The 115,343-nt window shown below is 36.2% G+C and carries 89 protein-coding genes, 1 pseudogene and 1 riboswitch; of the genes and pseudogenes, 68 read left to right on the top strand and 22 right to left on the bottom strand.

Annotated features, from left to right (window positions below):
• Positions 1 to 173: 173 nt before the first annotated feature.
• Positions 174 to 728, top strand: a complete 555-nt coding sequence (locus WQ54_RS09680; protein WP_156177849.1) for a CBO0543 family protein — start codon at positions 174 to 176, stop codon at positions 726 to 728.
• A 27-nt stretch (positions 729 to 755) separates the two neighbouring features.
• Here WQ54_RS09680 and WQ54_RS31850 read toward each other — a convergent pair whose 3' ends face one another.
• The 3 genes from WQ54_RS31850 to WQ54_RS09665 all read right to left on the bottom strand — a co-directional run bounded on the left by WQ54_RS31850 (position 756) and on the right by WQ54_RS09665 (position 2,596).
• A complete protein-coding gene (locus WQ54_RS31850) occupies positions 756 to 935 on the bottom strand; it encodes a hypothetical protein (protein ID WP_052737734.1) in 180 nt (59 codons plus the stop codon).
• A gap of 577 nt (positions 936 to 1,512) precedes the next feature.
• Positions 1,513 to 2,040 carry a YsnF/AvaK domain-containing protein gene (locus WQ54_RS09670; protein WP_046515554.1) on the bottom strand — a complete coding sequence of 176 codons (528 nt, stop codon included), beginning with the start codon at positions 2,038 to 2,040 and terminating at the stop codon, positions 1,513 to 1,515.
• Positions 2,041 to 2,119: 79 nt separating this feature from the next.
• Positions 2,120 to 2,596 (bottom strand): YsnF/AvaK domain-containing protein, encoded by a 477-nt coding sequence (locus WQ54_RS09665; RefSeq protein WP_046515551.1) that lies wholly within the window; start codon positions 2,594 to 2,596, stop codon positions 2,120 to 2,122.
• Between the two features lie 358 nt (positions 2,597 to 2,954).
• Here WQ54_RS09665 and WQ54_RS09660 point away from each other — a divergent pair, with 358 nt between their 5' ends.
• The gene (locus WQ54_RS09660) at positions 2,955 to 3,485 is read left to right on the top strand and encodes a YhcN/YlaJ family sporulation lipoprotein (RefSeq protein WP_046515548.1); all 531 of its coding nucleotides are present in this window, start codon (positions 2,955 to 2,957) and stop codon (positions 3,483 to 3,485) included.
• Positions 3,486 to 4,164: 679 nt separating this feature from the next.
• On the opposite strand, the gene WQ54_RS35235 is transcribed toward WQ54_RS09660, so the two are convergent.
• Together WQ54_RS35235 and sinI are read right to left on the bottom strand one after the other, a co-directional pair.
• Positions 4,165 to 4,296, bottom strand: a complete 132-nt coding sequence (locus tag WQ54_RS35235) for a hypothetical protein (protein WP_269431559.1) — start codon at positions 4,294 to 4,296, stop codon at positions 4,165 to 4,167.
• A gap of 179 nt (positions 4,297 to 4,475) precedes the next feature.
• Positions 4,476 to 4,604, bottom strand: a complete 129-nt coding sequence (gene sinI / locus WQ54_RS32530; protein ID WP_084821929.1) for a DNA-binding anti-repressor SinI — start codon at positions 4,602 to 4,604, stop codon at positions 4,476 to 4,478.
• 28 nt (positions 4,605 to 4,632) lie between these two features.
• Positions 4,633 to 4,716, bottom strand: a riboswitch (cyclic di-GMP riboswitch).
• A gap of 560 nt (positions 4,717 to 5,276) precedes the next feature.
• On the opposite strand from sinI, the gene WQ54_RS09655 reads away from it, so the two are divergent.
• On the top strand, positions 5,277 to 6,269 hold the full coding sequence (locus WQ54_RS09655; RefSeq protein WP_046515546.1) for a DUF3231 family protein: 993 nt from the start codon (positions 5,277 to 5,279) through the stop codon (positions 6,267 to 6,269).
• Between the two features lie 1,651 nt (positions 6,270 to 7,920).
• Positions 7,921 to 9,012, top strand: coding sequence for an endospore germination permease (locus tag WQ54_RS09645; protein ID WP_046515544.1), 1,092 nt, complete (start codon positions 7,921 to 7,923; stop codon positions 9,010 to 9,012).
• A 220-nt stretch (positions 9,013 to 9,232) separates the two neighbouring features.
• On the opposite strand, the gene WQ54_RS09640 is transcribed toward WQ54_RS09645, so the two are convergent.
• Positions 9,233 to 9,505, bottom strand: coding sequence for a DUF3231 family protein (locus tag WQ54_RS09640; RefSeq protein WP_046515542.1), 273 nt, complete (start codon positions 9,503 to 9,505; stop codon positions 9,233 to 9,235).
• A 559-nt stretch (positions 9,506 to 10,064) separates the two neighbouring features.
• Positions 10,065 to 10,256, bottom strand: coding sequence for a hypothetical protein (locus WQ54_RS09635; protein ID WP_046515539.1), 192 nt, complete (start codon positions 10,254 to 10,256; stop codon positions 10,065 to 10,067).
• A gap of 379 nt (positions 10,257 to 10,635) precedes the next feature.
• On the opposite strand from WQ54_RS09635, the gene WQ54_RS09630 reads away from it, so the two are divergent.
• Together WQ54_RS09630 and WQ54_RS09620 are read left to right on the top strand one after the other, a co-directional pair.
• Entirely contained in the window at positions 10,636 to 11,130 is a 495-nt protein-coding gene (locus WQ54_RS09630; protein ID WP_046515536.1) for a hypothetical protein, read from the top strand.
• A 307-nt stretch (positions 11,131 to 11,437) separates the two neighbouring features.
• The gene (locus WQ54_RS09620; protein ID WP_046515530.1) at positions 11,438 to 12,364 is read left to right on the top strand and encodes a shikimate dehydrogenase; all 927 of its coding nucleotides are present in this window, start codon (positions 11,438 to 11,440) and stop codon (positions 12,362 to 12,364) included.
• Between the two features lie 331 nt (positions 12,365 to 12,695).
• Here WQ54_RS09620 and WQ54_RS09615 read toward each other — a convergent pair whose 3' ends face one another.
• Both WQ54_RS09615 and WQ54_RS09610 read right to left on the bottom strand, forming a co-directional pair.
• Positions 12,696 to 13,208, bottom strand: coding sequence for an undecaprenyl-diphosphatase (locus tag WQ54_RS09615; protein ID WP_046515527.1), 513 nt, complete (start codon positions 13,206 to 13,208; stop codon positions 12,696 to 12,698).
• A 398-nt stretch (positions 13,209 to 13,606) separates the two neighbouring features.
• Positions 13,607 to 13,963 (bottom strand): hypothetical protein, encoded by a 357-nt coding sequence (locus tag WQ54_RS09610; RefSeq protein ID WP_052737733.1) that lies wholly within the window; start codon positions 13,961 to 13,963, stop codon positions 13,607 to 13,609.
• A 290-nt stretch (positions 13,964 to 14,253) separates the two neighbouring features.
• On the opposite strand from WQ54_RS09610, the gene WQ54_RS09605 reads away from it, so the two are divergent.
• The 8 genes from WQ54_RS09605 to WQ54_RS09570 all read left to right on the top strand — a co-directional run bounded on the left by WQ54_RS09605 (position 14,254) and on the right by WQ54_RS09570 (position 21,320).
• Positions 14,254 to 14,460, top strand: a complete 207-nt coding sequence (locus WQ54_RS09605; protein ID WP_046515524.1) for a hypothetical protein — start codon at positions 14,254 to 14,256, stop codon at positions 14,458 to 14,460.
• A 567-nt stretch (positions 14,461 to 15,027) separates the two neighbouring features.
• A complete protein-coding gene (locus WQ54_RS09600) occupies positions 15,028 to 15,867 on the top strand; it encodes a phosphate ABC transporter substrate-binding protein (RefSeq protein WP_046515521.1) in 840 nt (279 codons plus the stop codon).
• A gap of 75 nt (positions 15,868 to 15,942) precedes the next feature.
• Positions 15,943 to 16,854, top strand: a complete 912-nt coding sequence (gene pstC, locus WQ54_RS09595; RefSeq protein WP_046515519.1) for a phosphate ABC transporter permease subunit PstC — start codon at positions 15,943 to 15,945, stop codon at positions 16,852 to 16,854.
• Between the two features lies 1 nt (position 16,855).
• Positions 16,856 to 17,680 carry a phosphate ABC transporter permease PstA gene (gene pstA / locus WQ54_RS09590; protein ID WP_046515516.1) on the top strand — a complete coding sequence of 275 codons (825 nt, stop codon included), beginning with the start codon at positions 16,856 to 16,858 and terminating at the stop codon, positions 17,678 to 17,680.
• A 65-nt stretch (positions 17,681 to 17,745) separates the two neighbouring features.
• Complete coding sequence (gene pstB / locus WQ54_RS09585; protein ID WP_046515606.1) at positions 17,746 to 18,516, top strand: phosphate ABC transporter ATP-binding protein PstB; 771 nt, start codon at positions 17,746 to 17,748, stop codon at positions 18,514 to 18,516.
• A gap of 16 nt (positions 18,517 to 18,532) precedes the next feature.
• Complete coding sequence (gene phoU / locus WQ54_RS09580; RefSeq protein ID WP_046515513.1) at positions 18,533 to 19,192, top strand: phosphate signaling complex protein PhoU; 660 nt, start codon at positions 18,533 to 18,535, stop codon at positions 19,190 to 19,192.
• Between the two features lie 449 nt (positions 19,193 to 19,641).
• Positions 19,642 to 19,833 (top strand): hypothetical protein, encoded by a 192-nt coding sequence (locus WQ54_RS09575; RefSeq protein WP_046515602.1) that lies wholly within the window; start codon positions 19,642 to 19,644, stop codon positions 19,831 to 19,833.
• 44 nt (positions 19,834 to 19,877) lie between these two features.
• Positions 19,878 to 21,320: a PLP-dependent aminotransferase family protein gene (locus WQ54_RS09570; RefSeq protein ID WP_046515510.1), complete on the top strand. Its 1,443-nt coding sequence runs from the start codon at positions 19,878 to 19,880 to the stop codon at positions 21,318 to 21,320.
• A 177-nt stretch (positions 21,321 to 21,497) separates the two neighbouring features.
• Here WQ54_RS09570 and WQ54_RS09565 read toward each other — a convergent pair whose 3' ends face one another.
• Together WQ54_RS09565 and WQ54_RS09560 are read right to left on the bottom strand one after the other, a co-directional pair.
• A complete protein-coding gene (locus WQ54_RS09565) occupies positions 21,498 to 21,917 on the bottom strand; it encodes a YfmQ family protein (RefSeq protein WP_046515599.1) in 420 nt (139 codons plus the stop codon).
• A 265-nt stretch (positions 21,918 to 22,182) separates the two neighbouring features.
• Positions 22,183 to 24,417 carry an alpha-galactosidase gene (locus WQ54_RS09560; RefSeq protein WP_046515508.1) on the bottom strand — a complete coding sequence of 745 codons (2,235 nt, stop codon included), beginning with the start codon at positions 24,415 to 24,417 and terminating at the stop codon, positions 22,183 to 22,185.
• 427 nt (positions 24,418 to 24,844) lie between these two features.
• Here WQ54_RS09560 and WQ54_RS09555 point away from each other — a divergent pair, with 427 nt between their 5' ends.
• From WQ54_RS09555 to WQ54_RS09510, 10 genes are all read left to right on the top strand, one after another.
• Positions 24,845 to 26,020: an AGE family epimerase/isomerase gene (locus tag WQ54_RS09555; protein WP_046515505.1), complete on the top strand. Its 1,176-nt coding sequence runs from the start codon at positions 24,845 to 24,847 to the stop codon at positions 26,018 to 26,020.
• A 419-nt stretch (positions 26,021 to 26,439) separates the two neighbouring features.
• Entirely contained in the window at positions 26,440 to 27,462 is a 1,023-nt protein-coding gene (locus tag WQ54_RS09550; protein WP_046515502.1) for a substrate-binding domain-containing protein, read from the top strand.
• A gap of 412 nt (positions 27,463 to 27,874) precedes the next feature.
• The gene (locus WQ54_RS09545; protein ID WP_046515499.1) at positions 27,875 to 30,334 is read left to right on the top strand and encodes a glycoside hydrolase family 2 protein; all 2,460 of its coding nucleotides are present in this window, start codon (positions 27,875 to 27,877) and stop codon (positions 30,332 to 30,334) included.
• 289 nt (positions 30,335 to 30,623) lie between these two features.
• A complete protein-coding gene (locus tag WQ54_RS09540) occupies positions 30,624 to 31,517 on the top strand; it encodes an ROK family protein (protein ID WP_046515496.1) in 894 nt (297 codons plus the stop codon).
• 411 nt (positions 31,518 to 31,928) lie between these two features.
• The gene (locus WQ54_RS09535) at positions 31,929 to 33,695 is read left to right on the top strand and encodes a sensor histidine kinase (RefSeq protein ID WP_046515494.1); all 1,767 of its coding nucleotides are present in this window, start codon (positions 31,929 to 31,931) and stop codon (positions 33,693 to 33,695) included.
• Positions 33,683 to 35,227 (top strand): response regulator transcription factor, encoded by a 1,545-nt coding sequence (locus WQ54_RS09530; protein WP_046515491.1) that lies wholly within the window; start codon positions 33,683 to 33,685, stop codon positions 35,225 to 35,227. The genes WQ54_RS09535 and WQ54_RS09530 overlap by 13 nt, the downstream gene beginning before the upstream one ends.
• Before the next feature lie 273 nt (positions 35,228 to 35,500).
• Positions 35,501 to 36,427, top strand: coding sequence for a sugar ABC transporter permease (locus WQ54_RS09525; protein ID WP_084821935.1), 927 nt, complete (start codon positions 35,501 to 35,503; stop codon positions 36,425 to 36,427).
• A 12-nt stretch (positions 36,428 to 36,439) separates the two neighbouring features.
• Positions 36,440 to 37,348: a carbohydrate ABC transporter permease gene (locus WQ54_RS09520; protein ID WP_046515487.1), complete on the top strand. Its 909-nt coding sequence runs from the start codon at positions 36,440 to 36,442 to the stop codon at positions 37,346 to 37,348.
• 75 nt (positions 37,349 to 37,423) lie between these two features.
• Complete coding sequence (locus tag WQ54_RS09515; protein ID WP_046515484.1) at positions 37,424 to 39,094, top strand: ABC transporter substrate-binding protein; 1,671 nt, start codon at positions 37,424 to 37,426, stop codon at positions 39,092 to 39,094.
• 171 nt (positions 39,095 to 39,265) lie between these two features.
• Complete coding sequence (locus WQ54_RS09510; RefSeq protein ID WP_052737732.1) at positions 39,266 to 40,996, top strand: glycosyl hydrolase; 1,731 nt, start codon at positions 39,266 to 39,268, stop codon at positions 40,994 to 40,996.
• 203 nt (positions 40,997 to 41,199) lie between these two features.
• Here WQ54_RS09510 and WQ54_RS09505 read toward each other — a convergent pair whose 3' ends face one another.
• Positions 41,200 to 42,531, bottom strand: coding sequence for a prolyl oligopeptidase family serine peptidase (locus tag WQ54_RS09505; RefSeq protein WP_046515482.1), 1,332 nt, complete (start codon positions 42,529 to 42,531; stop codon positions 41,200 to 41,202).
• A gap of 132 nt (positions 42,532 to 42,663) precedes the next feature.
• A complete protein-coding gene (locus WQ54_RS09500; protein ID WP_046515479.1) occupies positions 42,664 to 43,542 on the bottom strand; it encodes an AraC family transcriptional regulator in 879 nt (292 codons plus the stop codon).
• Positions 43,543 to 43,851: 309 nt separating this feature from the next.
• Here WQ54_RS09500 and WQ54_RS09495 point away from each other — a divergent pair, with 309 nt between their 5' ends.
• From WQ54_RS09495 to WQ54_RS09455, 9 genes are all read left to right on the top strand, one after another.
• Positions 43,852 to 45,588: a sensor histidine kinase gene (locus WQ54_RS09495; protein WP_046515476.1), complete on the top strand. Its 1,737-nt coding sequence runs from the start codon at positions 43,852 to 43,854 to the stop codon at positions 45,586 to 45,588.
• Positions 45,589 to 45,609: 21 nt separating this feature from the next.
• Positions 45,610 to 47,211 carry a helix-turn-helix domain-containing protein gene (locus tag WQ54_RS09490; protein WP_046515475.1) on the top strand — a complete coding sequence of 534 codons (1,602 nt, stop codon included), beginning with the start codon at positions 45,610 to 45,612 and terminating at the stop codon, positions 47,209 to 47,211.
• Between the two features lie 184 nt (positions 47,212 to 47,395).
• Entirely contained in the window at positions 47,396 to 48,280 is an 885-nt protein-coding gene (locus tag WQ54_RS09485) for a sugar phosphate isomerase/epimerase (protein ID WP_046515472.1), read from the top strand.
• Positions 48,281 to 48,292: 12 nt separating this feature from the next.
• Entirely contained in the window at positions 48,293 to 49,420 is a 1,128-nt protein-coding gene (locus WQ54_RS09480) for a Gfo/Idh/MocA family protein (RefSeq protein WP_046515468.1), read from the top strand.
• Positions 49,421 to 50,006: 586 nt separating this feature from the next.
• A complete protein-coding gene (locus tag WQ54_RS09475; protein ID WP_369094755.1) occupies positions 50,007 to 50,963 on the top strand; it encodes an ABC transporter permease in 957 nt (318 codons plus the stop codon).
• Positions 50,964 to 50,978: 15 nt separating this feature from the next.
• The gene (locus WQ54_RS09470; protein ID WP_231597492.1) at positions 50,979 to 51,863 is read left to right on the top strand and encodes a carbohydrate ABC transporter permease; all 885 of its coding nucleotides are present in this window, start codon (positions 50,979 to 50,981) and stop codon (positions 51,861 to 51,863) included.
• Positions 51,864 to 51,917: 54 nt separating this feature from the next.
• Entirely contained in the window at positions 51,918 to 53,420 is a 1,503-nt protein-coding gene (locus WQ54_RS09465) for an ABC transporter substrate-binding protein (protein WP_046515464.1), read from the top strand.
• Positions 53,421 to 53,500: 80 nt separating this feature from the next.
• Positions 53,501 to 54,187, top strand: a complete 687-nt coding sequence (locus tag WQ54_RS09460; protein WP_046515461.1) for a YesL family protein — start codon at positions 53,501 to 53,503, stop codon at positions 54,185 to 54,187.
• The gene (locus tag WQ54_RS09455; protein WP_046515459.1) at positions 54,184 to 56,775 is read left to right on the top strand and encodes a glycosylhydrolase-like jelly roll fold domain-containing protein; all 2,592 of its coding nucleotides are present in this window, start codon (positions 54,184 to 54,186) and stop codon (positions 56,773 to 56,775) included. Before WQ54_RS09460 ends, WQ54_RS09455 begins: the two co-directional genes overlap by 4 nt.
• A gap of 261 nt (positions 56,776 to 57,036) precedes the next feature.
• Here WQ54_RS09455 and WQ54_RS35230 read toward each other — a convergent pair whose 3' ends face one another.
• Positions 57,037 to 57,171, bottom strand: coding sequence for a hypothetical protein (locus WQ54_RS35230; protein WP_269431558.1), 135 nt, complete (start codon positions 57,169 to 57,171; stop codon positions 57,037 to 57,039).
• Positions 57,172 to 57,668: 497 nt separating this feature from the next.
• Between WQ54_RS35230 and WQ54_RS09450 the strand changes: the two genes are divergently transcribed.
• From WQ54_RS09450 to WQ54_RS09320, 26 genes are all read left to right on the top strand, one after another.
• Positions 57,669 to 58,724, top strand: a complete 1,056-nt coding sequence (locus tag WQ54_RS09450) for a DUF3231 family protein (RefSeq protein ID WP_046515456.1) — start codon at positions 57,669 to 57,671, stop codon at positions 58,722 to 58,724.
• A gap of 74 nt (positions 58,725 to 58,798) precedes the next feature.
• The gene (locus WQ54_RS09445; protein WP_084821925.1) at positions 58,799 to 59,272 is read left to right on the top strand and encodes a hypothetical protein; all 474 of its coding nucleotides are present in this window, start codon (positions 58,799 to 58,801) and stop codon (positions 59,270 to 59,272) included.
• A 248-nt stretch (positions 59,273 to 59,520) separates the two neighbouring features.
• Positions 59,521 to 60,531 carry a DUF3231 family protein gene (locus tag WQ54_RS09440; protein WP_046515453.1) on the top strand — a complete coding sequence of 337 codons (1,011 nt, stop codon included), beginning with the start codon at positions 59,521 to 59,523 and terminating at the stop codon, positions 60,529 to 60,531.
• Between the two features lie 255 nt (positions 60,532 to 60,786).
• Positions 60,787 to 61,707, top strand: coding sequence for a transcriptional regulator (locus WQ54_RS09435; protein ID WP_046515450.1), 921 nt, complete (start codon positions 60,787 to 60,789; stop codon positions 61,705 to 61,707).
• A 267-nt stretch (positions 61,708 to 61,974) separates the two neighbouring features.
• Positions 61,975 to 63,747: a glycoside hydrolase family 2 protein gene (locus WQ54_RS09430; RefSeq protein ID WP_046515448.1), complete on the top strand. Its 1,773-nt coding sequence runs from the start codon at positions 61,975 to 61,977 to the stop codon at positions 63,745 to 63,747.
• A 26-nt stretch (positions 63,748 to 63,773) separates the two neighbouring features.
• Positions 63,774 to 65,570, top strand: coding sequence for a glycoside hydrolase family 2 protein (locus tag WQ54_RS09425; RefSeq protein WP_046515446.1), 1,797 nt, complete (start codon positions 63,774 to 63,776; stop codon positions 65,568 to 65,570).
• A 158-nt stretch (positions 65,571 to 65,728) separates the two neighbouring features.
• A complete protein-coding gene (locus WQ54_RS09420) occupies positions 65,729 to 66,988 on the top strand; it encodes an extracellular solute-binding protein (RefSeq protein ID WP_046515443.1) in 1,260 nt (419 codons plus the stop codon).
• Positions 66,989 to 67,121: 133 nt separating this feature from the next.
• On the top strand, positions 67,122 to 68,054 hold the full coding sequence (locus WQ54_RS09415) for a carbohydrate ABC transporter permease (RefSeq protein WP_046515441.1): 933 nt from the start codon (positions 67,122 to 67,124) through the stop codon (positions 68,052 to 68,054).
• Positions 68,055 to 68,057: 3 nt separating this feature from the next.
• On the top strand, positions 68,058 to 68,906 hold the full coding sequence (locus WQ54_RS09410) for a carbohydrate ABC transporter permease (protein WP_197089574.1): 849 nt from the start codon (positions 68,058 to 68,060) through the stop codon (positions 68,904 to 68,906).
• Between the two features lie 33 nt (positions 68,907 to 68,939).
• The gene (locus WQ54_RS09405; protein WP_046515435.1) at positions 68,940 to 69,359 is read left to right on the top strand and encodes a hypothetical protein; all 420 of its coding nucleotides are present in this window, start codon (positions 68,940 to 68,942) and stop codon (positions 69,357 to 69,359) included.
• Between the two features lie 292 nt (positions 69,360 to 69,651).
• A complete protein-coding gene (locus tag WQ54_RS09400) occupies positions 69,652 to 73,767 on the top strand; it encodes a carbohydrate-binding protein (protein ID WP_046515432.1) in 4,116 nt (1,371 codons plus the stop codon).
• Between the two features lie 372 nt (positions 73,768 to 74,139).
• The gene (locus WQ54_RS09395; RefSeq protein WP_084821932.1) at positions 74,140 to 76,029 is read left to right on the top strand and encodes a family 43 glycosylhydrolase; all 1,890 of its coding nucleotides are present in this window, start codon (positions 74,140 to 74,142) and stop codon (positions 76,027 to 76,029) included.
• Positions 76,030 to 76,997: 968 nt separating this feature from the next.
• The gene (locus WQ54_RS09390) at positions 76,998 to 77,822 is read left to right on the top strand and encodes a pyruvate, water dikinase regulatory protein (RefSeq protein WP_046515430.1); all 825 of its coding nucleotides are present in this window, start codon (positions 76,998 to 77,000) and stop codon (positions 77,820 to 77,822) included.
• Positions 77,815 to 80,493, top strand: a complete 2,679-nt coding sequence (gene ppdK, locus WQ54_RS09385; protein WP_046515428.1) for a pyruvate, phosphate dikinase — start codon at positions 77,815 to 77,817, stop codon at positions 80,491 to 80,493. Before WQ54_RS09390 ends, ppdK begins: the two co-directional genes overlap by 8 nt.
• Before the next feature lie 901 nt (positions 80,494 to 81,394).
• A complete protein-coding gene (locus WQ54_RS09375; protein ID WP_046515423.1) occupies positions 81,395 to 82,828 on the top strand; it encodes a GntP family permease in 1,434 nt (477 codons plus the stop codon).
• A 314-nt stretch (positions 82,829 to 83,142) separates the two neighbouring features.
• Positions 83,143 to 84,420, top strand: coding sequence for a histidinol dehydrogenase (hisD, locus tag WQ54_RS09370; RefSeq protein WP_046515419.1), 1,278 nt, complete (start codon positions 83,143 to 83,145; stop codon positions 84,418 to 84,420).
• Between the two features lie 128 nt (positions 84,421 to 84,548).
• The gene (locus tag WQ54_RS09365) at positions 84,549 to 85,745 is read left to right on the top strand and encodes an NADP-dependent malic enzyme (RefSeq protein ID WP_046515417.1); all 1,197 of its coding nucleotides are present in this window, start codon (positions 84,549 to 84,551) and stop codon (positions 85,743 to 85,745) included.
• Between the two features lie 72 nt (positions 85,746 to 85,817).
• The gene (locus WQ54_RS09360; RefSeq protein WP_046515414.1) at positions 85,818 to 86,834 is read left to right on the top strand and encodes a LacI family DNA-binding transcriptional regulator; all 1,017 of its coding nucleotides are present in this window, start codon (positions 85,818 to 85,820) and stop codon (positions 86,832 to 86,834) included.
• Positions 86,835 to 87,443: 609 nt separating this feature from the next.
• Positions 87,444 to 88,244: an SDR family oxidoreductase gene (locus tag WQ54_RS09355; RefSeq protein WP_046515412.1), complete on the top strand. Its 801-nt coding sequence runs from the start codon at positions 87,444 to 87,446 to the stop codon at positions 88,242 to 88,244.
• A 132-nt stretch (positions 88,245 to 88,376) separates the two neighbouring features.
• The gene (locus WQ54_RS09350) at positions 88,377 to 90,296 is read left to right on the top strand and encodes a BglG family transcription antiterminator (protein WP_046515409.1); all 1,920 of its coding nucleotides are present in this window, start codon (positions 88,377 to 88,379) and stop codon (positions 90,294 to 90,296) included.
• 20 nt (positions 90,297 to 90,316) lie between these two features.
• On the top strand, positions 90,317 to 90,847 hold the full coding sequence (locus WQ54_RS09345; RefSeq protein WP_231597491.1) for a transcriptional regulator GutM: 531 nt from the start codon (positions 90,317 to 90,319) through the stop codon (positions 90,845 to 90,847).
• A gap of 16 nt (positions 90,848 to 90,863) precedes the next feature.
• Positions 90,864 to 91,409 (top strand): PTS glucitol/sorbitol transporter subunit IIC, encoded by a 546-nt coding sequence (locus tag WQ54_RS09340; RefSeq protein ID WP_046515408.1) that lies wholly within the window; start codon positions 90,864 to 90,866, stop codon positions 91,407 to 91,409.
• A 12-nt stretch (positions 91,410 to 91,421) separates the two neighbouring features.
• On the top strand, positions 91,422 to 92,432 hold the full coding sequence (locus tag WQ54_RS09335) for a PTS glucitol/sorbitol transporter subunit IIB (protein ID WP_046515406.1): 1,011 nt from the start codon (positions 91,422 to 91,424) through the stop codon (positions 92,430 to 92,432).
• A gap of 49 nt (positions 92,433 to 92,481) precedes the next feature.
• On the top strand, positions 92,482 to 92,847 hold the full coding sequence (locus WQ54_RS09330) for a PTS glucitol/sorbitol transporter subunit IIA (RefSeq protein WP_046515404.1): 366 nt from the start codon (positions 92,482 to 92,484) through the stop codon (positions 92,845 to 92,847).
• 103 nt (positions 92,848 to 92,950) lie between these two features.
• Positions 92,951 to 93,634 carry a transaldolase family protein gene (locus tag WQ54_RS09325; RefSeq protein WP_046515400.1) on the top strand — a complete coding sequence of 228 codons (684 nt, stop codon included), beginning with the start codon at positions 92,951 to 92,953 and terminating at the stop codon, positions 93,632 to 93,634.
• Positions 93,635 to 93,649: 15 nt separating this feature from the next.
• Positions 93,650 to 94,315: an HAD family phosphatase gene (locus WQ54_RS09320; protein ID WP_046515398.1), complete on the top strand. Its 666-nt coding sequence runs from the start codon at positions 93,650 to 93,652 to the stop codon at positions 94,313 to 94,315.
• A gap of 113 nt (positions 94,316 to 94,428) precedes the next feature.
• Here WQ54_RS09320 and WQ54_RS09315 read toward each other — a convergent pair whose 3' ends face one another.
• Together WQ54_RS09315 and WQ54_RS09310 are read right to left on the bottom strand one after the other, a co-directional pair.
• Positions 94,429 to 95,508, bottom strand: coding sequence for an isocitrate/isopropylmalate dehydrogenase family protein (locus tag WQ54_RS09315; protein ID WP_046515395.1), 1,080 nt, complete (start codon positions 95,506 to 95,508; stop codon positions 94,429 to 94,431).
• 441 nt (positions 95,509 to 95,949) lie between these two features.
• Positions 95,950 to 96,825 (bottom strand): LysR family transcriptional regulator, encoded by an 876-nt coding sequence (locus tag WQ54_RS09310; RefSeq protein WP_046515393.1) that lies wholly within the window; start codon positions 96,823 to 96,825, stop codon positions 95,950 to 95,952.
• Between the two features lie 333 nt (positions 96,826 to 97,158).
• Between WQ54_RS09310 and WQ54_RS34635 the strand changes: the two genes are divergently transcribed.
• Complete coding sequence (locus tag WQ54_RS34635) at positions 97,159 to 97,551, top strand: four-carbon acid sugar kinase family protein (RefSeq protein ID WP_052737730.1); 393 nt, start codon at positions 97,159 to 97,161, stop codon at positions 97,549 to 97,551.
• 12 nt (positions 97,552 to 97,563) lie between these two features.
• On the top strand, positions 97,564 to 98,052 hold the full coding sequence (locus WQ54_RS34630) for a nucleotide-binding domain containing protein (RefSeq protein ID WP_269431560.1): 489 nt from the start codon (positions 97,564 to 97,566) through the stop codon (positions 98,050 to 98,052).
• A gap of 497 nt (positions 98,053 to 98,549) precedes the next feature.
• Here the strand turns inward: WQ54_RS34630 and hxlB are convergent, their stop codons facing one another.
• Together hxlB and hxlA are read right to left on the bottom strand one after the other, a co-directional pair.
• Positions 98,550 to 99,107 carry a 6-phospho-3-hexuloisomerase gene (hxlB, locus tag WQ54_RS09300; protein ID WP_046515390.1) on the bottom strand — a complete coding sequence of 186 codons (558 nt, stop codon included), beginning with the start codon at positions 99,105 to 99,107 and terminating at the stop codon, positions 98,550 to 98,552.
• 14 nt (positions 99,108 to 99,121) lie between these two features.
• Positions 99,122 to 99,763: a 3-hexulose-6-phosphate synthase gene (hxlA, locus tag WQ54_RS09295; protein ID WP_046515388.1), complete on the bottom strand. Its 642-nt coding sequence runs from the start codon at positions 99,761 to 99,763 to the stop codon at positions 99,122 to 99,124.
• 146 nt (positions 99,764 to 99,909) lie between these two features.
• Here hxlA and WQ54_RS09290 point away from each other — a divergent pair, with 146 nt between their 5' ends.
• Both WQ54_RS09290 and WQ54_RS09285 read left to right on the top strand, forming a co-directional pair.
• Positions 99,910 to 100,275 carry a helix-turn-helix domain-containing protein gene (locus tag WQ54_RS09290; RefSeq protein ID WP_046515385.1) on the top strand — a complete coding sequence of 122 codons (366 nt, stop codon included), beginning with the start codon at positions 99,910 to 99,912 and terminating at the stop codon, positions 100,273 to 100,275.
• A 44-nt stretch (positions 100,276 to 100,319) separates the two neighbouring features.
• Positions 100,320 to 100,526, top strand: a pseudogene (locus WQ54_RS09285) (6-phospho-beta-glucosidase); the annotation flags it as partial.
• Between the two features lie 110 nt (positions 100,527 to 100,636).
• Here WQ54_RS09285 and WQ54_RS09280 read toward each other — a convergent pair.
• Positions 100,637 to 101,539 carry a LysR family transcriptional regulator gene (locus tag WQ54_RS09280; RefSeq protein WP_046515381.1) on the bottom strand — a complete coding sequence of 301 codons (903 nt, stop codon included), beginning with the start codon at positions 101,537 to 101,539 and terminating at the stop codon, positions 100,637 to 100,639.
• A 167-nt stretch (positions 101,540 to 101,706) separates the two neighbouring features.
• Here WQ54_RS09280 and WQ54_RS09275 point away from each other — a divergent pair, with 167 nt between their 5' ends.
• From WQ54_RS09275 to WQ54_RS09260, 4 genes are all read left to right on the top strand, one after another.
• Entirely contained in the window at positions 101,707 to 104,586 is a 2,880-nt protein-coding gene (locus tag WQ54_RS09275; protein WP_046515378.1) for a 2-oxoglutarate dehydrogenase E1 component, read from the top strand.
• An 82-nt stretch (positions 104,587 to 104,668) separates the two neighbouring features.
• Complete coding sequence (gene odhB / locus WQ54_RS09270; protein WP_046515373.1) at positions 104,669 to 105,916, top strand: 2-oxoglutarate dehydrogenase complex dihydrolipoyllysine-residue succinyltransferase; 1,248 nt, start codon at positions 104,669 to 104,671, stop codon at positions 105,914 to 105,916.
• A 151-nt stretch (positions 105,917 to 106,067) separates the two neighbouring features.
• On the top strand, positions 106,068 to 106,556 hold the full coding sequence (locus WQ54_RS09265; RefSeq protein ID WP_046515370.1) for an acyl-CoA thioesterase: 489 nt from the start codon (positions 106,068 to 106,070) through the stop codon (positions 106,554 to 106,556).
• 260 nt (positions 106,557 to 106,816) lie between these two features.
• Positions 106,817 to 108,058 (top strand): NADP-dependent malic enzyme, encoded by a 1,242-nt coding sequence (locus WQ54_RS09260; protein WP_046515367.1) that lies wholly within the window; start codon positions 106,817 to 106,819, stop codon positions 108,056 to 108,058.
• 450 nt (positions 108,059 to 108,508) lie between these two features.
• On the opposite strand, the gene WQ54_RS09255 is transcribed toward WQ54_RS09260, so the two are convergent.
• The 3 genes from WQ54_RS09255 to WQ54_RS31835 form a co-directional block, all read right to left on the bottom strand.
• Positions 108,509 to 110,326 carry a BlaR1 family beta-lactam sensor/signal transducer gene (locus WQ54_RS09255; RefSeq protein WP_046515364.1) on the bottom strand — a complete coding sequence of 606 codons (1,818 nt, stop codon included), beginning with the start codon at positions 110,324 to 110,326 and terminating at the stop codon, positions 108,509 to 108,511.
• 1 nt (position 110,327) lies between these two features.
• The gene (locus WQ54_RS09250) at positions 110,328 to 110,714 is read right to left on the bottom strand and encodes a BlaI/MecI/CopY family transcriptional regulator (RefSeq protein ID WP_046515361.1); all 387 of its coding nucleotides are present in this window, start codon (positions 110,712 to 110,714) and stop codon (positions 110,328 to 110,330) included.
• Between the two features lie 235 nt (positions 110,715 to 110,949).
• Positions 110,950 to 112,629, bottom strand: a complete 1,680-nt coding sequence (locus WQ54_RS31835) for a NucA/NucB deoxyribonuclease domain-containing protein (protein ID WP_052737728.1) — start codon at positions 112,627 to 112,629, stop codon at positions 110,950 to 110,952.
• A gap of 519 nt (positions 112,630 to 113,148) precedes the next feature.
• Here WQ54_RS31835 and WQ54_RS09240 point away from each other — a divergent pair.
• Positions 113,149 to 115,161 (top strand): penicillin-binding transpeptidase domain-containing protein, encoded by a 2,013-nt coding sequence (locus WQ54_RS09240; protein WP_197089573.1) that lies wholly within the window; start codon positions 113,149 to 113,151, stop codon positions 115,159 to 115,161.
• Positions 115,162 to 115,343: the final 182 nt, after the last annotated feature.

Genomic DNA, 115,343 nt, shown 5'->3' with positions numbered 1-115,343 from the left:
TTCGTTAATCTAATAAATCTTTAAAGAGAAAAAAGCCGAACTTTGATCAAGCCAGCGCCATTTTCCTTCATATTAATGGAATAAGACTTAGATATTTAGGAGAGTTAGTTGAAGTCCTACAGGTATAGCCAAGCTGTTTGGAGGGGAATATTTATGGTGATAGAGGTGATTTTTTGAAAGACGGTCAAAAACAGCTTGAAATGCAACAACACATTATTGAGTTAAATCAGATGATGATTGAAGATTGGCAAAATAATTTTGTTTTTACAGGAGAATGGTGGATTTTATTGGGTTTAACAATAGTTCCTTGGTTTTTATGGTGGAAAATTTTAGATAAGAGGAGGATTTTAGAAATATTACTATTCGGATTATTTGTAATATTAACTACATCATTTCTTGATGTTCTTGGATGGAATTATTCAATGTGGTATTATCCCAATACTTTATTGGCGTTATGTACACCATTAGTCCCAATAAATTATTCTTTATTTCCATTCTTTTATATGTTAATCTTTCAATATTTCTCTGAATGGAAGTCGTTTATAGTAGCTTCTATTATATTATCGGCTATTTTTTCTTTTATTTTTGAACCCTTAAGCGAATGGATAAATTTCTATAAAGAACTAAAATGGAAACATATATACTCCTTTCCTATCTATATTTTATTAGGAATTTCAATAAAATTGTTAGTTGAAAAAATTACGATAGTTCACAAAAAGTTCACGTAATTATGAATTTAATAATAAATCAATATTTTAAAAATGGAAGTCCTTACTGTAGGGACTGCCTTTAAGCGTTTTATTTAATGTTGCTTGATGAATGGTTTGTTGTAGTTGTTGGAAAGTTTTTAGTTGTTGCTGAGCTTGTGAATTGAATTGGTTCATTTGTTGTATAAGTTGATTAGATTGTTGCTGACTTTTTTGTGGTGAATTCATATTATGTTGCCCACTTGATTCAAGTTGATTTAAAGCAGTTTGTATTGCTCCAAACTGGCTTTTTAATGGCAGTAGCTCTTCATCGATCTCTTCTTCTACCTTAGTAGCTCCTATGCTTTCGATCTTAGACTTTCTGTAGATTTAACTCTTTCTTTAATAACTTTTGTTTCTTTTTCCATAGCTAATTCTTCCTTGAATTGAATTTGTGTAAACAATTTAGTCTTGCCAACGGGGATCAACAAAGTTTACTTTTTATATTTATAATTTAAATTTCTAAATTAACCTAAAAGGATAAAGGAATTTAGGTAGAATAAGCAGTACAAAAGCTTCAAACGAAGATCCTTTTACATTGTATGTTGACTCAATTTGTATTCATGACCATTATTGGAGCTTCTTCAACAAGGATACGCTGCTTAGAGAAAGGCATATCTTTTTTCTTCTTGAACTAGGGGGCAGGTATGCGGTTGATTGAAATGATAATGCTGGTCAGACAATGGCGGTCTCGACGGTTACAGACAAGGAATAAGAGATATGTGGTAACGCCTTCCTCGCCACCACATTTAAGATGGAAAAAAGTTTAGTCATTTGTTTCAGATGATGGTTTTTTTATAACATCCGCATGACCAGCAACTTTAACGTGAGCTATTTCTTTTTTTACCTTTTTCTTTATTTGTTTCATTTCTCCTATTTGACGTTTTGTAACCGATACTTCATTCACTTGCACAGGGTGTTTGTTTATTTCAACTTCTTCTTCTTTTAGAGGAATTCGAAGTTCCTCCTCGTTTCCTACTTCTATTACCATTTCTTCACGTTTAATCGGAACGGTGAACGTTTTTTGTTCTTCAACGACTTCTTTATGAATCTTTACCTCACCCGTTTGTACTCGTTCTTTTTTTATGTCCAGTTGCTCTTCTCGTAATTGAATTGTTTGTTCTTTATTTTCATTAGTTTTTTCAGAGAGTACGTCGATGTTCCTTCTTGTATTTATTGTATAAATAATGCCACCAACAATTGCTCCTATAACAAGTCCTAATATGATCGTAAAACCTGTAACCCATCCAATTATGCTACCAATTATTGCACCAATAGTAATATACTTTCCCATAGAATCTCCTGAATTTATTTTTTATGTAAAGAGGATGGAAAGAAACCTACTTAACTTTTAGTTAAGTAGGTGGGAACAACTAGTCCTCTTTGATAATATCTGTATTACCATGCGATTCAATATCTGCAACTTCTTTACGGAGTACGTCCCGTACTTGTTCTGTTTCCTGAACCGAACGTTTATGAGCAGAGACCTCACCAGTTACGACCGTATGCTTTTCTACATCAATTCTTTCAGCAGTTACTGGAATGTGAACCGTTTCTTCTTCTGTAATTGGTTCATCTGTTGGTACGTGATCAATGGCTCTTTGTTCAATGATGACTTGATCATGTGAAACAGGGACATTAACTGTCTGTTCTTCTTCAATAATGTCCTTATGAAGCGCTACATCACCTGTCTCTACCCGATGTTTGTCGATGTCCAATTCTTCCTCACGAAGTTTAAGATGTGCGTCTTCAGCTGCAAATTCTGTATCAGCAGTGCGATCTACTTCACGTACCTTTTTTCGAGTTTCCTTTTGAGTTTCTTCATCGTTAAATAAATCAAAAAAGCCCATGTTGAAAACCTCCTGAGGGATGTGTTTGGATCGTACAAATAGTAATGTTTCCTGTGTGATTAAAAATATGTACTTACATTTTGCACCAGTTTCTAAATAGGGTTTGCTAAACAATTTGGTGTATTTTACATTCAAATTTTTATTAGAGATTCATTATGAACAAACTATAAAAAATGTTAGTTGAAGAAGAAATGGTAAATTTATCTTATAGTTATTATTGAAATGAAAAGTAATGCCTTGAGATATGGAATGGGAATTATTATCGTAATGTTGTTTTTTAAAAATTATATCTATGTGATGAATAATAATTTTCATAAAGATCACTTTAACTATGAATTAAATCAAAGGAGGAATCGTTATGAAATTAATAAAAAGATCACTATTCTTATTAGTAATTTGTGGACTTTTTACTGGCTGTGGTGTTGGTCAAGGAAATCAAACTAATCAGGGGAATGAAAATAAAGGCCCTGATACTCAAAATCAAGCTAATCAAGGAAATGGAAATGATATGCAAGCTCAAAATGTTAATTATAACAATGGGAATAACAATCAACCACGTATGGAAGTTGCTGATGAGGCAGCAGATAAAGTAAATGAATTAGAGGAAGTCAATCAAGCATATGTTATTGTTACTAATAGAAATGCCTATGTAGCTGTTGTGTTAGATGAACAGCTAAAAGGAGAAATTAGAAGAGAAGTTGAGAATAAAATCTCTGATAAAGTTAAATCAACAGATCCTAATATAGAAAATGTGTTTGTTTCAACAAACCCAGACTTTGTAGATCGTATGACTGACTATGGAGATAAAATTCAAGATGGAAGACCAGTACAGGGGTTATTTGAAGAATTCACTGAAATGACTCAAAGAATCTTTCCTAATGCTCGTTAAATTAAAACTAATTTCCTCAAGTTTAAGCACAGGTACAAGTCAATTTTGTTTCGTGAGTAGAAAATCTCATTGTGATTGAAACCTCTTTATGGCAAAATCATTCTTGAATAGCTTTGACTGCTAAATCCTCTAAAAAGCTGCAGGGGAATGTCATAGATCATGGAAAGCGATGTTCTTCAGATTGCATGGTTTTACAATTCTGCTCCAAACTTGACTAATTGATGAAGAAGAGTAGGGTGGCCATTAGTATTTCAAACAGAAGATTTACAAGTTCCACTTACTAGTTCTAACTCATCCCTGAATTGTATTATTTCCTTTTCCTATCTTTGAGATCATTAAGAGTTCTTTCCTTGTAAGAGGATCAAATGTATCCGTTCTTTCCTAGACAGTTTGTGATAAACCAATTAAATGGAAAAAAGCACCGTTCTAGCTCGAACGGTGCTTATTAATGTTTATTGACGTTTGTTATAAATATATAGTCTCACTATTTTCTAAAACTCAATAAAATACTCAATAATAAAATAAATAACAAGTAGAGACACAAAAAATAATAGTCCATTTATTTTACGTCGGCCGAACTTACCGATGATTTTTGATAGTTTTGGTTCTAGATACCATAAGCCGATAATGAAAAACATGATAGCACTTACACGTATAATGAAGTTCGTACTATTATGTGTTAATTCTTTGAGGTGTTGATTTTAGATAATATTTCTATGATTTCTGAGGCAGGAATACCAGATTCTAGAGCGTGGAAAATAAGATTCATCCATTCATTGTCTAAATTTTTTATATTCAAGTTTTCATTCAATTAAATCCTCTCCTAAAAGGTTATTTTAATTACTCTTATTATTGGTGCTGCTGTGAGGAAAAAAAGATAAAATTAATGAACTTTGCGAAATCTTAAAGCGGGAACTATGACGTAATAGTCTCAAATGATGACAGAAAGCGGTCTTCCCGAAAAAGAGTGGAAAAAGAAAAAAAGACCTATTAAGGTCTGAATTCTTGGTTAAAGAATTCTATTATTTCTTCAACTGTAACACCCACTTCAAGGGCATGTAATAATATGTCAATCCATTCTTTGTCTAAACCCATTTCGTCAATTAATGCTCTTAACACTGTTGACCTCCTAAAATATTTTCATATTTTAGGCAGCTCAGCCATCTTAGTTTAAAACCTTAGATCTGTAGCTTTGCGTCCCAATTTTTCAAAAGGTTTGCCTTTTTCTAAATAGATTATTACTAATTTAAATAGTACAATATCCAATAAAATTAAAAAATGGTATTATTGTAACATTTTTCTATAAATGGTTATTTGGAATCTAAACAGGATAAGGAACATTTGGATAAAAACAACCTGACGTTTTAAAAGGTATCGATACCTATTAATGATAGGATTAATTTTACAGCTGCTAAAACAACAAGAATCCCTAAAAAATACTTCATAAAAAACCTCCAATCATATTTAAAGATCTATAAATGTTTCATATAAGAAAAATTTCCCTCTAAACAAATAATTCGATAGAGATGGGTCTTTTTGAGGTTAAAGGAATTAAAAATAGACCCAGGGGAAAGACACTAGAGGTTGATGTAATGGAACCTAAAGAGAGTTTTGCCATTGTTCTCTGCGAAGGTAAAGTTAAATAACAAAAATTCCTTCCATGGTGAAACAAAAATAATCACTCCTCAAGGTAAGGTGAAACAACGAAAATAATATAGGTGTAATAATTTATTGCCTAAGGAAAAATACTAAGGAAAATTAAGTAGGGAGACACCTTAATGGAGACGATTAATCCAAATAATTCAAATAAAACCAAAGGAAAAATTAACTGCAGCCGAAATGGGTAAACTTTGGGCAACATATCTGGGAAACAGTATGTCAACATGTGTGTTAAACTACTATCTTCAACATGTTGAGGACAAAGATATTAAAGATTTATTAAAAAATGCATTAACATTATGTAATGAATTTATTTTGACAATCGAAGAAATTTTTACAAAAGAAAATTTTCCAATACCTGATGGTTTTACAGAAAAGGATGTAAATATTGATGCACCTCGGTTATTTGAAGATGATTTCTATGTTCATCATTTAAAATATCTTGCAAAAGCTGGAATGAGCATTTATAGTGTAGGATCACCTTTAATGTATAGAAAAGATGTTAAGGATTTTTTTATTTACTGCCTAGATTCCACTAATCGTTTGATGGAACAAATTAAGGAAATATTAATGAGTAAAGGTTTGATCATAAAACCGCATATTATTCCAATACCGGAGAAAGTGGAATATGTTCATGAAAATTTTTTAAATGGATTCTTTGGTGATGTACGGCCATTACACGCTTTAGAAATCACCCATTTATATGATAATATTGAAAATAATGTAACTAGTAATGCCATTATTATGGCATTTGCTCAAGTCGTAAGAGATAGTAATATTAGAAAATTGTTTAATAAAGGCAGAGAACTTACCACTGAGAATGTTGAAAGGTATATCGAATTGCTACATAAAAATAATTTACCGTCCCCATCTACATTAGATCATTTAGTTTCCAATTCAACATTCTCACCATTTTCAGATAAGTTAATGCTATTTCATAAAATGGACATGTTCTCAATGAAGATCAGAGCATTTGGAAATTCAGTAGCTGTTAACGGAAGACATGACTTAGCTATGAACTATTCAAAATCTCTAATAAAAATATCTTCTTTTGTTGAAGATGCTTCAAAGATTATGATTGGGAAAGGGTGGTTTCAACGACCGCCATTAGCAAAAGATAGATAATAACCTGGATCTGTACCATTAATAATGTAATTTTTGTTTCTACTAGTGGCTGACTACTTTTACAATGGCATTTTTAATAAATATAAACTTAGTAAAAATCAAGCAATACTTTGCCTTATAAGGGACTTGCACAGGCTTCTAAGGTACTGCAACACAAAGCCCTTCCTAATGGAGGGGCTTAACTGATTTATGAACACAACTGTTATTTTGTTTCCTTTTTCCTTACATCAACCTCATAAATATTCCTTTATCATTTCTGTCTCAGGTACAATCAGGATCACAAGGATCATGCTTAAACGTATTTAACCATTACCATAGGTTAACAACTAATTGTTATTAAGTTTATTTAAATCAAAGATAACAATGAGTTTCTTTCTAATGAAAAAATGAATGTAATTATCATCTTTAACGTTATATCTGCCTTATTTACGTAATCAAATTAATTTTGCATAAAAAATAACCAACTTTAAAGCTTGTTAATTTCTTAAACTTCAAGAAATAAACTCACCATTAAAAAATCTGGTTTATGTAAACATTAATATTGAGTTGAATGAAAATAACCGCATTTTAGACAGAATACGGAACCAGAAACATAATTAATTAAATACGGTCTATCTTTATTACACTGAGGACAAAATTTTAAAATAGTTTGAGTATTATTTTCAATTGTTTTATGCATGTAATCTCCCCCTTTAAATAAAATTAACATTATTATATGTATGGGAAATAAAGGAAATGATGATAAAAAGTTAAAATACATAATAAAGGAAGAAGCAGGTCAGGAGCTTATGCCATCATTTGTGAAGTAGTTATATATACTCCACATTTTTTATTTTTTACTATACTGGATTATGCACTCATATTTACTTTACTTCGTGTTTAAATACAGTATCTTGCCATTTTTGATAGAGATAAATAATGACTGCTATGAAAAGCATTAAAAAGAAAAGCCTTAATGAATGAATGTTATTTACTTCATAAATCCCACTCCACAAGAATATAGGATGAATGACAAATGCTTGAAATAGATCAAATATGATATTGAGTATCATATAAAAAATGAAGCTTGGATAGGAAAGATAAAAAATTAGAACCGTCCCTACGAGAAAGGCACATACACAAAAGGTGTTATGGTTGTTAAGAAAAAGATTTAAGATTGAACCTGCGCTTTCTTCCGAAGTTCTTGATGATATGTATAAGGAGATTGGTATTACCAAAATCGTAACAAATGCTGTGAAGAATGAGATTTCAGTGAATATCCTCAGATCTTTCCTTTTCAAAAAATTCACCTCGTTTTACAAAAATTTTTATCACCAGTTAAACAGTATAAAAAGGATCTTCAAGTGTACTGATTGAGTATCCTTTTACATACCGGTATCCTCGTTTTGGTTTACGGAATAAGTATTCATGTTTTTTTCGGATGCAGTTTTATTTAATACGAATCAATTCATTAATAGATAGATTTTAAATAATGGAAGGATATCTTTTCAAAAAAAGTAAATAATAATTTGGAAAAATAATAGGTGTTTAAGATATGATATTTGATTTAATATAGGAATTATTTTGTATTTTATATGTTATTCGTTTTATGAACACAAGACAAGCTAGCTAATATAACAAAAGCAGAAAGTGCACTATTTCAGGTGATTTAATGAATAAAGTAAAAATAGGGAATATACAAATGTTTTATATAATGGTTGGATACGTATTAGGGACAGCCATTATTTTAGGTTTAGGGTTAAAAGTAAAACAGGATGCATGGATATTTATATTGATTGGTACGTTAGGAGGTATGTTCTTAATGACCATTTATACGAAATTATCAGCATTTTATCCTAATGATTCATTGGTTCAGATGATGCCTAAAATAATTGGAAAGTTTCTTTCATATCCTATCATTTTCCTTTATATATTTCATTTTACATATTCTGCAGCAAGGGCATGCAGAGAATTAGGAGACCTTCTTGCATCTACAATTTTAGTAGAAACCCCTCAAATTGTTATAATCGGGAGTTTCATGGTGTTAATCATTTATTGTCTAAGGGGTGGAATTGAACCTTTTTTTCGAATGGGAGAAGTAGTATTTCCTGTATATATTTTTGCTCTTATTCTGATCTGGATTCTTTTGCTTAGTGTTAAAGGAAATGATGTTACAAATTTAACTCCTATATTAGCAAATGGTGTGAACCCAGTATTGAAAGAGGCGGTTCCTGCTGCTATTAATTTTCCATTTGGAGAAACAATTGTTTTCATGATGTTTTTTCCATTTTTAAATGATAAGTACAAACTGAAAAAAATAGGAATTTTTGCCGTATTATTTGGGGGCATTCTCTTAACAGTTAATTCTATTATGATCATTTTGGTATTGGGACCAGAAATATATAGTCAAAACATTTTTGCTTTTCTTACAGCTACTAGAATGGTTTCAATTGCAGATTTTCTTGAACGTTTTGATGTACTTGTTATTCTGATGATGGTAGCTGGAGTGTTTTTTAAAACAGGAGGGTTTATGTTCGGTGCTGCTATTGGGATAGCTAATGTCTTTAACTTAAAACAAACGCGTTCAGTCATACTTGGACTTGGGACAATTATCACTTCTTTATCCCTTTTAAGTGCGACTAGTTATATGGAACATTTAAATATTGGTTCTATGTTTTTTGTTCCATATGTCCATACCTTTTTACAAATAATTGTTCCGATTTTGTTGCTTTGCATTGCATTTATTCGCAAAAGATTCAATTAGTAATCCTCAAGGACATGAAAGAAATTACTTGGAAGTAAATTTAGGTCTTTCTCTTTTTTACTAATTCGCTAAAAGAAACTGTTGCTTTACTTCAATAAGGAAGTGGAGCTTTTTCTAGTCAATTTTGAACAGATTCAATAAACATAACATCAAATATATAGAACACTGGAACCTCTATATGAACCTATTTGTTTGTAAACCAAATGGAAGCTGTATCTTTTCATTTGTAAACATGTCGGTAAGATTGGGAGATGCCTTTACCACATTGTTCTAATCCTTTGTCAAATCTTCTTCGGTTAGGCGCAAATGGTGGCTGTTCTAACCACTCATGTGAAATCATAATATTTGCATCATCCTCGGAATACTTCAGAGTTTCAGCCATTAAACGGGAATAATCTATCATCATATCTGTTATTTTCAGATATAGATACCCCGTAGTTTCCAATTCGGTTGAGTCAGTAACATCTATGTCATACGACATAGGTACAGGCAATGACCCCATCTCCAAATAACTGCCAAGGATGGGCAATATAGTTACATATAAAGAAAGTGAGAAAAGATGACCTCTGAACAGAGAGCATTTTCTCAGTCAACTTTTAGCCTTTTTAAAAATGTCCTTTACAAAGGGTACACTTTATAATGTGGAACCTTTTTTTATTTTCAAAACAACCGTCTACCGAGTGACAAGATTCTGAAGATCATTTATTTATGAATGGAGTTACAGAAGGGAGGAAAAGTCTTACTAATGTTGTTGATTTTTTATGGAGTATGATTCTTGAATAGATAAAATCAGTAAGTTTGAAATCTCAATTGTGATTTGTACTATAAAGAAATTACTCTTTGTTGCGTATTATCTGACGCAGAAGGTTTTGCTGCTCTTTAAAGGAGATTGATTTCAGTTTGTTTGCGTAGTGGATCAAATATTAGGTTTTTTAAATATGAGCTAAGATTAGGCAAATTCTTACTACTAGTATTGATCATGCTACAAGAGGATTTTCATTAGAAGATCCTTTTCGATGCCGCCATTACCTTATTATCCAACTCCATTTATTTTAATTAATAACATTCTGATTAAGAAGTTTTTTTAACATTTCAAATTGTGCTTGCCGATTTGAATCATTTAAGACACCAGCTGAAAATCCCGTATCAAATGCCCACAAAGCAATACGAATCGTCTGTTCAGAAATGCCGTAATTTCTCATTGATTGTTCGTAACAATTTTTTGCCTCATCTCTAAAAGTCATTAATGTCACCTCACATTTAATGATACAAGGGTGACATAGAAAGCGCTATGTATACAAGACTATTTTCATTTTAAATGTGCCATTTATCAATATAGATATCTAACGATTGTATGATTTTTGCTTGAAAGGCCATACATTTGAGAATGAAAATAAAGAAGCTAAAGCAGAAAAAGATGCCATAGTACGTTATAAATCACTTTAGATATAATACCGTACAATTTCGCTTTGGATATATAAGTGGATGGAGCCATTATCATACTTTCATGAAACAGTTTGGCGGGGATATTGTAAAATATAGTTATCCCAGCGAAGGAAACAGAAGCATTGATTGTCTTATGTAGATGTCATTCAAAAGGTTAACATAAAAGGAGGCAGTAACGTGAAAACGTGTCCTTATTGTGGAAGTGAAGTTGAACCATATGGCGATAAATTTTCTTGTCTTTATTGTGAATTGATTTTAGATAAGAAAGATGTGCAACAGAACGGGAAACGGAAGGACTGTCTCCCAGCTTCTCAGCCCTCTTATAAAGACTTATATCGAACCACGACTGAATTAATGACCATGAATACGATTGAGTTGTTGTATCTTTTAAAATTTGCAAGAGCAGAGCGAGGTTCCATTTATAGCCAGCGTAAATTATTTCTCCAAGCAATGAAGGAAGGTGCCTCTGGTTATGAAGAGGCTGAGAAGTATACGTTTAAAGAGTATGAATTCTGGACACGTAAATGTTTTGTATTAGAAAATCTTATCCGTGAACGAATCAGTTATATACCTCAAAAATTAACAGAATCATATATTCAAAATTTTGCTGGCAGAATGTTAAATTCATCAAAGAAAGATATGTCTATAAAGCAGCCGAAATGCCTAAAGTGAAGCCCCTTAAAATGTTTGCTGAGGGATTTAAAAGGAAAGTGGCAGCCGACAGGCTAAATTGTGTCTTCATAGGGTGGTTTGATCGAACATATTGCTCTTTACATAAAACACGAGGATGGACGCATTGGAAAGTTAAGTGTGCGATGCTTCAATCAGAAAGAATTGTTCTCTTCGAAGAAGGAATAGCAGAAGATACCATTGAATTTAGTTTTGATAGAGGAATTGAAGGAAAGAAGCGGCTGTTAATCGAAAGAAGATGGCCATCTTTATTTCTGTTGCATTTAAATTATAAAAATAAATATTTTATATACATAAAGGAGTTCCCTGGAGTGATAAACATAGAAAAAACCTAGCAAAAATTGACGGGAAAACAAAATTAGTCGGATTGCTGGCTACACCAATCGGACACAGTCTTTCACCGCAAATGCATAATTTAGGATACACATTAAAAGGTTTGAATTATACTTACCTTGCATTTGAAGTCGGTAATGAGACACTTAAGGAAGCAGTAGAAGGATTAAAAGCAATAGGGGCTGCAGGATTCAACGTATCGATGCCAAATAAAATTGAAATCATCAAATATCTTGATGAACTGGATGATAGTGCGAAATATGCTGGAGCAAGTAACACAGTAGTCAATCGAGATGGCAAGCTCATTGGCTACAACACAGATGGTTTAGGCTATGTGAAAAACCTTAATGAGCATGGAGTTGAATTAAAAGGTCAAAAGGTGACATTAGTTGGTTCAGGTGGTGCAGCAACAATAATGGCGATTCAATTAGCACAATTAGGCGTTCGGGAGATCAGCATCTTTGCTCGTAATGATCCATACTTTTATCAAGCAATCCAAAACGCAAACTATATCAATCATGAGTTAAAAGCTTTTGAGGTAAAAGCAAACATCTTCCCGTTAGAGGATAAAAAAACATTCCGTAAAGAAGTGGCTGAAAGTGCAGTCCTTGCAAATGGAACAAGTTTAGGAATGAAACCATTTGATCACTTGAGTATTGTCGATGATATGTTAGATGTGTTACGCAAAGACTTGGTCGTGACGGACGTAGTATACAACCCTAAAAAGACGAAATTATTGGCACAAGCTGAAGAAGCTGGCGCAATACCAATCAGTGGTTTAGGCATGATGCTATGGCAAGGAGCTCTGGGATTTAAATTATTCACTGGCGAGGATATGCCAATAGAAGAAATTAAAAAAATAATGTTCGGTGAAAACGTTTAATTGTTAAGAGTAAGTAAAGATATGAAGGAATGTAATCTTTTTATCAAAGGGAGGGTTGCTGTAGAAAATCAAATCAACAAATTATGAGCTTAACTCAACCTGTACTTATGAATCTCAAAATTGAAACAGAATTCTATGTAAGGAAAAATAAATTAGTGGATGAAGATGAACTTGAAAAATTGGGGGAAATCTTCACAACCTAAAAATGTTTTGTTTTTATTAAGGTTTTGGCAGAAGAAACAATAGAAGGTAGTACAGCTATCTATGGTGGAAACTTAATCCCGTCCAAAACTTCATACATTATTCACTCAGAGGGATTTTCCTTCATCCCTCACTGAGTGTTAGTTGAATATTCACCAGCTGCTTTATCTAATAGGATGCTGGTCATGGTGCCGATAAATGCACTACCGATAATATCAAATGGATAATGATGTCCTACCCAAATACGGGAGAAGCCTGTCAATACTGATATTACCCACATGATTGAACCAAGGACGCGGTCATAAAGAAAAATAGATGTAGAAATTGCAAACACAAGCAAGGTATGTTTACTTGGAAATGTAGAATCCATTTTTGAAGGAATAAGTATGCCGACTCGACGTTTCACAAAGGGACGTGGTTTAAAATAAAACAATTTAATTAAGGTGTGAATAAACAAAGTAACACCCATAGATTTCGTTGCTTTACAAGTAACTCTTTTATAAGAATCATTCTTAAACCACATAAAAATCAACACGAAAATAAACACATAACGAATCTTATTTGAAATCAATATCATCAGCAAATCAATTGGAGAACAACGTCCAGAAAGCTGAGTGATTAGCTTAAATACTTTACTGTTCATAAAGATTATCTCCTAACATTATGGATACAAATAAAATTCCCAACTAAGCAAGAAATATGTATAAATCCTAAAGAAGAGAATTCTCTGTACCTGTTATAACATTAAGTAGACTATTTGGTTAACTTGAATTTTATTCTCAAAAATTATTCGTTACTAAGGAAGTTGATACTGATTAATGGTATGAAGGTAAAAGAGTAGATGAAGGCGGTTTGAGTAGGATATCTGTCAAAATCTACAATCTGTTAAATTTGCTAATTTATTCAACAGGTATCATAAATTTCGTAAGAACAATAGATCGTTCGAAAGAACACCCAAGTACCCTTTTGGTACTTGGGTGTGGGAAACCTTACTTCTAAAATAATTGATACGGTTAGTAAATTAAAGAAGAAAATAATCCCTTATCTAAACGCATAATTAAATACTCCGAGATATAATGGTCCGAGTAAGAGAATAAGTGTAATTCCGATAAATGCTAGTTTAATGGATTGAGGTGTATCATCGTCAAGTTTTACATCTTCATTGAACTTTTTAAAACTAAAATAAACATCCCATATTAAACCACCTGCAAATACAATTTTCCATACGAGTGTATTTAAAATCTGGGTATCCGTTACGTAACCAAATAAACCAATCCAAGTGATGATGGAAATTACAAAATCTAATATTCCAAGAGGACTTTTGAAACTGGTTAAGAGTATGCCAACGGCAGCTATTGCTAGAAACCCTAAGTAGCAATACCAAAAAATATCAATCATGATCTTCCTGCTTTCTCCCTATAAGTTGTGCTTTCATTATAAATGAAAGCAACATCATGATAAATATCAATAATAGGTAATTCTCTTGAAATGTATCCTTTTAGGTAATAGATCTCTATTGAGAGTATGGGAAACAAAATAATGAAGCGATATTGTTAGCTCTCTTTCTGTATAAAAGGCTCTTTATGTCATGCGATTACCACCTATAAATAAAAAAATTCGTGATTTGAAGACTTTTTTAGTCAAAAACTCCCCTTATGTGTCGTACTTTATGCTCGGGGGTCGATAAAATGAATAAATATAAAATAAATTATTACTTTGATCATGGTTTTGTAGTATCGCAAATAGTAGAGTCTGACTCTAGAGAAAGTGTGATAAAAGGTTTAATCCAAGAAGGCATGATTGACTTCACAGATGCAGATAATATCTATCATCTATTTAATATGAAAGATATTAAGCTAATCAATGTCATGGAAGTCGAACTCGAACCAGCTTGAACTATTATTTGAGATAGTTTAACTATCGAATGTTATATTTATAGACCATCTTATAGAGTTTACTAAAAAATATATTATTGTTGTTTAACACCCTCACTACTAATTAAGAGGGTGTTTTTTGTTTAATGGACCTTTTGGTCGAAATTATCGATCGCAATGAGATGATTGTAAGACCTTTTATATCACTCTAATAAGTGGGTGAAGAAGAGAGGTCTTTTTTTCATTTCTTTTTTATTTTTTACTAATCTTCTTTTATTAATAGTTATAACTATGCAAATGATTCCAATACAAAGATACAAGCTTCAATTCCTAAAAAAGGTAGGAATAGGGGCTTTTTTATGTTTTTGAAACTCAAGCTGAAAACGAATGGTTTTTCTATGAATTGTAACTAATTACCCATTTGTATTCTTCACACTAATGTCACATTTTTTACGACTTATTTATAAATTTACAAAAGCTTTACAAAAGGTTAATAGTGAATTTACAATTTGTGTTTATTGTTAGTAGTAGAAAAATGAAGGGAAAGTAGTTAGAAGTTGCCAATAGATCATCTTTGGAGGTTTAGAAATGATGTTTAAGAGTAAGACAACGATAGGATTATTGGTACTATTTTTAGTTGCCGTCTTATCAGCATGTGGCAATAGTAATAACGAAGCAGAACCGTTAAAAAAGGGTTCGGATACAATTGCTATTTCGGGATCTACATCTGTAGGACCGCTGGCTGAAAAAATTGCAGAAAAATATAAGGAAAAAAATGAGATTAATATAGAGATCAATCAAATAGGTTCTTCCGCGGGTATAACTAACGCAATAAGCGGTGTGTCAGAGATTGGAATGTCTTCGCGTGATTTAAAAGAAGAGGAAAAAGCAAAAGGTCTAGAAGAGACTATCATCGCTTACGATGGGATTGTAGTTGTGACTCATCCTAGCAATAAAGTTGAAAACCTTACGATGGAACAAGTAAAGGATATTTTTACTGGTAAGGTTACAAACTGGAAGCAGCTTGGGGGAGATGACATGGAAATTGTAGTCGTTTCCAGGGAAGATGGATCAGGTTCACGTGATGCATTTCAGGAAATTGTAGGATATTCTTCAGGCGAATTAATAAAAAGTTCGATCATTGCGAGCGGTAACGGTAATATAAAAACGACCGTTGCGACCAATAAGCATGCAGTAGGTTTTATTTCATTTGAATATATTGATCCCTCTATTTCAACGGTAAAGATTAATGGAGTCGAGGCTACTGCAGAAAATGTTCTCCAGCAAAAATATAGCTTGTCACGTCCATTCTTGTTTGTACATAAGAAAGAACAACTAACTGATGCCGGACAACAATTCATTGAGTATATTTTAAGTCCAGAGGGACAAGGGATTGTCGAGGAAACAGGAGCTATACCAGTAAAATAATACCCTTTCACTGATGGATGATTTGATGTTTCAGACATGCCATCATGTGGAAAATCAATTTTGGAGGAATGCAGTATGCCACGCCTTTCTGTTGAAAAACAAGAGGTTATCGGAAAATCAAATAAAAAGAAGTATGTACTGGAGAAGGTATCAGCAAGAATATTTCAGCTTTGTGCACTTCTTTCCGTTTTCAGTTTATTGTTAATCATAGGATTTGTATTTTATAAAGGATCACTGCCGTTTGTTGCAGATGGATATAGTTTTATCGACTTTATTTTCGGAGTGGATTGGGTACCAAGTGAAGATAAGTTTGGGATATTGCCAATGATTGTAGCGTCCATATATGCCACAATTGGCGCCTTGATCATTGGAGTCCCTATAGGCTTATTTACAGCCATTTTCTTAGCTGAAATTGCACCAAAAAGCATAGCAAAAATCATCTCGCCAGCCGTACAGCTACTGGCGGGTATCCCATCGGTTTTATATGGAGTATTCGGGCTTGCCATTATTGTCCCTTTTTTACAAAATAATTTGAACTTAGTAAAGGGGCAAAGCTTAATTGCAGTCATTCTTGTTCTAGCCATTATGATGCTTCCAACCATCGTGACTGTAGCTGAAACAGCCATCCGGGCAGTACCGAAAACATACCGTGAAGGTTCTTTAGCGCTGGGGGCATCTCAAATAGGGACCATTTTTAAAGTAGTTGTACCTGCGGCTAAGTCAGGAATTATGGCGGCAATCGTTCTAGGCTTAGGGAGAGCGATCGGTGAAACAATGGCTGTTATATTGGTAGCAGGAAACAGTCTCATCATACCGACTAGCATAACAGACAGTGTTCGTCCATTAACAACAAATATTGCATTAGAAATGGGTTATGCATTTGGAACACATCAAGAGATGCTGTTTGCCACAGGTATTGTTTTATTCTCTTTTATTTTAATATTGAATTTTGTATTAGCAAAAATAAGTGCGAAAGGTGGTAATTAAGTTGAGAAAGTTTAAAGATAATGTGTTACGCGGACTTCTCTGGTTATCAGCTTTCTTGACTGTTGCCGTTCTAGTTACAATAGTTGGTTATATATTTTATAAGGGATATCGATTGATAAACATCGATTTTATCTTTGGTGATTATTCTCCTTCAGGAGACGGCGGCATTTGGCCGATGATTGTGACGACAATCTATACGATTGCCATCTCATTATTAATTGCGACGCCAATCGGAATTTTGGCAGCTGTTTACCTGCAAGAGTATGCCAAACAAGGGCGATTGGTAAGATTAATCCGTTTTGCAACAGAGAGTTTAACAGGAATCCCATCGATTATTTATGGTTTATTTGGGGCCGTATTTTTTGTGACCACTTTAAAATTAGGCATGTCCATTATAGCTGCCTCATTGACATTAACGATTATTGTATTGCCTGTCATTATTCGAACAACTGAAGAATCGTTAAAGACGGTCCCCCATTCGTATCGGGAAGGCTCGTTAGCTTTGGGAACGACTAAGTTGCAAACTTTATATAAAGTCATTTTACCAAGCGCAATGCCAGGTATTTTATCTGGAATTATTCTCTCAATAGGAAGAATTGTTGGTGAATCGGCTGCTATATTTTTAACAGCTGGAACAGTGGCAGCCATGCCGGAAAGCATCTTCTCCTCGGCAAGGACTTTAACCGTTCATTCTTATTTGGTAACACAGGAGTCAGGGGACATAGAGCTTGCAGCTGCTGTTGGGATTGTCTTAATTGTGATCATATTGGTTTTGAACCTTTCAGCGACGTTTATATCAAAGAAATTAAATAAAGCTGACTATTAAATGAGGTGAATATTATGGCGATAACAATGTTTGAACGTAATCCTGCAGAGAAGGGAAATTCAGATATGCAGCAGCAATCAGAAGGAACAGCGAAAATCAGCGTCAGAGATTTGGATTTGTTCTATGGAGAAAAACAAGCCCTTTATCAAATTTCTTTAGATATACAAGAGAAGGAAGTTACAGCTTTAATTGGTCCTTCAGGCTGCGGTAAATCAACCTTCTTACGAACTCTTAATCGTATGAATGATTTAATTGACGGCGTGAAAATTAATGGCGATATTATCATTGATAACGAACATATTTACCAAACCAATGACGTTATAAAGTTAAGAACGAAGGTAGGTATGGTCTTTCAAAAGGCAAACCTATTTCCGATGAGTATTTACGATAATGTGGCGTATGGACCTCGGATGCAAGGGATTAAAAATAAAAATGAATTGAATAAGATTGTTGAAGAAAGCTTACGTGGTGCTGCAATATGGGATGAAGTGAAAGATCGTCTAAAAACTTCAGCACTAGGGCTATCAGGCGGTCAACAGCAACGTGTTTGTATTGCGCGAGCGATTGCCATGAAGCCTGACATTATCTTAATGGATGAACCAACTTCAGCTTTAGATCCAATATCAACTTTAAAAGTAGAAGAATTGATTGCACACATGAAGAAAGACTATACAATCGTTATTGTTACTCATAATATGCAACAAGCTGCACGTGTATCTGACAAGACGGCATTTTTCTTAAATGGTGAAATTGTCGAATATGATGCAACAGACGTGATCTTCTCCATGCCAAAAGATAAGAGAACAGAAGATTATATTACAGGCAGATTCGGTTGATTTTGGAGGATATTATATGATCGTTCGTGAAAAATTTGAGAATAATTTGCTGGAATTGCAAGCTAAAATGGCAGAAATGGGTGAACTTGCTGTTTTCTCATTAGAGAAGGCTTTTAGCGCTTTTAAAACACAAGATATCGAATTAGCTTTAAAGGTTATTGAAGAAGATACGGTAATTGATCAACTTGATACTGATATTAATCAATTTGCAATATGGCTGATTGCAAAAGAGCAGCCTGTTGCAAGGGATTTGCGCAAAGTGATTGGGGCTTTAAAAATTTCCTCAGAGATTGAGCGTATAGCTGATTTTGCTGTAAATATTGCAAAATCTACCATCATCATTGGAAAATCTAAATCTTTGGTGAATATCACAAATCTTGAGCAAATGAAAGAGATATCGATCCAAATGTTTCAAAAGGCTTTACAATCATTCTTTGAAGAAAATATGGTTCTTGCTAGAGAAGTAAGCGATCTGGACGATAAGGTTGATCAATATAATGGTGAAACATATAAAATGATCACTAGCTACTTGAGTGAACATCCAGAAGAAACAAATAAGTTGGTACAATATTTATTCGTCAATCGTTATCTTGAACGAACAGCTGATCATATCACCAATATCGCAGAAAGTGCGGCTTATTTAATAAAAGGTCAAATATATGATTTCAATTCTTAATTGAACCTGCATTTCGTTTGATTGCTCACGCTAGTTTATATAGAAGGAATATGTAAAAAGTCCAATTTCTTATCAAACTGAGAAATTGGACTTTTTAATTTGGTGATCATTGTGATTATAATTTGCTATGTAACTTGTGTGACGGTTTATTAAATTATTCCTTACCATTTAGTCCTGGTTAAACTTCTTTTCAAAAAGTGCTATTGGGGGTAGTATAGATTTTGATGTGTGTGTTATCGAACTCTCGTAAAACCCAAAGCCTTTATAAAGAATATTTATTTTAAAAAACGGTTATAAAGTGGATGGCTCGAATAATCTGTAATTGGATGGTTAACTTAGTAAAAAAATGAGTTACATTTAGGATAGTTCTTAAGTGGATGCCTCCAAAGGCGGAATTTGGATGGTCTATAAAAAATGATCCTTATCTATTTTTTAAAGGAGAAATGTTTATGGCAATTGCAGTTATACTTATTATTGTTTTGGCTATATTGGCATTAGTCGGGACCATACTTGCAGCCAAGGATACGGATGCAAATTATAGTAAGAAAACAAAAGGGAATGTAACTCGATTGACGGCAATCTATGCTGTTGTTATCTTACTCTCTATGTTAGTGGTTGGTTTGTATATCGCTTATAGATAAGCAATAGAAAATTTTTATAAATGAAAATGATGAAGGTGTAAGCAATGGATTGGAAACCTGATCGTGAAGATAAAAAACCAATATATAAACAAATTGCAGAATATATTGAACAGGGGATTGGCACTGGACAATTTCCTGCTGATCGTGTTTTACCTTCTGAAAGAACATTGGCAAAAGAACTAAATGTTAATCGCAGTACAGTAGTGTCCGCATACGAGGAATTACAGTCACTTGGGATTGTGGAACGAAAAAAGGGGAGCGGGACTAGTGTTAGTACGGATATTTGGGGCATTTCCCATAAACGTATCCCGAATTGGGGCAGATATGTAGAGGATGGCTCGTTTTTACCGAGTCTTCCGCTTGTCCAGCGAATCCGATCAGAAATTCAAAATAATCATTTGGTAAACTTAGCCAGTGGAGAATTATCACCTGAGTTAATGCCAGATGATCAGTTTAAAAACATATTGTCCTCACAAGTTTTCAATGGGAAACTGGGATATGATCATCCGCATGGTAATGAAGACCTTAGAAATACGTTAGTCTCACATGTGAAAGAAACGAAGAAAATTGATACGGATTCCTCTTCTATCCTCATCACTTCTGGTGCACAACAAGCACTTCACTTAATCGTGGAGTGTCTGCTTAAACCCGGGGATGCCGTTGCAATTGAGGATCCATCATATTCCTATTCTTTACCTGTTTTTCAATCTGCCGGGTTAAGAACATTTCTTTTACCTGTTGATAAAAACGGCGCAAATCCTGAGGATTTGCTTGCTTTGCATAAAAAGCATCGCATTCGGATGGTCTTTTTGAATCCAGAATATCAAAATCCTACAGGTACCATTCTAAGCCTTTCGAGACGGAAGAGGTTCTTGGAGATATCCAGTGAATTTGGTATCCCCATCATTGAGGACGATCCATACAGTTTAACTTCTTATAACGGTAAAGTAAATGCCACATTAAAATCCCTTGATACCAATGGGAATGTTCTATATATTAGTTCGTTATCAAAGATCGTTGCATCTGGATTAAGAATTGGCTGGATTATTGGTCCCCCGCAGGTGATCCAGCGTCTTGCTGATGGAAAACAGCAAGTTGATTTTGGGCATAGTGTATTTCCTCAATGGATTGCCAATGAATTTTTGAGGTCAACCTATTTTACCTCTCATATAAATATTGTTCGAAAAGAACTTATGCATAGAAGAGATGAGCTTATCTTAAGTCTAAAGGAGATTATGGGGGAGCAGATTGATTTCCTAACCCCAGAAGGCGGCATCCATTTGTGGTGCAAGGTAAATCCATCGATAAATGAACATAAATTATTAGAAGAATCGATCAAAAATGGAGTTGCGTTTGTACCGGGAAGTATTTTAGGTTCTAAAAAAGGGTTTATACGTTTTACCTATGGACGGGGACAATTAGGCATGATTCGGGAAGGAGTCTTACGATTCGCTGAATCATTAAATCATTTAAAACTGGATGGTTAATGAACGATGGTAGAAGCAAGATTTTCCGGTAAGAGCACTTTCTTGGATCTAAGTTGGAGTTCTTTTGGAAGCTTCTTTGATTAATGCCGATAGATGAAAGGTAAAAAAGGCTGCAACAATGTTGCGGCCTTTTTTAGGTTATTATTTATAGGTTCTTTTAGTAAATCTCACCATCTTTTAAATGATGTCCTGATTAAGCAAATTGTTCGTTTGAAGGCCTTCAGAACGCAGACAATACGCAACTGTCTTCCTTTTGTATATTTTAATGACATTAACATGATCGGTATAACTGTACACAAAGAAACGAACTTTGTTTTTCCCGTTTTTAACATCTATGACCAATGGAGTCACATTGTTCTCAGGATTTCCATAATATTTCTCAATAAAGAGTGCTTCGTTGAAAGAGTGTATGACTTGATTTTTGTCATCACCTTCCAAACTCTTTCCGTCAATGGTTACAGTGACAGATGTGTCATGAAGTGTTGGGTGCAATTCGAACTTGCTAATAAGCCATTCAACAACACCTGTTGGAAGACATGTCACAACTATTTTAGCAAGGGCAAAAAGAGTCAACATAACGATAAAAGTCCATGTCATCATTGATCATCTCCGTTTACTTTCTATATTCAAACGTTTGTCATGTTCCTGGGACAATTCGAAGCTTGGTAGTCATTAAGCTACTTTGCATTCTTTCTTATCATAAAGAAGTTCTTAAAGAAAAGGACCATCCACTTATCAAATGATTATCCATCCACTTTGAAGTGAGGACGTTATATTCGTTTCTTACATTAAGTTGAAAATGCTAAAGAGGTATCCCCTGATGTTCATTATCAGGGAGATACCTCTTTTAGAGAGAAAATAATTACTTATCATATTCTTTTATGACAAACAACCTAGAGGAATAGTCATGTGGGTGTTCACGTGACCAAAAATCTGAGGCCCTGTCAGTATAATCATCAGCAAGAATAATTCCTATATTCATTAATTCGTCACCATAATGAGTGGTAGTGCTTCCATTTATGGTGTAGAGTTTGTTTGGATCAAGGCCTTTTAATATTATCCTGCTATAGCGATCATTTGGCTTTGCTAACACCTGATAATAACCGACATTTGCCTCCTTTTTATCTAGAGACACAACCATCCATGACGTTTCATTAGAATGAAATGGGTTCAACAATCGATAAAATTTTCCGTTACGGATTAATTCACGGTTTTCCTTAAAAAATGCTACCTGTTCTTTTATCTTTGTCTGTTCTTCTTCTGTTAGCTTTGTCACATCTAATTCATAACCAAAAGTGCCGAAGTAAGCAACATTGGCACGAGTATCAATTGGAGTCATGCGGCCAACTTGGTGATTTGGAATAGCGGAAACATGGCTGCCAATTGAACTTAACGGATAAACCATCGAGGTACCATACTGAATTTTTAATCGTTCCACTGCATCTGTATTATCGCTTGCCCATGTTTGAGGTGCATAAAATAACATCCCTGGATCAAAGCGCGCTCCTCCTCCTGCGCAAGATTCAAAGAGGATTTTCGGATATTTTGCTAGTAACCTTTCGTATAAATCATAGACTCCTAGAATATAGCGATGGAAAACTTCTCCCTGTTGATCAGCTTCTAAGGTATGAGAAAAAGCCTCCGTTATATAACGATTCATATCCCATTTAATGTAGGAAATCCTTGATTGACTAATAATGTTATCCATCAGCATGAAGATATGATCAACAACTTCTTTTCTGGAAAAATCTAAAACAAATTGATTCCTACCATGTGATGCCTTGCGGTTAGGTGAGGAAATAATCCATTCTGGATGTTCATCATATAACTTTGTCCCTTTAGAAATCATCTCAGGCTCAAACCATAATCCGAATTTCAATCCTAAAGCTTCAACTTTCTCTGAGAGACCTCTTATCCCGTTTGGTAGCTTATCTGTATTTTCGAACCAATCTCCTAATGAACTTGAATCATCATTTCTTTCTCCAAACCAGCCATCGTCCAGAACAAATAATTCAATTCCTAAATCCTTTGCTGATTCGGCAATAGTTAATATTTTCTTCTCATCAAAATTAAAGTATGTTGCTTCCCAGTTGTTAATTAAAATAGGACGTACTTTATCTCGCCAATATCCACGTGCCAATCGATCACGATACAGTTCATGATATGTTTGACTCATGCCGTTTAACCCCTCATCAGAATAAACCATGACACATTCAGGTGTTTGAAACGATTCACTAGGTTTTAGCTTCCAATTAAATAAAAATGGATTAATTCCCATTAAAACTCTAGTAACGTTATACGTATCAACTTCAACCTGACCAAGGAAATTCCCGCTATAAACTAAACTAAATCCATAAACTTCTCCAACATGCTCAGTAGTATCGAATCTTTTTAGCGCAAAAAAAGGATTATGCACATGACTGCTTGCTCCTCTAGTACTAGATATAGATTGAATGCCCTTGGATAATTTTTTTGTCTGGATATGTGCTTCTCTAGCCCAGGCTCCATACAAGGAAACCATTTCAAATTGATCATCAGGCAGATCAACACTAGTGCTCATGGCATGCTTAAGAAAAAATGGTTCTTCGCTTTCATTAATGAAACGTGAATTTCTTGTTAATACATTCCGATCAGTATAAATTGTATAGCTTAAAATTAATTTTGCTTGTAAGACATGATCCACAAGCGTAATTTCTAACGTTTCAGCTTCGTGTGCTTCATCCACGTATGTTGCAGGAAGAGCTTCAAGAGTCGGTTTCCCATTGAAGATTTGATAGCTTTCATATTGAAAGTCCGTTATATGACTTCCTATGTGATTTGTAATCATATGTGCTGGGAAACGGAAATCCGTTGTTCCATAACTCGGATATTCTTGTTTAATGTGCTCTAAAGAAGAGGTATGGTCGCCTTCAAGCATATTGCAAGACGGCCTTATTTCACGCTCGAGAAGATGATGAAAAGACTCACGATGTTTAATCTTTTTTCCGTAATATAAGTGTTCTAATTGATTGCTTTTTTCTAAAACTCTGAAAATGTAACTTACTTTTTCATTAAATAAGTGAAATTCTTTTGGCTCTTCATTTACAATTATTGACATTGTAATCACCATCCTAACTGGGTATTTGTTGGTAGAAGTCTAACTTTAAAGTTTAATAGTTTGTAATTACATCAATAAGACTTCTATATGCTAGTTAATAAATTAAGTTAACGTAAAGTTAATAAATTTCTTAATGATTATATCATCATTCTCCGAAAAAGGTAATAATTTTCTTAGACTCTTTTAGGCATACTTTTATGAATTATACATTCATTTATTGGACGATGACCAATGTAATAAACATGTTTCGTGATATTAAACAAATTAATAGGCTGTTTCTTCCCTTAATAAGTAACATAAACTTCTAATTTACTATGTTAAAGAAGACTATGTGTGATGAAGCCATTTCAAACTACTTTGACATAACGTAGTTTACAAAGTAACATTTAATAAAGTTAACGATAAACTAATTGTAGGAGGATTAAACATGTTGAGAGAAGAAATGGAACAACATTTAATTGGGCATATATTGCCTTTTTGGATGAAGTTAAAGGATGAAAAGCATGGCGGTTTTTATGGAAGGGTACATTTTGATTTAAGTATAGATAAGGAAGGGGATAAAGGTGGAATTGCAGCTTCAAGATTTTTATGGTCATTTTCAGCTGCATATAGTGGGATAAAAAAAGCCGAGTATTTAGAATATGCCAATCATGCCTATAGATTTCTAGTTGAAAAGGTTTATGATCATGAACATCACGGGTTATTTTGGCTTGTCGATTACAAAGGCAATCCTGTTGAAAGCCAAAAACACGTGTATACACAATCCTTTGGGGTCTATGCATTGAGTGAGTATTACCTTGCAACCAAAAATAAAGAAGCATTAAATTTTGCTATGCTTATTTTTAGATTGATAGAAACTTATGGATTAAATAAGGAAAATAATGCGTATAAAGAAGAATTTACTCGAAAGTGGAACGAGCTCCCTAATGAAAAGTTAAGTGAAAAAGGCATAACTGCTGATATAACAACAAATACGCATCTTCATATATTAGAAGCCTATACAACACTATACAAGGCCTCAGGTGATCCTCTAGTAAAAGAACGGTTAACAAATCTAGTTGAAACCTTTTATGAAAAAATTTATAACAAAGCAACGAAATTTTTACATGTATTTTTTGATAGAGAGTGGAATTCATTACTCCAATTGAAGTCCTTCGGTCATGATATTGAAGCTAGCTGGTTAATAGATGAAGCAATAAAGGTTTTAAATCTTGAAGATGATCGTTATATAAATATGGTGATTGATATTGCTTATAATATTGCGGATACTGCTATTCTTGAGGATGGTTCTGTTGCAAATGAACAGCATTTTGAACATGTGGATTTAACTCGTGTGTGGTGGGTCCAAGCAGAAGCAATGGTCGGATTTCAAAACGCTTATCAAAGGACGAAAGATAAAAGATTCTTAAAAATAGTTGATAAATTATGGAGATACACACAAAAAAATATTGTGGATCCTCGTCCAGAAGGAGAATGGTATTGGTCTGTTGAGGATAATGGTAAGCCTACGGAAAGAGCGGTTGGGGAGCCATGGAAAGCACCTTATCATAATTCAAGATTCTGTTTAGAAATGATGAAAAGGACGGAGGGAAATAATCAATGAAAAATACTTGGAACTAGGCCGAAAACTAAATGAATGATTAAGTAAAAAAACTAAATAATTGCTGACTTTTATAAAGGAAAAGTCAGGAATAAATGTAACATCATATAACTTCTATTTTAAATAACTCATTAACATGGGCAGATAATGTTAAAAATAAAAAATAATACTCACTTATCTACTTTCAATGTTAAGCGGGTTTACATTGCTAGAGCAAAGATAGAAAAGCTTGTTGGATTACACGTTCAATATACTTGAAAATTCCATACTGTTAATAGATTGTGCAATACAACGATAAAATTAATTACGATGAACTTAAATTTACTTAATAGGGTTGAAAAGTAACTTTAGGTGGCATTAATTGTTATGGTATAATTTCATTATCATTTTAAATTGATAATTGGTTATCTCGGAGGAATAAAATGAAAAACAATGTGACGATGAGAGATATAGCAGATCGTTTAGGAATCAGTAGTGTAACCGTTTCAAAAGCACTGAATGATAAAGAGGGTGTAAGTGAGGAGCTTAAATTAAAAATTAAAAACCTTGCCGAAGAAATGGGATACCGTTATAACACTTTAGCTAAATCAATGAAAGAGGGATTGTCTTATAATATTGGAGTCATCGTTCCAGAGCGTTTTACAGATGCAGGGCAATCATCCTTTTATTTAAATGTATATCAAACAATTACCAGAGTATTGGAGAATAGAGGGTACTATGGAATTCTCTATATCCTAAATCATGAAGATGAAAAACAATTAAACCTACCGAGAATTTACACAGAGAAAAAGGTAGATGGATTTATTATCCTTGGTCAAATCAGCAAGGGATATATACAAAAAATCCAATCTATCGAGCTGCCGAAGGTTTTTCTAGACTTCTATGATGAACATGCGGATATTGATTCAGTTATTACAGATAACTTTTACGGGGCTTATGAGATGACGAATTATTTAATGCAAAATGGACATCGCGAAATAGCTTTTGTTGGGAATCTGTATTCAACAAGCAGTATTCAAGATCGATTCTTAGGTTTCTATAAATCATTACTTGAGCATAAAATCGAACTTAAGCAAGATTATATTTTAAATGACCGTGATGAAAAAGGTGCATTTATTGATATCAAATTACCAGATAAGCTCCCGACAGCATTCGTGTGTAATTGTGACCAGGTTGCACACAATTTAGTTCATAAGCTAACAAAGCTAGGCTATAATATACCGCGAGACTTTTCGGTTGTAGGATTTGATAATGACATATACGCGACAATCACCGAACCAGGCTTGACAACGGTAGAAGTCGATACAAAGGAAATGGCAAACAACGCCGTAAATTTTGTTCTTGAAAAAATTAAGGATCCTAGTAAGTCCTTTGGCAGGATATTAGTAAAAGGGAAAATTGTATATAGAAATTCCGTTAAAAAAATAGAAAACAAGGTGACATAATATGCCTTGTTTTTTTGTCATTAAAATTTGTTAGATGTTCAATTAATACTACATTCAAGCTTTTATTTTGTCCTTTTTACACAGAGGGACCTATGATCTTATAAATGCCTAAGGATTTTGGTTTATTTCTTTTTTGTAATTCAGGTTTATAGAAAGGTAGTTATCTTTTAAAAAAGAGCTACCTTTTTTTTATTTTTATTATAAAGTTATGCATTAGTTAATATTTAACTTTACTTTTAGTTAACTATTGTTTTAAATTATATTTATATCGACTAATAAAATAACTAAAAAATAATGCCTTATCTTTGTTTAAATGAACTTTTATAGAAATGTTTTTGCATAGATGTAATTTATTCTAGAGCTGAAAACTTGGTTATTTTATTTATTTAATATTTAAATGGAGGAGAAGAGAATGAAGAGGATTGATTTAAATGGATCTTGGCTAATGAAAAGCACAACTACTAACAAATGGCTTGAGGCTTTTGTTCCTGGTTCTGTTATGAATGATTTATTAAGTCATGGAGAAATTAATGATCCGTTTTACCGTGATAATGAGAACGAGGCATATAATGTTGCATCAAAGGATTATGAATATTATCGAGAGTTTTTAGTTGAAGATGAGTTTATAAATCATAACCATGTTGTCATCCGTTTTGAGGGAGTAGATACGATTTCTGAAATAGTTTTAAATGGACATTTAATCGCGAAGACGAACAACATGCACCGTACATATGAATTTGATGTTAAGCCATTTTTAAAAGTTGGAACAAACCAATTAAAGATCACCTTATTTTCACCTATTAACTTTATTACTGATAAACAGAAAGAAACAAAGTTAGCAGGAGTAGGTGATGCCATCGAAGGTTATCCTCATTTGCGAAAAGGACATAGTATGTTTGGATGGGACTGGGGACCACAAATTCCTGATTTAGGAATTTGGAGAAATGTTTCTATTTCAGCATGGGATATTGCTCGTATTGATGATGTGTATGTGAGTCAAGAGCATCGTGAAAATAATGTCGGTGTACAAGTACGTGTAAGTATAACCGAATCCAATGAACCATTAAATCTTGAAGTTAATCTTTTTGGTCCATCTGGCGAAAAGGTTTTAAGTAAGATAACAAAAATTAATACTCAACAAACAGTTTCGTTTGAAGTTACAGATCCGCAATTATGGTGGCCAAATGGATATGGGGAACAACCTTTATATCAAATAGAAGTCCTTATTTCTAATGATTCAATGTTATTAGATCAAAAAACATTAACAATTGGTCTTCGCAAAATAAAAGTAAAGCATGAACCAGATCAATGGGGAAAATCATTTGAGTTTGAAGTAAATGGTTTATCTATCTTTGCGATGGGCGCAAACTATATTCCTGAGGATAACCTATTGTCAAGAAATTCAATAGAACGAACAGAAAGATTGATTGATGATTGCGTAGATGCAAACTTTAATATGGTTCGTGTTTGGGGTGGCGGTATCTATCCTGAAGATTATTTCTTCGATTTATGTGATCGGAAAGGGATTATCGTTTGGCAGGATTTTATGTTCGCTTGCAGCATGTATGATTTAAGTCCTGAGTTTAGAGAAACTGTAGAGCAAGAAGTCATTGATAATATAAAGCGAATTCGCCATCATGCAAGTCTAGGTATTTGGTGTGGAAATAATGAAGTAGAAGAAGCGTGGGTTTATTGGGGGAATATGCCTGACAATGATTACAAGCATAAAGCTGACTATATTAAACTATTTGAATTTATTGTTCCTGAACTTGTAAAAGAGCTAGATCCAGAGACCTTTTACTGGTCTTCCTCACCTTCTTCCGGCGGGGGATTCAATGAACCGCGGAATCCAGATGAAGGGGATATGCATTATTGGGAAGTATGGCACGGATTAAAACCATTTACCGAATATCAGAAGTTTCATTTTCGTTTTTGCTCTGAATTTGGATTTCAATCATTTCCATCTATGAAAACGATTCATTCTTTTACAGAACCAGAGGATCGCAATATTTTCTCTTATGTTATGGAAAAGCATCAGAAAAATGGTGCTGCAAATGGCAAGATTTTATTTTATCTTTCCGAGAACTTTTTATATCCGAAAGATTTTGATTCCTTACTATATGCATCTCAATTGTTGCAAGCAGAAGCGATTAAATACGGGGTCGAGCATTGGAGACGAAATCGCGGGCGATGCATGGGTTCATTATATTGGCAGCTAAATGACTGTTGGCCAGTTGCTTCATGGTCGAGCATTGATTATTACGGACGTTGGAAAGCCTTGCATTATTTTGCGAAGAAATTTTATTCTCCGGTTTTATTATCATTGAGAGAGGATGGAACAGATGTTGAGATTCATGTAACTAATGATTCCTTATCAAGAGTAGATTCTCGCATTGAATGGAAGCTATGCAAGAATACATCAGAAGTCATTCAAGAAGGAACAATAAAATGTGAAGTAGACAGTTTAACAGCAAAAAATTGCGAGAGACTTTCTTTTGGGGAATTTTTAACTCATGCAACAATGAGAACTACTTACCTTGAATGTACATTATTTGTGGACGGCAAACAGGAAACAGTCACAACACTTTTATTTACAAAACCAAAGCATTTTAAATTCATAAATCCAAACATTTCACTAAACGTAACAGAGACAAATGAGACGTTTGAAGTTACCTTATCATCAGCTGCTTTAGCAAAATATATTGAGCTTGATTTAGCAACAGCTGATTGTAAATTTAGTGATAATTACTTCGACTTGTCTGCTGGAAATCAAAAAATAGTTGTGGTAAATAAAGAAAGCTTAAGTGAAGCATTTACTCTTGAATCATTTAAGGAAAAGCTGAAAGTAAGAAGCGTGTACGATATTGCTTAAACTATAAAATGAAACAACCATCATCCTTATTCTTTATTTGATAGTCAGAGCCATGAATCTCTATTTTTAAAAGTTTAAAATTGGTCAGGTGCTGAGCTCAATTGTGTAAGTAGGGCCAAAGGGTTTGCTTAAAAAATAGGTTTTGGCAAGTTTTAGCATTATAAAGTATAACGGCATCTGAAGAACTATCTATTAATTGCAAAAATATTTAACTAATATTTTTACAGATTAATAGAATGAGATAATAGGAACGATTTCAACAGGACGCCATCAAGAAGGAGGATTGTAAATGAGTTTACGAATCGGAATTGATTTAGGAGGAACCAACCTAAGAGTTGCTCTTGTAAATAAGCAAGGAGAAATTGTACAAATTTGCAAGTCTCCTACAGAAGCTGAAAAAGGATATCATTATACGATTGATAAGATGTTAAATATGATTAAAGAAGTATCAAATAGTAATAGGATTTGTGGAATCGGCATTGGTGCTCCAGGGCCGCTGGATTATAAAACAGGAGTCATTTTGAGTCCGCCAAATTTACCTGGATGGAAAAATGTAAACCTTGTCCAGATAGTAAAAGAACATACTGATGTAGAGGTTTGTTTGAATAATGATGCCAATGTAGCTGGATTAGCGGAAGCCATAGTTGGTAGTGGTGCAAATTATGAGAGTGTATTCTATATGACTGTAAGTACTGGAATTGGAGGGGCGTTCGTTATTAACAAGCAGTTATTTAATGGGGCCAAAGGATACGCTGGAGAAATAGGGAATATGATTGTACAGCCTAATGGGTACAAGCATCAACATTTAAATAAAGGCTCCCTTGAGGGGGTGGCCAGCGGTACTTCGATTGCCAGAGTAGCAACAGAACAATATGGTATGACAGGTGGTGCAAAGCAAGTATTTGAACTTGCTGCTCATGGGGATGCCAGGGCATACAGTATCATAAATCAAGTTGTTGATTACTTAGCAATGGGAATAGCTAATATAGCACATACGGTTAATCCTGACATTTTTGTTATGGGTGGAGGTGTGATGGATTCAAAGCAATTCATTCTAGAACCGCTTCAGGAAAAGGTAAAAGAATATGTATATCCTAATTTAGCTTCTTCTGTTAAAATTGTTCCTGCTGCATTGGGGGACAAAGCAGGTGTAATTGGTGCAGCCATGCTTCTTTTAGTTTAATTGGAATAGAAGTATCTAAAAAAATAGCTGGGTGTATATATAGAAATATAGTTTATTGGAAACAGTATTTTAAATCTTAGCTCTTACCTTTTTAATAGGCTGCCGTTTGGAAAGATAGAGAAAATAGATAAAGAGCAGTTGTTAGTGAAAATCGGAAAAGAACAATAATAGTTAACTTTATTGTTTTTTTTCGATTTTTTATGATTTTAGCTTTTGGGAGCATTGTACTGTGGCAAAAGCAAAATAGCAGGTTCTTTGAATATAAATCCTCAATTGAAATTAACCATATAGCTCTATCATAATATTTTAATTTATATGCTTTTTGCAATGTTGAAGATTAGGATAACCTATAAAAGTTAGTAGAGGTGAGAGTTTATTTTAATAATAAAGATTAAAAGAAAAATCAATGATATGCATTTAAGAAATAAATTGATACTCTCATTTATTTTCATTGTTTTTATTCCCGTCATCATCGTTGGAGGTTTTTTAACCAATGAATTAAAGAAATTAGCGCTTGAAGATGCAAAACAACAAGCAGTTGCTGATATTCAAAGAGTTAGGGAACGAACTTTAGAAGTATTGAAAGTGCCAGTATACATTTCAAATAACATTTTAATTGATCAACAGTTAAAGCAAATTGTAAATAAAGAATATAAAACTAGGTATGATGTTGTTACATCCTATCGGGGATATAATGTGTTTAAACAATATCGTAAAATGTATCAAGAGGAAATATCATCTATTCGCTTTTATATAGAGAATAAAACAATACTTAATAATTGGGAAATTATCCCTGTTAGTCAAAAGGTAAAAGACTCATCATGGTATACAATTGCTCAAGAGGGAAAGGGATTATCAAGCTGGTTATATATAGAGGATGAAACTTATAATGATCAAAGATTAGTAAGTTTAGTTCGGAAAATTGATTATCCTGAAAATAGTACATTTGGTGTATTGGTTATAAGTGTGAATCCCAAGAGCTTGGATTTAATTTTGTCACAGGAATCACAGCCAATCATGATTGTAGACGAACATAATAATATCATTAGCACAAATCAAATAGGAGATGTCGGTAAGTATTTAAACAAAGTTATTTATTCATCAGATTTAGCAAACGGTAAATCAGGCATTTTTCAAGTGGAGTTGGAGGGGAAACCTACATATATTTTTGTGGATTCTATTGTTGTTGATCAAACTCTTAATCAATTAAAAATTGTCTCTTTCACTCCTGATGAAGAAATTGTAGGAAACGCAAAGCAATTTGGAAAAATGGGAATTGTTGTGGCAGTAGTAGGTCTATGTGTTGCCTTATTACTTATTTACTATATGTCAAATTTATTAACAAAGCGTTTAATTAGATTAAGTGAACAAGTGAATCAAGTAGGAAAGGGAAATTTCAATACTCATATTTCAATAGATGGAAAGGATGAAATTGGGCAGTTATCAAAGCAGCTGAAGGTAATGGTGGAAAATACCAACCATCTAATTAATGAAGTTTACGAATCAAACAGACAGAAATCATTGCTTGAAAGAAAACAAAATGAAATTAAATTTAAAATGATGGCTAGCCAAATAAATCCACATTTTTTATTTAATGCTCTAGAATCGATTAGAATGAAAGCCTATTTAAATGGGGAAAAAGAGATTTCTCAAGTTGTAAAACTACTGGGGAAATTGATGAGAAATAGTATTGAAGTAGGTTCAGGTAAAGTAAAGCTTATCAGTGAAATGGAAGTTGTTAAATCTTATCTGGAAATCCAAAAATTTCGATATGGGAGTAGGTTAGACTTTGAAATAGTCATTGATCCACTTTCTAAATCAATGACGCTTCCTCCTTTGATTATCCAACCACTAGTTGAAAATGCTGTTATACATGGTATGGAAAATAATGAAAATGGGGTAATTGTATCTGTTCACACTCAAATGACCAAAATGGGGCTCCTTGTTAAAGTGAAAGATAACGGAGTTGGTATTAGCGAGCAAAAAATTGATGAAATTTCTCTATTATTAAGTGATCAAGAAAAAGAAGGAGACCGCATTGGTTTGCGAAATGTGCATCAGAGACTTCAACTTTCATACGGAAAAAACTCTGGTCTCATGATTTATAGCAAGGAAGGTAAAGGTACTGAGATATCCTTTTTTATACCTAGCGAGGAGGAAGTAGGATGTTTAGAGTAATGATAGTGGACGATGAACCGACTACTCGTCAAGGTTTAGTCAAGATTGTACCTTGGGAAAATTATGGGTTTAAGGTAATCGATACTGCTGCAACTGGGAACGAAGCAATAGAAAAATTCCATAATGCATCACCACACTTAATGATCGTTGATATGAAGATGCCTGGATTATCAGGGATTGAACTTATTGAAAAAATTTGGGCAATGGGTGAGAATGTACACTTTTTGATCTTAAGTGGACATGCTGAATTTCAATATGCTAAAAAGGCAATCAAATATAATGTTAAAGGGTATTTATTAAAACCAGTTGATGAGGATGAAGTCATTAATTATTTAAAAGAGATAAAATCAACGCTTGAGCAGGAATCAGAATATCAAAAAATGAAGGTGAAAATTGAGCAAGAAGATAAGGAAAGTGTAATTCAAGCTGCTTTAATAGGAGAGCCATTTAATAACATAAATTCTTTCAAATTTTATGACCAATTGCAAACATATCAGCTTTTATTAATTAAACCTGAGCAGAAAAACAATATTGATCTAATCATGTTAAAGAAAAAAATATGGGGATTTTTTGAAAAAAGCAAGTGTGGAGTTGTTTTTATTATCAAATCATATTTAGGGATCTTGTTAAATGCTGAGCTTGAATTCAGTAAGAATCCTGATGGAATCTACAGAGATTTAAAAAAACTAATGGATGATTATCATCTTGATTTTATTTCTGCGCTTTCAAATCCCTTTAAAGATCTTGAGGAATTACCTAAGCATTTCCAATCAACAACCATGCTTATTTCAAGAAAATTTTTCTTAGAAAATGGAACATTATTAACTGAAAGCACCGATTATGCATTAAAGGATGAAAATAATAATACAAATAGTGAATTTGATCAATTTCATTTATCTCATGCCGTAGAAAAACTAGTATATGCTATGGAGATAGAAGACAGGAATGCTATTGAGAGCATTTGTAGGGAAATAGGATTGCAGATGATCAAAGTAGGATATTCAGAATATGACTTTAAGAAAAAATTTATTGAAATTGTTTCTTCGTTATTGCACAAGTTAATGTATGAATATCAAGAAATTCGTGGAATAATATCAAATGTTTTATCAATGATTTATGAAATTGAAAACCAACGAGACGTGAAGCAGCTGCTAAACTATGTAAATGAATTAATTACTAAAATACTAGACAAACTGGATGTTGATAAAACTGACGTTCTGGTTAAAAAAATGATTTATTTAATTGAAAGGAATTACGATAAAAACATCAAGTTAGAAACACTGTCAGAGCTCCTGCATTATAGCAGAACCTATTTGGGAAAATTATTTAAATCTTATACAGGGGAACATTTCAATACGTACTTGGATAAAGTCAGGATAGAAAATGGAAAGAAGTTATTAATGCAGGGATATAAAGTTTATCAAGTTTCCGAACGAGTTGGCTTCTCAAGTGTTGATTACTTTCATAGTAAATTTAAGAAATATGTAGGAATGTCCCCATCTGATTTTCGGAAAAAGAATGTAAAGGAATGAGTTTTTTCTTTTTGGATGATATTTATTAAAATAAATCTTTTAAAAGTTAATTCAAATTATCTACTCATAATACGTCTTCTGTCTGTTGGGTTTCGTATCCCAATTGATAGAAGTCTTTTTTATTAGTTAATTAGCTTCTCATTTTTATATGATTTTTGTATGTATTATTAGGGTATCCTTTAGTTTATTTTTTAATTAATATTAAGTTATAGAAAAGGAGGGGGTAAAGTGGAAACTATAAAAAAGAAATCGTTTGCAAATATAAACCTTGTAATGAAAAAAGAAAAGAATAAAAGTTTTTGGAAAGTTTTTTTTAGTCAAAAAATCTTGTATATGATGTCGCTCCCATTTGTTGCCTGGGTATTTGTTTTTAATTATCTACCCTTATGGGGATGGACAATGGCCTTTCAAAATTATCGACCTGCTAGGTCATTTTTTGAACAAGAGTGGGTGGGATCTGAGCATTTTATTACTTTATTTACGGATGAACGTTTTTACCTTGTTCTCCGAAATACACTTGCGATGAGCTTACTTAGTTTAATTGTTGGCTTTACGGTTCCAATTTTATTTGCCATATTGCTCAATGAAGTTCGCCATTCAGTTTTTAAGCGGAGTGTCCAAACGGTAACTTATTTACCACACTTTGTTTCGTGGGTTGTAGTGGCAGGCATTGTGACAAAAATGTTATCAATAGACGGCGGTATTGTTAATGATTTGCTGCTAAGGATTGGTATTATTGATGAACCTTTCCAATTTATGGCGGAAGGTAAGTGGTTTTGGGGAATTGTTGTTGCTTCAGATTTATGGAAGGAAATGGGGTGGAATGCCATCATTTTTTTAGCAGCCATTGCGGGTCTTGACCCCCAACTTTACGAAGCAGCAAAGGTAGATGGAGCAGGGAGGCTAAGAAGGATTTGGCATGTAACATTGCCAGGGATCCGGCCAACCATTTTAGTTGTTCTCATTTTAAATATTGGTCATTTAGTAAGTATTGGATTTGAAAAGCAGATGCTGCTCGGTAATTCGCTAGTTGTTGATTATTCCGAAGTGTTGGATTTGTATGCGCTTAACTATGGAATTGGATTAGGTCAATTTTCCTATGGAACAGCAATCGGCATTTTTAATTCAGTTGTTAGTATTATCCTATTGTTCCTTGCAAATGGGATTTTCAAACGCTTTTCTAACCAAAGTGTTATGTAAGGAGGAAGTGACATGGCTACAAATAGTGCCTTAAAAACGAAGAATGACCGAATATTTGACGCCCTTAATTATTCTTTTTTAACAATTGTTATGGTTGTGACATTATATCCCTTTTTAAATGTGTTGGCTATTTCATTGAATGAATCAACCGATACGGTAAGGGGGGGGATTTATATATGGCCACGTGAGTTTACCTTCAGTAATTATCTGGAAATTGCGAAGTACGAAAACTTAGTAACTGGGTTCATTAACTCCGTGCTTAGGACAGTCATTGGTACTGTATTGGGTGTGTTTGTTCAAGCAATGGTAGCCTATACACTGAGTCGTGCTGATTTCCAAGGAAGAAAGTTTGTTTCTACCTTTATTGTTTTAACTATGTATTTTTCTGGAGGTTTAATTCCGGGCTATATGTTAATTAGAGATTTAGGCATGATGAACTCGTTTTGGGTTTACATTCTACCTGGTTTAGTTAGTGCTTTCAATATCATTATCATTCGTTCGTTTATGGATGGTATTCCATTCTCTCTTCAAGAATCTGCAAAAATGGATGGGGCAAATGATTTTACGATTTTTTATCGAATTATCCTTCCGCTCTGCAAACCAGTTTTAGCAACTATCGCATTATTTATTGCAGTTGGTCAATGGAATAGTTGGTTTGATACTTATTTATATAACAGTATGAATGAAAGTTTAACAACCTTACAATACGAACTTATGAAGATTTTAGATAATACCTCAATGGGCGGAAATATGGATGCGAACCAAATGCGGCCAAATGCTGAGCAGCAATCAAAAATGGTGTCACCTGAGTCGATAAAAATGGCGATTACCATGGTCACAGTCGTACCAATCATGTTGGTTTATCCCTTTGTGCAAAGATTTTTTATTCAGGGGATGACATTAGGAGCAGTAAAACAGTAAAAATCTAGTAAGTAGGTATTTACAAGTCAATCCTGTTTAGGCAGTAAATAAACAGATAAAGGGGAGGAAAATGAAATGAAGTCAATGAAAAGATTTTTTAGTTTGCTCTTTTTAGCTGCAACTTTATTACTTGCGGCTGCATGTTCAAACGAAAATACATCATCTAATTTTGAAAGCACCTCAGATGAAAGTGAATCAATCACTTTTACCGTCTTTGATTCGGATGCGAATCGTGACTGGGAGAACATGGAGAGTCCAGTAGGGGAGAAAATAAAAGAGGATACTGGAGTAACACTTGATCCGGAATTTGATTTGGAAGGGGGACAAACAAAAATTCCTTTAATGGTTGCTAGCGGAGAATATCCAGATATGATTTCATCAAAGGGTGCCAGTCAACTTGTGGAGGCTGGAGCTTTAATCGACCTTGCTCCACTCATTGAAGAACACGCACCAAACATAAAAAAAATGCTTGGTGATGAAATCAATCGATTGAAATGGAGTAAGGAAGATCCATCTATTTATGTACTACCAAACTCTGCAGTGGATAATGAAGCAATGACACCTAACTTTGCTGCTCTTGTTCAGCATGATGTTGTGAAGGAATTAGGATATCCAGAAATGAAGACACTTGAAGATTTAGAAAATGTATTGAGAGAATACTATAAACGACATCCTGAAATCGATGGACAGCCAACGATCCCTTTAACTCTTCAGTCAGATGGCTGGCGCTTTCAATCCTCTACTTTAAATAGCGCGTTTATGATGACAGGCGGTTCAGATGATGGAGAATATTATATTGATCCAGAAACATTTGAAGCAACATTGCACTATCGTCGTCCAGAAGAGAAAGAAGTTTTTCGTTGGTATAACAAGATGAATGCAGAAGGACTGCTTGATCCAGATTCGCTTGTCCAAAAGCATGATCAATGGATAGCAAAATTGTCTACAGGACGTGCATTAGCTACTATTGCACCGGACTGGATGATCTATGAAGCGCAAAATGCTTTGCGTGATGCAGGAAAACTCGAGAGAATGTATGGCTTTTATCCGATTACTTTAAATGAAGACTATAAGCACTTTGCCTATCAAAGCCCTGGTTTTCAAGTAGGCTGGGGCATTGGAATTACAGTTGATTGTGAAGATCCTGTTCGTGCGATAAAGTTTCTGGATTATTTAGTATCAGAAGAAACACAAATTATGCTGAACTGGGGAATTGAAGGAGAACATTATGAGAATGTAGACGGCAAACGAGTTATTCCAGAAGAAGAATGGGAAAAACGCAGAAACGATAAAGATTATTTAAAGAAAACAGGTATTGGTTATAACTTCCAGAGATTTGCACCGCGTTATGGTGACGGTGCCTTAGACTCAACTGGCCAAACATATACCGTGAATACTCGTGAAATAGCGATTGAAGGACTAACAGATGTAGAAAAAGAAGTACTAAAAAATTATGATGCAGAATTATGGAAAGATTTATACCCTTCTACTGATGAATTTCCAGTAAAACCATGGGGTGCTGCTTATAACCTTTCAATCCCTGCTGGTTCAAAACTTGAAGTAACAAACAAAAAAATGTTAGATATTACATTTAAGCGAGTTCCTGAAGCGATTCTAGCGGATCCTAAAGATTTTGATGGAGTGTGGGATCAATTTATGAAAGATCTCAAGAATGCTGGGGTAGAAAAAGCTGAAGAAGAATTCACAAAAATTGTTAAAGATACAGTAGAGTTGTGGAGCGAGTAATTCAACATAAATGAAGAGAAGTGCTTCAAATGTTAAATTAGTAAACTATTTTGTCATTTGAATGAATAGGGTCCAAGCTTACGGACCCTATTCATTATTATTCTATTTATTAAGATCAAAATGAGACTTATTTTGAACGATATTAAATACAGGCAGAAGGAATGATGGCTAATGGAAACTATGTATCTCCTAAAACCTCTAAGAAAAAATATGTTTATTTTATCTATTATGATCGCGTTTATAGTAAGTGTCCTTCCGATAACAGGAATGCCTGTAAAAGCTGCTGAAGAAATAAAGCTTGAAGCAGAGGATGCCTCCCTGATGGGTGTAACGGTCGAAAATTCTGAGCAGGGTTATTCGGGGTCTGGCTATGTGGCTAGCTTTTCTAATGCTTCAGATGCTGTGATATTTACGGTTGAGGTACCTGATAAGGCATTATATAGCCTGACAGTCGGTTACGGTTCAATATATGGAAGCGGCAAAGTGGCTAATATTGTGATTAATGGTAACAATCAAGGTACTTTTACAATGGGTAATGGATTTGGTGAAGTTTCGGGAGGGAAAATACTTTTAAATGCTGGAAAAAACACCATTCAAATTACACCGAATTGGACATGGTTTGCCATTGATTATATAAAATTGAAACCTGTACTTGAACCTGTGAAGCATGAGGTAGAGAAGACATTAATCAATCTTAATGCTTCAAAAGAGACTAGGGCTTTATTTAGCTATTTGGTAGATCAGTTTGGTGAAAAGATTCTTTCAGGACAGCAGGATTATCCAAGTACACGGCCTGGTGATTTGAACTATATATATCAGACGACTGGAAAATACCCAGCAATATTAGGACTCGATTTTATTGATAATAGTCCTTCAAGAGAAGAGCGAGGTGCTTCAGCAGATGAAACACCTGTAGCAATTGATTGGTGGAAAAAGGGCGGAATTGTTACTTTTACTTGGCACTGGAACGCTCCTAAAGATCTCATTGATGAACCTGGAAATGAATGGTGGAGTGGTTTTTATACAAGAGCAACCACTTTTGATGTTGAGTATGCCTTAAACAATCCAGATTCAGAAGATTATCAATTACTTTTACGTGATATTGATGTTATTTCAGCAGAATTAAAAAAGCTTAAAGATGCAGGTGTACCTGTATTATGGAGACCGCTTCATGAAGCAGAAGGCGGCTGGTTTTGGTGGGGAGCGAAAGGACCTGAGCCTGCTAAGGAATTGTGGAGATTAATGTATGATCGCATGACAAATGTTCATGGATTAAATAATTTAATTTGGGTATGGAATTCAATTGATGAAGAGTGGTATCCAGGTGATGATTTTGTTGATATTGTTAGCTTTGATTCTTATCCAGGAGCACATAACTACGGCTCTATGAGCAGCCAGTATGAAGCTTTGGTTGAGCTATCCAGCAACAAGAAAGTTGTCGCGATGGCTGAAAATGGCCCAATCCCAGACCCTGACCTTCTTCAGCTGCATCATGTAAATTATAGTTGGTTTAACACTTGGAATGGAAGCGTTTTAAAAGAACACACTTCTCCTGAGCATTTAAAAAAGGTATATAACCATGATTATGTTGTAACACTAGATGAACTACCTGACTTGACTACCTATTTAGAAAAAAGACAGTTTCAAAAAATCTCAGATTTACTGACTAGCTACAGCGATACAGGACAATTAAAAGGGCCTCTGCTCGCTAAAATAACCAATAGCTTTAAACAATTGGAAGGGCAGTTCGAAAAAGGTCACAAGAAGCAGGCGGTCATCCATTTAGAAAATATGCAAAAACACGTGAATCATGAATCTATGGAAGAACATGTATCAATTACGGTCAAAAAAGATTTAAATGTAAATTTAAATGAATTAAAGGGAATTATCTTACATCCTTAGATGAAATGAGATACAAAAGCTTTCAATCGATGGTTGGAAGCCTTTTGTTCTTAAAACGTTAAATAAATAGTACGAGCATCGATACCGGAATTAGGCAAACAGAGTGACTCTGTAATAAAATATAAAAAGCTTCAATCCAATTTAAGAGGACCGAAGCTTTTTATAAACTACTTCTTATCTATTATATTAAAAAATAAAAGGAATCACTTTTTTAATGATTGATTAGCTAACCATTCCATAAGTGATACCGTCTTGCCATCAATGGTTTTCACAACATCATTGTTATACACATAAATCCATGACCAATGCCCATGATATTCGTATGGTATGCCATCAGCGTTTTGGTATAACCCTGAAGTATCTACTACTTTATCAAATAAGGAAAGATGAACATCTTTTGCTCCGGCTTCGATTAAGCGATTGTAGGTTGGAACTACATATTGATCGGCAGGAACCACGTTATCTGTTTTGGCATGAACAAACCAGATTGGCAGGTTTTTTATGTTCTCAATGTTTTCATCTGTGATAAGAGTGTCTTTAAGTGCTTCACAGGTTGGAAAAGCAGCTGCAAAATATTCGGGATAATCACGGATCATCAGCATTGTCATATAGCCGCCATTGGAATCCCCTCCAATGTAAATTCTATCTTGATCAATATCTTTATTATTGGCAACATAATCCTTGATTAAGGATATTAATGCATCCTCATATTTTGAAGTGCCGTCACCAAAGCCGGTGAAACCATCCATCCAGAAAGTTGGTGTTTGTGGGGCAAGCACATACGCTCCATTAAAATAAGATTGAATTTCCTCTGATGCAAAGTTGGCTGCTTTGTTTCCGGAGATAGGAATTGTAGGGTCTGTTCCACCTTCACCAGCTCCGTGTAGCCAAATGATTAAAGGATTTTTCCCAATATCTTTTGCTGGAGTATAATCAGCGTAAGTCAATGTGATATCATCATATGTAGCCTTTCCTGTTGAAAAGTCATCAACCAGTTCTCTTACCCCACCTTGAAACGTATCCACGACTAGTCCTGAAATGGTCCCAGCAGGAGTTTCTATATCCTTTTGTTGAGTAATGGTATATTTATTTTCATTCCAGTCATTATATCCTGAACCCGCCCAATCATAGTTGATTGCAGAACCTAAGGAAATGTCCGGGCCAATTTGCATTTCTAACACAGCGTATTTTCCCGTTTTAACAGCTGGGGTTCCATTTTTATCAGCTACATAGGCATTCGTGACGTTCCGATTCCCTTCTTCTAAAAACAGATTAGCTAAACGTCTATCACTCCTTGATACATGCACCTCAAAAGTGTCTTTTGAAACAGAGTCTTTTGGTACTGGTTTTCCTAAATCAACAATTACTTTCGTAATAGCTGCTCCCCAATCTTCAATTTCTGTTACGGTTCTGTAGGATGATGGTTGAGTTTTCACCTCATTTGCATTTGCTTCTGACATAAAAGAAAGTGATGTACCGGCTACTAAAGTGCTTAACAAAGCTGTTTTTGCATGCTTTTTCATTCCTTCAAACAAATGGATGACCTCCTTGTAGTTTTATTAAAACGCTTACAAAAAATAGTTTATATAATTTTCATCTTAAAAACATGTCTTTTTCTAGCTTAAAAACAGTCAATTTCTGATCAAATAATAGTTTTAAAATATTGGCTATTTCATAGTAATGTTTTTAGAGTGATGTTTTTTTCGGTATTGATTTGGAGTCATGTGATAAATAGATTTAAACACTCTCGTGTAGGATTTCTCACTTGGAAAGCCGTGTTTTAATGCAATCTGAATAATAGGATAATCTGTATTCATTAGATCAGGATACGATTTCTCAAGACGAATGGTATGAATATAATTGAGTACCGTCATACCCAGGTGCTTGATAAAGAATCGCGAAAAATATTCCGCAGATAAATTAAACTTAGCTGAAAGCAGATCAATAGATAAATCCTGATTGTAGTTCTCTTTTATGTAATTGGTGATAACCGTTAATCTTTCTAAGTACTTGTTTGTTTTAATTCTTGTACTGGTTCTTTTAGTAACTTTGAAATTTTTTATTAAGAAATATGCTAATTGATAGGATAGCCCGGTTAGGTTAATGTGGGCTAGAGAATCATTTTTCTTAGTAAGGTAAGCGGTAACAATAGAGTCTAAAAGCAGACGTAACTTTTCAAATTTGGCTAATCTTATAGGGTCTTTCTCATTAATTGAAACACAGTCAAAAACGAATTGATCATAGTTTGGATAGATAGATTTCATAAATTCATAGCTTATAAAAAGTGTAACAGCTTTCCGATCCTTTCCCATACTAACGGAAAAAGAATGAATAGAATTTGAGTTTATTAAAACAATATCTCCCTGTCTGGATGTGTATTCCCTTCCATCTGTATAAATTTGATCGATCTTTCCAGCTAGAACATAAGAAATTTCTACATTCTCATGCCAATGTCTTGGGATGAAAAGTTGTTTATCTGAGGTATGAAGGATAAGTTTAATAGGCAAATGCTCATCAGTTTTTACCAATTCGTATTTGTAGTCCATTATAGAAACCTCTCTTAATGAATATGGTTTTTTTAGCTATGATCATATCCCAATACTAGCTGAAAGGAAAGAAAAACTTGATGAAAAGAAAGGGAAACAATTGTGTAAAGGCTTCATTCGTGTACAATGATGTTACTTAACTCTAAAAAACGTCATTAAAATGCTAGAAAGAAGTCATTTTCAGGGTAGAAATTTGAAAGAGAAAGTATTAGTATTTTTGTAAGCGTTTACCTAATATTTAAAACTTCGAACTAACTAGTATAATAGATTGGACATTCTAAAATGTTGTTTGTGGAGGACTTATAGAAAATGAGAAACAACGTTAAGAAATATCCATTTTTAAAATCTCTTCAATTTCAATTAATAGCAGGCTTCTTCATTATCACAACTCCAATTATTGCTTTTTTAATCTATAACAATTTTTATGCAATCCATGTAGTACGAAATCAAATTGCTCAGTCTCATGAAAACATGGTTTCACTTTACATGGATCAAATTGATTATAGTCTGGGAGTAGTAGATGATTACTTATATAGCATGGCAGCAAAAGATCTTGATTTGCTAAATTTAGATCTGGTAGAAAAAGGAAATAACCAAAAGTATTATTATTCAAAAATCCAATTAAATGAGAGGATTGCTAAAGATGTATATGATTTTAAGATAATAGATGGTCTTTTTATCTATTCCGTAACGAATCAAGAAGTGCTAACTGCTCAAAATTATAAAGAATTATCTTTTGATACAGATGTTGTTCAAAAAGATATTATCAACATGCTGCAAAACAGAGAAAACTCTCAAGAGACGAACGACAAATGGTATTCTCGTATAGTAGGCCAACAATATATTCTATACCGTACTGTAAAAATAGGGAATGTTTATATTGGAGCATGGGTTGATGCCAAAAGGCTGACAAGAAAGCTGGAAGCTGTTGATTTAGCAGGAAAGGGCAAATCAGTTCTCGCAAATGAAACGTTACAACCTATGGATGAAGCCTCCTTTTTTGAGACAAATAAGATTAACTTATCCTATAAAAGCGGCATTTATAATTTAACCGGGGACAATAACGATTATTTAGTGGTAGGGGCTAAATCTACTAAAGGAAACTTTAGTCTGGTATCCATTATACTAGATGAAAAGATATTAGAACGACTGCCATATCTACAAAAAATTATTTGGTTTATTACGTTTGGTTTGCTTGTCATATTACCTATTCTATATCTTTTTTTACGGAAAACGATTTTAATTCCTATGAACAGAATAATGGAAGCGATGAAAAGAGTAAAAAATGGAGATTTTGGGGCAGTAATTTCAAAGTCCCATACATCGTATGAATTTGATATGATGAATAACACATTTAATAGTATGGCGTCTGAAATAAAGGAATTAAAAATTAATGTTTATGAAGAACAGCTAAATTGCCAAAAAGCAGAATTGAAGCATTTGCAATTGCAAATAAACCCTCATTTCTTTTTGAATTCTTTAAATATCATTTATAATCTTGCCCAAGTAAAACAATATCAGTTAATTCAAGAAATGGCTCTATGTCTTGTTCACTATTTTCGTTTTATGTTCAGGAGCAACTCAGATTTTGTCTTGTTAAAAGAAGAAATAGAGCATACTCAAAATTACTTGAAAATTCAGTCTATGAGATTTCCAGATCATTTAACTTTTGAACTTTCAATTGAAGAATCTCTGAAGGAATATACTGTGCCACCGTTGCTTATTCAAACATTTGTAGAAAATACAGTGAAACATGCTGTGACGATGGATGAACCAATTCATATCAGCATACTAGTTAAGTTATCAGATGAAGATCCAAATTCGTTGCAGATAAGAGTTCATGACACAGGGAAAGGTTTCCCAGTTGAAGTACTTGAGCAGTTGCAGTCAGAGAAAGGGATTTATAAGGAAGAAGGAAAGCATATTGGCATTTGGAATGTTCAGCGCAGATTACGATTATTATACAAAAAGCAAGCAATTATCACATTTTCAAATGGTATTCATGGAGGGGCAAATGTAGACATTCAATTTCCGTTGCAACAGTAGCGGTAAAAAGGGGGATAAGTGATGTTTCAATTACTAATTGTAGATGACGAAATATATGCTGCCAGGGGACTGCAAGCTGGTGTTGATTGGGGAAAATTAGGGATATCAAAAGTGCATGTTGCTTATAATATTCGTCAGGCTAAAGAGCTGTTTAAAGACTATCAGATAGATATTATGATCTGTGATATTGAAATGCCGGAGGGAAATGGTCTCGAGCTTTTAACATGGGTAAGGGATCAACATCCTTTGACAGAGTCGATCTTTTTAACCTGTCATGCTGACTTTGATTATGCAAAAAAAGCGATACAGCTAGGAAGCCTTGACTACATGTTAAAGCCTGCTAGATTTGATGAGATCGAAAGTGTTGTATTGAAGGCGATTAACAAGATAATAAAGACAAAGGAATTTGATGAGTATAAAAATAAGTACAAACATTATCAACAGCTTTGGTCGTTGTCCGAGCCACTATTAATTGAACGGTTTTGGTTGGATTTGCTTACTCAAAAAATACCACCAAACCCAACTGAAATCAAACAAATAGTAAATGAACAGCAAATACCTTACACAGAAACAGTACAGTTTTTACCGATATTAATTAGTGTGCAGCGCTGGCATAATGAGTTAAATTCACAAGATGAGCAAATAATGGAATTTGCTTTACGTGATGTAGCAGGAAGTCTGCTCAAAGGAGATCAACAAATTCAGCTTATTCAAATAAAAAAAGGAAGCTTATGTGCCATTCTGCCGATTGAGGATCAAAAATCTGCCGCATTATGCACGTTGAAAAAGGATTGTCAGGCTTATATTGATTTTTGCCGCCAAGACTTATATTGTGACTTATCTTGTTATATTGGCGAGCTTGTTGCAATCCATGAAATGCCAAAGATGTTGGATATGCTGATGACTTATGAAAGGTGTAATGTCTCATGTATCAACCAAGTTCTTTTATTAAGAAAAAGAATTGATAAAGAAATTAGTATTCAATTACCTGATATGAATGTATGGTCAGATATGCTTAAAAAAGGGTGTAAAGATAGTTTGCTAAATGAAATTGATCAGTGTTTTGCTGCTGCAAGACAAAAGAATGGTTTAACTTCGGATTACTTATATCAATTTAAACAAAATTTTCTGCAAATGATTTATTATGTGTTGAAAATTAAAGGCATTCCCGCACATATCATTTTTTCAGAAAATGGTTCAACGGAGGGAGTCACACGTTCTGCCACATATCTTCAAAATTGGGTGAAGGATGTTGTCAAAAAGACAGTTGATTATTTAGTAGATTCCGAGTCAAATCTTTCTGTCGTTGGTAAAGTAAAAGCATATATTCATCAGCATCTTAATGAAGAAGTAACAAGAGATGATCTTGCTGCTTCCGTTTATTTAAACCCCGACTATTTATCACGATTATTTAAAAAAGAAACAGGAATTTCGATCTCAGATTATTTAATTCAAGCGAGGATGAATATTGCCAAGGAATTATTATTAAAAACCGATATGTCAGTTAAAGAAATTGCATTGGAAGTTGGTTACTCTAACTTTTCCCATTTCTCAAAAATTTTTAAAAAGTCGATGAATGTAAACCCGAAGGAGTTTAGACATGGAAGACAAAAGCAAGCATGATGATGGTGAAGACACGGCTTTTTCTAAAAGCCGTGTCTTTTTTATATACAAATGAAAGTCATAATTGTGCTAGAAAACAGTCGGTATTGCAGTAGCAGCAAAAATGAAAACGCTTTATTATTTATATTGAGGAATATACCTAACTTGGACATATTCAAAGGAAAAGAAAGGGGTCGGATAAATAATGAGTATCAATATTGGTCTTAACTTATTTTCAGTATTTAGGGAGTTAAATGAAGATTATTTTGGAACGCTTGAGAAGGTAGCTGAAATTGGTTACAAAAATATTGAGCTAATTTCTGCAAATTTTTCAACAGGAGAAAGGTTTACAGATGTGTTTACAGTTCAGACGATTAAAAAAAAATTTGATGAACTTGGCTTTCATGCATTTGCAGCACATGAAGGCGTAGCACCAGGAATGGCATTAGTTGATGGGAACTGGGACAAAATTATTCATGAAAACGCTGAGCTTGGGGTGCAGTCCATTGTTATGCCAATGACTTTTATTAGTAGTCGTGATGAAGCTCTGAAAACAGCGGAAGAGTTGAATATCATTGCTGAAAAGTGTAAATCAGCAGGACTGGATTTTTACTACCATAACCATGCGCATGAGTTTAGAAGAGGAGGAGAAAAAACATTATTTAATCTTTTAGTAGAAAATACCGACCCTGAAATGGTTAAATTTGAACTTGATCTTGTCTGGGTAACAAGAGGTGGAAATGATCCAATTAGCGTACTTAAAAGCCTAGGAAAACGTTGTGATATGATCCATCAAAAGGATTTAGGTCTGCACGTAGACTTCGTGAATGTATTTTCTGCTAGTAGCTCGGAAGAAAACATGGAAACGATGAAAATTTATCGTGAGGTTGTGAAGCCAACCGATTTTGTTAATCTTGGAACTGGTATCGTAGATTTTGAGAGTACATATCAAAAGATTAACGAGATGAGTACAGTCCGATATGCGATTGTAGAAAATGAGGGTACAGTTGGAGATAAATTTGAAAGTATTGCTAGCGACTTAAAAGTAATGAAGAAATATGTTCAAGAATATATAAAAGCCGATAAATAAGGAGTGAATTGTATGGTAAAAGGGAATTTAAAAATCGGTATTATTGGTTGCGGAGGAATTGCCAATCAAAAGCATATGCCTTCTTTAGCGAAACTAGGCCATCTAGGAGAAATGACAGCTTTCTGTGATGTTGTAGAAGAACGAGCAATAAAAGCAGCAAAAGTGTTTGGAACAAGTGACGCAAACGTTTATACAGATTATAAAAAACTGTTAAAGGATGAATCGATCGATGTAGTTCATGTTCTAACCCCAAATTTACAACATTCCTTTATTACTGTAGCTGCCCTTGAGGCTGGGAAGCATGTAATGTGTGAAAAGCCAATGGCCATTAACTCAACGGAAGCACAACAAATGATCGATGCAGCGAAACGGACGGGGAAAAAATTGACGATTGGCTACCAAAACCGATTCCGCGATGATTCACAAGTGCTTTATAAAGCATCACGTGCTGGTGAATTCGGAGAAATTTATTTTGCTAAGGCTCATGCTATTCGCAGAAGAGCTGTACCGACTTGGGGCGTATTTTTAGATGTTGAACAACAAGGCGGCGGGCCATTAATCGATATCGGCACACATGCTTTAGATTTAACTCTCTGGTGCATGGATAACTATAAACCTCAATCAGTGACAGGTTCCGTTTTTCATAAACTTGCTGATAAGCATGAAGGAAATGCTTTCGGTTCTTGGAACGTAGATACATTTGGTGTGGAAGACTCAGCTTTTGGCTTTATTAAAATGCAGGATGGTTCAACGATTATCCTTGAATGCTCTTGGGCTTTAAATACCACCGACGTCAAGGAAGCCATGACCACGCTGTGTGGAACAGAAGGCGGTGCAGAGATGAAAGGAAATCCTTCTGCCGGTGCAGGGGAATTAGTTTTTAACAGTACGAAATATGGAAAATTAGTTGAAACAAAACCAGCTACTGGCGGAGGAATCGCCTATTTTGATTCAAGTGCAGAGGATCCAGGTGTATTAGAGGCAAGGCAATGGCTAGAATGTATTATTTATGATACTGAACCATTAGTAAAACCTGAACAGGCACTCGTTGTCACACAAATTTTAGAAGCAATTTATACCTCGGCAAGAACCGGAAAAACAGTTGAATTTAATCTTGAGACACAAACTGTTACACCATGATGTGAATAGATAAAAGAAAAAATGATTGAGATTGCACATAACCCTTTCTAGTAGACAATGAAAAAAAGAGTATATTAAGGTGCGGCCTTTTCTCGGTATTCAACTGGGAAAAGGCCGTTAAATTTTTCCTGAATACCCATAATTATAAAAGTATATGTATTCCGATCATAAGCTGGTTCTTTCTTTAAATGAAAAGAAAAAACATTTAATACCAGTACTATTATGACAATTGCTTAGGAGGATTGTATGGGACTATTCAACAAATCCCTTCCAAGGTTTTGTCTCAAAGAAGCATTCTATGGGAAATTCACCGCATATATGGTTAAATCTGTTAAGAGCTTGTGATACGGAAAACTAGAAACAGAAATTTAGGAAAAGCCTATGAAAAAAGACATATTCATCTCTATTAATATGTCGGAAAAAAACGAAGAGTTTCCCGATATTTAGGTCTGATTAGTGTTAGTAAGATGTCATTACTACGGTAGGTAAGGGCTTGCATCTCTTGTATGATAAGGATAGTAAGAGGATAGCAAACTAATAAGAAGGGAGTATTGATATGGCAGAATTAATCGTTAAGAAGAGAAGGATGGGGATGTCTACTTCAAAAGAAGAGGTCGGTGTTAACCGAAGAACGAAATCCAAAAAGATGAAGCGCTACAGTATCCTTTTTTTAATGACCTTACCAGGAATCATTTATCTATTAATTAACAACTATTTGCCAATGCTTGGAATTGTCATTGCATTTAAAAATTACAATGCACTTGATGGCTTTTTCGGTAGTGAATGGGTGGGCCTAAAAAATTTCGAATATCTTTTTAAAACAAAGGATGCCCTGATTATTACAAGAAACACGTTATTCTACAATGCTCTATTTATTATCCTTAATACTATTTTTGCTTTAGGGTTAGCAATCTTCTTGAATGAAATAAAGAATAAGATCGCTGCTCGCTTTTATCAAAGTGTAGTAATCTTGCCACATTTAATTTCAACCGTTATTGTCGGTTTCTTAGTATTTGCCCTGCTTAGTGTTGAAAATGGATTCATTAATAGAACGGTCTTACCGATGATGGGAATGGACCCTATTTCTTGGTACAGTGAATCCAAATATTGGCCATATATTTTAACGATCGTCAATATGTGGAAAAACATTGGTTACTTAAGTGTTGTGTACTTAGCAGCAATAATTGGAATTGATAAGGAATACTATGAAGCTGCTGATCTTGATGGTGCAAGTAAGTGGAAGCAAATACGTTATATTACGATTCCAATGATTGTTCCGATTATTACGATTATGACGCTATTAGCCATTGGTCGCATATTCTATGCAGACTTTGGATTATTCTATCAAGTGCCGCTTAACGCTGGTGCAATCCAGTCAACGACAGATGTTATAGATACATATGTTTATCGCGCATTGTTAAACACAGGTGATATTGGTATGTCATCTGCAGCAGGTATGTATCAATCATTAGTTGGATTTACCCTTGTCTTAATCTCTAACTATATTGTCCGGAAAAGAAGCAAGGAAAATGCTTTATTTTAATAGGAGGTGATCCCTTTGAACAAATTAAATAAAACACCTTGGTTAGCACATATTGTGTTAATCAGCGCTGTAATTGCATGTATCTTACCATTTATTCTGTTGTTCATGTCATCTATAACAGATCAAAAGGTACTTCTGAAAGAAGGGTATTCATTTGTTCCTAGTAAACTAAGTTTGGATGCCTATGAATTCTTATTTACCAATATGTCAATGATCGGAAATGCCTACGGTGTTACAGCACTAGTTACCATTATCGGGACAACCTTGGGGCTTGCTCTAACATCACTCATTGCCTATCCGTTATCACGCAAAGATTTACCGCTTCGTAACTATCTTGCGATGTTTGTATTCTTTACGATGCTATTTAATGGCGGGTTAGTTCCTACTTATTTAGTTTACACACAATTAATAGATATTAAGGATACGATATGGGCGCTTATCTTGCCAAACTTCCTGATGAACGCCTTTTATGTGTTTTTGATGAGAACATTCTTTGAGCAATCCATACCTTTTTCGCTAATAGAATCAGCATACATGGATGGAGCAGGTGAATTTAAGATATTTTCAAAAATCATTCTGCCATTGTCTACACCAGTACTTGCAACAGTAGGATTATTCCAAGCACTTTTATACTGGAATGACTGGTTTAATAGTTTGATTTATATTAACAATCCCGATCTCTACAGCGTCCAGTTTTTATTAAATAAGATTTTATTAGATATACAATTTTTAAGCAGCAGTAGTATGGGCTCTACAGCAGCCAGTGAGGCACTATCCAGTATTCCGACAGAAACTGTTCAAATGGCAATGGCTTTTGTAGGAGTATTGCCGATTATGATTGCCTATCCATTTTTCCAGAAATACTTTGTAAAGGGACTAACCATTGGTGCCGTAAAATAGGCTATACCGGTATAAAACCGGTGAGCATAGATAAAAACATACAGGGGGATGAAAATGAGAAAGATAAGGGGAAGCTTTAAATACTTATTAGTAGCAGTTATGGCATTATCTATGATAGTAGCAGGCTGTTCAAACAAATCTAGTTCGAGTAACAGCAGCAGCAGTCATTCTGATGAGCCATACGAAATCACCATGTTATTCCCTATCAATGGGACTGAACAAGGGTTAGATGAAGTGGTAACGGAGATCAATAAAATTACAAAAGAAAAAATTAATGCAACAGTAAAGATTAAAACAACAAGCTGGGCAGCATGGACTCAGCAAAGTAACTTAGCGCTTGTTGGTGGTGATCAGCTAGATATTATTATGACTACAAGCAGCACGATGGGGACTCAGGTTTCGAAAGGGTTCTTACTTCCCCTAGATGATTTATTAGCAAATCAAGGTCAAGGTATTGTGGATGTAATGGACCCAGACTATCTAAAGGCTGCATCTGTTGATGGAAAAGTATATGCACTTCCAAGTATTCGTGATATGGCAGCATCGTATGGATTTATGATGCGTCAAGATATTCTGGAAAAATATAAGATTGATGCGAAAAAAATAAAAACATTTGATGAAGTTGAAGAAGTGTTTAAAACGATCAAAGAAAATGAACCAAATATGACACCGCTTGTAATGGATGGAACAAATAGTCCATTGACCCGCCTTATGCCTGGTATGTATGATGGCTTAGGTGATGGGATTGGTGTGCTGCCTGGGTTTGATAATGGATTAAAGGTAGTAAACTGGTTTGAAACACCAGAGTATAAAGAGCTATTAGACCGGATGAGAAAATGGTATTTAGCAGGATATATCGTTAAAGATGCTGCAACAAACCAAAAACCTGCAGCAACTTTTGTAAAGGCTGAAACAGGCTTTGCATGGCAAGCTAACTTAAAACCTGGGGCTGACAGACAGGAATCTGTTATAACGACAAAGCCAATGACAAGCGCAGAATTATTAGCACCAGTTATGACAACCAGCCAGGTTGCGGCTATTAACTTTTCGATTGCCAAAAACTCAAAAAATCCTGAAAAAGCAATGAAATTCTTAAATCTGCTCTACACCGACAAAGAGATTATTAATTTAATGGACTGGGGAGTAGAAGGAAAACACTATGTAAAAAAATCAGACAATGTTATTGAGTATCCTGAAGGCACAGATCCAACAAAACCACCCTATGGAATCAATCAAGCTTGGATGTTCGGTAACCAATTATTATCTTATACATTTAATGGCGAAGATCCAGATATTTATAAAAAGCTAGAAGAGTTTAATAATAGTGCAATGAGATCTAAAGCACTTGGATTCACATACAATCCAGAGCCTGTAAAAACAGAATTAGCTGCAATCAATAACGTCACAACACAATACCAGCGGGGACTTGAGACAGGTACACTCGATCCTGAAGTCAATTTACCGAAGTTTCTTAAAGCACTTAAGGATGCCGGAATTGACATCGTGATTGAAGAAAAACAAAAGCAGTTAGATGAATGGGCAATGAACAATAAATAATCTAAAAAGGGTCCTAAAGGCTTAAAGCCATTAGGACCGTTTTTAAAAGTCAGTGTATTAGAGACAAAGAGGTGATTGAAATGGTTCGTATTGATGGAAAGCTATATCGAATTTGCCTATGGATCTATTCTTTCTTTTTACTAAATTTATTATTTTTAGTTAGTTGTTTAGCCATCATAACGATTTTTCCTGCTGTAGCAGCTCTATTTGGTGTTGTTAGAGAGTGGGTTAATAAAAAAGAACCGCCAATTTTTCAAACTTATGTACGACTGTTTAAGGAGAACTTGAAACAAAGTTTTTCTGTTGGGCTGTCCATTACGATTATTGTTTTCGTATTATTAGGAGATTTTTATTTACTAACCATATTTGATACAAGCATGAATTTATTGATTTTTAGTAGTGTGAGCTTTATTAGCTTTTTTTTTATTGTCACAGTTTTCTATATCTTCCCATTAATGGTGAATAGCCCGTATACATTTAAAGAACTTTTTATAACTGCATGTAAGTTTGGGCTTTACCGATTTTCCCTTACAGTAGCAAACTTCATTATCTTATTATGCTGGCTCTATTTATCTATTACCTACTCTTTCTTTCTAGTATTCTTCTTTTTTAGTGTTTCAGCATTTATCACATACTGGTTTGCAAACCTGAAATTTTTAAAGCTTACTTCAGAAACAAAAGCAATACCATCTCCAAATCTCGCTTTTTCTCGTTTTGTAGCAAGTAAGAGGAAGGATATTTCTGCAGTTGAAGGAGTGAAAGGATGAATTCGCGTATCAAGGATCTTTTAGAGGGACAAGAAGCAAATTATATTTTACCCTTTTTTTGGCAACATGGCGAAGAAGAAGGGGTACTGCGTGAAGAGATGGCAAAAATAGATGAATCTGGCATAAAAGCTGTATGTGTTGAAGCAAGACCACATCCTGATTTTTTAGGACCTAAGTGGTGGCAGGACATAGATGTGATTATGGATGAAGCTAGGCGAAGGGGAATGAAGGTTTGGTTCCTTGATGATGATCATTTTCCTACCGGTCATGCTGCAGGAAGAATAGTAGATGCACCGAAAGAGCTTCGACGTTTGTTCTTAACAGAAGCACATATCGATGCTGTTGGTCCGATGAAACATGCATCTTTTCTAGTTAGTAAAGGAGAAGGGACTCTAGTAGGTGTAATAGCGGTAAAACGTGACCACGCAACAGGGGAATTAGATAAAGAATATATTGATGTTACGTCATTTGTTCAAGACGGTGTATTGTATTGGGATCTGCCAGGAGGATATTGGCGAATCTTTTTGCTAATTGAGACCACAACAGGTGGAAGTAAACAGCAAGAAAATTATCTTAATCCACTAGTTGCTGAATCCGTGAAAGTGTTGATAGATACGGTACATGAGGCATTTTATGAGCGTTACCGAGAAGACTTCGGTTCTACGTTTGCAGGATTTTTCTCAGACGAACCTGGTTTTTATAATGATAAGGATACCTTTAATTTTGATTCAAAGCTTGGTAAAAAGAACGTTCCTCTTCCATGGAGCCCTGATTTATTAGAACTCTTAGAGAAAGAGCTTGGTGATGATTATAGACTGTATTTACCACTTTTATGGCATGATGGAGAAAAAGCGGCTTTTGTCCGTTATACATACATGAGTATCATTACTAGACTTTATGGAGAAAGATTTACACAGCAAATTGGAGATTGGTGCCGTGAGCGGAATGTAGAATACATTGGGCATGTACTAGAAGATAATAATGTTCATACTCGTTTGGGGAGCGGTGCCGGACATTTCTTCCGCGCCTTATGGGGCCAAGATATGTCAGGACTTGATGTTGTTTTATGGCAAATTGTCCCTGGATTTGATGAAGTACCTTTTACATGGATTGCCGGTGAAACAGATAGTGAATTTTTTCACTATGGTATGGCAAAAATGGCGGTTTCACTTAGTCATATTGATCCAAAGAAGAAGGGACGTACAATGGCAGAAGTTTTTGGTGCATATGGTTGGGCTGAGGGCTTGAAGCTGATGAAATGGCTGACAGATCATATGCTTGTGCGTGGTGTGAACTATTTTGTACCACACGCATTTTCACCGAAGGAATTTCCAGATCATGATTGTCCTCCACATATGTATGCACGCGGGAAAAACCCGCAATACCGTTATTATAAAGTACTTAATCAATATACAAATCGTGTTAGTCATCTTCTCTCTGGAGGCAATCATATTGCATGTGCCGCTGTATTATATCATGCAGAAGCTGAATGGTCAGGTGAATATATGCCTTTCCAAAAACCTGTTAAGCAACTATTACAAAATCAAATTGATTGTGATATTTTGCCGATTGATACTATTTTAACATCGGCTTCTGTTTCAAAAGGAAAATTAAAAGTACTAGAAGAGTCATTCGATTGCTTAATTATTCCTTATAGTGAAGCCTTGCCTATTCTTTTACTAAAGCGGCTAGAGGACCTAGCTGATGAGGGATTGCCTGTACTATTTATAGCGGAATTGCCTGTTCGGGCATGCGAACAAGAACATGTTTCCGAAACACTTAAGAAACTTACAACACATCCTATGGTTTGGAAGATTGAACTTGAACATCTCATACGATTTATGAGAGAAAAAGGGTTTTATGAGGTGAAGGTAGAAAATTATCAACCTTATTTGCGATATTATCATGTAGAATACAGTGATGTTGATGGGTACATGTTTTTTAATGAACATCCATACAATTCAGTTGAGACAACAGTGACGTTGCAAAATCAAGGAAAAGTGCTGTTTTACGATCCAATTAACAATGTGATGAAGGAACCGAAGGTAATTGAAACTGAAGGAGGGATGAAGATTAATCTGAGTCTTGCTCCTTATGAGTCTGTCATTATGTTAATTGGAGAAGAAATGAAAAACATTCCAGTCGTTCAACAGCCTAAAGTTGACCGGGGAATGGAAGTTAAGGGGAATTGGGAAGTTAGTATTACAACGTCCGAGCAATATCCTGCCTTTCAGGTTTGGAAAGAAATGAATACTTTAAAGAATTTGAGTCTTTCTGAAGAACTTCCATCCTTTACTGGGACGTTTCGTTACAAAATAGAGTTTGTGTGGAATCAAACAGCAATGCCTATTCAGATTGATCTTGGAGATGTTTTCGAAACCGCTGATGTATGGTTAAACGGAGATCATGTAGGGATACGTATTTGTCCACCATATCGCTTAGATATTGAAGGATTCGTTAAACAAGGGGTTAATACTTTAATCATAGAGGTTACTAACACTCTTGTAAAAGCGCAACGTGATTTTCTATCACAGTTCGCACAACAAGAACCAAGTGGTTTACTTGGTCCAGTTCGGTTATATTATTAGAATGCAACGAGTTTTTTTAAAAAATTTCAGCAACAGGCAAGATGATAATATGAACCCAAGTTTTATATAAGGATAAAATCTCTCTGAAACCAATTTTGACAAGAAAGGGGTCAGGGGGTATAGTCCCTCAAAGGTCTTTAAAATAAAACGGGCACAAGGAAGGCTCGTTTGCCGCTGGACAAAACATATTAGAGGAGAGTGAAGCAGCTCCTTGCACCCTTGAATCGTATACCTATGGTGAATATTCAAAATGTAAGTGGATCAATACTTAATTCCCTTAAAGGCCAAGTGTTGATTTTCCCCAACCATTTTCTTTACTTGTTCAACAGCTTCCAGAATACTATTCGCTTTAATGACAAGTTCATCTGAATCAATAGTAAAGACAAAATGTTTCATTATTAACACCATCCTTTATAAAAAAGAGGTACAAGGATTATGAAAACACACAGGGGAATGTGAGAAGCTTTGATCCTTGTACCTTGAGTAAGAACATCTTGTATTCATATTAAAATAGAAATCCATTGTATTCTAATAAATGGTAAGATTTTCTTCCTGTTTTATATTGTCGAAATGACAAAAATGTGTAACGAAATGTTCATTAAATGTTCAAAAAGGAAAAAGTCCAGTGTGAATCGCTTTTCTTTTTAGAAATAATTACAACAGACCTGAAGCTGACCAGCGGCGGCGCCAACTACTTTAATCTGAATCAATAGGATTAGATATTCTTGCTACGTTAACCTCCTGATCATTTCCTCATCATAGTGATTACTCATTCATTTGCGTCAATGAACATTTGATTACGCGTTTTTTATTTGTTAAAATATTCCAATTAAATCAACTCTAATATTTTCCCTATATTTACAGATAATACAAACAGATAAAGGAGGGGCAAAATGGAAAGAAATTCATTTGTTGAAACGGAATTAGAGGAACATCAGCAAAACAAGCAGTTAACTTCCTCGGAATTAGCTGATTTGTTCAGTAATTATCTTGGGGATACTTTATTTTGTTGCATGTTTGAGCACTATCTCCAAGTAGTGGAGGATGATGAAATTAAAGATTATATTGAATTTTCATTAGCTCTTTCACGTAGACATGTAAAGGAAGTTCAAGGTATTTTTAAGATGGAGAATATACCTGTTCCTGTCGGTTTCGGGGAGCAGGATGTTCGAAAAGACGCTCCTCGTATCTTCAGTGATATGTTCATGGTCTTTTATATTGTTCAAATGGCGAGTGCGGCTCTATTAACATATGGAAATGCTTACTCTTGTTCAACACGGCAAGATACGATGAATTATTTTCGAAACAGTATGAATGATTCAGCTGAAACCTATGAAAGAGGAGTGCATTTATTACTTTTAAAAGGCGTTGATATTAGTCCCCCGACTATACCATATGCTAAAAAAGTTGATTTTGTAGAGAAAAAAAGCTTCATATCCATTATTACAGGTAGAGACCGCCCGCTTACAGCAAATGAAATCAAGCATTTGCAATATAACATAAATACGAATATCTTAGGTAAATCATTAATGCTAGGGTTCAGTCAGGTTGCATCCTCGGAAAAAATCAGAAAATATTTTCAAAAAGGAGCTGAATTAGCTGGGAATCAAATCCAGAGTTTTTCTGAGCATTTAACAAGTCAAGATCTGCCTGCTCCTATGCTAATGGCTGCACATATAACGGATTCAACCACTTCTCCCTTCTCAGATAAACTAATGATGTATCATTGCTCATTAGCAGGAAACATTGCTGTACAAAACTTTGGTGCTGCTCTTTCACAAATGTTACGGCATGACTTAGCAGCAGAGTTTATTAAGCTTATTCCACTAATCGGAAAGTTTAACAATGATGGATTAAATATGATGATCGAGCTTGGATGGTTTGAAGAACCTTTTACCGCCCCTGATAGAAAAGAACTTTCTAAATCCTCACAAGGGAATCAAATGTAATATAACTTGTTCTTTTGTTAAAATGATTTCTTCATTTATTGTTTTGATAAAAAAGAAAGAAGGATGCTAAAAATGTGAATAAGGAAATGTTTGAAAGATTGTTTTGGTCTATAGCCTTCCCTGGGTTTGGTCAGCTTTTGAATCGCCAATATCTAAAAGGGATATTGTTTATATTTTTAGAGCTTTTTGTGAATATCCAAGCCAACTTTAATATTGCAATCATTTCAAGTTTTCTTGGAGATATTCATACCTCCATTGAACAAATCGATTTTCAATGGCTTATGTTTTACCCTTGTTTATATTTTTTTTCGATGTGGGATGCTGTTAAGGATGTATCTGACGGAAAAGAAGATTCTTCACTGTTATTTTTGCCATTTGTTTTTGCTGCGTATTTTGTAACTGTAGGAGTGATTCTTTCTACGAAGGTTAAAATTTTTGGTGTATTGTTAGGTCCTATTTTTTTACCAATGTTATTTGTTATTCCAGGTGTGGTGACGGGATTGGTGATAAAAAAGATCCTGACATTTCGCAGTAAACAAAAAGGCTGATCCCTATAGAGCTTGAAGTTCATCCCACTAAGAAAAAGGCTTGTTAACCAATTTGTTATCAGGTTTTTTGTCTGAAGTCAGGATAGGGTTGACCTTTGAGAGTTAAGTCTTTTTTTTGCTTATAAAGAATAAATGATTATTTAGATATTGGTAAATATTTATATGTGTAACTTATTAAAATAAGCGGAAAAATTTAATTAGAATATTTTTTTAAGGAGCCACTCTAAAGTAAAGGGGGACCTGATTGCATGAAAATAGACGGAAAAGTAATCAAGCTGACAGCTGCAGAAATTTCACAGCTCTGGTCAGCTTATATGAATGATCGTGCAGCAATCTGCCAACTATCTTATTTTTTGAACAAAGCCGAAGATGAAGAAGTTAAACCGGTAATCGAGCATGCTTTAAAGCTATCACAAGCACATATTATGACGTTAACGGAAATCATGAATAAAGAAAAATTTCCGATCCCATCTGCATTTAAATTAGAAGAAGATGTGGATGTAAATGCACCTAGCTTATTTTCAGATAGTTATGTCTTGCAATATTTACTCCAGATGGGCAGAATTGGATTAAATGCCTATAGTATGGGGATAGCGCTGGCTGTACGGGCTGATGTTTTCAGTTTCTTTAATGAATGTTTTAAGGAATCTGCTGAATTGCTTCGCCAAACGAATGAAGTCCTTTTAGCAAAAGGTTTATACGTTAGATCTCCTTATTTAGAATTTCCTGAGCAAATTGACTTTGTAAAGAAGCAAAAATTTCTTAGCGGTTACTTTGATAAGAGGCCATTAACTGCAATAGAGATTACAAATATTTTTGGAAATTATGAACGAAATGCTTTAGGGCTTGCGACTTTAATGGGATTTAGTCAGGTCGCTCAATCAAAAGAGGTAAGACAATACTTCATAAGAGGGAAAGACATCGCAAAACAACACTGTGAAAAGTTAGGGAATATTCTGAAAGAAGAGGATCTTCCTGCTCCCACCACTTGGGATGCAGATGTAACAGCCTCTACAAACTTTACTTTTTCAGATAAATTAATGATGTTTTATACAACAGCTTTAACAGCAATTAGTCTTACATATTACGGAGCGGGCACTTCTTCAAGCCCTAGAAGAGATATAGCTGTTAGCTACGCAAGCCTCGGAAGGGATGTTGCATTATATGCAGAAGATGGAGCGAATCTAATGATTAATAATGGTTGGTTAGAAGAGCCGCCACGTGCATTGGATAGGGATGAATTAGTTAAAAAACATTAATAAATCATTAGGTAAGGCCTTGGTAACCTTGTGTTGGCAAGGTTTTTTTATTCTCAAATTGATTTTCATTGGTTAGCAATCAAAATTGTAATAGGTATAGGAAAGTATTAAAATGATGGTAAGAACAGCCGAATGTGGATCGCTTTCTTGACGAAGGCAGACTATTACAATAAACTTATATTATTACAAATATTTTGTTATTATTTAGTTATAGAACGATTTTTTTGGACAAATAGGAGTTTTGGGGGGACAGCCTTGTTAGAATTATCGCTTAAACAGCCGGAAAAACTGCGTAAGGTTGCGCATGCTTTATCATCAGATGTTCGATTAAAAATTATTGATCTATTAAATACAGGGAATGTGAATATAAATCAACTGTCAGAAAAGTTGGATATACCTGTTTCAACTGCAGCATCCCACATAAAGGTACTTGAAGAAGCAGGGTTGATTTTAACTCAGCTTCGCCCTGCCAGCAGAGGTGCGATGAAAGTTTGTACACGAAATTTCGATGACATTCATATTAGTTTGAATGCTCCAAAAAGTATCAATGATTATGCAAACTATGAGCTTGAAATGCCGATTGGGCAATATACCGACTTCCTTGTTTCACCAACATGTGGTATTGCAGATCAAGGCGGGCTGATCATCCCGGAAGATGAACCGGTTCATTTCTATAGCCCTGTCCGTTCAAGTGCACAGCTTATATGGACAAGAAAGGGATACTTTGATTATAAGTTTCCACTTGTCATTCCGTCTGGAGCCAAAGTAAAGTCAGTTCAGGTTTCTGCAGAGGTTTGTTCAGAGGCTCCAAATTATGATCATAATTGGCCGTCTGATATCACCGTCTGGTTAAATGGGGTAGAAATTGGGACCTGGACAAGCCCTGGTGATTTTGGCGATCGACCTGGAAAGCTGAATCCTAAGGCGTGGGGAGAAACAACCCGGACACAATATGGGACCTTAAAAACTTGGAAAGTAACTGAAGAAAGAGCAACAATCGATGACGTTTACCTTTCGAACGTTACGATCCAGGATTTAGGTATATTAGAGCGTGAATTTTTATCCTTTCGAATTGGTATTAAAGAAGACGCGGTTCACAAAGGCGGAATGAATCTTTTTGGCCGTGAATTAGGTGATCACCCGCAGGATATTAAATTAAAAATATCATTCTATTAACTTTATATGTACAGAAGAAAAGCCTTCTTGTTCCAAGAAGGCTTTTTATTATTACACAAAATCCGTATCTAAACAAATTATAATAAAAAAGATATTGACAAAATAGTTGTGGAAGCGTTATCTTTTAATTAAAGTTACAGAAAACTTGTAATAAAACACATTTTCAGTAATTTTGATTTCTATGACATTATTATTTTCTTACATTTTAAACAGTAGATTTCTCAAAAAAGCAACGTTAACCAAAGACAGAAAAAGGAGAGTATCAATATGACAACGACTTCAACCACTATAACGACCTACCAGCGAACAGAATACCCGCGCCCGCAATTTCAACGTAATTCGTGGAAGAATTTAAATGGTACCTGGAAATTTGCATTCGATGATAACAACATCGGAGAAAAAGGTTTATGGTATGAAAATTCTGCCTTTTCGACAGAAATACAAGTTCCTTTTACTTATGAAACGAAAGCTAGCGGAATTGGAGATGAAACCTTTCATCCAAATGTGTGGTATCAAAGAACATTTGAAATTCCTAATGAAGAAGCAGGAAAACGAACCATTTTGCGTTTCCAAGCTTCTGATTATATAACAAAGGTATGGGTTAACGGAAACTATATCGGCCAACATATTGGCGGAAATTCGGCTTTTTCTTTTGATATTACGAATACAGTTGATAACACGAAAGAAAACGAATTAGTTGTGAAAGTCGAAGATAGCCAAAGCTGTGCTCAACCAAGGGGCAAGCAACGGTGGATAGATGAAAACTTTGGATGTTGGTATGTGCAAAATACGGGGATATGGCAGACTGTTTGGCTTGAATTTTTAAACGATGAAAGCATAGAAAGTGTGAAAATGATTCCAAATATTGATAAGAACTCTGTAGCTTTTGAATACAAGCTTAATGGGGATCTAAATGATAGTTGGAAGTTAGAAACGACTATAAATTATGACGGCAAAAAAATAAAGCAATTCACAACTGTTCCTGACCGTGCGAATACGAGGGTAGAGGTTAATCTTCTTTCAGAGGTACATAATTGGAAAGTGTTGTACTGGACACCAGAACATCCGCATTTATATGATGTTACGTTTCGATTGACGGTAAATGGAGAAGTAGCAGATGAAGTGCAATCCTATTTTGGGATGAGAAAAATTTCGATAAAAGATGGCAAGGTCCTGCTTAATAATATTCCGATTTACCAAAAGCTTTTATTAGATCAAGGATATTGGCCGGATACGATGCTTACTCCTCCTTCAGATGCAGCCATGCTGGAGGATATTGAGAAAACACTTGAGATGGGCTTTAATGGTGTTCGAAAACATCAAAAGCTTGAAGATGAACGCTTCTTATATTGGTGTGATAAAAAGGGATTGCTTGTCTGGTCCGAAATGGCAGCAACCTATGAGTTTTCCGATGAAGCGGTAGAGAATTTCACAAAAGAGTGGCTCGAAATTATTCAACAGCATTATAATCATCCATCGATCGTTACATGGGTTCCTTTTAATGAATCGTGGGGAGTATCTAATATATTTACAGATAAAAAACAGCAAGCTTTTACAGAATCAATCTATTATTTAACAAAATCGATTGATCCCGAGAGACCGGTTATTGTGAATGACGGCTGGGAGCATACGATTTCGGATATCATCGCTCTTCATGATTATGAGGAGTTAGGCGAAGTATTTTTAAAACGTTATCAAAATAAGGATCAAATCTTAAACAATGAGATTCCTCATAACCGTCATAAGTATGCATTTGCTGAAGGATATGAATATAAAGGTCAGCCGATTATGTTGACTGAATACGGCGGCATTGCCTTCCAGTCAGAAAAAGGCTGGGGCTATGGAAATCAAGTGAAAAGTGAAGAGGATTTTCTGGCTCGTTATGAATCGATCACACAAGCTATTAAAGATACACCATATATTTGCGGCTTTTGCTATACCCAAATAACAGATGTACAGCAAGAGGTGAATGGTCTTCTATATGAAGATCGAACACCAAAGATAGAACTTAAGAAAATTAAAGAGATTAACCGCAAATAATTTCAGATTGGATAAAAGGAGAAGCTATGACATTTCGACAAGAATACCCGCGCCCGCAATTAATGAGAGAAGACTGGCTTAATTTAAATGGTGAATGGGATTTTCAATTTGATGACCAGAATATTGGGTTAGAAGAAAAATGGTTTAAAAAAGGAAAAGAATATAAGCAAAAAATCAATGTTCCCTTTGCTTACCAAACGAAGCTTAGCGGAATTCATGATCCTGCATTTCATGATTGGGTTTGGTATCGCAGAGAATTTGAGATTCCTGATTCCATGCTTGGCAAACGGATCATCATGCATTTTGGTGCTGTAGACTATCGAGCAATGGTTTTTATTAACGGAAATCTAGTTGGATCTCATGAAGGAGGCCACACTGCCTTTTCCTTCGACATTACAAATTATTTAATTGAAGGGAAACAATCAGTTGTTGTCAGAGTAGAAGATCCTTCAAGAGACGAAACAATACCTCGCGGAAAACAGTATTGGATTGAAAAATCGGCGGCAATCTGGTATACACGTACCACTGGCATTTGGCAAACGGTATGGTTAGAAGCAGTGGATAAAACACATATAAATAAAGTCAGATTTACTCCGGATATTGATAATGGCGATATCACCATTGATCTAGAGGTATCAGGTGAATATATAAATAAAGATGTTGAAATTGAGATCAGCTTTAAAGGTGAACATGTAGCAAAAGAAACGGTCAAACTATATGAAAGTTTTATGAAAAGATCTATCAATCTCTATAATCGAAAAATATTCAGAACAGGATTCCATCGTGTCGGATGGAACTGGACACCGGAAACACCAAATTTATTCGATGTAAAGATTCGCTTGAAAGAAGAAGCTGCAATACTTGATGAAATCACTTCATACTTCGGGATGAGAAAAATCCACACTGAAAATGGCATGGTCTATCTGAACAACAGACCGTATTATCAAAAGTTGGTTCTCGACCAAGGTTACTGGCCGGACGGTTTATTGACGGCACCAACGGATCAGGATTTAAAGAAAGATATCGAATTGGCAAAAGAAATGGGCTTTAATGGGTGCAGGAAGCATCAAAAGGTTGAGGATCCGCGTTTCCTATATTGGGCAGATACATTGGGGTTTCTAGTATGGGGAGAATGTGCTGCTTCTCCATCCTTTAGTGAGGATGCTGTTGCCCGACTTACAAAAGAGTGGATTGAAATCCTTGAAAGAGACTACAATCACCCTTGTATCGTTACCTGGGTCCCTATTAATGAAAGCTGGGGAGTTCCTTCCATCAGCACGAATGACCAGCAAAAGCATCATTCGCTGGCAATGTATCATCTGATCCATTCACTCGATCCTACCAGATTAGTGATTTCAAATGATGGATGGGAATTAACGAAAACAGATATTTGTGCGGTCCACAATTATAGCCATGGCCACAAGGATGAAGTCGAAAAATACAATGAGTTTCGCCATTCTTTAGCAACCGTCGAACAGATCCTTCAATCAAAATCAGCAGGTTGGAGCATCTACACGAAAGGATTTAAACATAACGGTGAGCCAATTCTCTTAACTGAGTTTGGCGGAATTGGTTATAAAGCGGGAGAAGAAAATGGCTGGGGATACACGACAGTCACCAATGAGGAAGAGTATCTCGCAGACTATGAAAGAGTGATGAAAGCAGTCTATGAATCTAGCTCACTGCATGGCTTCTGCTATACACAGCTAACTGATGTTGAACAGGAGATTAATGGGATTTTGACATATGATCGCAAGCCGAAATGTGAACTGCGTGAAATTAAACGCATAAATGACATGTGGCATGCAGAGGTTGTAAAATAACTCGAATATCTGAATGAATTAGACTTCTCTTGGCTGAAGACAGTTGATTTCAGCCAAGAGATTCATCTTATATAAATTACTAGAGAGTCTGACATCTTGTGAAAACGCTTTAAAAGAAAGGGTACATGTACTAACTAATTTATTTGGGGGGTAACAAAATGAAGAAAAAAGCACTCTTAATGTTTTCGATCCTTTTTGTGTTTGTAATGGCTTTATCAGGCTGCAGCAGTAGTTCCTCGAGCTCTGGTTCCGCAAAAAATGAAATCGTTTATTGGAATCCATTTACAGGTCCTGATGGAGAAAATATGAAGCAAATTGTCAATGAATATAATAAAACAAATCCAAAATTCAAGATTAAGAATGTATCGATTGGTGCAGATGATATGTATGCAAAAATCCCGACGGTTGTTAACTCGGGAAAAGGGATTCCGGACCTCACCGTTGTTCATGCTGAAAGAATTAAGCAGTTTGTAGGGAATGATTTATTGCTGCCATATGATGATTTATTAGCTGATCATCCAGAAATTAAAGCAGAAAACTATGTACCAGCCGGCTGGAATATTGGGGAAATTGATGGCAGCAGATACAGTGTTCCGTTAGATGTACACAGTTTTGTTATGTATTACAACAAAGATTTACTAGAAAAATACGCGCCAACTGCACTTGATGACAATGTGGTTACATTTGATGAAGTAAGAGAAGCTGGAGAAAAGTCTAGTAAAGACGGTATTAAAGCGATTGGTATCACGTGGACACGTCCGATGTTCTTATCCATTTACAATCAACTAGGCGGAGATATTACAAGTGACGGAGAAACGCCAACACTTAACACGCCAGAAGCAAAAGAAGCCCTAGAGTTATTAAAAGGGTTGGTTGATGACAAAATTGCCAACAAGGATGGAGAAGACCCAGGACAATTATTTAAATCAAATAAAGCGATCTTCTATCCTGAAGGAATTTGGATGCAAAACAGCTTAAATGAAGTAGAAAAATTAAATTGGGGACTGACAAGCTTCCCGCAAGTGTCACCTGATAAAATTGTCAACTGGACATCCTCTCACCAATTCGTCATGTTTAAAGACGAAAACCGATCTGATGAGAAAGTGAAGGGAATGTTGGACTTCCTTGATTATGTGAGAGAAAATTCACTTCCATGGGCAAAAGCAGGACAAAACCCAGCTGCTTTAGCGACATTAGAAAATCCTGAATTCAAGGAACTGCCACAATCATTTTTACTCGCAGACCCTAAATTACAAGAGTCACTTAAAATCTTTGACTATAAATATAATGGCTTTGTAGCTGAAGAGGTTGATAAACTAGCTGGTGATGCGATTTTTGGAAAGCTTGAAATTGAAAAAGGATTGGAAGATGCTCAAAAAGCAGTTGAAGACAAAATCGCTAGCAATAATAAAAAATAACGTTTTTCTATGATTGGCAAAGGAACGTCTGAGACTGTCTAAACATCAAAGGGACAACCCCCAGCGCACATGAGGGTCAGTCCCTTTGAGGCAGCCTCCTCTATTCGAGAACGAAAGAATAGGAGCTAAAATTATGATAAATACTGGAGCTAAAAGGCAAGTAAATGTGTCCGCTGCATTAGATAAATATCCGAATAAAAATCGGCTGAACCTTTCTCCCTATCTTTATATTGGGCCACATCTCATTTTATTTGGCATCTTTTTTCTATTTCCAACTTTATATGGTATTTACATTTCATTTACGAATTGGGATCTCATTGGGGAACCTGAATTTGTAGGAATGGCAAATTATACAGAAATTTTATTTAATAAAGATTCCACCTTTTATGAACAATTGCGGATCGGTTTGGGGAATACGTTTAAATTTGTTTTGTATACTGTACCTGCTTGTATTATTGTACCGTTGCTCTTAGCTGCCGCTCTTAATACAAAACCAAAAGGAATGACCTTTTTTCAGGCATTATTTTACATGCCGACATTGTTTTCTGTTTCTGCGGTTATGATTGTATTTTCCATGCTATTCAGCGTTTCATTCGGACCGATTAATCATTATCTAAATGTGGATACAAACTGGCTATCTAATCAGCCATACGCTTGGATAACATTAGTGATTGTAACCGTTTGGTGGACAATCGGTGCAAATATGATCATTTATCAAGCCGCTCTTAACGGTATTCCAAAGGATTTATATGAAGCAGCCTCTATAGATGGAGCAAATGGTGTTCAAAAGTTCTTTCGAATTACACTTCCTAGTATAAGAGCACAGCTATTATATACCGTTGTAATCACGACTATTGCTCAATTCAATGTATACGGGCAGCCGCTTATGTTAACAAAGGGCGGACCAACAAGCTCGACTACAGTCCTGTTAATGTACATTCAAGAAAATGCATTTGGCTCTGGGATATCGATTGCGGGTATTGGAGCAGCAATGGCTGTTGTTCTGGGCTTATGTATTATGGTTGTTTCTGCCATTCAATTCTTCTTTTTAAGACAACGTGACTAGGAGGTGCCTACTTTGAAGAAAAATCCGATTTCTAAAATATTTTCATTCATTTTTTTATTGTTTATGGCATTTATATGGATTGGTCCATTATTGTATACAACCTTATCGACGTTCAAAAGTGAGGCTGATATTCAATCAAGCGCCTTTACTATTTTACCGATTAATTGGGTGATTGGTAACTATCAGGATGTTCTTTTTGAGAATACTAGCGCCCCTGTGGCGAAGTGGTTTATAAATTCGATGATTATTTCAGTAGCACAAACGTTTTTAGTATTAGTGCTTGTTTCATTAGCTGGTTATGGCTATTCAAGAATGAAATTTAAGGGAAGAGATGCGATCTTCGCCTTTTTAATGGCAACGATGATGTTCCCTGGCGTTGTAAATCTGATTCCGCTTTACAAAATTATTGATACATTTGGCTGGGTAAACAATTATTTGGCAGCGATTGTTCCGGGGACAGCCGGAGTTTTTAGTATCTTCCTCGTAAGGCAATTTATGCAAGGAATTCCTAAGGATTTTGATGAATCGGCACGAGTGGACGGCGCTTCAGACTTTCAAATTTTTACGAAGCTAATCTTGCCGTTAATAAGACCTGTCTTAACCGTTGTCGCGTTATTTACCTTTACGGGTTCATGGAATGACTTCCTATGGCCATCGATTGTATTTAATGAAGTTGAAAAATTGCCGCTTACACCGGGATTGCAATTACTTCAGGGGATATATGGCGGACTGGAGGTTGCTCATTCTTTAACTGGGGCACTGATTGCAATGGTTCCGACATTTATCCTTTATTTGTTCACACAAAAGTACTTTATGGAATCCCTCTCCTTGTCATCAGGTGTAAAAGGGTAATAAAGGATGAGTGTTTATTAAGGAGGTTTAAGCATGAATAGAAAGCTGGAAAGAAGATTCATTAGGATCGGAGCGATATGGCAAATCGTTTCAGGTCTCCTTACGATTTTTGTCTATGCCTCTTTTATTAAAAATGAAGGGCTGAATTCTTCCTATAACACGATTGTAAAACTAGAGGCCGCACAGTCCGTATTTGGCAGCTTGTATATGTTTTCTGTTTCCTTTGGGATGATCTTTGTTATTCTAGGAATCTTAAACTTTGTTCTAGCGAAATCATTGAAAGATGATCAAGTCGAAATAAAAAGGCCAATCTGGTTTATTGTATTAGGGGTGGCCTCCTATTTCGTCATGGACATTTTAGGATCCATCATGTTTCTTTCGGCAGGGGTTCTGGCATTAGCTAAAAATAAATCGATCGCAAAGCTTGGAAACTATCATTTACAAAATCAATAACATAATCGTCGTGCTGTTTTAGTCACTATCGGCCCATTAAAAATCAATAGTATATAACCAAAGGAAAGGACTTATCATTTCCTTTGGTTATAGGTTGATTTTTTTTTGTGTATTTTTCCGATTTATTTGGTTACTTATGCATCTATAATACATAGCTGGCTGTGTGAATCAAAAAAATAGATGCTTTAGTATAAAAGAATGTTAGCGATTACATTTATGAAGGGAGGAACTTGAGCCATTTGTTAATAGAATTCTAGTCTAATTGCACGTTGGAGAAAAAGGAGGAGATTTTTTGAAAAAGATTTTATCATTGGTTATTGTGATTAGCTTAGTTTTAACCGTCCCATTATCCGCATTAGCCTATAGCAATCCCTTCGAATTTCCGGATTCCTGGAAGTGGGATACAGGGGTATTTTATGGAGAAGGAGATCCTTATATTTTAAAGCATAACGGTACTTATTATCTTTATGTAAGTACAGTAGATGATAAGCATGGAGTAAAAGCATGGAAATCAGAGGATTTGGTAAATTGGGAGTACGGTGGATTAGTGACAGAGGAGCCTACAACGAAGGCTGCCTATGCTCCTGAGGTTGTGTATTGGAATGGCGATTTTTATATGTACACATCGCCTGGCGGAAATGGGCATTATGTGTACAAAAGCTCCTCGCCGCTAGGACCGTTCGTAAAGCAAACTGCTAACCTGGGAATGGGTATTGATGGACATGTCTTTATTGATGATGACGGAAAATGGTACTTCTATAGTACGGGTGCTCAACGAATTGATGCCCGTCCTATGTCAGATCCCTATACGTTTGGACAAGCTTCAAACACCGGTGCAGAAATGAATGGCTGGACAGAAGGACCAACGATTTTAAAAAGAAATAATAAATATTATATGACCTATACAGGAAATCACGTGTGGAATAAAGCATACCGTGTTGATTATGCCAGCAGTACTTCTCCTATTGCTGATTTTTCACATGAATATGGACAAAATCCAATTTTGCTGAACACTGAAGGGGAGAATGTAGGATTAGGCCATAATTCAATTATTCGGGGGCCGGATCTTGATTCCGACTATATGGTTTACCATAGTCATGCAAATCCAGGAAGGTATATGAATCTTGATCGGATTGCGTGGAATGGAGATAAAATGCTCGTTCTGGGACCGACAACAACGGAACAGCCAAACCCGGATTTGCCTGATTTTAGTGAACGTTTTTCACCATCATCACTTGATGAAAATTGGGAAACGGTAAACGGGGGGAGCTGGAGTATTGCCTCGGAAATGCCTGGGTGGCTTCAACAAACAACCATCGATGACACGCAAATGGTTAAAAAAGTGAGCAAAACTTCCACTGCTTCAGACTACACAGCAGAATTCAATATGAAGACCATTAAGCAAGGCTCGAGCAGTAATCCAACTTTTGGCGCCGTATTCTCCTATAAAGATGAAAACAACTACGGCTTAGCATTATTAAGTCCTAAGAAAAATCAAATAGAAACCTTCTTTTTCGTAAACGGCGTTGAACTAAAAAGGGAGGCTACAGATTTACCTGATGGCTATGATTATTCGAAGCTTCATCAAATACGGGTAGAAAAGTCTTCATCAACGTTTAAAATCTTTGTTGATGGAATGCAAAAGCAAACCAGTGAAATTCCTGGGCTAGCTGGAGGTAAAATCGGATATGCAGCATCTGATCTTCATGCAGCTTTCGGGTATACGGCATTCAGCAATAAAGTGAACGGAAGCAATGTGTTTGATGCCTACAAACCAGTACCGGGGAAAATTGAGGCTGTTCACTATAATACAGGCGGTGAAGGTGCAGCCTATCATGATACAACACCTAAGAGTACCAGCGGGAAATATCGAAGTGATGCTGTTGAGTTAAAAGAAAATTCTGAAGGCGGCTATCACGTAAGCTTAAATAATTCTGAATGGCTTCATTACAATGTCAATATTGCAGAGGCCGGTACTTATAATGTCGATCTAAGAGTTTCGGCATCAAGCGCTGATGCACAAGTGAAATTAATGGTAGATGACTCGACGGATTTAACAGGTGCCATAAATATTCCAAAAACAGATGAGTGGAAAACACTCTCGATTGAGGGAGTTGAACTACCTAAGGGTCAGCATACTCTTAAAGTTGTCGTTGAAAATGGAACATTTGATTTATCCAACATGCATTTCCAAGAAAATAAACAAGTGGAAGAATTATTTACAGACTTTAATGATGGCACTAGTAATGGATGGGAAGAAATCGAAGGATATTGGACGGTCAAAACAAATAAACCGAGCCCATTTGATGCGTATAAACCAATCCCAGGGACGGTAGGTGCAGCTTACTATATTACCGGAGGAGAAGGAGTAGCTTACCATGAGACAACAGCTGAAAATATCGGCGGTGTATTAAGGGGAGATTCCGTCGATATCCGTAACAATCCAGAAGGCGGTACGGCAGTTGGATGGAATCAAACAGGAGAATGGTTTAAATACAATGTATCAATAAAAGAAGCAGGGCTCTATAATGTTCAGTTAAATACGGCAACAACGTTTCCTTCAGCAAAGGTTCGATTGTGGCTTGATGATGAAACAGATTTAACCGGTGTGGTTGATGTTCCTAGTACAGGTGATTGGAATAATTGGCAGCCAGTGATCAAAAAAGGAATCACATTGCCGGAGGGTGAGCACACGATAAAAATAGAAATCGTGGAAGGAGAATTTGATTTTACTGGTCTTGAGTTTACATCATTTGATATTCACAAGCCAGTGCCTGGAATTATCGAAGCCGAAGAATACAATCTTGGCGGTGAAGGGGTAGGCTATCATGACAATACTGCTCAAAATACCGGAGATGTATTCAGGGAAGATGCTGTTGATCTTCGTAAGGATCCAGAAGGCGGTTACGCTGTTACCTCCAATCAAACGGGAGAATGGCTTGCATATGACGTAAACATCGAAGAAGAAGGCACATATGGCCTTGATTTGCTTGCATCGGCAATCGAAGATGGAGGAAAAGTAAAGCTAATATTAGATGATGAAATAGAGTTAACAGGTGAAATTAGTATACCTAATACAGGTGATTTAAATAACTGGGAGACCGTTTCATTACCGGGCATTTCATTGCCGGCAGGAAAACATACTTTAAAGCTTGTAACGGTACAGGGAGAATTTGATTTTTCAAGATTTACGCTGCACCGATTTGACCATCCTAAAAAGCTTCCAGGTACCATCATGGCGTCTGATTATATAACCGGTGGGGAAGGTGCAGGTTATCATGATCTTTCTCCTGAAAATATTGGCGGCAAATATAGGAGAGATGCTGTCGATATCCGTGTGAATCCAGAGGGCGGCTATAATGTTGGCTGGAATCAGGCTGGAGAATGGTTAAACTATCATGTTGATATTGAAAAAGAGGACAAGTATCAAGTGGATATTAAAGTCGCAACTCAAATAGAGGGCAGCCAAATCAGACTCTGGCTTGATGATACGATTGATTTAACTGGTATTATTGAAGTCCCAGCAACAGGCGGCTGGGATAACTGGGAAAGCGTCATAAAAGAAAATGTCTCTTTACCAGCTGGAAAGCACACCATTAAAGTGGAAATGGTCAAAGGAGAATTTGACTTTAGAAGCATTAATTTTACACAGGATAATGGGGAAGAGCCGCCGGCAATTGAAGGAGAATACAGCACAGCACCAGGCACCTTTGCGAAAGCTGTCATCGGAGATCGCATGTGGAAGGATTATACTGTTGAAGCAGATATCAATCTGGGCTCTGGAAAAGGTGACGGCGGTTTGATTTTTAGAGTCAATAACCCGGCCAATGGAATTGAGCTTGGTCAAAACAATCCTGATTTTATGCAAGGATATGTGGCATATATCAATAAAGATGGCGTTCATTTAGGAAAAATGAATTATGATTGGACCTACTTAAAAGGTGCTGAGTTGAAAGAACCATTAAACTCATGGCAGCATATGAAGGTTGTAGCAAAGGGCACGAATATAAAGGTATTTGTCGGTGATATGGATACTCCGAAAATCGATTTCACAGATAACAGCAGCACGGCATTTACCCAAGGTAAGGCAGGATTAAGATCCCACTATAATGATACGAAATTCGATAACGTTGCTGTAAAACCAATCGTGATTACTCATTTATCCATGAAAAACGACCTTGATAAGATGAGAAAGTCAGGTGAAGTTACGTTTAGTGGATATAAAAAATTAACAAACAAGTTGGAGCAGTCAGAGCACCATTTTAACAATGGTGAAACGGACCAAGCGATCAAACATCTTCATGATTTTAGAAGACTCGCAGAAAAAGAAAGGGATTTAGCTGAAGATGTAAGACAAGTACTAGAGGCAGATGCTTTAAGGCTATTAAGAACTATTAAGAACTATTAAGAAAGAACAATAGATAGGTAGTACCCATGTATCTGCCTATCTATGAATTCTTTAAAGTAGCCGTTTTTATAAAAGGCTAAAGGTTGTTTTTTAGGTTTCTTGTAGAATAACTGATTAGGTTGGTTGGAGTGTAAGGTGCGAGACTCCTGCGGGGGCAGCGGGACAGGTGAGATCCCACAGGCGTTTACGCCGAGGAGGCTCACCGCACGACCCGCGGAAAGCGAGCATCCTGGAGCGGAAATCAACCACTCACCACTACTTGTTAAATATCAACAAATTTTACGAAAACAGCCTAATAAAAAAGTTTTTTTTTTCACAAGAGTTAAAAAGGAAGATTCTATAAACCTGAATAGGAAAGGACGGAAGGATTTAATGAAAAAAAAGAAACTTTATAAGTTAACAACAGCAGCACTCCTATTGCCTTTCATTCTCGGAGGTTCACCACAGGAGTTACTAGCTTCTGAACCTGCTAACAATACCAGCTTAAACTCGGCATTTTCTAAAAAGGAGGCATTTGAATTGTTTAAAAATCCAGTGGTTGGCGAAGGGGCAGATCCTTGGGTTGTCAAACATACTGATGGCTATTATTATTACACGCAAACTACGGGAAATAATATTACGATTTGGAAATCGAAAAATCTATCTGATTTGGGTCAGGCTGAAAAGAAGGTTGTGTGGACACCTGATCCAGATGCACCGAATGCACACCATATGTGGGCTCCGGAAATGCATTTTATTGATGGAAAATGGTACATCTATTTTGCGGGATCAGCTGGTGATATGGGCAAACAAAGAATGTATGTGCTGGAGTCAGAAGGCTCTGACCCATTTGGACCATATCACCATCCTGAGGGAACTGATTTTGGGAAAATCACCGACCCTTCCGACAAATGGGCCATCGATGGCACAATCTTAGAGTATAAAAATGAATTATACTTTGTCTGGTCAGGATGGGAGGGCGACGTCAATGTCAGTCAGCACTTATACATAGCCCCATTAGAGAATCCTTGGACGATCAGCGGGGAGAGGGTAGAGATCTCCAGACCTGAGCTTTCATGGGAAAAGAATGGATTTCCGCTCATCAATGAAGGTCCGCAAATCTTAAAAAACAAACAAGGAAAGGTATTTATCGTGTATTCAGCAAGCGGAAGCTGGACAGATGATTACTGTTTAGGGATGTTAACATTAAATGGTAAGGATCCGCTTAATCCTGATTCCTGGGCGAAGAACCCGACACCGGTATTTGAAAAGAATCCTGCACTCGGAGTGTATGGCCCAGGTCATAACAGCTTTGTTAAATCTCCGGATGGAAAAGAAGACTGGATCGTTTATCATGCAGCTAAGTTCAAAGGGGCAGGGTGGAATAGAAATGTTCGGATGCAAAAGTTCTCATGGAATGAAGATGGGACACCCAACTTTGGAGTCCCTGTAGCGGCCGATACATTGCTGCGTGTCCCTTCAGGAGAGTCAACAGGAAGGCTGACTCCGCACCTGCTAGGGGTTGTTTTTAAGTATGAGGCAGAACAAGCAACTGTTAATAATGCCAAGATTGTCGATAATACCTCTGCTTCAGGTGGAGCAAAAGTAGGCTATATTGATTTTCAAGACAGTTTTATAGAGTTCAATGTTCAAGTACCTGCCGGCGAATACACGATGAAGGTTCGCTATGCAAACGGGATGGGAGCAGAATCAAGCCACTACGTTACGATTAACGGACAAGATCAAGAAGAATTAACATATGAAAGCTTTGGCTGGGATTCCTGGAAAGAAGTCGAAATGGACCTAACGCTAAATCAAGAGGAAAACAAGATCCGACTTTCAAAAGGCAAGCTATATGCAGAAATTGATTCGATTGAATTAATTCCGAAAGAACAATCTGTGTATAAGTATGAGGCAGAGCATGCGAAAGTAGAAAATGCGGAGATTGCTAACGATCCAACATCTTCTAACTATCAAAAAGTAGAAAAAATGGATGATGAGGATAGTCAGATCACTTTTCCAATTCAGGTTCCTGAAGCTGGGGTTTATGAGCTGCAGGTAAGATATGCGAATGGGACAACTTCACCGAGTACACATCAAGTATATGCAAATGATGAACTTGCCGGCTCTATTTCCTATCAACATACGGGTTGGGACAATTGGGAGTTTGCTTCTGTTAAAGTGAAGTTAAAGGAAGGGGTTAATCGGATTAGTTTTTTAAAGGATGAAGGGCTCGTTGATTTGGATTATGTAACGCTTAAGAGACTCGATTCGATTGAATGAGATTTGATTAAATTTTTGCTAGGTAAGTTGTTGCCTATTTTACAGGGGAGGGTTTGAGGTTCGAATCCCTCTCTGATCATCAGAGTGAAAAGCTTCAGTTCCTTGTTAGAGAAGGAATTGGAGCTTTTTTTATTTTGATGGTAAATGGCTAAAAATGATTGGTTTTCGTCGTATTAAGTACATCTTTTCAAGTTAGACTATATAAGCCTTTTCTTATAAATATCAATGAATGTGTAATTTCACCCTACTCAACGAAAAGGAAAATTATTTAAACTACCTGTTAACCAACATAAAGGAAAGAGTTACAAAAGGTTTATTGTGTATCGTACATAATAAACCTCGCTTCGAAAAACATGTCCAATGTTAGTGTATATGATTCTATAACCTGTTTTGTAATGAAAAGATACGTGACGTTAGACGATACGTGGACAAAAAGAAAAACAACAACAAGAAAAAAACAACAAAAAGCTTTTAACTCGAATATGGTGATTAAACCAGATTAGCTTAAAAGACGAGTTAAGGCACCGAGAATGATCTCTTCACAAACCAATCACAACTTTTTTTGAATCATCCGCTACTCTCTGCCTTATTTTTCCTAATATTACTATGGAAAGAGTTTTTAGTAGAAAATGCAGTGGTTAACATGGCAAAGTATCGAATGATACGTATTGATTTTTGGAAGAATCCAATAGTTTTAGATGAGATGTCCCTAAGAATAAATGTTTTTATCTTTATCCACATACGACATAAATTGGAATCTATCATATTACTAAAAAAATTGGCTTTTGACTTGGGGATTCATTGAATTTTTTTGAACTGGATTCAAAGAAAGGGATTGAATCGAATGATCACAGGTGGTAATATACTATTTAACAAATAGTATAACACATTTATTTGTTTGTAGGTTAATAGTATAACGTACTTGGACAATGAAGAATAAAAATAGGCAAATGTATAGGAGGGCGTAAGTGAATAGGAAGGAAATTGTTTATGTAGTGTCTGATTCAGTTGGTGAAACAGCTGAGCTGCTCGTAAAAGCAGTAGCATCTCAGTTTAATAGGACAGATGTTGAAATCAACCATATTTCCTATGTAGAGGATTTTAAAGATCTCGATAATGTGATAACAGCTGCAAAATATCATCATTCCATCATTGCCTATACGATTGTCATACCGTCTTTAAAGCAATATCTTGATGAGCGGGCAAGGGAATCAGGAATACCTGCCATTGATTTAATGAATCCGCTTATGGAAGCATTTATTCAAAAGTTTGATACAGAACCTGTACTGCAGCCAAGATTAATGAGGAAATTAGATGAAAACTATTTTCGTAGAGTAGAAGCGGTTGAGTTCGCAGTAAGATATGATGATGGTCAGGATGTTAGAGGGATTAGGCATGCAGATATTGTCTTAATTGGCGTTTCTAGAACATCAAAGACACCGCTTTCGATGTATTTGGCCCATAAACGATTTAAGGTGGCAAATGTACCTTTAATACCAGAGATCGCACCTCCTGATGAACTTTTTACTATTCCTAAAACGAAATGTGTTGGTTTAATTCTAACACCAGATAAGCTGAATGAAATTCGTATGGAGCGATTAAAAAATTTAGGGTTAACAACGCAAGCGAATTATGCGAATTTTGATCGGATCCTTAACGAATTAGAATATGCGGAAAAAATCATGAAACGAATCGGTTGTCCTGTCATTAATGTTTCAAATAAAGCAATTGAAGAGACAGCTGATTTAATATTAGCAATGTTAAAAAAGAAAGGGGCTGTATTCCATGGATAAATTTGTTTATATGTTTGATGAAGGGAATAGTGGAAAAAAGGAACTATTAGGAGGAAAGGGAGCTAATCTGGCTGAAATGACCAAGATTGGTTTACCTGTACCTTACGGCTTTACCATTACAACAGAGACTTGCAACAAATACTATGATGCAGGGAAATTACTTTCACCAGAGATTGAATTTCAAATTTTACAAGCACTTACTATTCTCGAAGAAAAAACAGGTAAAAGACTTGGAGACCCTTCTAATCCATTGCTGGTTTCCGTACGATCTGGTGCAGTCCATTCGATGCCGGGAATGATGGATACCATTTTAAATCTTGGAATAAATGATGAAACAGTCGAGGGTCTTGCGAATCTGACAAATAATCCGCGCTTTGCATATGACTCTTACCGCAGATTTATCCAAATGTTTAGTGATGTTGTGCTAAAGGTTGATAGCTTTTATTTTGAGCAATTTTTGGAAGAAGTCAGGGACGAGAAAGGATACAACTCAGATCCGGAAATGTCTGCAGAAGATTGGAAAGAGGTTATTAAAGGATACAAGGAGATTGTCGCTAAACATTCGGCAAGAACCTTTCCTGAGAATCCAAAAGAGCAGTTATTCCTTTCCATCCGTGCTGTTTTTGATTCTTGGAATAATCAACGTGCTATTGTTTACCGCCGCCTTCAGAATATTCCCGATCATCTAGGAACAGCAGTGAACATTCAAAGCATGGTTTTTGGAAATATGGGCAGTAATTCCGGTACCGGAGTAGCTTTTACACGTAATCCATCTACAGGGGAAGCAAAGCTTTATGGTGAATATTTGATCAATGCCCAAGGGGAGGATGTCGTTGCTGGAATCCGTACCCCCCAACCAATTGTTTCACTTCAAGAAGAGATGTTAAACGTCTATCAGCAGTTTATTGAAACATGTCAACTTCTTGAAAAGCATTATCGAGACATGCAGGATATTGAGTTTACTGTAGAACGGGGTGAACTTTTTATTCTACAAACACGTACCGGAAAAAGAACAGCTCAAGCTGCCATTAGAATAGCTGTTGAATTAGTAAAAGAACAAATTATTAGCAAGCAGGAAGCGATTCTTCGCGTAGACCCTGAGCAGCTTGATCAACTTCTTCATCGTCGAATTGATGATACATATGAACGAAAACAGCTAGCGAAAGGTCTGCCAGCGTCTCCTGGCGCAGCTACTGGAGAGGTCGTATTTGATTCTGACGAAGCTGAAAGGTTAGCGAGAGATGAGAAAAAGAAGATCATTCTTGTTCGTCCAGAAACAACACCTGATGATATTCATGGAATTGTTGCTGCAGAGGCAATTGTTACAAGCCGCGGAGGAATGACAAGCCATGCAGCCGTTGTGGCAAGAGGTATGGGAAAAGCCTGCATATGCGGCTGTGAATCATTAAAAATTGATTTAAAATCAAAGCAATTTAAAGTAGGAGATACGATCGTAAAACAAGGAGATATCATTACGATTGATGGTTCAACTGGTGAAATCATGTTAGGAGATATTCCGATGATTGAACCGCAGCTTTCAGAAGAATTTCAATTGCTCCTATCCTGGGCAGATGAGGAAAGAAAACTTGGTGTAAGAGCAAATGCTGACAATCCGGTTGATGCCAGAAAAGCTCTTGAATTTGGCGCAGGCGGTATCGGATTATGCCGTACGGAGCATATGTTTATGGATGCCAGTCGCATCCCAATCGTTCAAGATATGATACTTGCTGAAACAAACCAGGAACGCGAGAATGCTTTAGCTAAGTTATTACCTATGCAACAAGAGGACTTTGAGGGAATTTTTGAAGCCATGCAAGGCAACCCTGTAACAATTCGTTTATTAGATCCGCCTCTTCATGAGTTTTTACCTGATAAGGAAGAACTGCTTGTTGAGGTGACCAAACTTCAACTAACAAATTCAAATCATACGGAGTTACAGGAGAAAGAGCAGCTTTTAAGAAAAGTACGGCAACTGGATGAATTTAATCCAATGCTAGGTCATCGTGGATGCCGTTTAGGAATGATTTTTCCAGAGATTTACGTCATGCAAGCGAAAGCAATCTTTTATGCCATTTCAAAGGTAATCAAAAAAGGAATGGATGTAAAACCTGAAATCATGATTCCATTAGTTGGCCATGTTAATGAGTTAAAAGAAATGCGGCAATTAGTCATCAATGCGGGCGTGCAAGTTGAGGCAGAAACAGGGCTGACATGTAACTACCTCATTGGTACGATGGTAGAAGTACCGCGGGCAGCCTTAACAGCAGACCAAATTGCTGAGGAAGCAGACTTTTTCTCATTCGGAACAAATGACCTAACGCAAACCACTTTTGGATATAGCCGTGATGACGCAGAGGGCAAGTTCTTGCAAGCTTACATTGAAAACAAAGTCCTTCCATCAAATCCATTTGTTTCCCTTGACCAAGAAGGAGTAGGTAAACTTGTCGAAACCGGCGTACATCTTGGAAGAAAAATAAAGCCTGGATTAAAAACAGGTATTTGCGGAGAACATGGAGGAGAAAAGGATTCCATACAATTCTGCCATAATGTAGGATTGGACTACGTAAGCTGTTCACCATACCGTGTACCTCTTGCTCGTCTTGCAGCGGCACAGGCCAAAATTAGACTTGAACAAAAACAGTCTGAACTTCAACTTCAACTTCAGCTATAAAAATGAGGAAGGCTGCCAATTTATCACCAGCAGAAAACATTGATTGATTTAGTATTATTTATTCCAACATAATTGGAGCCGGGGTCTGAATCCCATTAGAATCATCAGAATAAGAAGCTTCAATCCCATGTTAGATATGGGATTGGGGCTTTTATGTTTTATTAAATTTATTCGTGCATTTTTAAAGTAAAACTATAGGATTATTTTTTATAACTCATTACCGCATGTTATAGTTCCATTCACTTTATCAAAAATTATAGTGATAAACTAGAACGTTCTCATTCTAGTTTACCATGGTATTATAATCTAATATCTTATATAAACTAAATTTAGCATCATAAGAATTGCTTCTAATGATTTTATAAACATCAAATAAAAATGTATCCAGACAAAAATTTTGAGAATAAGACCTAATGAATGTATATGATTTGTTATTTCCTGATGAACAAGCTCATTCATTTTAAAGCCCTTTCAGAAAATGGTTGACAAAAGTATAAGAATTAAACTAATCTAGTAATATGAAATTTTGAATACGCATTCAATCAAAAAAGAATACGTATTCAAAAAAGGACTTGTCTAAGGCAATAAGATTAAAGAAAGGGAAAAGTCGGAAAGAAATAGTACAGAATATGCTAAAGTTTCTAAAGCAGCAGGTCAAATTATTAAATGGATTGAAACTGAGGATGGTCAACAAAATGCTTAAGATTACCTTCAATACAATTGGGAATGGAGACTATCAGAAGTTACTGGGAAAAAACATGGAAGACATCAAGTTTACCACACAGTAATGTAAGATGTTTTTTCAAAATGGAAAATGTAAGCGATTCCTAAATGACTATAGCAAGATAACACATTATTAATAGAAATAGTTTGTTTCAATGAAAGATAGGAGGGAGTTACAATGGATTTATTCATAATACTATTAGCTTTAGGACTTCTTATGCTGATCGCATACCGTGGTTTTTCGGTTATTTTATTTGCACCGCTTTGTGCACTGCTTGCTGTGATTTTTACTGAACCGAGCTATGCATTACCGTTTTTCTCAAATATCTTTATGGAAAAAATGGTTGGGTTTATAAAAAATTATTTTCCTGTTTTCCTTTTGGGTGCTGTATTTGGAAAGATAGTTGAAATGTCTGGGATAGCCGAATCGATTGCAAAAACGATTGTGCAAGTCGTTGGCAAAAAGAGAGCTATTTTGGCGATCGTTTTAATGTGTGTTGTCTTAACATACAGCGGAGTAAGTCTGTTTGTTGTTGTATTTGCCGTCTATCCGTTCGCGAGGCATCTTTTCCAAGAAGCAAATATTCCGAAACGGCTGATTCCGGGAACGATTGCTCTAGGTGCCTTGTCATTCACGATGGATGCGATGCCGGGAACGCCGCAAATTCAAAACGTCATTCCAACTACTTTTTTCAAGACTGATATTTATGCGGCTCCTATCCTAGGGATTATTGGATCAATATTTGTCTTTGCTTTAGGAATCTTATATTTAGAGAGTCGCCGCAAAAAAGCACAAGCTTCAGGGGAAGGGTATTATGGATTTGGAGATGCAAGAGAAGAAATGGCAGCTACTGCAGAGATGGGGGATATTTCTATATCTTATGCCGGGAACAAGTCTATTTGCCGTCAAGTACTGGCATTTATCCCGCTTATTATTGTTGGTGTTGCGAATAAATTTCTCACACTTTCTATCCCAAAATGGTACCCTGAGGGATTTGATTTTTCCAAAATAGGTTTAGATTCTTTTGGCAAAGTAGACCTTACGGCAGTTTCAGGAATTTGGTCAGTGGAAATTGCTTTAGTATTAGGTATTCTTGCAGCAGTTTCCTATGATTGGAAACGTGTTACGGCAGGTTTTCAGGAAGGTCTCAATGTGAGTATAGGCGGAGCGTTACTTGCTACTATGAATACAGCTTCTGAATATGGATTTGGAGGAGTTATTGCTTCCCTTCCAGGTTTTGGTGTGGTACGTGATGGCATTTCCAATTTATTTTCTAATCCGCTTGTTAATGGAGCCGTTACAACAAATGTATTAGCAGGGATCACGGGTTCAGCTTCAGGCGGAATGGGTATTGCACTTAGTGCAATGGGAGACAAATATGTACAGGCTATTGAACAATTTAATATTCCTCCTGAGGTCATGCATCGTGTTATTGCGATGGCATCAGGCGGGATGGACTCCCTGCCTCATAACGGTGCAGTTATCACCTTACTCGCAGTAACAGGATTAACACATAAACAATCTTACCGGGATATTTTCGCGGTGACGATCATTAAAACATTGGCTTGTTTCTTTGTCATTTTAGTTTACAGTTTAACGGGGCTAGTCTGATATAAATACAATTGGTTGTATTTGCGAAAAATTTTAAAGACTTTAGTAAGTTATACTCATTTTGTCTTTTTTCAACATCTTTTGATCAGGCTGCAAAGCACCTTCGTGTAAGCTTTGCAGTCTATTTTTATTTCAAAGCCTTGTACACTTTTGAAATGATAAATATGAATATTTTTAATAACACACATTGATATGTCATTCAAAAAATGGAAATTTTATTTGGAGATTTATTGTTGACATAATTGAATATTACTACTATTCTATCAATATAAAGTTTTTGAATACGTATTCAAAATTAAAAAGGAGCAGATATTATGGCAAAAATACTAAAACAAGGAAAAAGCATAGAAGAAATTGCCCAAAATGATGCAAAGGTAACTGAGATTGTAAGTTCGATCCTTAAAAGAATTGAAAATGAGGGAGATGCAGCATTAAGAGATTTATCAGAGCAATTTGATAAATGGTCTCCAGAAAATTTCAAATTAAGCAAAGAACAAATTGAGGAAATTGTAAGCGGTGTACCTGAACAAACGATTTCAGATATCAAGTTCGCCCAAACTCAGGTTCGCAGATTTGCAGATGAACAACGTAAGTCTATGCAAGATATAGAAGTTGAAACATTACCGGGTGTTATTTTAGGACATAAGAATATTCCAGTTAATAGTGTAGGTTGTTATATCCCTGGCGGAAGATATCCAATGGTTGCTTCGGCTCATATGAGTGTGCTAACAGCAAAAGTTGCAGGTGTTAAACGCATTATCGCATGTACCCCTCCAATTAATGGCGAAATTCCTGCTGCTACGGTTGCTGCAATGCATCTTGCAGGAGCGGATGAAATTTATATCCTTGGCGGAGTTCAAGCATTGGGAGGTATGGCAATCGGAACAGAAACAATTGAAGCTGTCGATATGATTGTCGGACCGGGAAATGCATTTGTTGCAGAAGCAAAACGCCAATTATATGGCCGTGTAGGGATTGATCTTTTTGCAGGACCAACTGAAACTTTAGTAGTCGCTGATGAAACAGTAGACGCTGAAATGATTGCAACTGACATTTTAGGTCAAGGGGAACACGGTCCAACTTCACCAGGAGCGCTTATTACAACCTCTGAAAAATTAGCAGAAGAAACAGTTGCTGAGATTGAGCGTCAGCTTGAAGTATTACCAACTGCAGATGTGGCACGTGTTTCTTGGAATGATTACGGAAAAATTATTCTTGTAGAGTCAAGAGAGGAAGCATTAAAAGAGGCAGATAAATTAGCGTATGAGCATGTAGAGATTTTAACAGAAGATCCAGATTACTTCTTAGAAAACATGACAAATTATGGCTGTTTATTCCTTGGACCAGAGACAAACGTGGCATACGGTGACAAAGTAATTGGTACAAATCACACACTACCAACAAAAGGTGCTGCACGTTATACCGGCGGTCTTTGGGTAGGGAAATTCTTAAAAACATGTACCTACCAAAAAGTAACACCAGAGGCAAGTGCTTATGTTGGGGAATACGCTGCAAGACTTTGCCAATTAGAAAATTTTGCTGGTCACGCAGAGCAAGCATTGCTTCGTGTACGAAGATACGGAAAAAAATAAGCTCTGTTTTTCAAAAAAATAAATAACTCTATTTCATTTTCTACTAAATAAAATCATGGCCGGAATCTATTAGATTTCGGTTTTGATTTAATAGAAGAGTTTTGAATCAGAGGAAAGAGAGGAAATAAATGTCTACTTTACGAGATGAAGCTATTGATCTTCATAGGAAAAATCAAGGCAAAATCGGGGTGTATTCTAAAGTTGAAGTAAAGAATACCAGAGATTTAAGTTTAGCTTATTCACCTGGTGTTGCAGAACCATGCATAGAGATCCATGAGGATGAAAGGAAAGTCTATGACTACACCATGAAAGGTAATCTTGTTGCTGTCATTTCAGATGGAACAGCAGTGCTGGGACTTGGTGATATTGGTCCGAAGGCTGCGATGCCGGTTATGGAAGGTAAGGCATTATTATTTAAAGAGTTTGCCAATGTGGATGCATTTCCTATATGTATAGATACCACTGATCCAAATAAAATCGTTGAAACGGTAAAGTTATTAGAACCTTCTTTTGGCGGAGTAAATCTAGAAGATATTGCAGCACCAAAATGTTTTGAAATTGAAGCTAAGCTAAAGGAAATCTGTGATATCCCAATTTTTCATGATGATCAGCATGGAACAGCAATTGTAACGGTGGCTGGATTAATAAATTCCCTTAAATTAGCTGAAAAACAACTAGAAAATATTCAAATTGTCGTAAATGGTGCAGGTTCTGCAGGGGTAGCTATTGTTAAATTACTTCTTGTTCTAGGAGCAAAAGATATCATTTTATGTGATACGAAAGGCATTATCTATAAGGATCGTCCATATGGTATGAATAGCTTTAAAGAGGAACTAGCTTGTATGCCCAATTTGAAAAATAGAAAAGGATCTCTTGCAGATGCCTTAATTGGTGCAGATGTTTTTATCGGTGTCTCTGCTGCCGGCGCTGTCACAAAAGAAATGGTAAGGTCAATGAATACGAATCCTATCATTTTTGCTTTAGCTAACCCGATACCTGAAATTATGCCAGAAGAAGCAAAGGAAGCGGGGGCTCTTGTAGTTGGTACAGGCAGATCTGATTTCCCTAACCAAGTAAATAATGTTTTAGCATTCCCTGGTATTTTTAGAGGGGCATTAGATGTAAGAGCAAAAGAAATTAATGAAGAAATGAAGCTGGCTGCTGTTTATGCTATTGCAAATCTCATTAAAGAAGACGAGATTCACCCAGATTATGTGATACCGAATCCGTTTGACAGCAGAGTTGCATCTATCGTTGCTGAAGCTGTAGAAAAAGCTGCCATTCAAACAAATGTATCACAAACCTTTAAGAATGTATCAATATAGAAATGGTTAATTATAAATACGATCATAATATATGATATAATCTTTCTGTTTAGAGTGCAGGAGGAATGTCATATGGTTAAGAAAAAGGTAACAGCATTTGACGTTGCAAAATTAGCAGGTGTTTCACAACCTACAGTATCCAGAGTTTTTAGCTCGGGTTCGAATGTAAAAGAAAGCAAAAGAGAGCGAGTATTGGCTGCTGCTAAACAATTAGGTTACCAGCCTAATGCATTAGCTAGAGGTTTGACGACTAGAAAAACGAAGATGATTGGTATTGTCATGAGAGATGTTCAAAACCCTTTCTATCCTGAAGTTCTTCAAAAATTTTATGAACAACTTTCTGTCAAAGGCTATCACATCATTTTTATAAGCTCGATCAATAATCAAATTCAAGAAAAAGAAATCCGTCAATTAATCGAATACAATGTTGAGGGTGTTATTATTACAGATGCCTTTTTATCCTCAAATGCTGCAGAGAGATTCATCCAAAATGATATTAAAGTTGTCCTTTTTAACCGATATATAAACGATGATACCTATAATGCTGTTTATTGTGATAACTATTCCGCCGGCTATCAAATCGGTATGTACTTAGTAAACAAAGGACACCGAAAGATTGCCTTTATTACCGGACCAACAGATACATCTACAACAATTGATCGTAAAAATGGTTTTGAGAAAGCACTATATGAGAGTGGGATTGCAGAAAATTTCACTGAACTTGGAAATTATTCTTACGATGGCGGCTTCCAAGCGACTCTTCGCCTACTAGAGCAGTACAAAGACATTGATGCCATATTCTGCGGGAATGACATTACTGCTTTTGGGGCAATTGATGCCGCTCGCAGCAAGGGGTTACTGATTCCGGATGATATCTCCATTGTTGGTTTTGATGATGTTAAGATGTCTCAATGGACGAACTACTCCTTAACCACATGGAGACAACCAGTAGATGAAATGGTAGAAAATACGGTTGATATTTTATTAAATCAAATTAACGAAGATCTTAGTGAACCTCAAGTTAAAACGGTAAAAGGGGAACTTATTGAACGGAATACTGTGTTAGATAGAGGGAATAGGTCTACTTAGGACTTTGAAAAGTAACAGAAGGGTATAAAGATAAGGGACTTGTTTATTTGGATTATGTAACGCTTAAGAAGTTGATTAGATTTTATAAAATGAAATGTATTTTTACAGAGGAGGGTTAGGAGTACGAATCCCTCTCGAATCACCGAATGAAAAACGCTAGGGGCAGTTTAACTGTTTCTGGCGTTTTTAATTTTCTACTAAATTTTAAATACTCAGCTGAGTATGCTTACCCAAATCTTTTCTTTCCCATTCATTTTAGAAAGTATAATGAGAGGAAAGGCCTCCTATCGATCTGTAATTAAGCTAGGCCTGATATAAAAGGAAGGTTAATAATCTTTTTATAAACTGAACTCTCTGACCCAATCGATAATTTCGTAAAAGAAAGTAAAATCACAGTTAATTTTCATTCTATTCACTAGTTTTGTAAAAACTCCTGAAAAAGGCCACTTAACAATGTGTTACAATCATTATCGTTCGCAATCTTCCAAAATCATTCACCTCTTTTCATTTTTTTGTGAAAAAGTATGTATTAATCTTCTAATATTTCAATCTTATACTAACAACATAGCTGAAAATGCTTTCACGATAAATGGACAGGAGGAAGAAGACATGAGCAATTCTTGGCTTGGTTTAGAAGAAAAAGTGGCGATCGTTACCGGTGGGGCATCTGGAATCGGTTTAAATATCACGAATGAACTAAAAAAGAACGGGACTAAAGTTGTTGTTGCTGATTTAAATGGTGAGGAAGGACAACAAGAAGATGGTTCGTATTTTGTGAAGTGCGATGTGACAAATAAAGAGAGCGTAGATAGAGCAGTAGCTAAAACAGTGGAGTTATTTGGCAAAGTCGACATTCTTGTAAACAATGCTGGTGTAAACCTGCCAAGATTATTGGTTGATGATCAGGGAGAAAGACCAGAATATGAGTTAAGTGAGAAAGATTTTGATTTTATGGTAGCAGTTAATCAAAAAGGCCCTTATCTTTTTGCGCAAGCTTCTGCCAAAGAAATGCTAAAGCAAAACCAAGGTGTTATTATAAATGTTTCTTCTGAAGCAGGACAAGAGGGATCTGCTGGACAAAGCTGTTATTCTGCCACCAAAGGAGCAGTCATTGCTTTTACTCGTGCCTGGGCGAAAGAACTAGGTAAATTTAATATTCGAGTTGTTGCCATCGCACCTGGAATCATTGAAACAACTGGACTTCGCACAGATGCATATAACGAAGCACTAGCATATACTCGCGGAGTAACAGTAGATGGTCTTTCAACAGACTATAGTAAATCAATCCCTCTTGGACGAGAAGGAAAACTAACGGAAATAGGCGATCTAGTTTCTTACCTCGCTTCTGATCGTGCTAGTTATATTACTGGTACAACGATAAATATCTCAGGTGGGAAGTCCCGAGGGTAAAGAAAGCGTTACTAAGAATAGAGACAGATCATGCCTTATGGATGTCGAAGAAACAGGGAACTCTGTTAAGTAAATACCGCTTCCCTGTTCACTTTATTCTAATGACATCCTTTTGAATAAAGAGGTGATGACATGTCTGATCTATTAATGGATGAAAAGGTTTTTAAAATCGTTGAGATAGCTCATAAGCAACCCTACTGCTCCCTGGATTATTTTGCAGAATCACTTGGAGTTAGTACAAGGACTATTCGTAATTATATTAAACAGATAAATGATGACTTAACGGATGTTGCAGCTCTAGTAAAAGAAAAGGGCAAAGGATACAGGCTGGATATTGTAGATGAACAAATGTTTCAGCTTCTTATTGAAAAAAATCGTTCTGAAAATGATTTGCTTGATACTCCAAAACGAAGAATCGCTTTTATTATTGAACGATTAATAAGCAGTGAAGAAGTTTATACATTAGATGACTTGGCTTATGAGATGAACATTGGCAGAACGACCCTTGTCAATGAGTTGAAAAAAGCGTCTGTCTCTTTTGAAACCTACAATCTGAAGGTTCAAGGAAAACAAAATATGGGGATGACCCTAAGTGGAAAAGAGCTCGATTTAAGGCTGTTCATTTTAGATAATATCTTCGATGTGTTGTATAAATCATATCCTCTTGATGAAGATATTTCAGAGGAACTGTTCAAAATCTTTTATAAGTATGACTTGGAATCGACAACGCAAACGAGGTTAATGGAATTTATTGTTATTATGTTAGATCGCCTTTTGAAAGGTCATCCAATTGAAGAAATACAACATAAACATAGGCAACTATTAAACACTCAAGATTATCAAATTGCACAAGAAATTGTGAAAGCTTTAGAACGTCAATTACCAATTAACATTCCTGAACCTGAATTATTGTTTATAACTATCCCGATTGCAGGGAGACGAACACCTACTAATAATCGTACTATGGCCGATATCACCATAACAGATGATGTGAAACAGCTATTAGAACAAATTGTTGAGCAGCTAGGATTTCATAAAGAAATTATTAACGAGAATAAGCAGCTTTTTGTTGATTTACAATATCATCTCACGTTTATGCTAAACCGTTTGCTATTTGGATTACGATTGAAAAATCCATTACTAGTTGATGTGAAAAGAAAGTATCCTGTAGCTTATAAGATGGCTGAAATGGCGGGTCAGGTTATTGAAAGTAAATTTGGTGTTAACGTAAATGAAGATGAATTAGGATACTTAGCTTTTTATTTTGGAGTCTTCATCACACTTAGCGATGATAAAGTAAAGCGATTTCAAAAAGTCGCTGTCGTGTGTGGAACGGGAAGAGGTACGGCAAAATTAATTGCCATACAATTGGAGCGAATTCTCAATAAAGAGGCCACAATCGATCTTTATTCAGATATGGATGTGAAAGAAGAAGTTCTAAACGAGTATGATCTTGTTTTTTCTACTGTAAAACTAACTTTTGAGATAACAAAACCATTTATTATGATCAATGAAATATTTGACGAAATAAATGTGAAAAGGGAGATCGAGAAGACTCTCTATAAGCAAAAAAATAAGCTTAAGAATCAAAGTGTAAACTTATCTGTTGTTGCAGAGCTAGTTACTGAGGAGAAATTCTTTATTTTAGATAGTTCAAAAGATTATCACGAAAATGTCATGCATATGGTTGATTCTCTTGTGAAAAAAGGATATTTGGATCACGGTTTTAAAGACAGGCTGAAGGAAAGAGAAAATAAGGGGTCAATGGTGTTTGATAATTATATCTCATTGCCACATACATTTAATAAGCTGTCAGATGAAATTGAACTAGCACTTGGCATCTTCCCTGATACGGTCATAGCAGATGGGAAAGAGCTGAAACTGATTTTCCTATTGGGGTTACCGGAACAGCAAACAGATCAGAGTGAATACTTAATTGTGAAAATATATGATGAAATTATCCGTATAGCGAACGATAAGCAATTAATAGAAAAAATGTCTGCATTAAATAAATATAGTGATATCACACATCTTCTAGATAGCGGACTTTAATCTGTGATTGGAGTTTATGATTGAAAGGACAATCATGTGATGGTCTATTCTATGCATTTAAATATTTAACCAACTCCGAGCCAGAGAAAACAATCAAAATAACATCAAGGAAAAGGGATGAAGAGATGATTTTCTATTTAATCATATTAATAGGTGCAGCATGGCTTGTTCAGAGTATACTCGGCTTTTTGCAGATACGGCACTTTAATAGAAAATATGCTGAGATGAGATCTTTAGGAAGAGTAGCTATTGGGAAAAAGACAGGGATGTTTCGTGCGGGTACTGTTGTCATGTTCTGTATTGATAAACGCAATAAAATTATAAAGGCAGCAAAGATGCAAGGAGTTACAGTTTTCACTCGTGTGAGGGATCTGAAAGGCTTTGAAGGAAAATATTTGTTGAAGATCTCTGACGATGACTTTAATGGTGTCGATAAATTAACAAGATTAGCAATTGCTGATGCCTTGAGAAGCTATGACATTATTTCAAAAGGCGGAGAGCTAAAGGTTAAAAAAGGTTGGATCGATTATTTAATTCCTAGTAAGAAATAGAAAAGGGTGAAATGATATGGAAATCGTTATTAAAGGTGCAGAAAAATTTATGGATTTGTTCCGCCATGGCGGAGAGGTATTTATCGATCTTGTAACAGGCATTGTTCCATTATTAATTATGTTATTAGTTGCAATGAATGCGATTATTCGTCTAGTTGGAGAAGAAAGAGTAGAAAGAATTGCGAAAAAATCAGGGAAAAATCCCTTTACAAGATATTTCATATTGCCGGTAATTGGTACATTTGTTTTTGCAAATCCAATGACACTATCACTTGGAAGATTTTTACCTGAAAAATACAAACCAAGCTACTATGCAGCAGCATCATACTCCTGTCATACACATAATGGATTGTTTCCACACGTAAACCCAGGTGAATTGTTTGTATTCCTTGGCATTGCTGCGGGAATTACAACATTAGGTCACGACACAACAGAATTAGCACTTCGCTATTTCCTTGTTGGTATTGCAACAAACTTTTTAAGAGGCTGGGTTACCGATTTAACGACAGCATATGTTGCTAAACAGCAAAAAGTAAAATTAAAAGATACAGTTCAATTATAGGCGGTGGAAATGATGACGACATTTCATTCTATAAAAGTTTCAAAAGGATCCGGTGGTTTTGGTGGTCCATTAGTAATTACACCAACAGCAGAGAAAAACAAAGTGGTTTATATTACAGGCGGACAAAGACCTGACATTGCAGACAAAATTGCTGAGTTAACTGGTTGTGAACTAGTTGATGGTTTTAAGACGTCAGTTCCAGAAAATGAAATGGCATGTGTGATCATCGATTGTGGTGGAACACTGCGTTGTGGATTATATCCTCAAAAAAGAATTCCTACTATTAATATTATGCCTACAGGACAAAGTGGTCCATTGGCAAAACATATTACAGAAGATATTTATGTTTCAGGTGTTAAAGTTGAGAACATTCAGTTAAGTGATGCAGCAGCTTCAAACGAAACAACTACTGCTGAAACTGCTGTTAAGCAAGAGGAAAAACAAGAAGGTAAGTATAGTACGAAAAAGAAAATTAGTGAACAAACGGCACCAAAAGGATTATTAGCTAGAGTAGGTATGGCTTTGGGCTCTGTTACAAGCATATTCTACCAAGCGGGCCGTGAAGCAATTGATACAGTGATAAAAACAATTCTTCCATTTATGGCTTTTGTTGCACTTTTGATCGGTGTCATTCTAGAATCTGGCATTGGTGATCTTTTTGCAAAGATCTTATCACCATTTGCTGGTAATGTTTGGGGTTTAATGGTTATTGCGTTAGTATGTTCATTCCCGCTGCTATCACCATTTTTAGGACCTGGAGCCGTTATTGCTCAGGTAGTTGGAACATTAATCGGGGTTGAAATTGGAAAAGGAAATATTCCAGCTCATTTAGCATTACCAGCGCTATTTGCTATTAATGCACAAGCTGCAGCTGACTTTGTACCAGTAGGGCTAGGTCTTGCAGAAGCTGAGGTGGAAACAGTAGAGGTAGGAGTTCCATCTGTTCTTTATTCAAGGTTCTTGACCGGAGCACCAACCGTCTTTATTGCATGGCTAGCAAGCTTTGGAATGTATGATAGTTAATTTCAAGAAACATCTCATTTAAACAATGTAAGAAAAGGAGATTTACCCAATGCAAACAAAATATAAAACACATATTAATAAAATTGGTCCATCAATCGCGGATTTCCTTGGCGAAAAAATGTTGATTCTATTTGGAGATAATGCTCCAGCTGAATTAGCAGAGTATTGCTTATTAATTGATATAAAAAATCTAGAAAGCGATATTGTACCAGGAGATACTCTTCAACTTGGAGAAAAGGAATATAATGTAACGGCTGTAGGCGATGCGGTAAAGAAAAATTTATCATCCCTTGGACACATCACATTAAAATTTGATGGTTCTGCAACTCCAGAGTTACCTGGAACATTGTATCTTGAAGACAGTGAGATTATCTTACCAAAGTCCGGAGATTTCATTCAAGTCGTGACTAAATAAAAAAACAAAAACGATATGCTTAACTTTTTAGGTAAACCTTATGAATAGTAAGGAATAGCAAGGGTTAAGCGATCGTTTTTTCTTTAAAAGGAGATAGAAATTTATGAAATTAGTTATTGATTCAGCTAATAGTAATGCGATTAATGAATTGCATGAGTATTTACCAATTGATGGTGTTACTACAAACCCAAGTATCATCGTGAAAGAAAAAAAAGAGTTTCTTCCACTTTTAAAGGATATAAGAAATGTTATCGGTGAGGAAAAAGAGTTGTTTGTCCAGACGATTTCTGAAAAAGCAGAGGATATCAGAGAAGAAGCACATTATATATGTCATGCAATTTCAGGAAATCTCCTAGTGAAAGTTCCAGTTACGATTGAGGGAATAAAGGCTATAAAAATGTTAAAGAAAGACGGGATTCGCACCTTAGCTACCACTATTTATACTCCAATGAGCGCTTTATTGGCTGCCAAAGCAGGTGCTGATTATGTGGCACCATATGTCAATCGAATTGATAACTTGACAGGTAATGGAGTAAAGGTGGTTTCTGACATTATACAACTTTTTTCATCTCATAACCTTTCATGCCAAGTATTAGCTGCAAGCTTTAAAAATGTACAACAATTACATGGTGTATTTTTATCCGGGACACATGGAATTACAGCTTCGCCGGAGTTAATTAAGGAAATGCTTAATCATCCATCGGTAGAGAAGGATGTCAAAAAATTCAGCGAAGAATGGGCGAGCCAATATGGAAGAGATAGTGATAGTTTGATCTCAACAATATAAAAGAAGGTGACAAAATTGATAAAGGCAGTTGTATTTGATTTTGATGGGTTAATTATTGATACGGAGTTTGCCCTTTATGAAGCATTTCGTAAGATGCTAAAACTTCATGCAAGTGAGTTTCCTATTGCTGATTATGCCTCTTATATTGGAACTGATTCTAAAGCACTCTATGACTTTATTTTGGAAAAAACAAATGGAACGATGACTCTGGAAGAAGTAATCGAAACATCCTCGTTGCTTCATAAAGATAACCTGAAAAATCCTGTTGCACGGGATGGAGTTGAAGATTATCTGAAAGAGGCAAAGAGCTTAGGATTAAAAATTGGATTGGCGTCTAGTTCTGATCGAAAATGGGTTACTTTTTTCTTAAAGGAATTAAATCTCCTAGAATACTTTGATATTATCCAAACGAAAGATGATGTGGAAAAGGTAAAACCTGACCCGGCATTATATCAGAATGTCATTCATTATTTTAAAATAGATCCATCAGAAGCCATTGCATTTGAGGATTCTGCAAATGGTTCAATGGCAGCAATAGCAGCAGGACTAAATTGTGTTATCGTGCCAAATAAAATAACAGAAAACCTTTTATTTGAAAATATTCATCTAAAATTAACTAGTATGAAAGATAAAGAGTTTTCGGATGTTGTTAAAGTGATCGAATCGCTTTATGTAAGTTGAAATTTAAGTTTGGGATGGAAAGTGAAAAGTAATAACACCCTGCAAACGGATGCAGGGTGTTATTACTTTTCCAGCTGTACCTTTGAAAAAATCCGGGATGATAGCCTATGCCATTAACTTAAAACAGTTTGATTGATTCTCGCAGAAATAGCCTCTGCAAATTCAGAAGTAGAGGCATTGCCGACTAAGTCTCTTGTCTTCACACCATCTTTAAGTGATTGGTAAAGACCTTGCTCCACCAGTTTACCGATTTCTTCAAGCTTGTAATCATTATGTTTTTCAGCAAGCCATTCCATTAACATGACTGTTGACAGCATAATGCCTGTTGGATTTCCTATATTTAATCCCGCAATATCTGGTGCAGAACCATGGGCTGCCTGAGCCATAGCCAGTTTTTCATTTGAGTTGATAGAAGGTGCCAATCCTAAGCTTCCTACAAGTTCGCCAGCTAAATCAGAAAGGATATCTCCGTACATATTTTCCGTGACGATGACATCAAAGTCTTTTGCCCGGCGGACTAAGTGAGCAGCCATTGCGTCGATATGATAATCATCCACTGCCACTTCAGGATACTGTTCAGCCACTTCGCGACACACCTTTAAAAACAGTCCTGTACTTAAACGGAGAACATTCGCTTTATGGACAATTGTTACTTTTTTGCGTCGCTTCATAGCCATTTTAAAGGCAGCTTGAGCAATTCGTTCTGCTGCTTTTCTTGTAAACACACCAGATGTGACAACCACATCCTCTGTAATTTGCCACTCCCCATGGCCGGCAAACATGTTCCGATCTGCGTAAAATCCTTCCGTATTTTCGCGGTAGATCACTAAATCTGCTTCTCCAACTACACTCTTAATGCCAGGCATTGTTTTAGCTGGACGAATGTTTGCAAATAAATCAAGTGTATGGCGAAGCGCACCACTTGGGTTAAGTTTCACTTTATGCTCTGGAGGGTATGCAGCAGAATCATGTGGACCAAGTATCCATCCATGAGTGTTTTCCAATGCTTTTGTCGTGATCTCCGGAAGAGGATCGTTATGTTTTTTGATACCTTCCCAACCCATCGGCAGGTCAATCCATTCAATCGTCACTCCTACTTTCTGTGCAGCCGTTTTAAATACATCAACTGTAGCGCTTACAATTTCCGGACCAATTCCATCCCCAGCTAGTACACCAAGACGATAAACAGTCATTTTTTGTCATCCCTCTCTGTTATATTATGCCAATGATCTAATAGTTCCTAAAAAAAGCATGAACTTTATATCAATAATGTAATATAAAATTAGAAATTAATAAAATATTGTTTTTTTTATATTAATTGATTAAATTTTTCTATTTCTTTCAATTTACATATTAAAGTCGTAAAGTTAAAGCTTTGAGGGCAAAATGAAGTGCTTCTCTATCCTTTTAGTAAGGTGAAGGATAATTCTTTTTATAAGTAGAAGTATCTTGTTCTTTTTTAAAATTTAAGATCAAAATAGATGATTACTAAATAATACATTTCAAATACCATTTCAGAAAAGAAGAGGAGAATGATATTTGAAATGCTACTGTTACTATACGGGAAGCATCTATTGTGTTGTTAGTAAAGCTCTATATTAGAAAGTTCCCATTTAAAGCTCACAATCGGGATATTATTCCTCAAAGTAATGACGATGATAATCCTGAAGAAACTGGATGAACTCTCTTACCATCGCTAATTCTAGAAGTTCTTCACGGTATAAGATGCGTGTTTTCCATACAATTGGAGAGCCAGTTGTATCATTAAGATAAATTTTATGCAATTTATCGTTTTTTTCTAATACAATACTTGGTGCAATACAGTAACCTAATCCGTTAAGAACCATTCTTTTAGCTATTTCTACATTGTCAACATTCATCGTGCTGGTTGGTGGAATAGTAAAATTATCTTTCCACCAGTTATCGATGACCATTTCCAAGGTGGGATCAGTTTTATAACTAATTCTTCGCATAGAGTGAAGTTCTGTTAAATTAATTTCTTGGGATGATAGAACAGCAATATTTTCTTCTGTGATCGTGATTTTTTTACTTGGCCAGCTATGATCACCTCTAACGATACCAATATGTGCATCCTGTTTATAAATCGTTTGAACGACATCTATGTTTACCCCAGTATTAACATGGAATTCAACTTTAGGGAACTGTTTATTAAACTCTTTTAGGATTTGCGGAAGTCGATAAAAAGCAAATGTTCTTGATACACTTAATCGCAATGTACCGCGTACTTCATTCCCTGTATTCCACAGCATTTCTTCCATTTCTTTCTGCTGTTTAAGCATATCTTCTGCATATTTTACTAATAACTCTCCCTGTTCGGTAAAATCAACGCCCCTTCTTCCTCTATAAAACAATTTAATGTCAAATTCTTTTTCAATTTGTTGTAAACGATACGTTAAGGTTGGTTGAGAAATATAGAGGCGCTCGGCTGCTTTTGTAATATTCTTTTCTGCATATACCATTTGTAAAATAAGCCAGTCTTTTTTGTCCATGAGATGATTCCTCTCTTGAAATAGAAAAAATCTATCGGAATTTATAAAAATTAAATATTTTATTAATTATACCGTTTATATTACATTAATCTCATAACATTTTTCAAATGAATTTCTAAAAAACCTCAAGAACGGTGATTTTTTCGATTTACATTTGAAAGCGAATTCAGGATGTGTTCAGAATGGCAGGAGGTAGTAAATTGTCAACAAAGGATTACAAAATTGGGCTTATTCATGCAACCATGAACTCAGTTCAGCCAATTTTAGAGTCTGGCTTTTCCTAAAAACGGAAGACAAACGAAGAATGCTGTCCATACCGTGCATGGAAAATTGTTGGAAGAATCTGAGTTTGCTCATGATCCAGTGCACCCTATGCTTCAATCTAATCTTGTAGCGATTTTGCAAGAACAAACGAATAGAAAAGTCACGTTTATCGAACTGGTCATCGTCAGACAAGGAGCTTCTGTTTTACGAATGGAGATTGAGAAGAAACGGAGAGACTTCCACTACTGCAATATTGATAGCGAAACACAAGCAGATTTAACAATTGTAGCAGAAGCAGTTCATGATTATAAGGTTCTTGCCGGGAGTTCGGCAATTGCTGAGGAGTTACCTAAGTTTTTGCCAGTGCAACCTATAAGCAGTTCTTTTACAGAATTAGATATTACTGATCATCTAGGCGTTTTAGTCATCTCTGGGAGTTTAACTCCACAGACTAGAGAGTAGACTGCTCAGCTTATTTCTACTGGTGTTCCCTGTGTTGTACTAGATTCTCGTAAAGTATTTGTTAAATATGAACGTGAGAAAGAAATAAGACGTGTTTTCGAGGAAGCCCTTCTCCTTTTAAAGCAAGGCAAGGACGTATTAATTATGGCTGATAATCGAGAAGAAGTGATTCTAGAAACAAAAGAAATTGGATTAAACCTAAATATCGATACTTTAACAATAAGTAAAATGGTATCAGCAATGCTGGCCGATGCTACAGAAAAGATTGTAACGATTACCGACTTAAAGAGATTGGTCGTAGCGGGCGGAGACACTTCTGGAACTGTCAGTCGAAAACTTGGTATAAAGGGAAATTATGTACTAAAAGAGATTGAGACAGGTTTACCCTCTGGTTTGGCCTGGGGGCGTCATATGTACATTGTTTTAAAATCGGGGAGTTTTGGTAAAGCAGATTTTCTGGTTCGTGCTGTGGCGCATTTGAAAGAACTTTCACAAAGGTAGAATAAGGAGAATAAAGAATAATAGACACTGTAATGATTAAACAAGTTACTACAACTGAAAGGACAGCGTTAGACGAAGGAATTCAAGCAAAAAATACGAAATCATTATGTCCTATTAACACAAGTGTTTAGTGAGGCAAATAGACATTTTGGTTTTTTCACTACAATGGAAGAATTCTATCTTCTATTATTAGTTATAGAATAAGAGTTTAATGTTTATCTATTGAAATTCTCAAAATTAATTGAAAGCAGAAAATACCTGTAAGAATTAATAAAATTATAAATGAAATCTAAAAGGAGTGGAGAAAGGTAGAAACTCGGAAAAAAGATAACTGAGGAGTTAACTTTTTATGTCATTTATTAAGCTGGAGCATTTATGATAGTAGAAATATAGATATAGGAAAAAGACGATTACTTTGTATTGTCGGAATGGGGATAATAGAATGTATAAGCAGAAAGGTATCAAATATATACCTTTCTGCTTATAAAAACACATTGTTATTCGAGGTTAGCATGTTTACTAAACATGGACTTAGAATTTAACCCTTCTAGTTCCATATATCTTAATATTAAACCATCGAAAAACAGTAACAAAGTTTGTTCAAAAAGTGATGCCATTGGTTGAATGGTGTGATACTTACTGGTTTCCTGGTCTTTAGGCGAACCAGGCATTTTGACAACAATATCAGCTAGTTTTCCAATTGTGGATTCAGGATTAATTGTTACAACAGCCACTTTAGCCCCATAACCTTTTGCTTTCTCAGCCATCGAAACTAAGCTTTTTGTTTCTCCTGATCCTGAAGCAATAATAAGTAAATCATTTTCAGCGATATTAGCAGTAACTGTTTCACCGACAACATATGATTCTATCCCCATATGCATCATTCTCATGGCAAATGACTTCCCCATAAAACCTGATCGACCTGCACCTGCTACAAATACTTTTTTCGTGGACCTAATTGCTTTAACTAGATTCTCAGCATCAGCATCTGCTATATACTGAACAGAATGATTTAATTCTTCCAGTACTTGAGTTAAATAATAAGATGTTTCCATAATGCTGACCCTTATTATACTAAAGTAGCTTCTTTTACTAATTTTTGCATTTCAGCTGCGACAGCTTTTTTATCATTTTTACCGGTGATTCCACCGCCAATAATAACTAAATCAGGTTGAGCGGCAATGACTTCTGGCAGTGTTTCTAATTTAATACCACCAGCTACTGCAGTCTTTGCGTTCGAAACAACACGTTTGATTGTGCGTAATTGCTCAAAGGAATTTTCTCCTGCTGCTTGAAGATCATATCCTGTATGTACACAAATATAGTCGACACCAAGAGAATCAATTTCTTTGGCACGTTGTTCAATATCTTTCACATTAATCATATCAACTAGGATTTTTGTTCCATGTTTTTTTGCTTCTTCAACAGCACCTTTAATGGTTGCATCATCTGTAGCACCAAGAATAGTTACAATGCCAGCACCTGCTTCAGAAGCCTTCATTACCTCATAGCCTCCAGCATCCATCACTTTTAAATCTGCTAAAACAGTAAGGGAAGGGAATGCCTCTTTTACTTCTTTTACAGCTCTTAGTCCTTCGTTAATAACGACAGGTGTACCAATTTCGACAATATCAATGAAGTCTTGAACTTCACTTACTACTTGTTTTGCTTCTTCGATATTCACTAAATCTAATGCTAGTTGTAATTCCATTATTTATTCCCCCTTCAATTAGGTTGTTTGAATTTTCTTACAGTTTCAATTATATTTGAATTGTTCAAGAAAAAAAGTACGCACTTTTAAATCATATAGTGTCTAAAAGTATACTTATTGCTAAAGTGAGACAAAAGGAGGAACAGATGAGCCGTTTTGACGAGAAAATATTTAATTGTGAAAAAGAATTAACGTTAAATGTAATTGGCGGAAAATGGAAGATGTTAATCATGTGGCATTTAGGAAAGGATGGAACACTTCGCTTTAACCAATTAAAATCATTAATCCCAGGAATTACTCAACGTATGTTAGTCAATCAATTAAGAGAACTTGAAGAAGATTTGATTGTCCATCGAGAAGTATATCCAGTGGTACCTCCGAAAGTAGAATACTCCCTCACCGACCAGGGGAAGACATTAATGCCTATTCTTGAGTCAATGTATGAATGGGGAAAGAATTATCGGGAAAAATATTTAGAGCACACAACATTCACAGAGGATGCTATTAAATAATTCATTTGCAATATAAGCCAAGTTTCTAACAAGGCCAAGGTAATGAAATAACAGTTGCTGTTAGAGGGTTAGTGCAACAAATTAAATCATTTGAACGGGGAGCAGTAAAAGGAAACTACGATACAGCTTTACTAGCCATGACAATAAAACCACTAGTTCCTTCTGATAAAGTGGGTAAAGCGATTTTGGATGAAATGCTAGAAGCACATAAGGAGCATTTACCACAGTTTTTCCAAACAGCAGAAGTGTAAGATCGCTGTGTACCCTAATCCTTTATAAGTAATAGAAAATAAGGATCAAGCACAAAACAAAGGGAAAGGTGAATTTTGATTTTCATCTTTCCCTTTGTTTTATAGTATTTTTAATCAGAACCAATGATTCCTTTCTCTTTCCAATCGAAATTTTTAATGAAATTTACGAAGGCCTTAACAACATTCCATTCTAGCGATTCCTCGTGGTAATACATCCACGTTCTTCGCATGATAGGATCTCCATTCTGATCAGTTAATTCTATTTTATATAAGTCATCAATCCCAGTAAGTACCCTGCTGGACAAGATCCCATACCCTAAACCATTGATCACCATTTGCTTACAGGTATCAACTTGGTCGACTGCTATACTAATAAAGGGTTCTTGAGCATAGTTTTCAGCCCACCAATGATCTTCTATTGATTTTAATAAGTAATCCCCTTTATATTCAATCTTTGGAAGATGTGGGAGTTCCGAAATATCTATTTCTTCCTTTGATGTAATACAGATTGTTTCTTCAAATAATAGATGTTTCAATAATCCTCTCCAACCATAGTCTCCTCGAATAAAGCTGATATGAACATCTTTATTGTGGATCAGTTGAGTGACGTCTCTGCTCCATCCTGTAATCACCTTAAATTCTACATGGGGATATTGAGCTTTAAATAATTTCAAAATATAGGGAAGCTCATAGTTTGCAAAAAAATTAGATACACCTAATTTTAATGTTCCTACTACTTCATTACTGGCATTATTACTCATATTTTGGACAGTTTCTTTGACCTTTTGATAATGAGCAAGAGCCTCCTCCGCACAATGGACAAGATATTCTCCTTGAGGAGTAAAATGAACTCCTCTGCTTTCACGGGTTACGATTTTAACACCCAGTTCTTCCTGCATATGCTTTAAACGGTTTGTTAATGCAGGTTGGGTAATAAATAAAAGCCTGGCTGCTTTTGTTATATTTTTTTGGCTATAAAGAACCTTCAGTATTTCCCAATCACGGTAATCCATTATTTCCCCAATCCTTGCGATATATTTTTTTTTATATTTATATATAAATTTTCGGTATTTTATTTATTTCAATTATTGCATTATCCTTATCCGTAAGCAATGAATACTTATTTTATAATCATGCAAAACAAAATATAAGAAGTAACGAATCAATGGAGGTATTGTAATTGACAATACAAAAAAATCAACAATATCCTTGGGATAATTTCCATGGTCCGAACCTTGGCTATGTCATGGAACAATATGAGCTTTATGTAAAAGATGCTGACAACGTTAGTCCAGAATTAAAGGAGCTTTTTGTAAGCTGGGGTCCTCCTTTATTTGTTGGAGAAAAACAGATTCAACAACGTGCAGAAAGTTCAAGTCCTGTTTTAAGCGATCTGGCAGGTACAAAAAAAATAATAAAAACAGTAAAACTGCTTGATGACATCCGTTCGTATGGACATTTAGGCGCGCGAATTAACCCTTTAGAAAAGAATGAAAATGATGACCTTGTACCAACTCCTGAACAATATGGCTTAATTGAGGAAGATTTGAAAGCGATTCCAGCTGAACTGGTATGGACAGATGCTCCAACAGGTATTCACACCGCATTTGATGCAGTAAGCCAATTAAAGAATGCTTACACGGGCTCTTTAGCCTACGAGTTCGGTCATGTACACAATATGGAAGAGCGAAATTGGTTAACTCAGATGGTAGAAAGCGGTGCTTTAAAACGTGCGCTTTCAAAAGAAGAACGTAAAAACTTGTTAGAGCGGCTGGCGGAAGTCGAAGGATTTGAACAGTTTTTACACAAAACATTTGTTGGTCAAAAACGATTCTCGATTGAAGGGGTCGACATGCTGGTGCCGATGCTCGAGGAAGCGGTTAATAAAGGGGCAGCGGAGGGGATACACAATGTCATGATTGGAATGGCCCACCGCGGACGTTTAAGTGTCCTGGCTCATGTGTTGGAAAAACCTTATCATATGATTTTCTCTGAATTTCAGCACTCCTCCGCAAAACCACAAGGTCCGTCAGGAGATTTGCTCGATATAAGTGAGGGATGGACGGGGGATGTGAAATACCATTTAGGCAGAAACCGATTCATGGAAGGCTCCGGTGCAGTTCGTACCCGCATTACCTTAGCGAATAACCCGAGCCACCTTGAATTTGTCGATCCGGTTGTTGAGGGATTTGCCAGAGCCGCTCAAGAAGAACGTCATCAAGCCGGCTACCCTAAACAGGATACTTCAAAAGCATTTGCGATTTTAGTCCATGGTGATGCGGCATTTCCTGGTCAGGGGATTGTGGCCGAAACCTTGAATTTAGCGGGGTTAAAAGGATATCGAACCGGCGGAACCATCCATATTATTGCCAACAACATGGTAGGCTTTACGACAGACAGCCATGATTCCCGTTTCACAAGATATGCGAGTGACCTTGCGAAAGGATACGAAATACCTGTTGTACATGTGAATGCCGATGATCCAGAAGCTTGTCTGGCAGCCGTCTATCTTGCCTATCAATACCGGGTACGATTCCAAAAAGACTTTTTGATTGACTTAGTCGGATATCGGCGATTTGGACATAATGAAATGGATGATCCAGCGGTCACCCAGCCGCAGGTGTACAAAAAAGTGACAAAACATCCAACCGTAAGAGCATTATATGCGAATCAATTAATAGCAAACGGCACTCTCGATCAAGAAGAAATACAACAACTCGATCGCCGCGTGCAAGAAACCTTGAAAGCCGAATATGAAAAAGCGTCAGGGAAAAAGCAAGAGGAACCAGTTGAAGAAGTAAAGGTACCAGGGGTAATTGCCAAAGGAATTCCAAGTATTGAAACAAAGGTTCAGCTTGATGCCCTTCGTGAATTAAATAAGGATTTGCTGAAATGGCCAGAAGGCTTTCATGTGTATCCAAAATTAAAACGTATTCTGGAACGTCGTGAAAATGCACTAGAACAAAACGGAAAAGTAGAATGGGGGGTAGCGGAAACCCTGGCATTCGCGACGTTGCTAAAAGAGGGCACGCCAATTCGTCTAACTGGTCAGGATTCGGAGCGCGGAACGTTTGCGCAGCGTCACATCGTACTGCATGATACCAAAACAAACGAAACCTTTTCACCTTTACACCGTATCCCGCAAGCTCAGGCTTCGTTTGCCGTTCACAATAGCCCTCTGTCTGAGGCGGGAGTTATCGGTTTTGAATATGGCTACAATGTATTTGCACCTGAAACACTTGTAATCTGGGAAGCGCAATACGGTGACTTCGCCAACACCGCCCAGCCGTTCTTTGATCAATTCATTTCCGCAGGGAGAGCGAAATGGGGACAAAAATCAGGGCTGGTCCTCCTGCTGCCTCATGGTTATGAGGGCCAAGGACCTGAACACTCCAGTGCTCGTCAGGAACGCTTTTTACAATTGGCAGCTGAAAACAACTGGACAGTGGCGAATTTAACAAGTTCGGCGCAATATTTTCATATTTTACGTCGTCAGGCTGCTATTTTAGGAACCGAGTTTGTGCGGCCATTAGTGATTATGACACCGAAAAGCCTGTTGCGTCATCCACTAACTGCTTCTGTTGGCACTGAGCTTAGCGATGGTCATTTTAAAATGGTGGTGGAACAGCCTCAGCTTGGTACTAAAGTAAACAAAGTGAAGCGTCTAGTATTAACAACAGGTAAAATGGCAATTGATTTGGCTTCCCAATTGGAAGTAACAAAAGAAAATCAAAGCCTTGATGAGATACACATCATTCGCATCGAACAATTGTATCCATTTCCTAATGAAGAAGTGAAAGCAATCTTACAGCGTTATCCGAACTTAGAAGAAATGGTCTGGGTTCAGGAAGAACCGAAAAATATGGGATCATGGCATTACATCGCTCCTATCCTGTTTGAGCTCGCTTCTGGAAACTTAAAAGTAGGGTATATCGGACGTCCGGACCATTCCAGCCCTGCAGGCGGTGACCCGCTGGTTCATAAAAAAGAACAGGAACGCATTGTCCAACAATCATTGACAATTGAAAGTCTAGCAGATACACAGAAACAAGGAATATAGATGTTATAAACGAATCAACACAAACCAGAAAAGCAAACACATTATAAAAAAGGCAGACAAGAAGGCCGGGAGGAGAAGCTGCATGTTTGAAATCAAAGTACCAGATCTAGCAGAATCCATTACAGAGGGAACCATTTTAGAATGGCTCGTTACGATTGGTGATAAAGTGACCAAAGGTGATAGTGTAGTAGAACTGGAAACAGACAAAGTCAATTTAGAAGTAAACACAGAATACACAGGTGTCGTAACAAAGGTACTAAAGGAGCCTGGAGATACAGTAGAAGTAGGAGATGTAATCGCCATTTTAGAAGACAAAGTTGCAGAAGGTGAAGCACCAGCTGTTCCAGCAGCTCCGGAAAAATCGGTACCAGAAGCGGTGCAGCCTGCAAGTACCCCGCCAACGCCAGAACTTCCAAAAGCAGCCCAACCGATTGCTTCGCCTTCGGCACGAAAATTAGCAAGAGAACTAGGCATTGATTTAACACAAGTCGTCAGCAGTGATCCACTTGGCAGAATCAGACCGCACGATGTGAAAGCACACACGCAGACACCTGTTGCAAAAGAAGAGCCAAAATTAGAAAAGACCGGTTCAAATCCAGCTGCAAAACAAGCTTATCCTGAAATTAACAAACCGATGGAACGTATAAAAATGTCACGCCGTCGTCAAACCATTGCCAAACGTCTCGTTGAAGTCCAGCATACTGCTGCGATGTTAACAACGTTTAACGAAGTCGATATGACGGCCGTTATGGACTTACGCAAAAAACGTAAAGATGCCTTTTTTGAAAAACATGATGTTCGCCTAGGATTCATGTCGTTTTTTACAAAAGCCGTTGTAGCCGCTTTAAAGAAATATCCGCTTTTGAATGCTGAAATTCAAGGGGATGAGCTTGTCGTCAAGAAATTTTATGATATTGGAATCGCAGTAGCAGCTCCGGAGGGATTGGTTGTGCCGGTTGTGCGTGATGCGAATCAAAAAAGCTTCGCTGAAATTGAAAGAGATATTAGCAATCTCGGCAAAAAAGCACGAGACAATGCCCTGTCATTAAAAGATTTACAAGGCGGTACATTTACCATTACAAATGGCGGAGTATTTGGATCATTAATGTCAACTCCGATCTTAAACGCTCCGCAGGTAGGGATTCTCGGTATGCATAAGATTCAAACAAGACCGATCGCTATCGATCATGACCGAATAGAAAACCGTCCAATGATGTATATTGCTCTTTCTTATGATCATCGCATTGTCGATGGAAAAGAAGCTGTTAGCTTCCTGGCTACGATAAAGGAGCTGTTGGAGGATCCGGAATCTTTATTATTAGAAGGGTAAAATTTATATAAAATGATAGATTAATTTAGCTTCTCTATAAGGACCGCTTGATTCTAATAGGGAAGCTAAAATAAGTTTTCAAAGCAATCCATGTCATAAGCGGGGTGCAACATAGCGTCAATCGATTGATATGTTTTAAGGGGATGTATGTATGGAAGCAAAATATTGCAAAGAATCACGAGTGATACGAACAAGTCGGGTGTTTCCAAATGATGTAAATAATCATAATACGTTATTTGGAGGAAGGCTAATGAGTGATGTGGACCAAATCGCTTCCATTTCTGCAGCGCGTCACAGCAGGAGAGAATGTGTAACGGCTTCAACAGATTCAGTCTGTTTCGAATCCTATGTGACATGGACAGGTACATCGTCTATGGAGGTATTTGTAAAAATAATAGCAGAAGATTTAAAAACCGGTAAACGTAAAATAGCAGCGACTGCCCTCTTAACTTTTGTCGCACTTGATGAACAAAAGCGTCCAACCCGGGTTCCACAAGTGATTCCGGAAACAGAAGAAGAGAGAAAGTTACATGAAACCGCGCCAGAGAGAGCGAGAATGCGTAAAGAAAGAAAACAAAAGAGTAAGGAATTAGCTGCGTTTTTAACAACAAATCAGCCGTGGGATTTACATATCAGGTAATGGTTTTGGCTAAGGCAGAAATCAGTTTGGTGTTGAATCATCATGATGACAATAAATTTTGCATGATAAAAGAGGAAAACGGATTGAAATGCAAAGATATATCTCCTTTTCACCTAGCTCATTTTTATCAATAATCCAGGTTGGGTGTAAGGAAAAGCGGTGTAGTTGTTCCGCCTTTTTCCAGGTTAATAAAGTGCGAAGAGTCCTTATTTCATATATAAAATCGATATCTACTAAACTAATAAAAGGAGAGGCATAAGATGTCCACATTACGTGAAGAATCATTACAGATGCATAAAGAAAATCAAGGAAAGCTAGGTGTCCACTCTAAAGTGGCTGTACGAAATGCAAAAGATTTAAGTCTAGCGTATTCACCAGGAGTAGCTGAGCCTTGTATAGAAATCCATGAGGATGAAAGCAAAGTGTATGACTATACCATGAAGGGAAATCTTGTTGCGGTTGTCTCGAACGGAACAGCTGTACTTGGCCTTGGCAATATTGGTCCGAAAGCAGCCATGCCGGTTATGGAAGGTAAGTCATTGTTATTCAAGTCATTTGCTGATGTGGATGCCTTCCCTATTTGTCTAGATACAACTGATCCGGATAAAATTGTTGAAGTGGTTAAATTATTGGAGCCGACGTTTGGCGGAGTCAATTTAGAGGACATTGCAGCACCACAATGTTTTGAAATTGAGGATCGTTTACGAAAAGCATGTCAGATTCCAATTTTTCACGATGACCAGCATGGTACAGCCATTGTAACAGCTGCGGGGTTAATTAACGCTTTAAAATTAGCAGATAAAAGGATTGAAGATATCAATGTTGTCGTAAATGGTGCAGGTGCTGCAGGTGTGGCCATTGTAAAGCTGCTTCTTCACATGGGTGTAAAAGATGTTGTTTTATGTGATACAAAAGGAATCATTTATGATGGTCGCCATGTGGGAATGAACCTATTTAAAGAGGAAATGGCCCGCATGACCAATAGCGAACAAAAACAAGGTGTATTAGCAGATGCACTTGTGGGGGCAGATGTATTTGTGGGAGTCTCAGCAGCAGGTGCTATTACAAAAGAAATGGTTCGTTCAATGAATCAAGATCCAATCATTTTTGCCATGGCGAATCCTGTCCCCGAGATTATGCCTCAGGAGGCAAAAGAATCGGGGGCGTTGGTAGTAGGAACAGGACGTTCGGATTTTCCGAACCAGGTCAATAATGTACTCGCCTTCCCTGGTATTTTTCGGGGAGCTTTAGATGTTCACGCGAAAGAAATCAATGAAGAAATGAAGCTTGCAGCTGTTTATGCGATTGCTGGATTAATTGATGAGGAAGACCTTCATAGCGATTATGTCATTCCAGATCCATTTGACAAAAGAGTGGCTGCTTATGTAGCGGCAGCTGTTGCTGAAGCTGCAATAGAATCGGGTGTTGCGCAAAAGCATGTAGATGCAGATGAAATCAAAAAGCGTCTATTACCTTTGGCAGAAAAGACTGTAAGTGTTTAATAAAGGTTATTTCATTCCAAAATGATGATTGGGATAGAGACAAAGAAAGAAGAAGGACTGTGCCCCAAAAGCTTTTTTCATTTCATATGAACCGCCGTATTTTAAAGGTGGTTCTTTTTTTGGGGGGATGGTCGTTCCAGGTTTTATAGACAGTAGGAAAGTGAATTAAAAAAAGGTGAAAAAGCTTCCATTCTTTTTAATAAGATTGAAGCTTTTTTTTGTTTTGCAAAAGATACACTAGTTTTCATTAATAGTAACTACTTTTTTGACATTTTACTCATTTTCCTGATTTTATTTGCTGGAGTATATCATTAACAATGATATATCTAAATTTAATAAATGGACCTAAGTTGAGAGATCGGAGGAGAAACCTTAATCAAGGTCCATTGATATTTTTAAAAAGAAAAAACCGCAGACACACATCTGCGGATTAAGAATGAATAAAAATCTTTATTTATTTTTCCTAGCAGAACTTGAGTCGTAAATCCCTTCCTCCGTCAAAATCGAAAGCGCAACCTCCGCAGCAGAGCTTCCGCCTGCCTGCTTTTCTCCCTGAATATGGGTTGCAAAGAAATACGTATTATCTGCTGTTTCCACATAGCCGACAAACCATCCATCAATATCTTCTCCGTTTACAATAGAGGTTCCTGTTTTACCTGATAATCGTTTGTCATTTGCTTCTTCTAAATATATTGCGTCTTTTATCGTTTGGATATTTGCTTGCCCAAATCCAAAGTCATTTTGGTAAAACTTTTTCAATAAATCGACTTGCTCAATAGGTGAGATTTTTAGCGTTCCATCCATCCAATACGTGGTGATATCACTTGAGAGATCTCCATTGCCATAATCGATTCTTTCAACGTACTGCTCTAATTTCTTCTTACCTAGTTGTTGATCAAGATTTTGGAAATACCATGTCGTGGAGCGTTTCATCGCAGAGAATAAATCCTGATCTTGATTCCACTCATCATACTCATGCTGTGTCCCATCCCATTTCAATGCAGAATTATTCTTTGTAATAATCCCGGATTCAAGGGCAAACAAGCCGCTGTAGATCTTATAAGTAGAATTAGGTGTAAGTCTCGTTGTACTCTCTTCTTTATTGTGAATGGTATACATGTTCTTTTTTGAATCATAGAGAACAAAGCTTCCAGAAAATTCATCAAACAAGCTGCTGTAATCTTTGTAGACAACATTTGTTTTAGGAAAAGCATGGGTATTTTTGTTAACAGCCAATACGGATAAAGAAGGAATACTCATTATAATGACTGTAAAAACAAGAATAAATACGAACACACTTTTTATTTTCACCTGCAGTGATGCCGCTTGAAAATTGGCGATATTTACAATCCGTCTTTTCGTTTGTTTGTATGAGCTGCTTATTTCCGAAGCAGCTATCAAAGAGGAGCTTTGTTGCTTAAGAGAAGCAAATTTTAAAATAACTTCACCATATTTGAATTGCGATTCCTGATCCAGTGTTTTTAACACGGCATGATCACAATAAATCTCCATTTCTGTCTTTAATTCTCTTAAAAAATACCACACAAATGGATTAAACCAATACACCGCTCTAAACAGGCAGCTAAAGTAATTTACGATCATGTCCCGATGCTTGCAGTGGTACAGTTCATGAAGAAGGACACATCTCATCTCATCTATTGATAGAGAAGGCCAATCCTTTGGCAGGACAATGTATGGACGAAACAGACCAAAGGTAATCGGTGATCGAATTAATGATGATGCTCCGAGAACGATGTTTTTCTGTACATGTAATTCCTGTTTACATGATTTAAAAAGCGCTGTTAATTCTTCATTGGAAACGATGTGAAGACTCTTTTTGATTTTGCTGATTTCTCGGTTGCTGAAGAATGTAGCCAACAGCATGCCAGCAATTCCAAGGATCCAGACAATGAAAAAAATAGTATCCATTAATTGAAATGGCGATTGGTTAACAGACATCGAAAAATCCTGCAGTACATTACCATTCTGTGTCATTGGCTCTGCTGCCTTACCCGCAGAATTGATTTCAGATAATGAAGACTGCTGTTCTCCTATATTCATCACCCAGTCAAAAAAGGTGGATGTGTTAAGAGTTTGATAGGGTACAAATGGAATCAGCAATGGCAAAAGGGAAATGACACTGATCACATATTGGGTTCTAGCCGTAATATGGTTTTTTCCTAGTTTTTTAATGAACAGGATGACACCAAACATCACACATAGTAGGATATTACAGATGAAAAAGAGAGAGAAGAAAGAGTTTCCCATATTATTCCTGCTTCCTGTTTTTTCGTTCTTCTAATATTTGATACAGTTCATTAATCTCATCATCTGACAGCTTATCGTTTTCGAGAAAGTTTAACACCATTGAGTTGAGTGCTCCATTATAAAAACGATTTAGAAAGCTGCGGCTTTCTACTTCCAGGTAATCACTTTCAGCTACATTTGGCGTGTAAACAAAGACACGGCCTTCCTTATGATGACTCAAGGCACCTTTTTTTAATAGCCTAAGCAGCATCGTTTGAATGGTTTTAGGACTCCATTTACTTGTTTTAGATAATTTTTCAATTACCTCATTCGTATTAATCGAAGGGTGCTTCCAAATGACTTTCATAACTTCTAATTCTGCTTCAGATATTTGCGGTAATTTTTTCATATCAACCATCCTAAACTTACGATTGTAATAGTTTGATTATAACGTTGGGCTATTTTTAAGTCAACGAGAGTATGGTCCTATCTAAGGTTTACCGATCTCTGAAAGAGAGAGTGCTAGAAGATTTTTTTATAGGGGGAATTGGTATTAGTTACTAGTATATACATAGTCAAAAGAGCTTAGATTGAAGCCCCCAAGCTCTTCCGACAATTTTATTCAACTAAATTTTTTATTATGATTAAGGGATTGCATAGACTTCGACTGTGAAGCTTTTTCCATTGGTGTTTTCCGGTCTGGCGATGTAAAAATCTTCGCTCGTTTTGATTTCTGTCTCAGATCCGTCTGTAAGATCATAGAAGATTGTTTCGTCGACACCGAGGCTGATGTCCTTCATGACATCGAATTTTGCATCTTTAGGACCGTCGACGATTTTCCATTGTAACTTGGTCGCGTAAGAAGGGATGTTTCCGATCGTAAAATTATCACTTGATCGGTTATCTTGGCCTTCCTGAGGCTGACCTTCCGAACGGATCGTCGCGATTTTCTCAGGGGCCTCAACCTCAACATGAAAAGCGTCTCCATCCAGAATCCGGTCATAGGCGTACCAGGCACCGAGCCATGTTCCTGCAGCACCGTTTGAATCAGCGGAAATCATTCTGACAGAAAAATTATCCGATCCGTTCGTCGATGAACCTTGCCAGGTGGAAGCGAAAGGAAATTCGTCACACTGCTTGCCTGTCCGATCCTCACCTGCGAACTCCCGGTCACAAATCCTTCTTGTTTTGTTCCTGTTTTGGTTGTATTCCTCCTGATGACGTCTCGGATACATACGTGTCAGTGTACTGTCTCCTACAGCACCCGGGATTTTCTTTCCAATCATTTGAGGCTTAGTCTGTTCCGGGTTGTCCATCGCGTATTTCCAATGCTGGCCGGCTTCCGTTAGCATTTCGAATTCCGGTTTTGTGACCGGGACATTGAAGACCGGTGTCGCTTTGCTGAATACGGCTCCTTGCGGGAAATATTCATTAGGGAAAGCGAACATGTATTTTGCAGAATCAAAACGGACGGTCTGTTTGATGCCATCTATGCTTTTTTTGAATTTTCTTGCTGAATGGGTAAGGGTGAGTTTCGGCCAAAATTCCATGTATCCCAACTGGTCAGGATTTTCATCAGTTGCCGGGGGCGCTTCTGAGGTGAAGATTTCTGTACTGAAGTTTGAATTTTTCCATTGGGCGATCGTTCGTTCCGTAGCTGGATAGTCGGGATCCTCTTTACAATCACCAGGGTTTACTTTTGCTTCACATACCATATCGATTTCCAACTTGGCTCCATTTAAAGATGGATGGGTCACGATGATATCATCAAGAGTATAATAGACTCTCATGTTCCGGCTTTGGTTGGAACCATACCCTATTTCCGTGAATTGAAATTGAACTCCGGCGTTTATACAGAACCCTGCGACGCATTTGATCGGTACTTGATATGTTGCCACATGTGACCAACAGAAGGAATAACGATTCTTGATAAACCCTGTTTCTGAACTGCTGTCAGGACTTCTCCGGCATTCATCTACAGTCTGGATGTGATCATAGTCAAATTCCGGGGGGACCCAACCGGCTGCCGTCTTGATCGGAGGGGCTAAGTCCGCTCTGTATGTCGCTTTACTTTGCTGGTCTATCTCCATTAATTTATCCAATGTCTGAATGCCTTCTTTTTGCTGGATTTGATCTTGTTTGATTTCAAGCTCTTCGATGGATTTTCCTTGCTTCATCAGTTCGGTTGCTTTCTGGATCTTGTCGTCTGGAACCCAATATGCTCCGCCGTCTGTAATTGCTTGTGTCTGTGCAGGGGCAAGAATGCCAAGGGTCATAAGCATAACAAGGACAATTGATAAAAAACGCTTGTTTAACATAGACATCACAATTCCTCCCTTATTAAATGATAACAGCTGTTTACTACCAATGGACTAGTCCACTCTAAATCAGTGCGATTTAAATCGCTGACAGGTTACTACAAAAAAAAATATTTGGCAATACATTCCAAATTAAATAATGCTAACAACCTATATTTTTTAATAAGATACTATTTAAATAGGAAGAAGGGTAGCCGATTCAAAAGACCTGAGCATGTTTAAAGAACAATATTCTGGAGTAGAGAATAAAGCTATTTTCATATAGAGTTAATTTTCAGGAAGTAACAGTAAAATTGCCCACACTGACCGCTAAAGACTCGTTCATTAATTCTACCTTCCAAAAGAACATGAATCTTAAAAACAACAAAAACTAGCCTGCCTTTATTTTATCCTAAAACTTACGTTTGTAAGAAAAATATTGACTTTAAAACTTACGCGTGTAATAATTCTAAAAGATTACAAATGTAAGTTTTAAAAGTGTAATGTATTCATTAAATAGAATGGCAAGTGTAAGGAGGTAATCAAGTGAACAAGAAGAAGCTCATTTTTCTGCTGTTTTTTATTATGGTTTGTTCCATCCTTTTGTTTGGTTGCTCAAATGAGAGGAAACAAGCAGAAGCATTTGAACAGTTTTCTGATCTGTTATCAAATCAGGAATACCATAAACTGTACGATTTATTATCAACAGAATCAAAGGAGTACATAACTGAAGAAGATTTTGTGACCAAATATACAAATATCTACTCTGGTATCCAAGCAAGAGATCTTAAGGTCGTAAAAAATGAAATTGAAAGGGAAAACAAAAACAATGTGATTCCTTTTTCAGTGGAGATGGATACAGCAGCTGGACAAGTGAACCGGTCTGATTATCAGTTAATGTTAGTAAAAGAGGATGGGAAATGGAAGGTCCAATGGGATGAGAGCTTGATTTTCCCTGCGATGGAAAAAGGAGATAAGGTCAGGGTTAGGACAATAAAAGCAACTAGAGGAAGTATTCTTGATCGAAATGGTTATCCTCTTGCAAAGGATGGCGAACTTAAAACAGTTGGCATCAATCCCGCTGTATTTGACAAACACAATCGAGAAGAAAAAATAAGGGAATTGGCAGCTGTATTAGATATTGGTGAAGAAAATATTAAGAAAAAACTAGATGAAAATTCAAATCCAAACTATTTTGTACCAATTGTTGATCTTCTTCCTGATGATGAAAAAGCAGCAATGTTACAAGAAAGAGGGGAAGACGGCATTTTCGTTAACAGTAAAAATTCAAGGGTTTATGCAGATCACGAAGCATTCGGGAGACTGGTTGGCTATATAGGAAGCATTACGGCTGAGGAATTGGAAAAGAACAAAGAAAAAGGGTATCATTCGACTTCGCTTCTTGGAAAAGCAGGCCTTGAGCAGGTATATGAAGATACATTAAGAGGAATAGATGGCGCGGAGATTTATATAGAAAGAGAGGGATTAAGGGAAGGGATCATTGCAAAACAAGAGCCGCAAAATGGCCGGGATCTTCAGTTATCCATTGACTTTGATTTGCAAATGAATATTTATGATGAAATGAAGGGAGCAAAAGGTTCGGCCGCAGCTGTTCAGCCAACGACGGGTGAGGTTCTGGCTCTTGTTAGTTCGCCTTCTTATAATGCCAATCGTTACACAACCTATATAACAAGAAAGGAACAACAAGGGCGTGAGGAAAGCCAATTTGCGGATGAAGAAAATCGATTCAGTAAATTGTACTCACCAGGCTCCGTTTTTAAATTAATGACAGCTGCAACAGGTCTTGAAAAAAGAACAATCGATCCGGCAAAGCAAATCGCCATCAATGGACGATCATGGAAGAAAGACAGTTCTTGGGGCAACTATAGCATTACACGAGTGAATAACCAATCAGCTGTCAACTTAAAAGCGGCTGTGAAGCATTCAGATAATATTTATTTTGCAATGAGTGCACTTGATTTGGGAAGTGATGCTTTCATTGCCGGAGCGAAACAATTCGGGATTGGGGAAGAGCTTGATGTGGGGTATCCATTAAGCACCAGCCAAATTTCAAATGATGGAAGCATCAGCCGTGAGATCCTGCTTGCTGATTCAGGTTATGGACAAGGCGAAATCATGGTAACATCCCTAAATATTGCTCTTGCGTATAGTGCTTTGTCAAACGATGGGCATATCATGGCACCATCACTTATTCAAACAAAAGGTCATAAGGCTGAGGTGTGGAAGGAAGCGGCCATCTCTGCTGAGCATCTAGCGACAATGCAGCAAGCATTTTCTGCCGTTATTCAAGAGCAAGGCGGAACAGCGAGCGCTGCCAACATTGAAGGAGTTCAATTAGCCGGAAAAACAGGTACGGCAGAAATAAAAGCATCGCAAGCTGATGAGGGTGGAACTGAAAATGGCTGGTTCGTTGCCACAGATATCGATTCCTCTGCCATCTCTCTTGCTATCGTGCTTGAAGATGTAAAGGAGAAAGGCGGAAGCAGTGCGGCGATCCCTATTGGCCGAAATATATTGAGTGATTACTTACAAAATTAGAAAGGGAGGTCCTTCATAAAGCGTCTGAATGCCAAAACCCCGTGAGGAAGCGATAGAAAGGTCCTTCATAAAGCGTCTGAAGGCCGAAACTCCGTGGGGAATGGAAAGAAAAGTCTATGATAAAGCGTCTGAAGGCCGGAACTCTGTGGGGAATGGAAAGAAAAGTCTATGATAAAGCGTCT

The organism is Bacillus sp. SA1-12, from assembly GCF_000981385.1.
Classification (GTDB): Bacteria; Bacillota; Bacilli; order Bacillales; family Bacillaceae; genus Metabacillus.
The sequence above is the reverse complement of the archived record's forward strand: the minus strand, read 5'-3'. Positions and strand labels throughout refer to the sequence as shown.

What these genes read in the sequence shown, in the direction of transcription:
- WQ54_RS31850 (WP_052737734.1), bottom strand. Translation starts at nt 935, where the DNA reads ATGAATTCACCACAAAAAAGTCAGCAACAATCTAATCAACTTATACAA.
- WQ54_RS09670 (WP_046515554.1), bottom strand. Translation starts at nt 2,040, where the DNA reads ATGGGAAAGTATATTACTATTGGTGCAATAATTGGTAGCATAATTGGA.
- WQ54_RS09665 (WP_046515551.1), bottom strand. Translation starts at nt 2,596, where the DNA reads ATGGGCTTTTTTGATTTATTTAACGATGAAGAAACTCAAAAGGAAACT.
- WQ54_RS09660 (WP_046515548.1), top strand. Translation starts at nt 2,955, where the DNA reads ATGAAATTAATAAAAAGATCACTATTCTTATTAGTAATTTGTGGACTT.
- WQ54_RS09645 (WP_046515544.1), top strand. Translation starts at nt 7,921, where the DNA reads ATGAATAAAGTAAAAATAGGGAATATACAAATGTTTTATATAATGGTT.
- WQ54_RS09635 (WP_046515539.1), bottom strand. Translation starts at nt 10,256, where the DNA reads ATGACTTTTAGAGATGAGGCAAAAAATTGTTACGAACAATCAATGAGA.
- WQ54_RS09615 (WP_046515527.1), bottom strand. Translation starts at nt 13,208, where the DNA reads ATGAACAGTAAAGTATTTAAGCTAATCACTCAGCTTTCTGGACGTTGT.
- WQ54_RS09610 (WP_052737733.1), bottom strand. Translation starts at nt 13,963, where the DNA reads ATGATTGATATTTTTTGGTATTGCTACTTAGGGTTTCTAGCAATAGCT.
- WQ54_RS09605 (WP_046515524.1), top strand. Translation starts at nt 14,254, where the DNA reads ATGAATAAATATAAAATAAATTATTACTTTGATCATGGTTTTGTAGTA.
- WQ54_RS09600 (WP_046515521.1), top strand. Translation starts at nt 15,028, where the DNA reads ATGATGTTTAAGAGTAAGACAACGATAGGATTATTGGTACTATTTTTA.
- pstC (WP_046515519.1), top strand. Translation starts at nt 15,943, where the DNA reads ATGCCACGCCTTTCTGTTGAAAAACAAGAGGTTATCGGAAAATCAAAT.
- pstB (WP_046515606.1), top strand. Translation starts at nt 17,746, where the DNA reads ATGCAGCAGCAATCAGAAGGAACAGCGAAAATCAGCGTCAGAGATTTG.
- phoU (WP_046515513.1), top strand. Translation starts at nt 18,533, where the DNA reads ATGATCGTTCGTGAAAAATTTGAGAATAATTTGCTGGAATTGCAAGCT.
- WQ54_RS09575 (WP_046515602.1), top strand. Translation starts at nt 19,642, where the DNA reads ATGGCAATTGCAGTTATACTTATTATTGTTTTGGCTATATTGGCATTA.
- WQ54_RS09570 (WP_046515510.1), top strand. Translation starts at nt 19,878, where the DNA reads ATGGATTGGAAACCTGATCGTGAAGATAAAAAACCAATATATAAACAA.
- WQ54_RS09565 (WP_046515599.1), bottom strand. Translation starts at nt 21,917, where the DNA reads ATGACATGGACTTTTATCGTTATGTTGACTCTTTTTGCCCTTGCTAAA.
- WQ54_RS09560 (WP_046515508.1), bottom strand. Translation starts at nt 24,417, where the DNA reads ATGTCAATAATTGTAAATGAAGAGCCAAAAGAATTTCACTTATTTAAT.
- WQ54_RS09555 (WP_046515505.1), top strand. Translation starts at nt 24,845, where the DNA reads ATGTTGAGAGAAGAAATGGAACAACATTTAATTGGGCATATATTGCCT.
- WQ54_RS09550 (WP_046515502.1), top strand. Translation starts at nt 26,440, where the DNA reads ATGAAAAACAATGTGACGATGAGAGATATAGCAGATCGTTTAGGAATC.
- WQ54_RS09545 (WP_046515499.1), top strand. Translation starts at nt 27,875, where the DNA reads ATGAAGAGGATTGATTTAAATGGATCTTGGCTAATGAAAAGCACAACT.
- WQ54_RS09540 (WP_046515496.1), top strand. Translation starts at nt 30,624, where the DNA reads ATGAGTTTACGAATCGGAATTGATTTAGGAGGAACCAACCTAAGAGTT.
- WQ54_RS09535 (WP_046515494.1), top strand. Translation starts at nt 31,929, where the DNA reads ATGCATTTAAGAAATAAATTGATACTCTCATTTATTTTCATTGTTTTT.
- WQ54_RS09530 (WP_046515491.1), top strand. Translation starts at nt 33,683, where the DNA reads ATGTTTAGAGTAATGATAGTGGACGATGAACCGACTACTCGTCAAGGT.
- WQ54_RS09525 (WP_084821935.1), top strand. Translation starts at nt 35,501, where the DNA reads ATGAAAAAAGAAAAGAATAAAAGTTTTTGGAAAGTTTTTTTTAGTCAA.
- WQ54_RS09520 (WP_046515487.1), top strand. Translation starts at nt 36,440, where the DNA reads ATGGCTACAAATAGTGCCTTAAAAACGAAGAATGACCGAATATTTGAC.
- WQ54_RS09515 (WP_046515484.1), top strand. Translation starts at nt 37,424, where the DNA reads ATGAAGTCAATGAAAAGATTTTTTAGTTTGCTCTTTTTAGCTGCAACT.
- WQ54_RS09510 (WP_052737732.1), top strand. Translation starts at nt 39,266, where the DNA reads ATGGAAACTATGTATCTCCTAAAACCTCTAAGAAAAAATATGTTTATT.
- WQ54_RS09500 (WP_046515479.1), bottom strand. Translation starts at nt 43,542, where the DNA reads ATGGACTACAAATACGAATTGGTAAAAACTGATGAGCATTTGCCTATT.
- WQ54_RS09495 (WP_046515476.1), top strand. Translation starts at nt 43,852, where the DNA reads ATGAGAAACAACGTTAAGAAATATCCATTTTTAAAATCTCTTCAATTT.
- WQ54_RS09490 (WP_046515475.1), top strand. Translation starts at nt 45,610, where the DNA reads ATGTTTCAATTACTAATTGTAGATGACGAAATATATGCTGCCAGGGGA.
- WQ54_RS09485 (WP_046515472.1), top strand. Translation starts at nt 47,396, where the DNA reads ATGAGTATCAATATTGGTCTTAACTTATTTTCAGTATTTAGGGAGTTA.
- WQ54_RS09480 (WP_046515468.1), top strand. Translation starts at nt 48,293, where the DNA reads ATGGTAAAAGGGAATTTAAAAATCGGTATTATTGGTTGCGGAGGAATT.
- WQ54_RS09475 (WP_369094755.1), top strand. Translation starts at nt 50,007, where the DNA reads ATGGGGATGTCTACTTCAAAAGAAGAGGTCGGTGTTAACCGAAGAACG.
- WQ54_RS09465 (WP_046515464.1), top strand. Translation starts at nt 51,918, where the DNA reads ATGAGAAAGATAAGGGGAAGCTTTAAATACTTATTAGTAGCAGTTATG.
- WQ54_RS09460 (WP_046515461.1), top strand. Translation starts at nt 53,501, where the DNA reads ATGGTTCGTATTGATGGAAAGCTATATCGAATTTGCCTATGGATCTAT.
- WQ54_RS09455 (WP_046515459.1), top strand. Translation starts at nt 54,184, where the DNA reads ATGAATTCGCGTATCAAGGATCTTTTAGAGGGACAAGAAGCAAATTAT.
- WQ54_RS35230 (WP_269431558.1), bottom strand. Translation starts at nt 57,171, where the DNA reads ATGAAACATTTTGTCTTTACTATTGATTCAGATGAACTTGTCATTAAA.
- WQ54_RS09450 (WP_046515456.1), top strand. Translation starts at nt 57,669, where the DNA reads ATGGAAAGAAATTCATTTGTTGAAACGGAATTAGAGGAACATCAGCAA.
- WQ54_RS09440 (WP_046515453.1), top strand. Translation starts at nt 59,521, where the DNA reads ATGAAAATAGACGGAAAAGTAATCAAGCTGACAGCTGCAGAAATTTCA.
- WQ54_RS09430 (WP_046515448.1), top strand. Translation starts at nt 61,975, where the DNA reads ATGACAACGACTTCAACCACTATAACGACCTACCAGCGAACAGAATAC.
- WQ54_RS09425 (WP_046515446.1), top strand. Translation starts at nt 63,774, where the DNA reads ATGACATTTCGACAAGAATACCCGCGCCCGCAATTAATGAGAGAAGAC.
- WQ54_RS09420 (WP_046515443.1), top strand. Translation starts at nt 65,729, where the DNA reads ATGAAGAAAAAAGCACTCTTAATGTTTTCGATCCTTTTTGTGTTTGTA.
- WQ54_RS09415 (WP_046515441.1), top strand. Translation starts at nt 67,122, where the DNA reads ATGATAAATACTGGAGCTAAAAGGCAAGTAAATGTGTCCGCTGCATTA.
- WQ54_RS09405 (WP_046515435.1), top strand. Translation starts at nt 68,940, where the DNA reads ATGAATAGAAAGCTGGAAAGAAGATTCATTAGGATCGGAGCGATATGG.
- WQ54_RS09395 (WP_084821932.1), top strand. Translation starts at nt 74,140, where the DNA reads ATGAAAAAAAAGAAACTTTATAAGTTAACAACAGCAGCACTCCTATTG.
- ppdK (WP_046515428.1), top strand. Translation starts at nt 77,815, where the DNA reads ATGGATAAATTTGTTTATATGTTTGATGAAGGGAATAGTGGAAAAAAG.
- WQ54_RS09375 (WP_046515423.1), top strand. Translation starts at nt 81,395, where the DNA reads ATGGATTTATTCATAATACTATTAGCTTTAGGACTTCTTATGCTGATC.
- hisD (WP_046515419.1), top strand. Translation starts at nt 83,143, where the DNA reads ATGGCAAAAATACTAAAACAAGGAAAAAGCATAGAAGAAATTGCCCAA.
- WQ54_RS09365 (WP_046515417.1), top strand. Translation starts at nt 84,549, where the DNA reads ATGTCTACTTTACGAGATGAAGCTATTGATCTTCATAGGAAAAATCAA.
- WQ54_RS09360 (WP_046515414.1), top strand. Translation starts at nt 85,818, where the DNA reads ATGGTTAAGAAAAAGGTAACAGCATTTGACGTTGCAAAATTAGCAGGT.
- WQ54_RS09355 (WP_046515412.1), top strand. Translation starts at nt 87,444, where the DNA reads ATGAGCAATTCTTGGCTTGGTTTAGAAGAAAAAGTGGCGATCGTTACC.
- WQ54_RS09350 (WP_046515409.1), top strand. Translation starts at nt 88,377, where the DNA reads ATGTCTGATCTATTAATGGATGAAAAGGTTTTTAAAATCGTTGAGATA.
- WQ54_RS09340 (WP_046515408.1), top strand. Translation starts at nt 90,864, where the DNA reads ATGGAAATCGTTATTAAAGGTGCAGAAAAATTTATGGATTTGTTCCGC.
- WQ54_RS09335 (WP_046515406.1), top strand. Translation starts at nt 91,422, where the DNA reads ATGACGACATTTCATTCTATAAAAGTTTCAAAAGGATCCGGTGGTTTT.
- WQ54_RS09330 (WP_046515404.1), top strand. Translation starts at nt 92,482, where the DNA reads ATGCAAACAAAATATAAAACACATATTAATAAAATTGGTCCATCAATC.
- WQ54_RS09325 (WP_046515400.1), top strand. Translation starts at nt 92,951, where the DNA reads ATGAAATTAGTTATTGATTCAGCTAATAGTAATGCGATTAATGAATTG.
- WQ54_RS09315 (WP_046515395.1), bottom strand. Translation starts at nt 95,508, where the DNA reads ATGACTGTTTATCGTCTTGGTGTACTAGCTGGGGATGGAATTGGTCCG.
- WQ54_RS09310 (WP_046515393.1), bottom strand. Translation starts at nt 96,825, where the DNA reads ATGGACAAAAAAGACTGGCTTATTTTACAAATGGTATATGCAGAAAAG.
- hxlB (WP_046515390.1), bottom strand. Translation starts at nt 99,107, where the DNA reads ATGGAAACATCTTATTATTTAACTCAAGTACTGGAAGAATTAAATCAT.
- hxlA (WP_046515388.1), bottom strand. Translation starts at nt 99,763, where the DNA reads ATGGAATTACAACTAGCATTAGATTTAGTGAATATCGAAGAAGCAAAA.
- WQ54_RS09290 (WP_046515385.1), top strand. Translation starts at nt 99,910, where the DNA reads ATGAGCCGTTTTGACGAGAAAATATTTAATTGTGAAAAAGAATTAACG.
- WQ54_RS09280 (WP_046515381.1), bottom strand. Translation starts at nt 101,539, where the DNA reads ATGGATTACCGTGATTGGGAAATACTGAAGGTTCTTTATAGCCAAAAA.
- odhB (WP_046515373.1), top strand. Translation starts at nt 104,669, where the DNA reads ATGTTTGAAATCAAAGTACCAGATCTAGCAGAATCCATTACAGAGGGA.
- WQ54_RS09265 (WP_046515370.1), top strand. Translation starts at nt 106,068, where the DNA reads ATGGAAGCAAAATATTGCAAAGAATCACGAGTGATACGAACAAGTCGG.
- WQ54_RS09260 (WP_046515367.1), top strand. Translation starts at nt 106,817, where the DNA reads ATGTCCACATTACGTGAAGAATCATTACAGATGCATAAAGAAAATCAA.
- WQ54_RS09255 (WP_046515364.1), bottom strand. Translation starts at nt 110,326, where the DNA reads ATGGGAAACTCTTTCTTCTCTCTCTTTTTCATCTGTAATATCCTACTA.
- WQ54_RS09250 (WP_046515361.1), bottom strand. Translation starts at nt 110,714, where the DNA reads ATGAAAAAATTACCGCAAATATCTGAAGCAGAATTAGAAGTTATGAAA.
- WQ54_RS31835 (WP_052737728.1), bottom strand. Translation starts at nt 112,629, where the DNA reads ATGTCTATGTTAAACAAGCGTTTTTTATCAATTGTCCTTGTTATGCTT.